This window comes from Paenibacillus sp. Soil724D2, assembly GCF_001427935.1.
Classification (GTDB): domain Bacteria; phylum Bacillota; class Bacilli; order Paenibacillales; family NBRC-103111; genus Paenibacillus_E.
Window position 1 is genome coordinate 1 of the sequence record NZ_LMRY01000011.1, and the last position, 115,343, is coordinate 115,343.

Sequence of the window (115,343 nt, forward strand, 5' to 3'; positions counted from 1 at the left end):
CGACGAGGTTGATAGGTTCGAGGTGGAAGTGCAGCAATGCATGCAGCTGACGAATACTAATCGGTCGAGGGCTTAACCAAAAAGCTGACTAAGCAGCTAGCACCTACGTCTAACGTAGCCATGCACATGATTACTTTACGCGAGTTTCGTATCTAGTCTTCAGGGAATAAATCCCTACTGTGGCGATCGTGGCGAAGGGGTTAACGCACTGGTTTGTGGATCCAGCATTCGTGGGTTCAAGTCCCATCGGTCGCCCTTTTCCCTTTCATAATGGGGATTAGCCAAGCGGTAAGGCAACGGACTTTGACTCCGTCATGCCTAGGTTCAAATCCTAGATCCCCAGTTTTCTAATTTCATACGCGGTCGTGGTGGAACGGCAGACACACCATCTTGAGGGGGTGGCGCTCACAAGGCGTGAGGGTTCAAATCCCTCCGACCGCATCCCTATTTTAAGCAAGAACCCTTACTAGTTAAGGGTTTTTTTGCGTTATCACGAATGATACGCAATATACAGACAGGGTCTAGACACATTAATATTTCGCTTCCATCGATAGATTCTCTTATTGTGACCTAAATATGTAGTCTGTTTCACTATTTTTGCTTTTTACATACACCAAAACTTCTTCCTTTGATTATTAATAGAATAGAATTACTTTCTACATGAGGAGGAAGGAGGAATGAAAGTGTGATTCAATACCAAATCCTTAATGAGTATCGTGCTATGAATTATGCCCGAAAGTTAAGAAACTTGTTTATGACAAATGCACAGTTGGTTTGCCAAGAAATTGGCAATGGAAATTTGAATCTCGTCTTTCGTATTACAGACAAAAGTTCAGGAAAAAGCATCGTAATGAAGCAGGCGCTTCCTTATGCGCGTGTGGTTGGGGAATCTTGGCCATTGACCCTTGACCGGGCACGAATTGAGAGTCAGGGATTGATTGCGCAACATTCTATTTGCCCAGGTTTAGTGCCTATTGTCTATCATTATGATAGTACGATGGCATTGACGGTGATGGAAGATTTATCGAGCCACCTAAATATGCGTAAAGGATTGGTTGCCCGAGAACGCTATCCTTATTTTGCACGTCATATTGGAACCTTCCTAGCGAGAACTTTGTATTTGACGTCTGATTTGGCATTGCCCGCTCAAGTGAAAAAGGCAAAAGTGGTTCAATTCTCTAATCCGGAAATGTGCAAGATATCCGAAAATCTTATTTTTACGGATCCCTATTTCGCTTCAGAAACCAATCAATTTAATCCATGGATAGCAGATAAGGTGGTTGAAATATGGGAGAATTACCAACTGAAACTTGAGGTCGCAAAATTAAAGGAAGGTTTCCTCACTCATGCCCAGGCACTCATCCATGGGGACCTTCATACCGGGAGCATCATGGTAACGAAAGAGGATACTAAGGTGATTGATCCGGAATTCGCCTTTTATGGCCCTATTGGTTTTGATATCGGCGCTGTGATAGGTAACCTATTACTTAGCTTTGCCTCCCATGAAGGACACACCATGGACTCGCGGGAGCGAATGGATTATCAAGCTTATCTGCTTACGATGATCGAACAAATATGGACTTACTTTGAAAAAGAGTTTAGGGATTTATGGGGAAAAGAGTCTAAAGAAAGAATGGCGGTAATCCCAGGATACGTAGATCATTACTTACTCCAAATACTTGAAGATACTGCAGGCTATGCGGGTTGTAAAATGATTCGTAGAATCATAGGTCTAGCACATGTATGGGATCTGGAAAGTATAAATGATCCAAGTTTGCGGGCAAAATCTGAAAAGCTAGCGCTTTCGATCGGACAAGAGCTGGTACTAAAAAGACGGCAAATTCAAAGAATCAACGACATTACATCCCGTGTTAGACAGATAGCAGGGTGGGGGGAGTTATAAAAGGGGATTATTATTTGGGAGGTCATGTATATGACTATTAAAAAAAGAAACCATCTCTTTACATCTGAATCGGTGACTGAAGGCCATCCTGATAAGCTATGTGACCAAATTTCTGATGGAATTTTAGATGCTATATACGAGATAGATCCGAATGCACGCGTTGGTTGTGAATGTTGTGTAGGTCGGGGGTTTGTACTTGTAACTGGCGAGATTACGGCAAATGCGTCTATTGATTATCAAAAAGTTGTTCGAAAAACAATTAGTAACATTGGATATACACGAGCTGAGCTCGGTTTCGATGCTAATTCATGTGCAGTCTTAATCGCCATTAATGAACAATCTCCTGATATTGCAATGGGGGTCAATAAAGCTTTAGAAATTCGCGAAGGCAAGCTGAACGATGGAGAGACTGAAGAGACTGGTGCTGGTGATCAAGGATTGATTTTTGGTTTCGCTTGTAATGAAACCGAGGAATTGATGCCATTGCCGATATCTCTGTCCCATAAGCTGGCCTACCATTTGGCTCAAGTACGCAAGAACGGTACGGTACCTTATTTGCGTCCTGATGGGAAAGTGCAGGTTAGCGTAGAATATGAAGGCGATTACCCCATCCGAATCGATACGATCGTCATCTCAGCTCAACATGATCCTGATGTGTCCCTAGAGCAAATTAAAAAAGATATGCATGAGTTTGTGATTTTACCAGTCATTACAACGGATTTGATAGATGAAAATACAAAATATTTTATTAATCCAACAGGCCGTTTCGTGATCGGGGGTCCAGAAGGAGATGCAGGATTAACGGGGCGTAAAATTATTGCCGATACTTATGGCGGTTATGCTCGTCATGGCGGGGGAGCATTTTCGGGTAAAGATCCCACCAAGGTTGACCGTTCGGCTGCTTATGCCGCGCGTTATGTAGCAAAAAACATTGTTGCGGCTGGTCTCGCTCAAAAGTGTGAAATTCAGATTGCTTATGCGATTGGAGTGGCACATCCGGTTAGTATAGCTATCGAAACATTTGGTACGGGAATCATTGACGATGACTCTCTTATTCAATTAGTTCGCAAACACTTTGATCTACGTCCAGCAGGTATTATTAAAATGCTCAATCTACGCCAACCTATCTATCAGAACACGGCAGCATATGGACATTTTGGCCGGACGGATGTTGAATTTCCTTGGGAACAGACAGATAAAGCGGAATTGTTAAAAAAAGAAGCAGCAATTGGGCCAGTAGGGGAATGATCAACAAACATTTATGTATATGACTCAGCACTAAAAGCCTCTTCATTCGCAAGAGGCTTTTTATATTAATCTAAGACAACTATTTCATTAGAACCGCGAACTAATGTTTTTGTATACATTTTCTGGGGTTTTAATATATCAACTAAATAATCGATCGCTATTTTAGGGTCTACTCTCTTTCCGCAGGTGTAACAATCTATTGCTGCAAAATCTTCCTCCGGATATGTGTGAATGGAAAGATGACTTTCAGATAAAAGAACAAGTATTGAACAGCCACTTGGAACGAATTTTTTATGGATGACTGACAGCACTGTAGCACTGCTTTTCTCAGCCGCATTCACCATAATTAGCTGAAGAAAATCAACATTATCTAGAAAACTGGAATCCACCCCCCAAACGTCAACAACCGTATGCCTGCCAAATGTGGAGTATTGCAAATCTATCACCCCTTCAAATTTCAACTTCATAATATTCTATGAATAAAAAAGGAAGAGTGATCTAGTAAAGTGACTAATTGTAGTGAAAGCCACGAACATACGAGAAGAACAAAAAAGAGCACTCTCTAACTTGAGGTTAGGAAGTGCTCTTTTTGTTCTTATTATTTGCTTGATGAGACGGTTTCTATTTCTTTAACGCTTTGATAAATGAGGTTGAATAGCTCTTCGAGGTTACCTTCTTCAATACAGGAGAAAGCAACGCGAAGATCAGTAGATCCGAGGGCGATCGTGCCTACACCATGCTGATTCAGCAAGTGTACACGTAAGGCTTCGGCGTCAACAGTTTTGAGCTTCAAGCACATGAAGTAACCTGAGTTGAAGGGGTAGTAGCCCCATGCATCATCAAACTTTCCGCTGTCCAGAATGGACTTGGTGCGGTTAGCGCGGCCTTTCATGATCTCATATTTCTCTTGCTTCTGTTGACCAAACTCTGGAGAGTTAAGCGCATGAAGCACGAATGTTTGAGACGGGTGAGGACCGCTGGAAATGGTCGCACGGATGATTCCCATTGTTTTCTGCTCCAAGGCGCTGAGAAGTGCTTCACTTTGGCCTGCATACGTAATGAAGCCTACACGGAAGCCCCAGACGTACTCTTCTTTGGTGGCTCCATCGATTTTTACTGCGAGTACACGCGGGTGGATGTCAGCCAATTGACCGAATAAGGACTCGTGCATGGAACCTTCGAAGAAAAGACCGAAGTATGCGTCGTCCGTAAGTACGATGACATTGATGCCTGCTTCAGCAGCATCTTTGATGGCAGCAGTAATCTCTTTCCCCTCTTCGGCCCCAGGTGTATAGCCTGTCGGATTGTTCGGGAAGTTCAAGACAACGATCGCTTTGCCCTTGGATTTTTGAGCAAAAAGAGCTTCACGAAGTCCAGCTGCATTAAATTTCTGCTGCTCGTTGTATAACGGGTAATTCACGATTTGGGCACCGCGGCGGATTTCGAAGGTGAGCTCGTAATTTTCCCAGTTTTTATCTGGAATAATGACTGCGTCACCAACATCTGCGAAAAGGTCAGCGGCAATGCTAAGACCATGGGTCAAGGCATTTGTAACAATCGGGTTCCCAATCAGTTTACTGCCAATCTCGGGATTTTCCTCAAGCATTTTTTTGCGCCACGCTGTACGAAGTTCAGGTTTACCGGCAGGTGGAGCGTATTCATATATATCTTTTGGAGCGTAGGTGGAGAGTGTGTCTTGAATGACCTTCAGATGCATAGGTTGACCATTTTCGATAGCAATACCGATAGTAGCATTGTATTTTTTGGCTTTGGCCTTTGCTTCAGCAGATTGGCTGAGAATGCCTTCTTTCGGGAAGTAAATCGATCTACCTAATGCAGAAAGCATGTCATGCACGTGAGAATTTTCACGTTCCAGGGTCTCGTTTAACTGTCGTGCCAGAGGATTCATAAGAGTGGGTCATTCCTTCCAATGAGCTATTCATTTTTTGCAGTTATTATACCACTTTAACAAGTGTACGTCACTGCGTGAAACAAATATTTTCGGATTGGTTTTGGATATGGAATTATACGCCAACTTTATTTAAAAAACCTTCTAATCGCTGTTTAACTTCAGGCCATTCGGTGTCAAGGATACTAAACATGACAGTGTCCCGTATATAGCCATCGTGAAGTATACGATGTTGACGGAGAATACCTTCTTTTTGGGCGCCTAATCGAGCAATAGCCGTTTGGGAGCGTTCGTTCCGTAGGTCCGTTTTTAATTGGACACGAAGAAGATTTAAGGATTCGAAACAGTGCTTCAACAGTAAATATTTGCATTCAGTATTAACGCGCGTACGCCACACTTGAGAATTGTACCAGGTATGACCGATCTCCAGATTACGATGTTGTGCTGAAATATCGAAGAGACGTGTGCTGCCGACGAAAGAATCGGTATGCTTGTCGAAGACGCTGTAAGGGTTGCCCAATCCTGCCTTTTGTTCTTCTAGTGCTTGGTGAACAAATTTCTCCACATCTGCGAAACTTAGAAGCGGCGTCATATATGCCCATATGTTTGGGTCGGCGGCAGCTGCTGTAAGACCGGTTATATGGGATTCTTCCATAGGCAGTAGAACGACACGTGTTCCTTCTAGAATATTGGTGTGTAGATTCATTGGGAATGTTCTCCTTGTTATTTGGTTATTTGTATATGTGATTTTAGTTAGCATAATTGAAAAGTAGAGTAATAGAAAGACCCAATTTAGTTTTATTTATATGTACCAGTCTTACGATACAAAGGTGGTGATATCTTTGGGGTATCGATCAAATATTTGGATTTTCCACCGGGGTATGAACACCAATCCGTATCAACATTAATAAATTGTAAAAGGCAATGCTTTAAAGGCTTTTAGGAAGGAGACGTTTCATGGCTAGAACGCATGGCTATCGATTAATTTTCAAGAAAATTGCCCGTTCCTACGGGTTTTCTATCAGAAAGACCCGCTCCTACTCCTCACAGTATAAAAAAACTGCCGCATTCCGGGTAACGACGAACAAAGGAACATATATGATTAAACCTTTTATAGGATCGAAAAGCCGTCTAATCCAGCTATCATCCTATGCGGTCAAATTGCACAAAAGAGGCTTTCACGGCATGCCCAAATGGTTAAGATCCCGATCGGGGAAATATTGGGAGCAGGAGGGGGGGAAGTTTTTTTACTTAACCGATTGGATCCAGGGCAGAAAAATGAGCAGGAGCAAGGAGGATCTTGTCAAGTTAGGGAGAATGCTAGCCAGACTGCATTCGGTTTCGCGTAATTTGAAGCTTCCCCGCCAACCCGATTCTGTTACGCTGCGTCATAGGAGAAAATATTACGCATTCCTAAGACGTTTGAAGAATCTTCGGAGAAAGCCTACCAAAGCAGGAACTTGGTTTAGGCATCATGGGGATCTCTGCATTGAATTAAGCCGAGAGGCTATACATTCGCTTGGAACATCAAAAATTCGCTCAACGTTGAGGGAGGAATGCCGTCATCCCTCCCTCGTGCATGGGGATGTTACCGTAGCAAATATCCTGCAATCGAAAAACCGTATTTATTTGATCGACTGGGATTTAATGAAACGAGGCTCTAGTTATTACGATTTGGTCGTAGCACTTACCAATACGGCGGGATTTGAACCTTCAAAAATGGCAGCATTCCTAAAGGGGTATGAAGAGGTGCGTCCGCTTCGCCGTAGAGAGAAAGAGCTGATCAGCTCCCTTTACCGTATCCCCAGAGAGGCCTGGTATGTCTGCCAATATGCTATGAACGGACGTAAATATGGTCCCCTTTTAAATGTTTTAAATAAAACCTGGAATAGTAGGCTAATAGCCATCAAGTGGATCGACACCTGGTCTAGGCAGTAGTGAGGGAGGGGTAACATGCCGTTATGGACTGATTTCAATAAGGATTTCGGCTTACAGGTTAAAAGGAGAAAGAAAATTCGAGACGTCTACCAAGTCTTCACTACAACGGGACGTACTCTTTGTTATAAACCTTATTCAACCGGGGAAGACGAGGTTGCTTTTATAAGAAAGCTTTTTGTACATCTTGACGATAAAGGCTATCGGTATGCCCCTAAACCTGTTGAAGGCCCCGGCCAGAAGCTTTGGTCCTTTCACCGGGGGCAATATTGGCTGCTGACCAATTGGGTGAAGGGGCGGTCACCGAATTTTACCCGGGAATCGGAGCTCATGAAGGGGTTGCGAACCCTGGCAAAGTTTCATCGCGTGGCGGAAGGATTTACTGCTGAAGGAATACCAAACGGCAGAATCCGCTATGACGAATTGTATCAGCGGCCAGGCGATTATCGTTCGGACATTCGCCGTCATGGTGGCAGTCTCGACCGTTTTATCGATTGCTGCTATAAAGCTGAAGCGTTCAGCCAAAAGCCTGCTATTGCTAGTGCTGTAGAGATGGAACGGAACGCCGGGGCTTTCTCCCACGGAGATTACAATTATCCTAACTTAGTATTGGACCGTTCCAATCATCTTCATCTGATTGATCTGGAGAATGCGTCTATGAACGTAAGAATGATAGATTTAGCCCATATTTTATACCGGAACTATCCTTGGAATGGAAGAGGCGTACTGAAGGGAATCGAGGAGTACGACCGGAAACGTCCCCTTTCAGCTGAAGATCGGCATTTGTTATATATGCTTCTCCTGCTCCCCTATCCGCTTGTCCGTGCCATGAGACAATTCGGAAATCAGTACCTTCGTCATATTGAGCTTCCATCATCCAGTAGACTTTCGGGATATAAAAGAACCCTGCGTAAGTTATTATAAGTATTTACTGAAAAACGTCAGCATAAAGCTGACGTTTTTCCTGTTTATATGCATCTGTACCTAGACCTGTACTAATGCCGTTACATATAATTCTCAGGGACATACAATGGGGTATGACTGGAAGAATGCTAATCTTGGAGGTGTATTTTGTGGCGTTACCAAAAAGAGGCAGTGTCGTAGAGAAGAAAACCACTACCCCGCAGCGTATCCTTAATTCCAAAAACCCAGAAGTTTCTGTCATTATACCGCTTATGAATGAAAGGCGGACGATCGCCAGGGTCATCGCCAATGCTAGAAAAGTTCATCCTAAGACAGAGGTTATCGTTGTGGCGAACGGATCACGGGACGGCTCCGACAAAGTGGCTAAACAAATGGGGGCTCGGATGATTACCTATAAGAAGGCTCTGGGCCATGATGTAGGAAGAAGCATAGGGGCAAAAGCAGCCAAAGGAAATGTGCTTTTGTTTCTGGATGGAGATATCATCTTCCCAACCAATGCATTGAAACGACTAGTTCATGCGGTAAAAAACGGCGTGGATGTAGCCTTAAACAAATTTAACGGCACGTTGGCAAGAAAAAATGTCCACAGTGTTGTTCTTTCCAAGTACGCGTTAAACAACATGTTGTCTTTACCTCACCTGAAGGGTGCTTCTTTAACGGCTATTCCCCATGCCCTAAGCCGTAAAGCACTGGAGCAAATCGGAGCGGAGAATTTAACGGTTCCCCCCAAAGCGCAGGCCATCGCAGCTAATAAAGGTTTGGTGCTAAAAGGTGTCCACTATTTTGAAGTAGGCAAAACGAATCCACGAAAACGCCGAGGTCCAAATGACCCGTTGAAAAACTTAATTATTGGGGACCACCTGGAAGCTATTCAACATCTATTGGACAAAACCGATCACCGTGGAGGAATGACCGATCTAGATCGGAATAGAAAGATGGTGAAATAATGATAAGGGCTGTGAAGTCAAAATTAAAATCAAAACGGACCTCCCAATCCACCCGATCTCAAATGAATACCAAAGAGATAAAAAGATGGAAGAGGAAGGCCTATGAGGCGGGATCACGTTATGGCTCCCGCTTCGAGAAGGAAACCGGAGGCTTTGAGCCCGCCAAATCCGCGATGAATCATGAGTGGAACAAATGGGCTTCCCGTCTTCCCCGGGCAATAAGCACAACACTCTATCATTCCGCAGCGCGTAAGTTTTTCAAAGGATTTTATTCGGAAATCGGGGAGAAGTACACACGCTTGGTCCCGCTTCCCACAGATAAGAAGGTCGCTGCCATTATAAGCGTCAAGAACGAGGATGACACGATTTCCAAGGTGCTTGACGAGCTTGAGTGCCTCCCTTTTCACGAGGTCATCGTAGTGGTTAACGGGTCGAATGATAAAAGCTTCGAGCGCATTAGGGAACACCGTGCCGCGCCAATCGTGCTCCACTATGAAGAAGCGCTCGGACACGATGTCGGGAGATCGATAGGAGCCAATGTCTCCCAGTCGGACATTCTTTTGTTTCTTGACGGGGATATTCGCATTTCCTATAAAAAGCTTATCCCTTTTATCCATGCGGTTGATAAGGGAACAGATGTTGCACTCAATGACATAAGCCCTTTTATCCATAAATTAGGCTCCCGTGACGCGGTATCGGTTGTTAAAGAATTCGTTAATCGGGCCATGGGAAGAGCCGACTTAATGGCGAACTCCATGACAGCTATACCTCACGCCCTCTCCAGATCAGCTGTGGAGACCATAGGTTTGGCGAATCTGTCTGTACCGCCTCTCGCTCAGGTGATTGCCATGAAAAAGAAGTTAAAAGTGAAGGCTTCGGCCAGCATAAACGTCCTGAATAGCAATCGAAGATCAGGTCTCAACCACGGGCGGCATAATCCCTTAACCCAATTGATTATCGGCGACCACCTGGAAGCCTTGCATAAAGTCATGTCGCGCCGTGGCAAGAGGCTTAGTTTCAAAGATAATATGCGAAAAAGGCATCTGGCGGGAGGCTAGGTAAATGAACAACATTAAAACAAGCATCATCATTCCTAGCTATAACGGACTGGAGCTGCTTAGAGAATGTGTAGAGGCCATCCGTAGCTATACACACGAAGATTATGAAATTATCGTAGTAGACAACGGCTCCGATGACGGGACTCCTAAATACTGTGTACAGGAAAAAATCCGCTTGATCTCGCTTCCTAAAAACAAAGGGTTTCCAGCAGCGTGTAATCTGGGTCTTAAGATAGCGACTGGAGACGCGCTTCTCTTGCTGAATAACGATATCGTTGTTACCCACAACTGGTTATCCAATATGCTAAACTGCCTTTACAGCAGTAAACGCATCGGTATCGTTGGTCCCTATACAAATTACACAAGCGGCCGGCAGCTGAAGGATTCCGGCTATACGGATTTATCCCAGTTTCACGAAATTGCCGCCACAGCCAATATGCAGAACCCGGAACTGCGGATGCCACTCAACCGATTGGTAGGCTTGTGCTTCCTTTTTAAAAGGGAAGTGATGAACAAGATTGGCTTATTAGATGAACAATTTACACCCGGCCATTACGAGGACGACGATTATTGTTATCGCGCCAGGTTAGCTGGATTTGAGCTTATGCTGGCAGGGGATGTCATCATTCACCATCACGGCAGCAAAAGTTTCAATAAGATGGATAAGGAACAGCTGTCTAAATTGGTCAACAAAAACTACAAAAGATTTCTCGAAAAATGGAAAGTGGATCCGCTGCAGTTTTTATAATCAGCTCCACGTTCCACCTATCAAGGCACTTTCTCAGTCAAGGGGTTTTTCCAAAATGAATGACAAGTCGACAAAAATCGGCGATTTCCCTGGAAATCGCCTTAATAATCCCGCAATAGGCGTTTATGAAACCATATAGCACCCTTGTTTTTGGCGATCTCCTGTGCCCATATTAGTCATGCTAGCGATGACTTCGTGCGCTTCACCTGTCTTACCATATGCAGTTGGTGTATTGGCAGATTGGGCAAATGTCTATGATAAAGACATACGATCATCGCTATATCCCCGACACATAATTATTATGGTTGTGCAAGCTATTAAGGCGGTCTAGTAAGTGAGTAGATCCTGAAGGGTTTATTAAAAGGGAATTGCGTTGCGGCACGGATTTTTCTCACCTCACCAAAGAGGAGATTCGCCGCGGCGTTGCTCTCCTACGACATGTTTATGAAATTGTCACAAAATGACCAATATGATTTTTGGCAAGGTTGACATTGTATGCTATGATCTAATCTGATGGTCAATTAATTATCTACTTAGGAGTGATCCTTATTATGGCGGGGTTAAATGGTGGAGGCACAAGCGTTATTGTGCGTTTGGAAATACATAAAGAATTAGTCACTTTTGGAAAAATCGCTACAGCAATAGGTGAAGCAGGCGGCGATATTGTCGCGATCGACGTAACAAGAGCTAGTAAAACAACAACAACGCGCGATATTACAGTAAAAGTTAGCGACCCTGAACATACGGAATCCATAACCAAAGTGTTGAAGGATATTCCTGGCGTCCGGTTAATTAACGTTTCAGACCAAACGTTTCTCATGCATTTGGGCGGCAAGATCGAAGTGACTCCGAAAATGCCTATTAAAAACCGGGACGACCTATCTCGTGTATATACACCGGGTGTTGCTCGCGTTTGTATGGCTATTCATGAAGACCCTAATAAAGCACACTCATTAACGATAAAACGGAATACGGTTGCTGTTGTATCGGATGGCACAGCGGTCCTAGGATTAGGAAATATCGGTCCGGAAGCGGCGATGCCGGTGATGGAAGGAAAGGCTATGCTGTTCAAGCAGATGGCCGGTGTAGATGCGTTCCCGATTTGTTTGGACACGCAGGATACCGAAGAAATTATTCGTACGGTAAAAGCGATTGCACCAGCATTCGGCGGTATTAATTTAGAAGATATTTCATCTCCTCGTTGTTTTGAAATTGAGGAAAGATTAATCAATGAGCTCGATATTCCTGTTTTCCACGATGATCAACATGGAACGGCAGTAGTTATTCTTGCAGGGCTGCTCAATGCAGTTAAGCTCGTGGGCAAGAATTTGGAAGATTGTAAAGTAGTTATCACGGGCATTGGGGCTGCGGGGATTGCCTGTACGAAGATGCTGTTAGCTGCCGGTGTTACAAATGTTATCGGTGTAGATCGACAAGGCGCAATTGTACGCGGAGAGAGCTATACGAATACGGCTTGGGAATGGTATGCAAACAATACAAATCCGTTTTTACAAAAAGGACCTCTGTCTGATGTGATACCAGGTGCTGATATTTTCATTGGATTATCGGGGCCAGGTGTACTTAAGGCTGATGATGTGAAGAGAATGGGCACGGATCCGATTGTGTTCGCGATGGCAAACCCAACACCGGAAATTACGCCGGAGGAAGCTGAACCTTATGTTCGTGTGATGGCAACAGGTCGTTCGGATTACCCGAATCAAATTAATAATGTTCTTTGTTTCCCAGGGATTTTCCGCGGTGTGCTGGATTGCCGTGCTTCACGCATCACGCAAGAAATGAAGCTGGCCGCAGCCAAAGCCATTGCATCGGTAGTAAATGAAGATGAATTGAACGAATATTACATTATTCCAAGTGTGTTCAACACGGCTGTTGTTGAAAAGGTAAGGGAAGCAGTCATGGAAGCCGCCTATGAATCCGGTGTGGCCCGCCGCCGCAACCAGCGTGAGACACATGATGCACACCACGAATAAGTCGTGATGAATTAGCAGTTCGGTACACCTCAATGAGGTATCCGAACTGTTTTTTTGTTCTGCCAATAGATGATATTTGAGGCAAAGCAGGTAGCTAGCAGTGTGATGCGCAAAACCACACTAGTTGCAGTTTGTGCATCAAAATGATGAGTAAGTGTGCCGGAGGAAAGAGGTGGCTACGACTGGAGGAAGGGGGTCTGCTCCGCTAAGGAAGTGCCTGGTTGCCGCGACTCGCAACTAGAAAGGGCCGAAAAAAACCTTGTTTCAGCAGCTGATGCATTTCAGCTTGCCTAACAAGGTCTTTTTGCTAGTTAGATTCTTCAGTCCATTGTCTTAACTTGCGATCCGAAGGGAGAAGGAAGGTCAGGATACCAAGGAGCGGTAGAAATGCACACATTTCCATAACACGCGTCGTGCCTAAGGTGTCGCAGAGATTGCCAAGGACGACACTCCCGATACCGCCCATTCCGAAGGCTAAGCCTGTAATTAAGCCAGAAACTGTCCCGACTTTCCCAGGGAATAGCATTTGAGCATACACAACGGTAACGGAAAAGCTGGATAATAGGATGATACCGATAATGACAAGTAAAATGTAAGCCCAAGTTATTGACACATGCGGTAACAGCAAAGCAAAAGGCGCTGAACCAAGCATGGAAAAGAAAATGAGATTACGCTTACCGAAGCGGTCAGCAAGTGGACCGCCAAAAAATGTTCCAACCGCTCCAGCCGCTAGGAATAAGAAGATAAAGTCTTGTGCGCGGTCGATTGACATGCCGTATGTATCCTGCAAGAAAAAGGCGAAGTAGCCGCTCATGGCTGCTCCATACCAAGAACGGACGAATACAAGAAAAACAAGTAGGCAAATCGCAAACGTGACTTGCTTGCGCCGCTGTGGGTTGACGGTGCGTTGTACGATTGTCTTAGCTTTAACCGGTGTGGCAAGCAGCACGGATTTATACCAGCGAGCGATATATAATTGCACGGCGATAGCTACAGCTGCTACACCTGTGAACCATATGGAACCGAATAATCCAAGTGGAATGAAAATCCATTTGGTCATCATGGGGGCCAAAGATTGACCGGCGTTACCGCCAACTTGGAAAATGGACTGAGCCAGTCCTTTGCGACCTCCCGCGGCCATGTGTGAGACACGAGACCCTTCCGGGTGGAAGGCGGCTGAACCAAGTCCTACAAAGCAAACAGACAATAACACGACCCAATACGAATGTGCGAATGCGAGCAGCAGCATACCCGTTAGGGTGGAGGCCATGCCAATCGGCAGCATATAGGGTGAAGGTTTGCGATCTGTGTATAAGCCGACAACTGGCTGCATGATGGAAGCCGTGAAGTTAATGGCGAACTGCACCCAACCAATCTGTGCATAGCTAAGTCCCATCTCGCTTTTTAGAATGGGAAAGATAGCAGGAATGACAGATTGAATCGAATCGTTGAGTAAATGGACAAGACCAATTGCGAATAAAATACGATATACGGTAGGTTTGACGTCTCCGGTACCATGTAAGCTCTTGGAGCTTTGTTCGGGAGATGATGCTGTAATGGACGCCATGGTTCTCTCCTCTCCAATCACATATTCCCTTTATTTTTCTAGGAAACGGCCGAGGTCTTCTCCCATTTTAACTTTAGAACCGAGCTGCAGATCTGGGCGAGGCTCAAACATATCATCTTCAAAAAGGAGAACGACCGTTGAACCAAACTCGAAGTAGGCTAGTTCTTGACCTCGCTCAAGCGTTTTGGGAAGAGGCTTCACATATTGAATAGAACTTACGTTAAGGGCCCCAACCTTTACCACAGCAACTTCACCGGCATTGTGCTGGATAAATGTGATTAACCGTTCGTTACGACTTAGTACTCTCTTCATATGACGAAGGCCAAACTCATTCACAGGATATACTTTCCCAAGGACATGCTCGCTCTCAAGCACATCACCTGAAATCGGCGAATGAATGCGGTGGTAGTCGGTAGGACTTAGGTACAGAACAAAATAAAAGCCATTCTTATAGTTGACCGTACGAGGGGAACGATTAAGCAGCTCTTCGATGGTGTAGTCTTGACCTTTGACATTCACAATCAAGCCTTTTTTAATGTCGCCGATACCCGTAATCATGGCATCAACAGGACTCACAACGCGAGTTAGGTCTTCGTGAATAGGGCGTAACCCTGGCTTTAATCTGCGTGTGAAGAAATCATTCAAAGATTTATAATCCTGTAAATGCTTCTCAGCATCTTCGATGCGTATTCCGTAGGTTTGGGCAAAGCGAGGAATGAAGATCCGGCTTGCTTTGGATCTGGCAAAAGCACCTGTCACTTGGGACACCCATTTGCGTGAAGACAGCTCCGTTAGCAATCGAAAAAATGGTTTAGACATAGATTGAAAAACTCCTGTTCATTCGTGTTTAGGAGAGACTTTGATCGATCACGGATCAATGCTTCCTTCGTGCGGAGAGACTTTGATCAAGATCAAAGATCCCTATATATTGTTCTTCGCTAATCTTGCCACAGAAAGGTAAAAGAATCAATTGTCGAATGAGGAAGGAATGCAAGGTAAGTGCAAGAAAAAAACAGCCTAATGGCTGTTTGAGGTGGAATATGCTAGCTTTGCTTATAATCCCCGCAGGTATAGCAGGTAGCGAGGTTAACGGAGATGGGAACCGAGGAGCCGGCGAACTTGATACATTGGACAGGGGTTCGAGATGAATGATCAGAAATACTCGTACAGGACTTGCAGCTTGCGATTAGCTCAAAGGAAGCATCTAAGGGCAGCGAATACTGTAAGACGATATTCTTTTTCATTAATAGACCTCTTTTCCTTGTGATGGATACGAGCCGGATCCTAGCAGGAGAAGCCTTCATGTAAACGCTTTACTATCACTATCAATCATATCACAAAATGGATTAATATGCCTTTGGTATTTCCGGAAAGGAAACCGTCAATGCTGTTGATGAGGTGAAATAACAACATGCCCATAATAATCGTGGTACTTAGTATTCTGATTCCGATTTGCATGTTAATCAGTGCTTGGCTGTTCACAATGTGCCGAATTGTATATCATGTGCTGGCAGTGGGGTGTGCCTATGTGTTTGGTATCATCAGCGTGCTCGCTATATATGAGATTTTAAGAGATGAGACGGTATTTATGACGAATATTCACGGCATTTTTCAAAATGAGCTATTCCTGTTAAGCGGAGCTTACTTGGGGTGTTATGGGATTTACACGTTACTGAGATGGACGCTGAAAGAGCTTAGAAGTGAATAATCGGTCATGCAACAATTTCAGGTTGAGGATCGTTAAGAAGATTAGGTTCAAAAGGGAAGGTAGATGAAGATGAAACGAGATTTACCATTATTGATCAGGGGTGCTTGGTTCGCAGCTGCGTTCTCACTGCTCTTAACAGGCTGTTCGTCGTCTCACCCGGGACCGGGAGTCAGTCCATCTTCCTCAGCACCCGCCGCGACACCGCCGAGAGTGGAAACTACACCAACACCGACTCCAATACCAACACCAGTCGCAACAAGCGATGCTGTGGCGATGACGCTGGAAGAAAAGATAGGACAAATGATTATAGCGGGAATCGATGAGTACAGTATGAATGTACATGCACGTGCACTGATTGAAACTTATCACGTTGGCGGGATTATATTATACAAGCCTAATGTGAAAAATACGACTCAGTTGGTAGATCTAGTTAATGAATTGAAACTGACGAATGCCGTGAATAAGCTTCCGCTTTGGTTGGGTGTAGATGAAGAAGGCGGCAGAGTGACAAGGTTGCCGGATGAGATTACGAAAACACCGACCAGCAAAGACATCGGTAAGACGGGCCGTCCTGCGCTGGCATATAATATCGGCCAACTTCTTGGAAAAGAACTAAATGCTTATGGCTTAAATATGGATTTCGCACCCGATTTGGATGTCAATAGTAACCCTAATAATCCGGTCATTGGCGATCGTTCCTTCGGATCTAACGCTTCTATCGTGAGCAGCTTTGGTGTTCAAATGATGAATGGACTGCAGAAACAGCAGGTTGTCCCTGTTGTAAAGCATTTTCCAGGGCATGGTGATACTTCGGTAGATTCGCATGTGGGACTGCCGATCGTCCAAAATGACCTCGCACGCTTACGTAAGCTTGAGCTGGTTCCGTTCGCAGAAGCTTTCAAGCATCAGGCTGATGCGGTCATGGTCGCTCATATTCTGCTGCCTAAAGTGGATGCTCAGAATCCTGCTTCGATGTCGAAAAAGATTATGACAGATCTTTTGCGCAAGGAAATGGGGTTTGAGGGACTCATCATGACCGATGATATGACGATGGGGGCCATCATCAAGAACTATGATCAGGGTGAGGCCGCCGTAAAGTCTGTTCTTGCGGGGGCAAATGTCATTATGGTCGGACATGAGTATGAGAGGGTCGTAACGGTCATAGAGGCACTGCGAAAAGCCGTTCAATCCGGGCGAATACCGATGGAAACAATCAACCAAAGTGTTCGTCAAGTCACGAAGGTGAAACAAAAATACCAACTAAATGATCGTCCGATTAAAGTCCCTGATACGAAGAAACTGAACGCTGAGGTTCAAAGCGTATTAGGAACAAATGCAAACAAATAACACCGTTCCTGCGGATTTATTCGCAGCACGGTGTTTTTTTTTTTGCGCGTAGATAAGAAAGTATAAGTTTTATTACACTTCGCGTCATCAGTCTTGATACAAACGCGCTCGTCCCAGAAGGACGACGGAGTCGTTTATCCTTGGTTTATAGTGGGGGGATGCCGCCATCTAACAAGAATTTGGCATAGGCGATAGGGTTAAAATAAGTAGCTTTCCATATCTCCTGCATGTTGGCATTAAGGAAGCTGTAGCGTTGATCTTTTCCATTACATTCAATAAATAATGGAAATCCGTAGCATGTGATCCCTACATCAAGCCCGATATCAGCTAAGTAGGGCAGTTCTGTACTGAGATGCCGGGCTATACGCAGGGAGAAGTCGGTAATTTGGTGTAATACGTCTTCTTGATTAAGGTGAGGGTATTCGGTGGTTAGAATATGGGGTAAAGTTTGCAATTCTCCACCCTGCGCTACGTTGGTGAGAAAGAGTTCGCGTGACGCGACTTTCGCAACCATACCTGTTATCCCCCATTCTCCTGATGCCCCGCGTTGAACAGATATGCGAAGATCGAAGGGGCGGCCATCAAATGTAGCCAGGGGCAGACGCTGCTGAATCATGTAGGTTTTGCTTTGGATTTTGCGACGTAAGGTCAAGGGAAGGTAATGACGGAAGCTTACTGTCCGCCAGATTCGGTTGCTGATCTTCATGCTTGCCGGGTAAATGAGCGTCCAGCTCCTGACACGGCGATCCATTTTCATCACACCACGTCCGATGCTAGAATTGGTTGGTTTAATAATGAGAGAGTCGTAGGTTGACATCATGATTTTCATATTTTTCAAGGTAGCTGGATAAGTCCCTGGCAGATGGGGGCGAATACTATCATTTTTCATCAAAAGATCGTGAATTCGAAGTTTGCTATAGCGATTCCATCTGTTAAACAAGATGACGCCTCGTTTGGTCCATTCCTCCAGTTTCTGATAAGAAGCATGGTCCAAATAAATCGCTCGATTGTGGATAACCTTGGGAAGATCCAACCATTTTAGCTCAAAGCAACGACCTTCTTGTACATAAGCGTGTACTTTCATCTTATCGATTTGGACATCCTGGAGGCGGAAATAACAAGGAGTTACACCGTAATGCTTGCCAGCTTCATCATAATATGGAATAGCTTCATACTGCGTGTTCCCTAGGGGAATGCCTGCGTATAAGGAATCGTTGACTAAAATACCCACATAGGGATTTGCCATCTACTTCACTCCTTCTTCTTCAGAGGGCTTTTATGAAATGGAGACTCTCCTTAGTTTATGGAAAAGCAGGGGTGCTTGTTTGTACGGATGCTTATACTTTCCAAGAGGAAATAGAACAAATGCCCAAGCTTCGCCTTTTAATCCGCATATGTATAGAGAGTAGTTGGTGAATTCGACCATTTATCTAGGTTAGCGCACATTTTCTCGGGCTAGCGTACCTATCGGGCGGAGACTGAATATGTTACAAGTGACTAATTCTTGGAGAATGGAGAGGAGTCTATGACTAAGCGTAAGAGCAGCAGAGTAAGACCATTTGTGCAAAAAGTGAACTCCAGCAGGGTGAACGAACTGGATTGGATAGATGAGATTGAACCAGTATCAGCTCCAGTGAAGCAAGAAAAAGCAGAGAAAGCAGAGAAAATAGAGAAAGTCGAACCCGTTCAGAAGACGGTACCGAGTGATCCACTTCCGCCAGTCAAAGGAAATGTGAAATCCCCAGTAGAAACGTCCAAAATTAACAAGCAAACCAATCTTATGAAGGTTTCCACTACTTCTACCGCTCCCGCACCACCGCTGTTATTGCTCTCTGAAAGGAAAACGGGGAAATTTGCAAACCCTGTCGTCTATACAGATGATATTGTGGAAGAAGCGATTACTTGGGAGAAAATTGCAAATCGCTCTGTTGATGAGAGTAAAATCAAACCACTCAGTATCGGTACTAAGGCTCTGAAGGATTTTGCTATCGAAAACTCGAAGCTTGCTCCGGGAAGTGTAACAAGAGATAAGATCGCTCATCAAGCGATCAACGATGAACATATTGCCCCGCATAGTATCTTGGGTGATAAAATTCAGGATGAATCCATTCCAGGCAGTAAACTGTTGGACAATAGTATCACAGCCGATAAACTTGCCGATCAAACCATTGATTCCTTAAAAATAGCTCACGGTTCCATTCTTCCACAACATTTATCTGAGCTGATCATTACGAGCGAACTCATTGATAATCAAGCGATAACTGGAGAGAAAATTCATAGTGGCGCCGTGCAAGCAAAGCATTTGTCCAATTATATTATTGATACCGCCAAGCTGACGGATGCTTCCGTTACAACGGATAAGTTAAGAGATCAGGCTGTGACCGAAGAGAAAATCGCCAATGCGAGCATTACCTCCGTTCATTTTCAACCACAAAGCATTTATGGAGAGCACTTGGCTAATGGCAGTGTTCTAAGTCATAATATTGCTCCGCGTCAAATCGAAACAACGCATATTGCTGATCTTGCGATTGAGAACTTTCATTTGAAAAATGAGTCGATCACAACAGAGAAGCTGGCGTGGGATGCCGTAAATCACGATCAGATTGCGGATATGGCTGTATCGAGCGTGAAGATTGCTCCACTTGCGATTGAGACGAAACATTTGCAGGAATCCTCCATCTATGGTGAACATATAACCGAAGAAGCAATCACCAGTCGTCATATTGCTGCAAGCTCGATTCATGCGGAGCATATTGCGAGTGGTGCTTTATATGGAAGCTTGCTTTCAGATGGAAGCATTACATCGGATAAGTTGGCAGAAAACCTCATTATGGATAATCACATTCATCCTAATGCCATTCAAAGCCAGCATCTTGCGGATGCTATCATTTCGAACTCGAAACTGAAAGATGGGTCCATTACATCAGCTAAATTGGTAGAAGACCTTGTTGAAGGAAAGCACATTCGCAGTCAAACGATTGGTAATAGGCATTTGATTGATGGTGAAATAACGCCTTCAAAGCTTCAAGATGGAACGATCACCTCTTCTAAATTAGCCGAAGGCTCGGTTGAAGGAAGACATATTAAAACACAATCCATACAGAATACACATTTGGCTGATCATATCATTTCTACTGCTAAGCTTGAAGCGGGTTCTGTGACGAATGAGAAATTATCAGAGGGCAGTGTAGATACTTCGAAGTTGAAGGAAGAAAGTGTAACTTCAGATAAAATCTCTCCGAGTTCCATCAAAACAGGACATTTGCAAGAAGGCATCATTAGTAGTATCCATTTGAAGGATGTAGCCGTACTCGGTCAACACATTACCCATCAGGCAATTGGGAAAGAGCACCTTCAGAATGGGATTGTTACCGGGGATAAGATCGGGTTAAATGTGATTCGTTCGGAGCATGTCGCCGAGCAAGCCATCGGCGGGAAACAAATTGCGTGGTTAGCGGTTCAGCGCGAACACATAGCTGAAGAGGCCATTACAACCCTTCATATGCAAGATGAAACAATTACAACGAGTAAAATCGCGGAAGAAGCTGTAACGAGCAGCAAAATGGCCTCAATGTCTGTTGAAACCCGCCATTTGCAAGAGAAAATTATTAAAGGGATGCACATTAAACCAGGTGCAATAACGTCCGAACATTTAGCCCAAGGTTCAATTAATATTGGTATTTTCGCTGACCGAAGTCTGGAAGGAACCAAACTTGTCGAACGATCGATCACGTCTGAAACACTTGCTCAAGGAGCTGTTACAGAAGAGAAGCTGGCAAACGGAGCGGTTGGAACGCAGCATCTGCAAGCTGAATCCGTATCGTCCAAAATACTCCAGGATCGAGCAGTCACAACAAGGAAACTGGATGATCAAGCGGTGATGGAAGCCAATTTAGCTGATGCGAGTGTGACAAGTCGCAAAATCACTGTGAAAGCTGTTAATAGTGAACATATCGCTGACGGGGCAATTACAGCAGCTAAACTGGCTAATGAAAGTATTCATGGCAGCAAGTTAGTGAGCGGGGCACTAAGCGGAAGACATTTGGCAGACGGTGCTGTCACGAGTTCCAAAATTTCAGCGCTTGCTGTAAATAGTGAGCACTTAGTGGATGGTGTTGTAAGCAGTTCGAAGCTGGCAATGGGCAGCGTAGACGGTACAAAGCTGTCTCTAGGATCAGTTACGAGCAAACATCTGTCTGATGGCGCTGTGGATGGTACAAAGCTAGGATTTGGGGTTGTTGACACCGAACATCTGGCTATCGGTGCTGTTGATAATGATAAGCTTGCTGCGAATTCGGTAGACGGAAGCAAATTAATACTTGGCGCTGTTAGTAACTATCATCTAGCGGATAACGCGGTGTATGGAGCGAAGCTGGCGACAGGCAGCGTTGACGGCAGTAAGTTGACAACGGGCTTGATAAGGAATGAGCATCTGTCAGATGGTGTTGTAGATGCTGTGAAGTTGGCAGCAGGTTGTGTGGATGCGACGAAGTTAATGGCGGGTTCGGTTCATCGGGAACATCTCATTGATAGCGTTGTAGATGGATCGAAGCTGGCGGCAGGCGCTGTAAATAATGAGCACTTAGCGAATGGCATCGTGGATGGGTCAAAGCTCGCTGACAGCAGTGTAGGAAGTAGTAAATTAGCTCAAGGAACGGTTGGCAGCGGTCACCTCATTGATGGCTCCGTTACGAGTGCGAAGCTGGCAGCAGGTACGGTTGACAGCAGTAAGTTAGTCACTGGGGCCGTGAACAGCGATCACATTGCTACTGGATCCATTAATGCATCAAAGTTGGCTCCAAACAGTGTGGACAGCAGCAAGCTAGTGGCAGGTGCGATTACGAATGAGCATTTGGGAGACGGAATCATCACAAGCGGCAAGTTGGCACCGTTCAGTGTGGATGGCAGCAGGCTGGTATCTGGCGCAGTTAGTGGTTTTCATATCGCAGAAGGTGCAGTGGATAATACGAAGCTAGCCGCAGGAAGTGTAGATGGCAGCAAGCTGACAGCTGCATCTGTCAACAACGCTCACCTTATCGACGGTGCTGTTGATGGGGCTAAGCTGGCAGCAGGAAGTGTTGATGGCAGTAAGTTGACCGCAGGTGCTGTTAGCGGCGATCATCTCGCTGATGGCGCATTGTATGGCGCGAAGCTAGCTGCGGGAAGTATTGATGGCAGCAAGTTGGCCTCTGGCATCATTAGCAACTATCATTTGACCATTGGCAGCGTGGATGGAAGTAAGATCATCGCAGGCGCTATTACGAATGGACATCTGGCGGATGGTGCAGTGGATGAGGCGAAGCTGGCTGGCGGCAGTGTGAACGGTAGTAAATTGGCCAGCGGCTCGGTGAGTGGTGAACACCTTGTCGATAAAGCTGTATCAGGTTCGAAGTTGGCCCCAGGAAGTGTAGATGGCAGTAAGATTATGGTTGGCGCAGTAACTAAGGAGCATCTGGCTGACGCCGCGGTAGATGGTCACAAGCTGACGGCAGGCAGTGTGGATAGCAGTAAATTGGTAGAGGGTGCGGTAAGGAATGAGCACCTGATGGATGGCGCTGTGGATGCAGCGAAGCTTGCAGTAGGAAGTGTAGATAGCAGTAAGTTGGCGTTTGGAGCCGTGGACAGCAGTCATCTGGCCCCCGGTTCCGTAGACGGATCGAAGCTGACAGCTGGCAGCGTTGATGGCAGCAAGTTGGTTGCTGGCGCAGTGAATAGCAGCCATCTGGCAGACGGTGCGTTGGACGGTTCGAAGCTTACGGTTGGCAGTATTGATGGCAGCAAACTGGCTTATGCAGCTATTAGCAACTTTCACATTAAGAGCGGCAGCATTGACGGATCAAAGCTGAAACCAAATGCTGTAAGCAGTGAGCACATTGCAGATGGAACGCTTTCCGTAACGAAGTTAACGGAAAATGTTCTGCAGACGCCAAGCACGCAAAAAAATATTACGCAGCAGTTCGGGCTCGTTCCTTTCGAAATGAAAATTCAGGATGAAATAATTGAAGTGGACGTACACTTCGATGAGAAGTTTGCGGATGAGAATTATGTGTTGACAGCGATGACGAATCATCAGGCCTGCTATGTATCAGTGAAATTTAAATCGATGGAAAACGCGGTAATATCGGTTATACGTGCCAAGTTTTCACCGGATCAAGAGGGTATCGTAAATTGGATTGCTATCGGCAAGAAGTTGTAAATGATGAGGGTTCAGTCGATAAAAAAACGGCTTGTGTCGCAGATTCTGCGAGCTAGCCGTTTTTTGTTGTTTAGCGGCACCACTTTTCGTGTGGTTGAATGACCAATTTTTGATTCAGGGGTATTCGTCCAATTTCCATATATCACGAAAGCATATGATTAAAGAAGTGGATGTGACTACGCATATTATAACGCTTGGAAGGGGGTATGTCTTGTGAAGGGTGTTGTACTGGCGGGAGGAACAGGAAGCCGCTTGCGTCCTCTAACGAACATCATCAATAAACATTTACTTCCAGTTGGTGAATTGCCCATGATTCAATATGCCATTGAGAAATTAAGCAAAGCTGGCATTCAAGATATTTTATTAATAACGGGGAAACAATCCGCAGGTTTGTATGTAGAGTACTTGGGCAGCGGTGAAACGTTTGGTGTCCGTCTTACTTACAAGCTTCAAGAGAAAGCCGGCGGGATCGCTCAGGCATTGGCGCTTGCGGAGGAGTTCGTGCTGGAAGGAGAGAAATTCGTCGTTCTGCTTGGTGATAATCTGTTTGAAGATTCATTAGTTCCGATTATCAACACCTTCGAGAAGCAGGAAGAGGGAGCGATGGTCATTCTAAAGAAAGTGGATGATCCTAGAAGATATGGTGTGGCAAAGATGAAGGATGGCATCATTGAACAGATTGAAGAAAAGCCGGATCATCCGAGCTCATCTTATGCGGTTACGGGTATTTATTTATTTGATTCTACCGTGTTTAACATTATAAAAAAACAAAGGCCTTCCAAAAGAGGCGAGTTAGAAATCACCGATGTGAACAATGTGTACGCAGCTGCTGGCACGCTTACTCATGGGTTCTTTACAGGATGGTGGATTGATGCCGGGACACATGAATCTCTCTTTCAAGCCACTCTTTTTATCAGAATGGGGGATAGCTAATGGCAGTGATTTTAGTTACTGGCGGCATGGGATTTATTGGAAGTAATTTTATTCATTACTGGAAAAAGCAGCATCCGCAAGATCATATGATAAATGTAGATTTACTTACTTATGCGGGAAATAAGGACAACGTCGCTGCATTAGAAGGGCAAGTTGGTTATCAGTTTGTATACGGCGATATTGGAAATGAAGCCTTCATAAACGAGCTAATGAAGCGAGGGGTCGATGTGGTTGTACATTTTGCAGCCGAATCCCATGTAGATCGAAGCATCCATAGCCCTCGCGGTTTCGTGGTTACGAATGTAGTGGGAACGCAGTGCTTATTGGAGGCGGCAAGAAAGCACCAAGTCAAGAAATTTATTCATATTTCGACGGATGAAGTTTACGGATCACTAGGTGAGGAAGGTGCTTTCACTGAAACGACGCCGCTAGCCCCTAATTCTCCTTATTCCGCAAGTAAGGCTGGTTCAGATCTGCTAGTTAGAGCCTACTATGAAACCTACGGTTTTCCGGCTGTGATTACTCGCTGTTCTAATAACTATGGTCCAAGGCAGTTTCCTGAAAAGCTCATTCCGATGACGATTACCCGTGCCCTTCGCAATGAGTCTATTCCGATCTACGGCGATGGCAGGAATATACGAGATTGGTTGTATGTGGATGATCATTGCAGCGCGATTGAGCGGGTGATCATGGATGGTGTCCCTGGGGAGGTTTACAATATCGGCGGACAAAACGAACGCTCCAATCTGAATGTCGTAAAGAGCATATTGAAAGAGCTAAACAAATCAGAGGATTTGATCCAATTCGTAGCGGATCGACTTGGACATGATCGGCGATATGCGATTGATAGTACTAAAATTCGTTGCCAGCTAGGTTGGGAACCGTCTTATTCATTTGAAACGGGACTCAAAAAAACGATTGATTGGTACGTGCAGGAAAACGAGTGGTTCGCAAGTATTGCAAACGGATCTTATCGTCAAATCAAAGAAGCTGGTCTCACATGAAAATATTAATTACCGGTGCCGGAGGACAGCTAGGGTATGATCTCAACCGCGTTTTTCGACCTGTTCATGATATAACAGCTTGGCGAAGAGACCAATTAGATGTCAGTGATGAGAAGAGAGTCATGGATATTCTTCTTCAGGAGCACCCTGATGTTGTGATTCATGCGGCTGCTTACACGAACGTAGATAAGGCGGAAGTGGAGACGGAGCTTGCTTATCAAGTGAATGCACTCGGTCCCCTGCATATAGCCAAGGCTTGCGAACAAATAGGAGCTAAGCTTGTCTACGTCAGTACAGACTATGTGTTCGATGGTACGAAGGGAACACCTTACGATGAACGGGATATCACCAATCCAAACAATGTGTATGGCCATTCCAAGCTTCTTGGAGAGAAATTCGTCAGAATGACCTGCTCGAAGCATTTTGTCGTGCGAACTTCCTGGTTATACGGAACCAAGGGAGCTAACTTTGTTACGAAGGTATTAGAAAAGGCTAGATCAGGAGAGCCGCTTTCTATCGTGGATGATCAATTCGGTTCCCCTACTTATTGCTTGGATCTGGCGATCTTTCTTAGAGAACTCATTGAAACGGACAGGTACGGGATCTATCACGCTTCGAATCAAGGGGTTTGCTCTAGATATGAATTCGCCACACACATTTTGAAAGTCATGCAAATGGAGCATGTTCCATTAATTCCTGTTCCTTCGGATCTATTTCCAATGCCCGCTGTAAGACCGATGTATTCGGCCTTTCATCACAAAGCGATTTCAGACAATGGGTTTACCCCTATGAGAGATTGGAAATCGGCTTTGAACTTTTTTCTGCAAGTTGACCATGATTATCCAGCCGTAGTAGATAAGAAGGTGTGATATGAGTAAGAGGAATGCTGCCAGTTCGGAAATGGGAAGAAAACGAGGATTCCGAGCAGGGCTTGAGCAAGGACTCCGGATGGGGAGGTGCAAGTCTGTTCTTGATACGGTAACACCTGCCCTTATACCGCTCAGAGAAGCAAGAGTGTTATTTATTGTTCAAGGCTTCGATGCGATCGATCAAGGGATTATTCAAGGGCTAAATGAGACGGTTCAAGAAGTGATTGTCGGATCTGCTGCGGATCTGCTTCGTTTGGCGAGAGAGCTTCAACCGAACCTCGTTCTAGTCATGAATGGTCTACATGTCTTTCCGGCTGATCATACGGACCATGTCGATCAAGTGAGACAAATGGGCATACGAACAGCGATTTGGTTTGCAGATGATCCCTATTTTACCGATCTTACGGCCTCTCTTGCTCCTCACTATGATTACGTGTTTACCCATGAAATGAGCTGTGTAGCGTTATATCGGGAAGTTGGTTGCACTCAGGTCCATTACTTACCCTTAGCGGTCAATACGAAGGTATTTAAACCCTTACAGGTTGATCCCGCGTATTGCAGCGATATTTGCTTCATTGGAAACGGCTTCCCCAACCGAATCGACTTATTCAACCAGTTAACGCCCTTCTTAGTGAATAAAAAGGTGCTGCTGGCCGGTGCTTTATGGAACCAGTTAAGTCAGTATGAACTCTTAAAGCAAGGGATTAAGCTGCATTGGATTCCTATCGAGGAGTCTGTTAAATATTATAGCGGCGCTAAAATTGTCATTAACGTACATCGCCTAACCTATCACAAAACGTACAACAAAAATAGCAGGAACATTCCTGGTCATTCGATTAATCCTAGAACGTATGAGATTGCTGCATGCGGAACGCTGCAAATAACGGACTACCGTCACGACTTGGATCTATATTACACACCAGGTCAAGATATCGAGACCTTTCTTAATTCGGCTGAGCTTATCCAGAAGATGAAGCATTACTTGAGTCATGAAGAGGATAGGCTGCGAATTGCGATAAGAGGCTTGAGAAGAACGATTAACGAACATACATTCGCTAATCGATTAGTAAAGCTGTTGGAAATTGTATTTGCCTAGAAAGGAGTCGAATAGATGGCTTCAGTCGATAAGCGCCGTGCCAGGAAACGGGGATATAAGAACGGTTATGAAGTGGGCTATACCAACGGAGTCCGGTTGGGTCAATGTGAAGCCGTTATTCAAAAAGCGATTCAGGATCGGGTACCAAATCCCGTATGGGATGTGCGCGTGTTGTACGTTACGTCGGGTAAAGGCTATCCTTACGAGCCCTTGGATCATGCAATTATTGGCAGTTTGCGTCCATTGGTTCGCGAATTGATTATAGGAAACTGCGATGATGATCCGATCCGCATCGGGAGACCGGAGGCAAACCTTGAAACGCTTGCTGCTGTCTATAAACCTAACCTGATGATCGTTCTATATGGAATGAATTTATCTCTAGATGTGGTAGATCGCATTCGTAGTAGGGGCATCCGCACAGCCATATGGCTTGCCGATGATCCCTATTACACGGACCATACTGCCTCTTACGCGCCCCACTACGATTTCATGTTCACGTTGGAAGTGAATTGCGTTTCTTTCTATCAGGAAATGGGTTGTGCTCAGGTTCACTACCTACCCCTTGGATTTAATCCGGAAATGTTTCGGCCAAAACCTGCTCCAATCGGATTGCAGCGAGATATTTGTTTCATCGGGTCGGCTTATTGGAACCGGGTGGCGATGTTCGATAAGCTTGCTCCCTATTTAGCAAACAAGCGAATCTTCATTTCTGGCATATGGTGGGAGCGTCTGAAGCACTTTAAGCTGCTGGCGCGACAAATTCACCCTAATTGGATGCATCCGGAGCATACAGCGAATGCCTATAACGGAGCCAAACTAGTCATTAATATGCATAGAGCGTTCGATGACCAGGTTTTTAACTATAATAGCCGACGCATAATAGGGGCCTCACCCAATCCGCGAACTTTTGAGATTTCTGGCTGCGGCACGCTTCAAATAACAGATATACGCGATGACCTGGTTAACTTCTATACACCGGATTACGATATTGTGACCTATGCCTCACCAGAAGAACTGATAGAGAAAATGAACTATTACTTGACGCATGAAGAGGAACGTAAACAAATAGCTATGCGAGGATTGTATCGTACGATGCGAGATCACACCTATGCGAATAGGCTGTCTAACATGCTCGCGATTATTTTTGGACAAAAGGTTAAGACCGATAGTCCTACCGGTAAGGAAGCTGAGGTGCATGGCATTGGTCAAAAAGATAAAGCTTCGAAAGCTTGGGTCTAAGATAAATATTCAAAAAAAGAAACCCGCTACGCAGACCAAATCTCGATTAAAGAAGAAGCTGATTATCAAAAAAAAACCTCGCCCCAGTCGACTGACAAAATCGACCAGACATAAACTAAGACGTAGATTAATCAAGAAACGCAGGAAAAAGCATGAGGTCCGTGCATACAATAAGGCCTTCGATAAAGCCTACAATGAGGGCTACAAATTTGGCTTTGCGCAAGGATATGCTTTGGAGCAAGAGCATCCGGTGGTTTAGTCGTGAGCTATCGCCAGTGTATTCAAAAAAGGAGGTGAATTCCATACCTGGTTGTCGTAACGGGTATGTTACACATGTCGACTCCACAAAAACCAAAAGTCCTATTATTTTCCCATTTTTGTAGTCCAGATCATATTACCGGGGCGGAAAAAATGCTGCTCTTTGTGACTTTGGAGCTGGGACGTCATTATGCCTGTACATTGGTGGTACCGAAAGAAGGACTATTAGCTGCAGAGGCTAGACGCCATGGCATTGAAACTGTCGTTCAATCGTTCCCTCTTTTATATGACATGTATCATCCAACAGCCGCAATACCTCAACTGTTACAGGACCTGCTTGTCCATTCAGGAATGCCCAGTTTACTTGACCTTCTTCTCATCCACGAACCGGACCTTGTTATCACGAATACTTGCGTCAACCTTGCACCGGCAGCTGCTGCTAAAAAATTAGGGATTCCTGTCACATGGATTGTGGCGGAGACCATTCAAATGAATGAATTCACGCCTCTCAGTGCAAGACTTATGGATCAATATGCGGACTGGATCGTGGGCATATCCGATGCAACGCTGCAGCCGCTTCAAGGATTTGTGAGTGATCATAAAATGTTCGTACTTCCTCCTTCATGGCATACAGAGCATTATGACCCTGGCCAATGGCCGATTAAAAGACAAAACAAACGTGCAGAAATCGGCATCCATGATGAACGTCCTGTCATTGGTTACATTTCTTCGGACATCTATGCGAATAAAGGGCTGGACCATTTTATTCAGATAGGAATATGCATTTGCAAAACGAATCCTATGGCCCATTTTATGATTACAGGTAAACCAACTGACCCCGTTTATATGGATTCCTGTTTAAAAATGATCTTGCATTCCGGCTATTCATCTCAATTCTCCCTCCTCTCTTTTGAGCCTGATATTCAATCGGTTTACCCTGCAATGGATGTCGTTGTTGTCCCTAGTCTATTAAATGAGGGTTTTGGATTAACTGCACTGGAAGGTCTAATCTTTGGTAAACCCGTTGTTGCCTATCGCTCTGGCGGATTGATCGAAATATTGACTTCTACGGGAAATGAACACCTTCTGGCACAAAAAGGAGATGTTCAGGATCTCACAAACAAGGTTCAGTATCTACTATCGGATCACCGAATCCGTCAGGAAATAGGCAGTCGGAATAGTCAAACGATTCATCAAGTATTTGGAATTGATGCTTACCGTTCCCGATTGGGACAATTTCTTTCTCTTCTTTCGCCTCACTTGGAAGCAAGATCGTTAGAGAAGCAGCGTGCACCTAGATTTCCCGATTATTTGCTGCTAAAAGGCGAATCCTCACATACTGTATTTCTCATTGAGCAAGGGATGAAGCGCCATATTTATACGGGTGAGGATTTCCATTTCTATAAATATGATTGGCACCGAGTTGGGATCGTAGGCGATCAACAGCTCGCGATGATTCCGACAGGCATTCCGATTCGGGCCAAAGAGCCTTTTTTGGAATATGCCCCAGCCATCTATGTAGCGAAAGGACAGGGACCAACAGTCTACCTCATGCAGCATGGGGGGAGGTATCCCTTTGCCACAGAAGGAGCGCTTAGGGGTCATGGGTACAGCCCATCACAAGTTGTCTTACTGCCAGAGAGCGTTATAGCGACTTATACGCTTGGTCTGCCTATTGTTGGCGGGGAGGAGAAGGCGAAAAAGGAGCTAAGAAGCAAGCGTAAAGCTAAGCTGATCATAAGGAAAAAGCTGAAAAGTCGAAAAAAGCTAAAACAAGGAACAAAGCTTAGAAAAGGTACAAACAGGTTTGCCAAGGGCGGAATCAAAGCGCGCAAACGAAAAGCAGCTGCTCGGAAGGCGAGCGCGAAGAAAAAGCCGACGAGGGTGCGCAGGCGGAAGAGCCTTCGTGCGAAAAGGGCAAATACAAAACGGAAACTAGGGCATAAAGGCATCGTGAAAGTAGGAGGAAAAAGATGAAAATCGCGACTGTTTTGGGGACTCGCCCTGAGATTATCCGGCTGAGTCTCATTATTCAGAAGCTGGATGAGCTGGCTGACCAACACGTGCTCATTCACACAGGACAGAATTTCACTTCTACGCTTAGCGACGTGTTTTTCGAGGAGCTGGGGCTGCGCCAACCCGATTATATGCTGCAGAATCAGCAGCGTACATTAGGAGGGCAGCTCTCGGTCCTTTTCGCAGAGCTAGAACGCATATTTACCCTTGAACGCCCGGATAAAGTGCTTGTTCTGGGTGATACGAACAGTGCACTCAGCAGCATCCTTGCTGAGCGCATGGGTATTCCCGTGATTCACATGGAAGCGGGTAACCGCTGTTTCGATCTCGCTGTACCGGAAGAGAAGAACCGGAAAGTGATCGATGCGATTTCTAGCATTAATATGCCATACACCCGTTACAGCCGAGATAATCTGCTCAGGGAGGGCGTACCAAGTCATCGCATTATCGTCACAGGGAATCCCATTTATGAAGTGCTGACTCATTATGAGACACGCATTGAGCAAAGCGGCATTCTGGAAAAGTTAGATTTAAAAGGCGAGCCCTACTTTCTGGTTACGACGCATCGTGCTGAAAATGTGGATCATCCTGAACGACTCCAGCAAATTCTCAAAGGACTTAATCTGGTTGCTGAAACCTTTGGACATAAAGTCATTTGCAGCATTCATCCCCGTACCAAATCACGACTCGAGAAGGATGGCATGGTCACGATGCATCCACTGGTTCAATTTCATGAGCCATTTGGTTTTTTTGATTTTGTGCATCTGGAGAAGCATGCTTTCTGTGTCTTGACTGACAGCGGCACCGTTCAAGAGGAATGCTGCATTTTCCATGTGCCAACGGTGACGATACGAACGACCACCGAACGGCCTGAGACCGTAGACTGCGGCAGTAATGTCGTATCTGGCCTTCGCGCCGAGCAAATATTGAATGCGGTTCGGGTTATGGTCAATTTCCCAGCTGAGTGGCGTTGTCCGGATGGCTATTTGGATACGAATGTTTCCCAAAAAGTCGTTCAATATTTATTAGGAGGTAAAGAGCATGTTTACTAACACGACAATTTTAGTCACAGGTGGAACGGGATCCTGGGGCTACGAGCTCATCGAACAACTGCTTCCGGAAAATCCAAAGAAAATCATTGTATTCTCCCGCAATGAATCCACACAGGTTGCGATGAAGCGAGCGTTTGATGATCCCAGACTCAGCTTCTGTATCGGAGATGTGAGAGATAGAGATGCGCTGATGAAAGCTTGTGAAAAAGTTGATTATTTGTTCCATTTGGCGGCACTCAAGCATGTTCCCGTCTGCGAAGATCAACCCTATGAAGCATTAAAAACAAATGTTAACGGAACACAGAACGTGATTGAAGCCGCCATCGAAAACAAAGTGAAGAAGGTTATAAATATTTCCACTGATAAAGCGGCGAATCCGTCCAACTTTTACGGGATGACCAAATCGATCGGAGAAAAGTTAATTGTTAATGCAAACCTTCTGAATTCGGGTACCAAATTTGTATGTGTCCGGGGAGGCAATGTGCTCGGAACGAACGGAAGTGTCATTCATTTATTTATGAAACAAATCAAGGAAAAGGAGCAAATCGGCATAACCGACAGAGAAATGACTCGCTTTTTCTTAACACAACGGGAAGCAATAGGGCTTTTGTTAAGAGCTACTGAAGTAGGCCAAGGTGGAGAAATTTTTGTTATGACTATGCCAACCTGCAAAATTTTGGATTTAGCTGAAGTGCTAATCGAGTCACTGGGTAATAAGAAGGTGGAAATTGTTGAGCTGGGAATTCGGCCTGGAGAAAAAATTCACGAAATTTTGCTTACGGAATATGAAAGCAAAAGCACGGTGATGTATGACGATAAATATTTGGTCATTTTACCTTCTCAAGACATTCCTGGATTGAAAGCACATTATTCTCATTATCCAAAGGTAGAAATCAGCTCCTTTTGCTCCAGTCAGTCGCTTATGAATAAGGAGAAAATCAAAGATATGCTCGTTAAAGGAGGCTTTCTGTCATGAAGCTGTTAATTATGGGCGGTCACGGAATGGCAGGTCATATGCTGGTGCAATATTTCCGCCGATGCAGCGATCATTCCGTATATTATACCGTCAGGCAATCGAAGGACCCATATGGACTTTATGTGGATGTCCGCGACTGGGATCTGACAGAAAAGGTTTTGAAAGCCGTGTCTCCTGATGTAGTTATTAACTGTATTGGTCTGTTAAATGAGGCTGCCGAAAAAAATCCCGTCGAAGCTTATTGGCTCAACGGGATCTTACCCCATCGGTTGAAGGAAGCTGCGAATGGTTTAGGTTATAAGCTGATTCATATCAGCAGCGATTGCGTCTTCACCGGTAATAACGGCAATCACAAAGAAGATGATGTGCCGGACGGCACTTCCGTGTACGCGAGATCGAAAGCGCTTGGAGAGGTAACGGATAGTCCCCATCTAACAATTCGAACTTCGATTATCGGTCCAGAAATACGTGAAAATGGCATTGGGCTATTGCAGTGGTTTATGAAACAAGAAGGGGAAGTGGCCGGGTACCGTCAAGCGATTTGGAATGGAATCACCACATTAGAGCTGGCTAAATGTATACAATATATCTTGGAAGAAGAGCCTTTGGAGGGGCTTCTGCATGTAAGAGCACCTGAGGACATAAGTAAATACGATCTGCTTATGTTATTTCAACAAACGTTTATGAAAACAAATGTCCTTATACGCGCTGATGATAAGGTCAAGTTGAATCGAACTTTACTCAATACGAGAAGGAATTTCAATTACAAAGTTCCGGGATATGAGGCCATGCTTAAAGAATTACGCAACTGGATGTGATCTTGATGACCGCCAAAATATTGATTACAGGAGCAAATGGATTTTCTGGAAGGCATGCCTGCGAACATTTTGCCCAATTGGGTATGGAAGTGATTAAGGTTATGCGTCTCAAAAAGGATTCAAGCGATCACGTCCTATGTTGCGATCTTACAGATTGTGCGCAAGTTGAGAAATTGATTGAAGAGGTCCAGCCGGATTACGTTCTTCATTTAGCAGGTCGTAATTCCGTATCGGAATCGTGGAAAGAACCCGTAGCTTATATCGAATCGAATGTGATGTCTACATTTTACCTGCTGCACGCTCTGAGAAATTTGCCGCACTGCCGGACGGTGATTGTGGGCTCCGTCATGCATTTTGAGATGAAGGATGACCCTGAACCGCAAAATCCATACAGCTTAAGCAAAACGTTGCAGGTTGTAGCAGCACAGTGCTGGTGGCATTTATTCGGTTTAAAAGTCATGATGGCTCGGCCGACCAATTTAATCGGCCCCGGCAACTCGAACGGCATATGTGGACTTTTGGCCAAAAAAGTTGTGGAAATAGAAATAGAGAACGACTCCACCCCGTTTCGGTTATCATCTTTGATTGAACAAAGGGACTATTTGGATGTACGTGATGCCGTTCGGGCTTATGAAACTATCCTGTTGCACGGCAAGATAGGGACTGTTTATTCATTAGGCTCCGGCCGTAATCATTCGTTGGGCGATATCGCGAATGCTTATCAATCGATGATCGACCGCGATTTGCCTTTGGATGTCGGGCAAATTCAGCATTACATTCCACCTCAGCCCGTCGATATAAGGTCTATAACGGAATTGGGATGGAAACCTTTAATTCCTCTTCAACAATCGTTACTTGATGCCTTCCATTATTTTAAAACTCGCCATGGGTCAAGCCAGTAGGAGGTGAAATACATGTATCCCAAAGTTTCGATCATAATCCCGTTTTATAACTGCCCCTATATCGATCAAGCGATCGTGAGCGCTCTCGGGCAAACATATCCCAACATTGAGATCATTGTCGTGGACGACGGCTCCACGATGTATGCGGACAAAATTCAACCGTTTCTCACCCGTATTCATTATTTAGGCAAAGCCAACGGAGGCACGGCCAGTGCGTTGAACCACGGAATTCGTATAGCATCTGGCCAGTATATTGCATGGCTGAGTTCGGATGACCTGTTCTATCCTGATAAAATTGAAAGACAACTACGGTTCATGATGGCTCATCATTCTTCCATCAGCTTTACGGCATTCAACCAAATCGATGCCTATAATAATATCACGGGTCGAATGTTAGGACCGCAGTTCGCTAATGTGATTGATTTTTATCATTCGTTCTTGACCTGCGATCCGGTTAACGGCTGTACGGTGATGATGAAAAAGGAGATTTTGAACTACATTGGATTTTTCGACGAGAGCCTTCCCTATACCCACGATTATGAATTGTGGATACGGGTAATATTGGGGAGAATCTACTTTCACTATTTATATGAACCTCTTCTCATGTATCGGTGGCACGGACAGATGGGAACGATGAAGCACCGTCCCGCCATCGAACTGGAAGTGGAATTCATCCAGCAAAAATATCGTCCGGCACTGCAACAGTTGATCGTCGAATCAAGTAGATAAAGGAGAGGTCACCATGCTTCCGAAGGTTAGTATAATCATCCCGTTCTATAACTGTGCATATGTCGAAAACGCAATTGCCAGCGCGCTCTCGCAGACGTATCCGAATGTGGAAATCATCGTGGTCGATGACGGATCTACGGTACATTCTGATAGAATCCGGCCCTATTTAGACCGCGTTCACTATTTGGGCAAGGCGAACGGCGGAACCGCCAGCGCTCTGAACCACGGGATTACGATGGCATCCGGGGACTATATCGCTTGGCTCAGCTCTGACGATATGTTTATTCCGGAGAAACTGTCCAAGCAAATTCCGTTTATGATACAGAATGGCGCCTGGATCAGCTGTGCAAACTTTGATTATATCAATGAGTACAATCACACGATCATCTCGTTCCTCGGGCCTCGTCCCACCAATAAACTTGACTTGTACAGGATGTTTCTAAACGATTATCCCGTGAACGGTTGTACGGTGGTAATGAGAAAAGAGTTATTTTCGTATGTCGGATTATTTAATGAATCTTTCAGATATACGCAAGATTTGGAGATGTGGCTGCGGGTCATTTTATCGGGGTTCGATTTTTTCTATCTCGATGAGCCGCTGCTGAAATACAGAATTCACGAACAAATGGGGAGCCAGCGATTTCAACCGGAAATGCACAGGGAGATTGCCTGCATTCGAGAAATGTATATCCAACGGTTAGCCGGTTACATTGTTCAATTGGAACAGCAACTGAAATAGTGAAACATGTAAAAAAGTCCTCTTTGCTCTTTTAATAAAGGGCAAAGAGGACTATTGTTCGAAGTGTCTTATTTTCCATACAGCACATTCATCATTTGCATGAAATGACAAGCATATCTCTCCAGGCTGAATGCCATGCTGACGTGGATTTTGGCATTAGTTCGGATATATTCCCTGGCATACGGATTGCTAATCAACTGCTGCCCCTCTATGACGGCGGCAGTGATGTTACCAAGCGGATACATCTTACCCGTTTGATTTGGAATAATCGCGCTCCAAACACCGTCTTTATCGCTGGTCAGTACCGGGCAGAGGCAACTCATCGCTTCTACGACGGAATGGGGCGCACCTTCCATTTTCGATGTGGAACATAAGAACCCGCCCGAATCGCCAATGATCGAATAATACTCCTGCATCAGGGCATGCGGAATATTGCTATGAATTGTGAGGCAATGGAGCAAGCCGAGCTGTTGAACTAGCAAATCAAATTCCGCCCGTTCCTGCGGTACTGCCAAATTAGGGTCTTCAAACATCCACAGATGAAGGTGCGGATAATAGGCCATCAGTTGGTGAGCGATCAGCAATAATTCTCGCCAATTCTTATTGTCCTCGAATCGGCCTACCCACGCGATGATCGGGACTCCCCACTGGGGCAGGGGTTTGTAACAAAATGAACTTACATCGAAAGCATTGTTGAAGCTGAAAAAGGGGACATTCATGTTCATGTATATCTCGTTCAACAGAGTTCCGATATGGGGGGTGTCTGGATATAGGATCGCCGAGCAGTATTTTTTAACGTATGGCACTGAGTTGATGATCTCAGCTCGTGCCATTGTAATCGGACCGTAGCCTTGGATTTCCCAAATCAGTATTCCTTTATAACCGAGTCCGCGAAATCTAGGAAATGTTTCATACATCGTCGTAACTACAATAGCATCGTATTTGTAAGTTGTTAGAATGGTTTTGATATCCCTGTCGTCGTTAGTGACAAAAGTCGGTATGTCGGTAACGTTTTGCTGGCCTGAACCGGGATATAGGTATAGACAATGGGGTTCATGGCCGAATTGCTTTAAAGCCCGGCAGCGGTGGCGATTTACGGCATCCATCCCCCCGGTTGGCACATAAAATACGAACAAAAATTTCACTGTAATGTGTTCCCCCTCTGCTTTTAATTCGGGTCAAATAGTAAGAATTCGTTTTGTGAGAACATAGCAACAAGGACTCCATTATTTTTGGCATAAACGGTTATGGCTGTATAAGCGGTAGTGTTGGTATTCGTCACAATTTGCAGACTAAAGGGGATGTTATGCGTGAGAATGTTGTTAATCGTTATCGTGGACCCTGGCTCCGGAAACTTTTGCAGAGCATATAGAGATAAATGAAACAAACCCGACGCATGAAATCCTTGGATTAGTGCATCAAACGTTTTGGGACCGAGATTTTGCATAATAACATCGACGGATTGAATATATCGGGAATCGATAGGGCCGTATTCGAACGATTCCAATCGGAATATAGACAAGGCTACACCTTCCTTACCAGTGAGTGGGAATACATCTAGTATATGAAATTAAGAGAAAAATGGTTTGGACAACTACATATTTTTTGGATATTAGGAAGCAACCTATACAATCCTGAAGCAGTCACCATATATTGTATAGCAGCGTCTATCTTAGTTATTGAAATGAGGAACAAAAATGAAAATTTTACTGGCGACCTCCTGGCTACTTCCTCATCTGGGAGGAGTTTGCACGTTTATGGAACAGTTAAAAGTTAGATTAGAACGATGGGGGCATGAAGTCGATATTTTTGGTAAAGGAGCTAATGAAACCTTTCACATGATGAACAAGGGGATTGTAATACGAAAAGAACAATTACTACCGCTTCTTTGTACGAAAATGAGTGTGGGAAACGTGTTTCCTGCAGTTCTAAATCAACACGAATGGTTCTTTAACATCGAAATGGACCGATATTGCATGGAACTGGGTGCAGCTTATTTCGGCTTGCAGCAATACGATTTCATCTACGCTCAAGATGTCATTTCGGCCGTAGCGCTAAATCGTGTAAAGCCGAAATCAACACCGTTACTTGTCTCGCTTCACGGCTCGGTAACCAAAGAGGTTTATTTAACCTGGCCTTACAGACACCAAGTGGAAGGGCCGGACTCTATGGTAATGAACTATTATTCTTTTATTGAAAAAGTAGGTGCCAGCATCGCTGATATAACCATTACTCACTCTCACTGGCTGAGAAATCTGCTGGTTAAGGAGTTTGACGTACCTGACCATCATTTTACGGAGTTCCCCTACGGTTATGATATCGAATCGTTTCAAAGGAGAATGCAGGAATCTACGCCGCTGCAGCGTCCTCAAGACAAAAAAGTGATCATCTGTGCGTCTCGTCTTACTTATTTGAAAGGAATCCACGATCTTGTAACGGTTCTATATCATTTGAAGTTAGCTCGAAAGGATTGGGTTTGTTGGATAATTGGAGAAGGAGAAGATCAGGCGGAGTTGCAACAACAAGCGATAAACCATGGGCTGCAGGAGCACGTCCAGTTTTTCGGAAGGAGGAATGATGTTCCGGCTTTACTCCGAATGTCTGATATTTATGTGCTGCCGAGCTTGATTGATAATCAGCCGCTGTCACTTATAGAAGCACAGCTCGCAGGCAAGCCGTCCGTCGTATCAGATGCCGGAGGCGTACCAGAGATGGTAGTCCATGGCCATACTGGGCTTGTTTACCCTGTCGGAGATATCGATATGCTATTTAAGCATCTGTGCACCTTGCTGGATAATGAAAATTATCGACACAAATTGGGTCGAAATGCAGAAGTTTGGGCATTAGAGCATTGGTCCCCGGATACGATGCTCCAGCGGTTATTTCACGTATATAATCAAATGTTGTCGAGAAAGCGATAAGATTTGTTTGGGGGAGGGCGAGCTTGAACATTTTACTGGCGACTTACTGGCAAATTCCTCATCTTGGCGGCATCTGGACCTTGATGAATCAAATCAAGGAACGCTTGGAACTGATGGGGCACCGAGTTGATCTATTCGGGAATAGCGAGGGCAATCTCATGATCCATATGCCGAATACGCATAATCGTGTTGATAAAAGAAAGCTTAGGCAGCTGCTGGATGTTAAAATGCCAGCGACCCTCTTTCCGACGCTCCATTTTGACACTTTGATTAATTACTACGAGATGGAATGCTTGTGCATGGAATTAGCAGCCGCATATTTCGGGTTAGACAAGTACGATGTTATCCATACGCACGATATTTTTTCAACTAGAGCTTTCAGTAGAGCAAAATCTCCCAAAACGGTTCTTATCGCTAGCATTCACGGATCCGCAGCCTATGAAATTAAGCATAAGTTCCTAATACAGAGTCCTGATTCCTATCTATGGAAATATCTTATTATGAGGGAGCATCTCGGCGCCGTCTCCAGCGATGTGACGATTGCTTCTTCACAGTGGATGAAGAACTGTATGGTAAATGAATTCTCTGTCCCAAGCAGACACATTAAGGTATTTCCGTATGGTTACGATATTGAGGCCTTTGAGCGGCAAGCCGCTTTATGGAGTCCTTTGCCTCGCCCCACCAAAGGTGAAAAGGTAATTATTTATACGTCTCGCATGGTGGAGCTGAAAGGACCTCGAATTCTTCTTAATGCTTTAACAAAACTAAAGGGGGTAAGAAGCGATTGGGTTTGTTGGATGGTAGGAGATGGGGATCAGGAAGATGAATTTCGCCGTTTAAGCTTCGACTTAGGTTTGCAGCAGCATGTTCACTTTTATGGGCGGCGTGATGACGTGCCGTTCCTTCTGGCAAATGCCGATATTTACGTTCATCCCAGCATGCTTGATAATCAACCGTTTTCTTTGATCGAAGCGCAGCTTGCGGGAGTGCCGTCAATTGTTTCCGACGCTACCGGAGTGCCTGAAATGGTTCGTGACGGAGAAACGGGTTTTATTTTACCAGTAGGTGATATTCAAGCGATAAGCAACCATTTGAATCTACTTCTGGAAAATGAAGCTTTTCGAAAGCAAATGGGCCGAAATGCACAGCTGTGGGCGCGGAAACACTGGGCGTTAGACAAAATGATCTCGCAGTTTTTAAACGTATATCAAGAAGCTTTGGCTCAGAAGGGGAGATAAATATGGATTCATTTTATGTTATCGGAGATTTGTATAATTCCTTATTCTCGGTTCAGGTATCAAATCCGGATTTTCTAGTAGAGTATAAACTATGGAACCAAATTAAAAATAATTTGCCGGAAACTTATACAATGCCTGATCCTATAATGATTCAGTTCTTAGATCAATTTAAGCATCGTTGAAGGGGGAGATATGGAGGAAGAAGTAGCCAAGAATGACAGCATGGAGAAGTTCCCACTCGACCTACGCCCAGTATGCGATGCCGAATAAATGGTTTGAAGAAATCGGACTAAATAGTTACTTGCAATTTACAAAGAACTCCATCCCCAACGGGGAAAGTGACTGGAGAGCCGGATGCGATGACCCGCACTTCCGGATCTGTGAGAGGCCTTTGCATTTGCGCATGGGCCTACTCGATTAGTTGACTTATCCATGTTTCATTATTCAGTAAGAGCACGCTTTTTAGCTATCGCGCTTTGGTATACATTCACCACATCGTTAACCGCATGATCAAGGGACCATTGCTTCAGGCCCTATTTTTAAGCACTGGAATCCAGACTTTTCCTATACGATTCGTACTCCATCAAATAATGGATAAGGGTGCAATCCTAGTATGATTTAATCATATTTATTCAATCCTAAACGAGCAGCTTCTAGCTCATAAAAATATCGACCAAGCTCGTAATATTTGACCACTGGATCTATATAATGAGACGATTGGTTTAGTTGGTTTTGTTTTGCGCTAAGTAAAGGAAGCAGTTTTTTTACTCTATTTTCCGGTTTTCATTTACGATATGAATCCGATTTCTCTCATCACCACCGTAACCTAATAAATCTACCTCGTGTCCAAGCGACTCCAGCTTTATTTGCAGCATATAGTTCCATACACCACCCATATGCGGGACCACCCAATAAGTGGCGAGCAGTATTCTCATCTGCCAATCTCCCTTCGTTAGAGTCTATACATAAATAGAATCGTATTCATATGATAGAGTACATCCTAGAAAAGAGGTGGACATTATGGGTATATTTTTGGATGCACAAACATCACAGAATATTGGTTTCAGTGGTGCAATCTCCATTCCTGTTTCTCTACTTCACTATTCGGAACATTAGGAATCGTCACGGCAGGTGCAGGCCCGAATCTTCGCATTCAATTCACCGCAACACTGTTGCCATTAACCGGATCGAGAATGGAATCACTACAGGCCTTAATGGTTGAGGATAATATGGATTCCACTTAATCTACAATACATTAATTTGGAATACAAAATAGTGCATTCTCGGGAGGGAAAGCAATGGACCGAAAGTCTCCATCATTATTCCGTATTACAATTGCCCATATGTTAATCAGTCCATTCAAAGTGCGTTAAATCAAACCTACAAGAATATAGAGGTTATACTTGTAGATGACGGTTCAACGGCTTTTAACGAAAAGGTAACGCCATATCACAGTAAAATCCGTTATTTAAGGAAAGTGAACGGAGGACTGCTACAGCATGAAATCATGGGATTCGCGCAGCTTCCGGTGAATAGTTGAATTTATAACGCTGTTAATGACAGCACAGTGGTTGTAAATAAAAATTTATTTGACCAAATAGGTTACTTCAATGCGTATTTTTGGTTTACACACGATTATGAGATTTGGCTTCGATTACTGGTAAACGGATGCAAAATGTATTATTTAGACGAAGTACTCACCAAATTTAGGAGACATGATAAGAAGGGCACAAGAAAATGTCAAGAAGAAATGAACAGGGAGATTTCTATTCTTGAAAACTATTATCACCCATAGCTTATGGAATACATGAAAAAGTTATGATGGGCTTTAGCATGAACTTGTTCAAATAGCAGGAATGGAGGAATTTTCATGCTTCATGATAAAATAACAATTTTTATGCATATACCCAAAACCGGCGGGACAACTTTGAATAAGATTTTTGGAGAACAATTCAATATTAATGAAATATTTGATCATGACACTTATCAAGGCAAGATTATGAAGTGTGGTCAATTAAATCAAGAGGTGCAAAAACAAATCAAGGCAGTTGCAGGTCACTACCTTTACGGTATACATCAGTATTTTCCGAAACACTTTCAATACTTTACCATGCTGCGTGATCCGGTAGACCGAGTCATTTCCTTATACTACTTTTTACAGACGTACCCGGGATTCGAGAGAGTGAGATCCATGATGCTTGAAGAATTTGTGATGAAGGAAGCCGAAGCTTACAACTTTCAGACAGTCATGACATCCGGTATACCTCATCATCCAGACCTTAAGAAAGCGAAGGAAATCTTAAAAACATTTACTGTTGTCGGAACCACGGAAATGTTTAACGAAACGCTCTTTTTGCTGAAAAAGGAGTACGGTTGGGAAAATATCCACTATACGAAACAAAATATTACAAAGAAGCGCCTTTCCAAAGAAGAAGTCCCGGCTCCTGTCATTAATTTAATTAAAAAATATAACGAATTGGATTTAGAACTGTATGATTATGCTAAACAGCTCCTTGCTCAAAAGCTAAGTTCCCTTACGGCCAAGGAGAAAATGGAATTGCAAAAGTACAAACAGGAGCAGAGTTTGTTATCTTAGCGTCTGATACCAATAACATGAGAGAGCCGGAATGTTTCCCGATACCGGTTTTCTCATGCCAAAAGAACCTCCTTCTCCTAATGTTGGGAATAGAGGTTCTTTCTTGAGCGAAGATTTAGCCGTCTTTAATTATTCGAATAAAGCGGACGGCGTAATAAAATGGGTTGAAATGAGTCGTGACGGATATGCTCGTGAAGCTGAGTGTTGTACATTAAATCCCGGGCTTCACTTACTGTATGTTTAATATTTCATGAATAGTAATATTTTACCTGCTTGATTATGAATGACCGCGCTGGAAACTCCATCCGAATCGCTAACCAAGAAGATTACCGGGATCATGCCTGCCGCAAAGGTGAAGTCCAAGACTCCGGCTTCCCCGTGGCTGCAGGTTCCTTCTCCAGTACGGAAACGAACATAAGAAACCTGTTCGATAGGCTGAGCAGGTTTCGTTACATAGGGTCGCGCACTTAATTGCTGATATAACCGAGATTCTTTAAGAAAGCTATGACTCTCATGGCGCTCTCTTTCACCGTTTCTTTATCCGTCTCGATAATAAGATCCGGACTCTCGGGCTCCTCATACGGGTCGGAAATTCCTGTGAACTGCTTGATATCACCATTCAATGCCTTCGCATACAAACCCTTCACGTCCCTTTGTATGCATTCATCCAGCGGGCATTTCACATAAACCTCGAGAAATGACCCGATCTCGGTTCTTAAGTAATCGCGCATTTCCTTATAAGGCGTTATAAACGAAGCAAGCACAAGCACACCATTGCGGGTTAGCAATTTGGATATATAAGCCATTCTTTGAATATGAGTCATCCGGTCCTCTTTGGAAAAGCCTACATTAGATGAAAAATGGCGCCGAATTTCATCTCCGTCCAGAAGCTCAAGCTTCAAATCGGAATCCTGCAACTGGTTTTCCAACTGCCGGCAAATCGTTGTTTTGCCAGCCCCCGATAGACCGGTGAACCATACAGTAACGCCTTTTTGCAACCTAATCCCTCCCTAGTTCTGCTTCTTTCGATAGACCAGTACTTTGACGAAGCCGTCATTGCCTGTTACAACCTGTTGCCCTTGAAGACGCTGCGTATATCGTCCATGCACTTGAAACCCTTGTTTCGTCATTAACTGCTCCAATTCAAACGGGCGGTAATGACAATAGTGAAGGGGATTCACACGCCCTGGGAAAATAGGATTATTTAAATGCGGATAAACGTTTTCGTTGGAGCGGAAATGAACAGGACGCCAGCCGGCTTCAAAAGCGCAAACAGCCTGGATATAAATAGGCCGTCTTTTTGTATATGCTCCACCGTCTCGAAACAAGTGATGACGTCATATTGCTTGATTGGTAGAGCGCTTTGGAATTCCAACACCATATCTGCTTTGATGTAGACCGCCTTATGATGGGGAAAGTATTTATGTGCCTACTGCAGCGCATGATCGGAACGATCCACTCCGACAATCTTACTTGCAGGTGAGTTTGCAGCCATGAAACCGATACCATAACCGCACCCGCAAGCTGCATCCAGAACAACATTGTCCTTCGCAACGAAGCTTAAGGCAAACTCATAACGGTTGTGATGATCGATGAGCGCATACTGCTTCGAAGTAGCGTACATACTTTCCTGTTTTTTGGTTTCATCATCCATAATGATCACCGCCTGCCGTATTTCAATGTTAGATTAGCTTCTGCATATACTATATGACTCTATTAACGCGGCCGAAACTTATAGATGTCCCAACGATTGAAAAATAGACAGCGGGTTAAATCGGCATATGTTTTTTCACTCCTATCCAACTATAGAGTTCGCTGCGTTTTTCGTCCGTCGTCGCGCACTAACGCTTGTCATAAAATAAGCAACTCGATCTTTGACATCATGAAGTTATGATCTCAAAAAATAGCGTCGGACATATAGCGCCTTTCATTTAACAATACACAAAGGGTCAACTATGTTTCGAACAGCTGCCCCACAGAAATAGTGCAAGAATTTCTCAGTGGTAAGCCCTAAAGGCGGATTAAAGATTAGGTAACATGGGGTCCAGACCTAAACCATGACGAATTCTTTCTTCCTGAATAAGTTCACAAGTTTCTTTAAGTATAGGTTTTCCGAATTCATTATTTTTCAATAGCGTTGCATTAAATATCGCGACTTCTCTTTGATTCTAAATTGTGCTAAAAACGTTAAAGGTTTGCTTATATAACGAAAAAAAACCGATAATCCCTTTTATTAGGACTATCGGTTTTTTTAAGCCCATTTCTTTTTTTTTCTTTTTCATACATCGTTCATATAAAATCGGTAAGTTTCTTCTAAGCCTTCGCGAATCTCATACCTTGCCTGCCACTCCAGGTATTCAAGCCCCTTTCGAGAGTCAAGACAACTGTGTTTAATATCCCCTTCTCTAGCCAAGGAATGAATAATGGGTAGATCTGTCCCGTGAAATTCCGTCAGCAGCCGCGCCAAATCATTGATGGATGTTCGATTCGCAGTGCTGACATGAATGATCTCCTGTTCGCCGCGTTTCATAGCAGCTACGTTTGCACGTACTACGTCCTTGACATAGACGAAATCGCGGGTTTGCTCACCGTCGCCATGAATCGTCAGCGGTGTTCCTTTTTGAATGCGTTCCATAAAAACGGCAACGACGCCGCCTTCTCCTTTGGGCGTTTGTCTGGGCCCATATACATTTCCATAACGAAGAATGGTGTAGGGCAGACCGTATAGATGGTGGAACACACGAATGTAGGATTCGGCGGAATATTTCGAAATGCCGTAGTAGGAAATAGGACAGGTCGGGTCTGTTTCGACGATCTGCTCTTTCTGCAAGTTTCCGTATACGGCGGAAGTGGAGGCGAAGATGAATTTGCTAACAGCTGCGTCACGGCATGCCTCAAGTAGATAGATCGTTGCCACTAGATTCACAATGGCATCGTACCCAGGATTTTGAATGGAGCGCTGGACATCTGCTTGAGCCGCAAGGTGGAAAACAACATCAGGACGGATATCTACGATGAGGGGTTTTATTTGTTCGCTGCTGATGTCTGCCAAATGGAAGATGGCTTGGGGATTTACATGTTTCTGTTTACCTGAAATCAGATTATCGATGATATGGACCTCAAATTGCTCGGCAAGGAGCTCTTCCACAAGGTGCGAGCCGATAAAGCCTGCACCTCCGGTAACGACAGCTTTCATCCTGGTTTCCTCTCTTCTGCATGGATCTTCGTTATCTTACGTGGAGGAGGAGAAAGCGGTACAAGACATATGTCCAGATCCATGTTTAATGTGACAGGATAGGCTGTACAAATGCCTGTTTTCTACTTGTACGGCTTCTGCCCTGTCTCCTTTCTTTTGCAATCATAGAATATATAAAGCAGGTATTCCGCCATGGACAGGAGTTGAGAACGAATTGAGAAACCAGCGTATTCAGCGGAAACGGAAGCAGCCAATCTCCTGCGTCACCTTGTCTCAGCATCAGCCTAAAGTATCGGTCATCATTCCGGTTTGCAACGAAGTTCGTACCTTGGCCAAAGTCATTCGGGAAGCTTTCCGCGTGCATCCACAAACAGAAGTTATTGTTGTTGATAATGGTTCTACGGATGGTAGTAAACGTGTAGCGACGAAATTAGGGGCGAGGGTTATCTCGTTTAGTCAACGGCTAGGACATGATGTTGGGAGAAGCATAGGTGCTATGGAAGCTAAAGGGGATATCCTACTATTCCTTGATGCCGATTTTGTTGTATCTGCCAAGGAAACGATCCCACTGATCCGAGCAGTGCAGCAAGGCGTGGATGTAGCATTAAATAAATATAACGGAATCATAACGAAAGCGAATGTTCATAAGGTCGTTCTAGCCAAACACGCGCTTAATGCGATACTGGGCCGACCAGACTTACAAGGCGCCTCCATGACGACGATCCCACACGCAATTAGTCGCAAAGCGCTCGACACCATAGGAGCTGAGAACCTAGCAGTTCCACCTTTGGCTCAAGTAATAGCTGTACAACGCGGACTTCAAGTCAAGGCAGCGCAGCTTATCCAAGTCGGAATCAGAAATCGCATCCGAAGAAGGGCCAAAGATGTAGATCCTGTAGGTGATCTGATTATCGGTGATCATTTGGAAGCCATTTGGTGGCTGATCCAATCCTCTGATGAAAGAGCGAGTTTACATGACCAATTGCGTATTAGAGAAATGATGAGGTGATCACATGAAGCTGAGCATCAAGAAACGAAACCCTCAACCCCTGTCTGCGGTAGTAAAAAAAAAACGAATCCGGCTTAAGAAATCCGTGCTTCGTTCCCCCGCTATGCACACTCCTTCCCTAACAAGAACCCAGTTATATTGGAGAAATTGGGGGAAACGAGCGGGTCAACAAGATGCGCTCGCGCACAATATTACGAAGGAGCCTTACCAAAAGAAAGCACTCAATAACCTTTGGGTACACTGGGCTAATTCCCGGTTACTTGCTACCAACTCGTTAAGCTATGAAGCAGCGTCGAAAGGGTATGTGAAAGGTTACTGTAAAGCTGCTAAATTGAATGTCCCCGATTGGATGCTTATCCCTACAGCGCGTTCCGTTGGCGCGATAGTGAGTGTGATGAATGAAGAGCATACCATTGTAAAAGTAATGGAGCAGTTGAATCGACTACCTTTGGATGAAATCATCATTATAGTGAATGGGTCAAGTGATCGCACCTTAGAGAAGGTAAGAGCGCACTCGCATGCTCTCATTATTCATTACCCCGATCCGTTGGGCCATGATGTCGGGAGATCGATAGGTGCCAAACTGTCGCAATCGGATATTTTGCTCTTTTTGGATGGAGATTTTGTCGTGGAGGCCGAGAAACTTATTCCTTTTATCTATGAGGTTGAACGCGGCTCCGATATTGCTCTAAACAACATAACACCGTATTTACCTACATTTTCACTCTGGGATTCCGTAACCGTGATGAAACGGTTTCTTAACATAACGTTGAAAAGACCGGAATTGAATGCGAACTCGCTCACGGCCATTCCGCATGCTCTATCGAGGAAGGCGCTGGAGCATATCGGATGTTCCGAGTTAATGGTTCCGCCCAAAGCACAGGTAAACGCGATTCTGACTGGGTTACGAATTACAGCTCCAACAAGTGTTAACGTCATATCTATGAACAAAATCCGAAGTCACAATAAAGGGGAAGACAACCCGGTCGCCCGCATGATTATTGGCGATCATGTAGAGGCGCTGGAGCTTGCGATGAAGATGAAAGGTGAGCGAATCGTGTTTCCTGATATCATTAGAAAAAGGGAGTTTCTGGAGAGGTGAGGGACCATGCAGGTAACCAGTATCGTTATTCCTACTTTCAATGGCCTTACTTTACTGAAAGAGTGTGTAGCTTCAATTCGCAGCCATACTTCAGTCCCATTTGAAATTATTGTGGTGGATAATGGATCAAAGGATGGAACCCTGGAGTACTGCTATAGAGAGAGGTTGAAGCTGGTTTCAATTCCTACGAATCGCGGTTTCCCCGCTGCTTGTAATTATGGCCTTCACATTGCGACTGGAAATGCTTTGATGCTGCTCAATAACGATACCATCGTGACTCCGAATTGGTTGGATAACTTGCTGAGCTGTTTATACAGTAGTGAGGACATAGGTATGGTAGGTCCTGTGACGAACTATGCGAGCGGTAAACAGCAGATTCAGGAACCATTTACGAACATAGCCGACATGGCAGCGAAATATAACAATATGAATACTTCTTTATGGCAGGAAACAGAACGCTTGGTCGGGATTTGCTTACTTTTCAAAAGGGAATTGTTAGATAAAGTCGGCTTTATGGACGAAAGATTCTCCCCGGGGCACTTCGAAGACGATGATTTATGCTATCGGGCTCGGCTTGCTGGATATCGATTGCTGATAACAGGGGATTGCTTCATCTTCCATCATGGCAGTGCAAGCTTTAGCAAAACGGGTCAAGAGGCTGTGCAAGGGCTGCTGCAGCAAAATCGCCAGAAGTTTATTGATAAATGGGGCGTTGACCCCCACAGCTTCATATAAGGCCGGGCGTGAAGCTGCTGGAGTAACCGTTCTCTGCATTGCTGCATAACTTAGAGTGAAAAAGTGGAGTTGGAGGCGAAAGAGATTGGAACAGCGAGTGACAAAGATTATTTCCCACATTGCAGCATCGCATCGTGAGATGTCTAGAATCTTGGCGACACACCGAAGTGTTTCGACACAAATGGCCACCATTGCCAACGATATACCTGACTCGCATCCTAATTTCGATGGCATAGGCATGCTGCAGGAGCAAGCATTACAACTAACTAAGAATATAACGGCTTATTTAAATAGCTTAGCTAATTTGGAAGAGGCAATCGCGCAGCAAACGGAAATTGTCATGAAAGAAATGAAAGATCCTGAAGATGAAGAATAGAGGGATATGCCTTGAATAGAAATGATCTGTATTTGAAAATGTTGGATGCTACAGCAAAGCTGCAGCAAGAAATAGCTTTGATGTTGGAAGCTAGAGTTGTAGAAGCAGAGAAATCGCGCAACTGGATTTGCCATCATATTAACTCAACGAATTTAGAGGGGCATGAACATCAGATGAAACAATCCGGAGAGATTCATGAGTATGTGATTGAGCTCATCGATGGCTTGACGAAGATGGAGAACTCCTTAAACCGACATATGCAGGCTCTTCTTAGACAAAATGAATCGGGAGCAGGAGCGGAGGGAGACGGTTCGAACGGAATGGGGAACTTATTTTCGTTTGGTGAGGATGGGAAATAATGAAAGCATCGAATCGTGAGAGAATTGAATTGCATATGCTAACCTCGCTGGCTAGAAGCCAGCGAGCCTTATGCCGAATCATAGAGACGATCGCGGATCAAGTAGCGGTCTCCGAGCAGCTTGCTGTCTATATGGCTGAGAATCTCAAGACGATAAGTGAATACCAGCGTTCGATGATTCAGAAATTAACGAAACAAAGTCCACGTCAACGCCAGTTAGGAACGCCCGGCAAGCCTTGGATTAGCAAGGATGTCGCTCGCGGGTCATCCCCAGCGCATGATTAATCCCGCATGAGTAAGACCCCCGCCAAAACCAAAAAGAAGCAGCGTATCACCGGCCGTGACCTTACCCTCTTGTATGCCTAGGTCCAAAGCAAGAGGAATGGAAGCCGCGGATGTATTGCCATAGTATTCAAGGCTGTACAGCGCTTTTTCGAATGGAATACCGCTCTTTTCACAGATGGATTCAATAATCCGAAGGTTAGCGCTATGAGGAATGAACCAATCAATTGCAGTATGAGGTAAACGGCCTTTTGCGAGCAGCTTCTCGATTCCTTGCGGGACAGTCGTTACGGCATATTTGTACACCTCGCGGCCGTTCTGGACGAGCTTGCCTTCACCTGTTAGTGGCGTTCCGTTCAATTCTGAGGCAAGTCCGGTTCGGTATACATGCTTGCCGCCTGTACCGTCCGATCCAAGATGGTGAGCAAGGAAAGCAGGATTCTCTTCTTCTCTTTCAACCATCACGGCTCCGGCACCATCACCGAAAAGAATGCAGGTGGAACGGTCCGTGTAGTCTGTAATTTTGGATAAGGAATCCCCACCGACGACGAGAACCTTGCGGTGTACCCCAGCAGCAACAAGGCTGCTTGCTGTATGCAGGGCATAAGCGAACCCGGAGCAGGTGGCATTGAGGTCGTAGGCACCCGTTTCAGGGATGCCGAAATGAGCTTGAATCAGGCAAGCGACAGGGGTGGAAGGCAGATCCGGTGTATGGGTAGCGACGATTATTAAATCAACATCGCTCAGTGATGTCGGATATCTAGTGAGCATATTTTGTACGGCTGCTATACATAAATGACTTGTGAATTCATTCGCTGCTGCAATTCTACGTTCCCGAATTCCTGTGCGCTGAACGATCCATTCATCATTCGTATCGACCATTCCCTGAAGATCCGCGTTGCTTAGTATGTGATGGGGTACGTAGCTGCCGATTGCAGTGATTCGAGCTTGTAATGGGGGAGAGATGGACATCAATGATTCACTCCTTTATTAGTATCAGATATTAGTACTAGGTACTAAAAATAAGCATAAATATACTTTATCGGATACTCAGGGTAAAGTCAATGAGCGGGATAAAAAAATCTTGTCCAAAAGGGCTAAAGTGAAATTGCTATTACCGGTGCGCTGAGTACCTTATTGCATATTGATGACTCCAATCTGATTAGGGGGCTTCTGAGGAAGTCGCGGATTAGCTTGGCCGAAAGTTGTACTACGTACAACAATTTCCTTGATTTCTTCTTGAAAAGCTAAAGGTGTTGTACGTTTTACAACAATTTAACCTTCTTATAGGCAAAAGGGCTGCTTTCAGCTGAAATTGTTGTAATTATTGCAACAATCGCGTGGAATACGCGGATTAGCTTGTCTAAAGTTGTACAAAGTACAACTTCAAATGATTAAGCAAGCCTAAGCAATACATCTCTTGGGCGTAGTTGCTTTGCATCAACTTTTATAGACACACTCAACCAAGAACAGCGTAAGAGGTTTAGTTTAGCACCAGCTCTCCTATTACCTCGATACGGTAGCCAACCCGTATTTCATTATTATGGATAATAGTCGTGAATTTGGTCATTCTAATGCTATCGCCCACTGTGCGACGAATGATACTGAAGACGACGGGGAGTGAACGTAAACGCATGTTACAGGGTAAAAAAAAGCATGTCTGGATTATTCTAATCTGTATCGCATTGTTCTGCTCATCCACAACCACCGCTTTTGCCTATGGTAAAGGGGCTAAGGGACCTGATGTCTATGCGGTGCAAGGGATGCTGAAGTCACTTGGTTACTATAGCGGACCTATTACGGGCTACTATGGTAATCAAACTCAATCGGGTGTTAAAGCGTTTCAAAGCAGATATGGCCTTCCTGCGACTGGGAATGTAGATGATCAAACACTGCAATCCATCCTGTGGGCTTACGGTAATTTAAAAATTGCCAAGAAGCAGACACCAACACCAGCCCCTCCACCAGCTGCACCTATGCCTACACCTAAACCGCAAGTCCCATCGACTACGGAATTAACGGTGGAGGAGCAGCAAATGCTGGACTTGGTTAACAAGGAGCGTGCTGCTGTGGGGCTTTCCCCGCTAGCGGTCGATCCGGCGCTTACCAAAACGGCTAGACTAAAAAGCCAAGATATGGTCGATAACAAATACTTCTCCCACGACTCACCGACGTATGGCTCGCCATTCGATATGATGGAGAAATTCGGTATTACGTATAACGCGGCAGGAGAGAATATTGCTTGCAATCAAGGTGTACAAGCAGCTCATGAGGCGCTGATGAATTCTCCAGGACACAAAGCAAATATACTCAGCAAAGATTACACCCATATTGGGATCGGCATCGTAAACGGCGGTCCGTGTGGTAAAATGTTTACCCAGCAGTTTATCGGAAAATGAAAATGAAAAAAGAGCCCTTTGGGGCTCTTTTTTCATAAGTATAAAAATTAAGTGGCAGATACCGGCTTAATCGCTTCCGTCCACTCGGTGAATTTTTGTAGGGCAGCCCCTTGCTCAATCGCATGTCGGGCCAAATAAATACCTTCTTCAATGGATCCAGCCTTTTGGGAAACCCACAGACGCACAGCGCTGTTCAGTAAAACCATATTCAAGTAGGGGAGCTCGGCATCTCCGCGAAGAACGGATAGAGCCGTTTCTCCTTGCAGTTGAGCAGTCCATTCAACCTCCGGCACCTCGACCATTAATTCGTAAATCTCAGGATCAACAATGAATAATTCACTGGCGCCTTCTTGAATAAGGTATGTCCGTGTGCGTTTGTCAACGGAAAGGTCTTCGGAGCCTTCCATACCTTGCACAACAATACCGCGGGAGACGCCCAGTTCGATTAATAAATTGGTAATTTTCTCGAACACAGTGCCGTGAAATACACCGATAGCCATGAAGGGTGCTTCCGTAAAGCGCAGCAGTTTCTCTGCTGTGTTGAACACGGTCCGAAGACCGAGTTCCTTGCGCAGTTCGCGCAGCTCGCCGAGCGGTGCACACCAGCTCTCTGTTGGTGCGAACAAGAAGCCTGTTCGCGCTGCAGCTGATATGAGCGCTTCACGTGATGCGTCAAGCGCGGGTACATCAAGTGCCGCTAGCACATCGGACAGCGTGATGCCCCATTTGGGCGGCATGCTTGGACTGCCGTGCAGCGTAGTGGGAAGTCCGCAGGCCGCGAGAACGAACGCGGTCGGTAAAGTCGCAATGAACGTGCGTGAGCGTCCATCATAAGGTCCGGCGCAATCCATGCTGCCGGCTATTGGATAGGTATGGATACGCTGGCGCAAGGCATCGATGAAGGCCTTTAACTCTTCGGGAGATTCCATTTTGATGCGTTCTGCAACGAGAAATGCGCCCATTTGAGCCTGTGTAGCGGCTCCGGTTAGAATGAGCTCTGCTGCATGGGAAGCCTCTTCATAGGAAAGGTCTCTGGCTCCGCGCTTTCCGCGGCCTACTTCTTTTAATAAGGATATCATCGTTTGCGGCCTCCTTGTTTCTGATCCTTTAGTATTTGATACACCTTGACGATGGAGGTAGCAACGTCTACCATGCGTTTACGTTCATTCATGGCTTGTTTGCGTAAAAAATCATAAGCTTCTGCTTCGGAGATACCCTTGATTTCACATAAGATTCGCTTAGCCTGATCGACCCATTTGCGCTCCTCCAGTTTGGAGAGAAGCTGTTCGCGCTCTTGCTGCCATTCGGTTCGTTGGAAGTAATGGTTCATACCAAGGAGCAGTGCACAGTGAATTTCTAGAGGACTCATCGCAGAACCGATCAAACCATCAATACCTGCGTCCATTCTACATTCATTAGAAGGAAAAGTGCGGGCATCACACCACCAGAAAAGGGGAAGGCTGCGATGAGCCAACACGCGGGAGCGCCATGGCTCTACTTGATCAGGGCCTACTGATAATAATACGGCATCGACCTTGGGAATCATAAATGAAATTTCTTTTTCATTAGATGCTACATATATACGAAATCCCAAATCCTTCAGCATCGCTTCAGGCAAGGATTCCTTTTCATTATCCGTAACATTCATATTGGTAGTCGACGACGAAAAGGAGGTAGCTGAGCGAGTTTGTTTAAACTCGTCGATCAGAATAAATGATTGTAACATTTGAATACCTCCTATCGTGGATAGCTTCTGTTCAGATGGCAACTTCATGTTAGGTTTTATGGGTAAAATGATTTATTATACGGCATTACTATAGCATAAGTATCTAAAATTTGTCGATATGTATTAGAAATCTCACATAAAATTTTTTTGTGTTATGTTTATTGACACGAAGGGAATGTCATACTATAATCAAATTAGAAATCGGCACAATGATGTGCCACTAACGAAGGCAATGGCGCCTATCCCCTTACAAATACGTAACCGGATAGGCTATTTATGTTCTTTTAATTGCAAATCATCTAACATGCTGTTCACGATGAAGTGGCAGCAGTGGCAAAGAAGCCGATAAACATCCCGCGCATGCTGGGGTATGTTTGTCGGCTTTTTCTGTCAAGAACAGTCATCAGCAATTAAAGGATGGGAAGTAAGAAACAGAAGAAGGCGCTCAAAGCCTCATACAAAGGAGAGGGTATCATGGTCGATCGGAAGAGTTTTTTGCAAAGCGGTCACAAAGGTTCATTATTTAGTGCTTTCTTGTATTTTGACATGAGCTTTATGATTTGGGTTATGCTTGGACCGCTGTCGGTGCTTATTGCGAAGGATTTCTCTCTAGATGCTGCTCAAAAGGCGAATCTGGTGGCTCTGCCAGCACTTGGGGGCGCTGTTCTAAGACTCGTACTTGGCTATCTTACAGATCGAATTGGTCCCAAAAAAACAGCTATTATCGGTATGATATTAACGGTAGTTCCTCTGGTATTCGCTTGGAAAGTTGCAGATTCACTTAGTGACATGTATTTTGTAGCACTAATGCTGGGTATTGCAGGGGCCAGCTTCGCTGCCGCATTACCATTGGCAAGTCGCTGGTATCCACCTGAGTATCAAGGATTAGCGCTTGGCATCGCCGGTGCAGGGAATAGTGGAACGATCTTTGCAACATTATTCGCAAACCGACTGGCACAGCACTTTGGGAACTGGCACGTGGTCTTCGGATTAGCATTATTACCACTTATTCTGGTATTCCTTATCTTTATTTTTACAGCTAAAGACAGTCCCACTCAGCCGGCGCCAGCTAAACTTGCCGACTATGGGCGTGTTCTCAAACAAAAAGATACCTGGGTGTTCTGTCTCCTATATATGGTCACATTCGGCGGTTTTTCCGGTATGGCCAACTATTTAACGATTTTCTTCAATACCCAATATAAGCTTAGTCCGGTAATGGCTGCTGACTTTGCAACGATTTGTATTATTGCCGGCAGTTTTTTCAGACCAGTAGGCGGATGGCTGTCAGATAAAATGGGCGGTATACGCATGCTAATGACTCTGTACGGTGTGATTGGAATCATGCTTGCCATTGTATCGTCACTTCCAAGCTTATGGATAACGACGACCCTTCTCTTCATCGGTATGATGTGTATGGGGATGGGAAATGGAGCAGTGTTCCAGCTTGTTCCGCAACGCTTCTCGAATGAGGTTGGTATGATTACAGGGATCGTTGGAGCAGCCGGAGGTCTAGGCGGATACTTCTTGCCGAAAATTCTTGGTAACTTGAAGCTTTCAACAGGATCCTTTACCCCTGGTTTCCTAATTCTAAGTGCCATTGCTATTGCCTGTATCCTGATTATTGTTGTTGTACAAGGCAAATGGAAAAAATCTTGGATCGGCGAAGGCGGCAAAGTGAAGGCAGCTCCTGCTTCTATGGATAGTGTGCATGCATAAGTAATAGGTTCAAGCCGCTGGTCGTATGGCCAGCGGCATATAATTAAATGTTTTTGCGCATGCAGCTTGAGTGTTCAGGCTGCATGCGCAAAGACGTTTACGACTTACCGTCTTTGGAAGTTCAAATCGAACTTCTCAAGCTCCATATCCCAATTTTGCCATTTGGGAGCGTGAGCTCCCGAATGGCCCTTTTTAATCGGATGTGGAAAAGAAAAATGGGATATAGAGATAGATATATTAGAGAGGAAGATGGCAATGACTCAAAAAGAAAAATTGGTATTAGTAGGAAATGGAATGGCGGGTGTTAACGCTGTTGAACATTTGCTTAAACTTACACCTGACAAATATGAAGTTACGATTTTCGGAAGTGAACCGCATCCGAACTATAACAGAATCTTGTTGTCCTATGTACTTGCCGGAGATTCCAAAGTAGAGGATATCGTCATTCATCCCTATGAATGGTATGCGAATAACCACATCACCTTGCATACCAACCAAACGATAACAGACATTGATACAGCAGCTCAAACCGTAACGAGTGATAAGGGACTGACGGTTTCTTATGATAAATTGATTTTGGCTACAGGGTCTAACCCCTTTATGATTCCAATGCCTGGCGCTGATAAAGAAGGGGTTATGGCGTACAGAACCATTCGTGATTGTGAAATTATGATCGAGTCCGCTAAAAAGTATAAAAAAGCGATCGTGATCGGTGGCGGCTTATTAGGATTAGAAGCGGCGAGAGGTTTCCTAAACTTAGGTATGAAGGTTGATGTTGTTCATATTGTAGATACAATTATGGAGCGTCAGCTTGATCGAACGGCGTCCAAAATGCTGCAAGCAGCGCTTGAAGAGCAAGGCATCAACTTCCTGCTCGAGAAGCAGTCCGCGGAAATCGTAGGCGATAAGCGGGTAACCGGCTTGAAATTCAAGGATGGTACCGTTGCTGAAGCCGAACTTATCGTTATGGCTGTAGGGATTCGTCCCAATGTTGAACTTGCGAAAAAGGCTGGCGTTGAGTGCAATCCTGGCATCATTGTGAATGACTATTTGCAAACGAGTGTTCCAAACGTCTATGCGGTTGGGGAATGCGCGATGCATCGCGGGATTGCTTATGGATTGGTAGCGCCGCTCTACGAGCAAGGTGCTGTGCTTGCTAAACATTTGGCCGGCGTGGAAACTGGTCCTTATGAAGGATCTCTCCTTTATACGAAGCTTAAAGTTTCTGGTGTTGATGTATTCTCTGGCGGACAGTTCGGCGATGCGGAAGACACGAAAGCCATTCGTATTCATGATGAGTTCACCGGTGTTTATAAGAAAGTTGTGATTAAAGACAATAAAATCATCGGCGCGGTTCTCTTCGGAGATACGGCGGATGGTACGCGACTTATGCAAATGATTCGGGAAGAAACAGATGTTAGCGGCTTGGAAAAAACGGCCATTTTGACGGATTCATCCGGGGGCGGAGCGGCATCAGGTGTTGCTGACATGAAAGACGATGCCATCATATGCGGTTGTAACGGCGTTACAAAAGGAACAATTTGTTCAGCGATCAAGGATCAAGGGTTAACGACAGTTGATGAAGTGAAAAATTGCACGACAGCTTCTCGTTCTTGCGGCGGTTGTAAACCACTGGTTAGTGATTTGTTGGCATTTACACTAGGTGCTTCCTATGATAAGAACGCTGCGAAAGAGACGATTTGCTCTTGTACAGACCATACACGGGATGAAGTCGTTGCAGCGATTCGTGATAAAGGGTTATCCCATGTGCGGGAAGTGATGAACGTCCTTGGCTGGAAAAATGAAGAAGGCTGCTCGAAATGCCGTCCTGCACTTAATTATTACCTGGGTATGGTAAGTCCAGATACGTATAAAGACGACAGTACTTCACGTTTCGTAAATGAGCGTATGCACGCTAACATTCAAAAAGATGGAACGTATTCCGTAGTTCCACGGATATATGGCGGAGTAACTAATCCAACGGAATTGAAGCGTATTGCAGAAGTAGCTGAGCAGTTCAAAGTCCCTACTGTGAAGTTTACAGGTGGACAGCGTCTTGATTTGCTTGGTGTGAAGAAAGAAGATCTAACCGCAATGTGGGAAGCCTTGGATATGCCTTCCGGTTATGCTTACGGTAAAGCCTTAAGAACTGTAAAAACGTGCGTAGGTGAAACCTTCTGCCGATTCGGCACGGGAGATGCGATGGGGGTAGGTATCGAGCTGGAGAAACGTTTTGAACGCTTGAACACACCTGCCAAAGTGAAGCTGGCTGTATCTGGATGTCCTCGAAATTGTGCGGAATCAGGAATCAAAGATTTAGGCGTCGTTTCGGTTGATGGCGGTTGGGAGCTTTATGCCGGAGGAAATGGCGGTGTGAAAGTACGTGTTGGTGACCTATTAACTACAGTCAAGACGGAGCAAGAGATTATCGAATATACAGAAGCTTATCTGCAGTACTATCGCGAAACGGGTAAATATGGTGAGCGAACAAGTGAGTGGGTACACCGACTTGGTATCGAGCATATTCGTGATGTGGTGGAGAATGAGGAAGAGCGTAAACAATTGTGTGCTCGAATGGATCTAGCGCTTTCTGTGACGAATGACCCTTGGAAACAAGCAATTGATAGCAAAAAAATTCAACGTGACCTTTATGAAGTCGTAGAGCTTAACTAGAAAAAGAGGAAGTCGGGAGGAGCAGACTATGAAAACACAAGAAGAGCAAATGATTTGGGTGCAGGCCGTTTCTTATGATGAGTTAGCTGTTAACACAGGAAAAACGATTCGGTATCAAGGAGAAGAGGTAGCACTTTTCAAACTGAAAAGCGGTAAGCTTCAAGCCATCCAGAACCGTTGTCCGCATAAAGAGGGCGTCCTTGCAGAAGGAATTGTATGTGATGACCACGTCTTCTGCCCGATGCATGATCGCAAGATTCATCTTCCTTCCGGTCTCGTTCAAGCGCCGGATACGGGTTGTGTACAAACGTATTCAACGAAAGTTCATGATGGTACGGTATTTATTGGATTTCCGATAAACAAAGAATTAGCCTGCTAATACTTTGTTGACCGCGTAGCCCATTTAAATACATTGAGATTTCATAGAGAGCTTTATCATCGGGGGTGGAGTGCGTTGAAATCAGCACTATTGACATTACCTAAAGAACAACCCTCCTCCCATTGCTGCTTTTGCAGCATGCAGTGCGGATTGGAGATTACGCCGAGTGAAAAGACGTCAGGTCTCACGATTAAACCAAGCCCTAACTTTCCTGTGGCGACTAGCCGTCTTTGTCAGAAAGGATTGAATGCACTGGATCATGTGCTTCATGCCGATCGGATTCTTGAGCCATTGACGAGGGAGAATGGTGAGCCACGGCGGTGGCGAACGGTCTCTTGGGACCATGCGTTTGCAGACATTGCTGAACAGATTCAAGGAATTCAAGCAGCGCATGGCCGAGATGCCATTGGCGTTTATGGCGGAGGCTCGCTTACTAATGAAGTTAGTTACTTACTTGGTAAGTTCACCCGAGTAGCACTCAGGTCCAAATACATTGATTATAACGGAAGATACTGTATGTCCTCGGCGGCCGCAGCCAGCAATCAGGCTTTCGGTCTTGATCGCGGGATGACAATGCCTCTAACCGAAATTCCAAATGCCAAATATATCATTCTTGCAGGAACGAATATTGCGGAATGCCAGCCGACGATGATGCCTTATTTGCTTGAAGCAAAGAAAAAAGGCGCAGTGATCGTTACGATTGATCCGCGTAATACCATGACTTCGAAGGTAGCGGATATCCATGTTCGACTACAACCGGGATTCGATTCTGTTTTTATAAACGGACTCCTGCATGTCATGATAGAAGAGAAGCTCGTTCATCATCGATTCATAGAAGAACGTACGGTTGGGTTTGAGCAATTGAAGGAGGCTGTTAAGCCTTTCACTCCAGCGAGAGTGGAGGAGCTAACCGGCGTTCTAGAAGCTGTAATTCGTACGATTGCTCGTGGATTCGCCAAGGCGGAGACGGGGATTGTGCTTACAGCACGCGGTTTGGAACAGCAAGTAAATGGTGTAGAGAACACGCTGAATTACATTAATTTAGCCTTGATCACCGGTAAAATAGGGCGCAAAGGCTGCGGCTATGGCGCCGTAACAGGTCAAGCGAACGGGCAAGGCGGACGCGAGCATGGGCAAAAGGCGGACCAACTGCCGGGCTATCGTTTGATTGAGGACCCAGCTGCACGTGAGCATGTTGCCAAGGTATGGGGAATCGATCCGAGTGAGCTGCCTGGCAAAGGGGTTTCTGCTTACGAGCTGCTGCAAAAGATAGATGAAGGTGAAATCAAAGCCTTGATCGTTCTCGGATCGAATCCGCTGGTATCCAGCCCTAATAATCGGATGGTGGAGCGGGCTCTGCAGAAGCTGGAGTTGCTTGTTGTCGTTGACATGTTCGAAACGGAAACGGCGCGTTACGCTCATTATTTATTACCAGGGTCATCCTTTGCGGAAGCAGAAGGTACGATGACCAATCTGGAAGGACGTGTGTTTCACCGCCAGAAAGCGATGGAGCTTCCAGGAAACAGCAGACTTGATTTCCATATTATTTGTCAGCTAGCGGAAGCGTTGGGTAGGGGAGCCTATTTTCAATATGCGGGTATTGAAGATGTGTTTCGCGAGTTAGCAGCTGCTACGGCTGGAGGGAAAGCGGATTACAGTGGCATTACGTATGGGCGGCTTCAGGAGGAGAAAGGCATATTCTGGCCGTGCCCAGCTCCAGACCACCCGGGAACACCGCTATTATTCGAGAATCATTTTAATCATTCCGACGGCAAAGCCAGATTGTTCGGTATTAAGCCGAAAATGCCGGCAGAACCAATCGATTCAGATTACCCCATTGTGTTAACAACGGGGAGGCTGGCGAATCATTATTTAAGCGGCGCACAAACACGTCGAACGGAAGCTCTTAATAAGAAGGCTCCCGTTCCCGTTGCCGAGATTCATCCGTGGCTTGCTAAGAGAATCGGACTGAGTATGGATAACAAGATCCGCATTACAAGCCGCCGTGGATCCTTGGTTTTCGAAGTCAAAGTGACGGAAGGTATTCAGCCTCGTACGGTTTTTGTGCCCTTTCATTGGGGCGATGAGCATTCGATTAATCAATTAACGAATGATGCGCTGGATCCCACGAGTCGGATGCCCGAGTTTAAAATATGCGCAGTAAAAGTGGAGCGTGTCGAGTAGACCGCACTCAGCTTAGTTGGCTTGGCCAAAAAACTAAGTTGATGCGGTCTTTTTCTGTGGGTATAGAGAGGTATGAGCTTACAAAGCATGCTTTTTTGAAATCGAATATACAGTAAGATTGGCATATTCGGCGATAAGAGGAGCCATCTGGCGAAAGCCGATTTTCCCTCCGGTAAGGGGTTTCCCAAATGTTTTTCCGTCATCGGTCCAATGAATGACAGTCAGATCATTGATGGCGAATAAAATTTCACTTCCCCATTTAAACAATTTCATTCGGTATGGACCTTTGGCATCGGTTACAGACGGGATCGGATCTCCGCCCTGCGAAACCAGATGAAAGCCATAGCTTTTACGCAGATTGCACGTATGAAAACTCCGCTCCTCTTCTTCCTTGCGTCTGAAGTAGGATACATGGAAAGCATCGATATCTCCATGGTGATATTGGTCGTACGCACCTGATCTTACCGAAAGCCGGCTGTCAAACAAATCCTCACCACGGATCCCTTTTACGGCAAAAAACAAAATGCAAAGCCCCGGCTCATGAATCGGCCAAAAATCCCAAGTGATCGCGATGTTGTCTGGAAATTCAATCGGACACCAATAAACAAAATTCGATTTTTGCTCAAGCTTTGGGTCAAGCTTATTTTCCAGCCGCATTCGATTCAGTGGAAAACTGGCAGCGGCCTGCCCTTCCAATTTGAAATCAAACACATCACTTTCCATGGCTAAAGGATTTTGATATAAAAGCTCATCTAGCATAAATATTTCGTTCCAATCCATGTTGTACGTCATCCTCACTCAACGATTGGTGTACTACTTATCTTTTGATCCAAACAAGGTTATAAGGCTGCTCCAATCTCCGCCCAACGCCTTCCAAAACCAGGAGCGCTGCTGTTCAGGAAGCATCGAAGGCGGAACTCTGGAATCCCAAGGCATTCGCGAGAACGGCCTTGGGTTCATTTTGGCTTCTTGAGGCTGAAAAGGAATTACTTTCAACTTATAGCCTGTTTCATCGAGAGCAATTTCAGGATTTCCATAGTTTTTGACCCAACCAACGGCTGCCGTCTGATGCTCTTTTTTTACATGCTGAAAGTCTGGATCTTCCGCTAAATCAATAAGCTCATGCGGATCACTAAGAAGATTGTACAGCTCTTCGTAACCGCCATTCTGATAAAAGAGGTATTTCCACTCTTTGCTGCGGACATGGAGCATATAGTTGGGTGCCACATAGAATTCAGAACAGACGACATCTCGGCGTACCGAGGAAGGTTCCGTGAGCAGTTCCAATAGATCCAAACCCGACCTTCCGTCGTAATTGCAATTTTCACTGGTCCGATTAACCAGAGTAGGGAAAATATCGAGGAGGGTAGTCAATTCATCACAGCGGGTACCCGGATGAATAACGCCAGGCCACCATGCTAACATCGGGATGTGCAAACTGCCCTCGTGCCCTAAGTTTTTAAACCATAATCGGTGGTCGCCGAGCAATTCTCCATGATCCGATGTGAAAATAACGAGTGTATGATCCGCCAGCCCCTCTTCCTCTAGCGTTTGCATGATCCGACCTATTTGTTCATCGATAAACGTAATGTTGGCATAATAATATGCCCTGTTTGTGAGATTAGCGTACTCCGAGTACAAATCGGCTTCCATGGCTTGACGATGCGATTTCAAATAAGGATTTTTCGAAGTTCCATCCTTATCGGAAACCCAAGGCCTCGGCATTTCTTCCGGAGCATATAGATCCGTCAAGTGTGAAGGACAATCGAAAGGAGCATGAGGCTTGACGAACGACGTCCATAAGAAAAAAGGTTTGTCTGAGGGTCTTTCCGTTTTTAGCCACTCTACCGTTCGATCCCCGCACCATTGTGTGATATGAAGCTCTTTGGGTAGGCCGTTCACAAGCGGCTTTAGTTCGTTATAACCGATCTCTGGAGGTTTCTCCCACCCCCAGGCATCATGCTCCATCAGGTATCGGTCATAATCATCAAAGCGGATATCCTGTATCCGTTCAGCTGTACGTACGCCCCTCATTTCTTCCGATAAAATGAGATGATCCATGCCATACGTTTGCTCATCTGGTGTAAAATGCATCTTTCCGATCGCCTGATTGTGATATCCTGCTTTGGACAAATAAGCCGCTATCGACTCATCGGTGGCAATAGCAGAGGCTGATTCGTTATTGAACACATGCGTCTTTCCCGCAGCAAACCCCGTCATCGTGCAGGCTCTGGCAGGAGCACAGAGAGGGTACGGGGTAATCGCATTTTCGAATACTGCACCTTCGCGCGCCAACCGATCCAAATGCGGCGTCTGAATCGTTGTATTTCCGTAAACCCCCAACGTATCCCATCGCTGCTGGTCCGTAAAGATGAGAAGCAGATTCGGTTGTGTCTTCATGTAACTGGCATCTTGGGTAAAGATTCGAATTCCGGCATGTCGACCATGTACAAGTTTCCATATCCCGACATATCACTCGTAAATAGCACATGCTTACCGTCCGGGCTTAGCCTCGGATGAACGTGAAGAATTTGCGAATGGAAACTTCCACGATGCTTACATAGAATACGTGGACCATTAAACCCGGATCCGTCATTCCGCCATACCTGCAGCGTATCCTGGAATTGCTGTCCATGATAAGCGCTCGTTTGCTGACCGTCACCGATAACAAGTGATAGATCATTTGAATGTACATGCATATTTTGAAAAGGAAATTCGTACTGCTGGGCCTGACTGTTATCAAAAAGGACAGCCCCAATTATTTTCCCGGTGTGATCCTCAAGAGAATTGGTAAAACCGTGGTAGCCGATATGAATGCCGTCTGCCAGCCAATATTCGTGGCCGACATATTCATTAGGCTGCTTATCCTTTACCTTCCAATATTGGCCGGTTGCGATATCCAACACCCAGATCCGATGATCGATCTGCTCCCAAGGCCCTTCATGGCAAAATGTCAGCAGATGTGCTTGCGTTGGTGACGTATTGACGTGGCCGATCCAAAGCTGGTCCTCATGAAGCTTAATCACTTTCCCGTTGACAGGGGAAACCGCCATAATCATACTGTGCGGCTTCGCACGGAAATACTCCTCAAAACCCAAGTAACCGTTCTTGGTATCCATCGCGATACGGTCCGTTAAATCCTCATTCAGACCGAAGCATAACCACTGCCCGTCTGGGGTGCAGCTCAAGCTGCCGAATTTATATGTTTCGGGAATCGAATAGAGAATACGTTCTTCCATCGTTCCCAGGTCAATTGCCATAATCGAGTTGTCATAGTAGAAATAGGCCTCATGTCCATCAGGATGAAGAAAGGTCCCTTGAATCCGTGATTCACGGCCGCGTTCCAAATCCGTTAATTGGGTAATCACGCCATCGTGCATATCGATGCTGTATAGATTGGTAACATTCTCGCGATCCGATCCAAAGATCAACTTCCCATCTCCATAGAAGCCGTTATTCGTAAAATAAATATGGTGACTGTGAGAGCAGTGATTCGTTAACTGAGTTACGGTTACGCCTGTTATCAGATCTGTAAAACAACGCCTTTCCGAAGGCCAAACGGATCCTTTTCCGCTTCTAGCTCTTGTCATTGTCATCGTTTCTGCTCCTTTGGTTATAACGTTATTCGTTCCACCCGGAACCCTTTCGAAATAAAGTCCAGTCCTACTGAGCGACTGGACCTTATCATCAAAGAGTACTTCTATTCGCTTAACTTACTTAGCCTTACTTGCAGCGTAGGCTTCGGTGATTTCTTTTGTATAGTCGTCACCGCCACTCTTTTTCCACAAATCCATGTCGGCTTTAAAGCCGGCTTCATCAATTTTGCCGACAATAAATTTAATTCGTGCGTCTTCCACCATTTGATCCAACTGCGCGCCTTTTTGCGTATAGGTTGCCGTTGTAAATGGTTCTCCGGGATTTGTAACAATAATTTTTTCATTTGCTTTTTGTACTTCAATTGACTTCGTGCGAAGCGGTGTAGACGGTTTGAACATGTCATTTATAATGTACGGGATCGAAGATAAGATCTGGTTCATATTCTTGTTATTAATATCAGGGGCCATCGGATCAGTTGGAACAATAAGAATAACTTGTTTGCCGTCTTCAACTTTATAATGAACACCTTCAATACCAAAGTTGAGTAACGCTTGCATATCTTTATCGTTGGTTTTATCCAAGAAAGTAAGCACTTTCTTCAGGTCGGCTTCTGTTTTAACGCTAGATTTGGAGATGAGGAACATGCCGTTGTGTCCAGCTGTCGGTTGATTATGAAGACCGGTAGGGCCGCTTACAGCGCCAATTAAATCTATACTGCCCTTCGGATTGACTTGTTTCATTTTCTCTTCAATCTGATAGGAACGTTCTGTGACGTCAACCGCTACACCCGCTTGTCCGTTAATAATCGGATCATTCCATTTGGCCGAATCATACACCGCAAAATCTTGGTTGATTAACTTCTCATCATAAAGTTTTTTGAAAAATTTGAGCGCATCCATGTATTCCGAAGTCAAATGAGCAGGAACCAGCTTACCGTCTTTCTCAGCCCATTTATTCGGAGCACCGAACCAAGTTTGCATGATATCAAAGGGTCCCGCATATTTGGTTATGACCATGCCATACGTATCATTTTTGCCGTTTTTATCAGGATCATTGGTGGCGAATGCCTTTAACATCGCGTAAAATTCATCGATCGTCTTCGGTTCCTTCATGCCTAAATTATCAAGCCAGTCCTTACGGTAGCTGATTCCCATTCGTCCGATCGGGCGGGATACATAAAGGCCATAGAATTTACCGTTTACCGACGTATTGTTAAGAACAGTGGGGTTCGCTTGTTTAAGATTCGGATAATCTTTGAGATAAGGGCCTATTTCCCAGAATGCGCCTCCTTTGATGGCGTTGGCAACAGCAGGCAATTTCGCATTATTAACAAATAGAAGAGAAGGAATAGAGCCGGAAGCAAGCGTTATGTTCAGTTTGTCGTTATAGCTTGCATCAGGAACAAATTGGAAATCCAGCTTCGTGTTCGTATATTCTTCAACTTTTTTCCATACTTTACTTTCCGGGGTAGCTGTATCATTGTAGTAGCTCTTTAACATGATACTGACGGGGAATGGCTTTTCTTTGGCTGCGGTCGTCGCTCCTGCCGTTGCTTTGGATGTGTCTGTCGCTTTAGACTCATTGGTACTCGAGCTGCACCCCGCTATAACTGTGACTGCTACTATGATGCTAGTAGTGGCAAGCAATGGTTTTTTCTTTTTTTCCCAATTCATATTCATGTTCCTCCCTTTTTCTTATCAAAAATATACTTGTTTATGATGAAGCATGCACCTGTCGTCAATACTTTACTGGACTTGGACCGATGCTGCGACAATCCTAAAATAGTCACCTGCCGCTATAAAACATTCACCCTTTTACCGCGCCAATTAAAACCCCTTTGGCAAAATACTTTTGAATAAACGGATAAACCATCAATATCGGTAATGTACCCACAACGATGATTGCCATTTTAATTGATTGATCCGGCGGTTTCACATAGGTGGGATCGTATGTCCCCATGTCTAGCGAACCAGTTGCCAAAAGGACAATTTGCCGCAATAGAACCTGCATCGGCCACTTTTTAGCGTCAGATAGATAGATCAAAGCATTAAAGAAATCATTCCAATGGGCAACGGCGTAGAAAAGAGCGAATGTTGCGATAACCGGTTTGGAGAGCGGTAAAACAATTCGCCAAAGTACACCTATATCATTACATCCGTCTATTCGGGCCGATTCAATTAATTCGCCCGGAATTTCCTGGAAAAATGATTTCACGACAATCAAGTTAAAGGCGTTGATAGCGACAGGCAGCATGACCGCCCAGTAGGTGTTCAATAGTCCTAAGCCTTTGACAACCAGATAAGTAGGAATAATCCCGCCGCTAAACACCATCGTGAAGATGATTAGGTTCAAGACGACATTTCGGCCAATCATGTGCCGCCGTGATAAAGCATAGGCCATCGTAAAGGTAAACAATAGGTTTACAAGAGTTCCTCCTACGGTTATAAATACGGATACGAATAAACTTCGCGGCAACGTATTATCTTTAAAAACGAACTTGTAAGCATCAAATGTAATTTCTTTGGGAATTAGAAAAAAGGATCTGCTTCCAATCTCAAGATCGCTTGCGAACGACCCCGCCACGATATACATAACCGGAAGGATCATAGTAAGGGCAACGAGAGCAAGAAAGAGATAATTGGCGATATCAAACAATTTTTCGCCTACTGACGAATGACACGTGTTCATAGTGCTCTCCTCCTAAGAGTTTTGCGATAGCAAAACTTTCTTCGTAAGCATGTGCTGAGTTTTGCGATAGCAAAACTTTCTTCGTAAGCATCAGAATATACCGGAATGTCCAGCCCTTTTGGCTAAATAATTCGTTGAAAAGACGAGAATGACGCCGATAATGGCTTTAAATAACCCTACTGCCGCACTGTAGCTGAAAGCGCCCTGTACGATCCCCGCCGTATAAACATAAGTGTCAAATACTTCGGCCACAGGCCGGTTTAGCGGGTTGATCATTAATAAGACTTGTTCAAATCCACGATCCATAAAGTGACCCATTCGCAGAATCAGCACGATAATGATCGTTCCTTGAATGGCTGGCAGCGTAATGTGCCACAGTTGGCGGAAACGGTTTGCTCCATCGACGATGGCCGCTTCATACTGCTCTTGATCCACCCCCGCAAGCGCTGCGAGGAAGATGATCGTTCCCCAACCCATCTCTTTCCAAATACTCTGTGTGATAATCATGGGACGAAACCAGTTTTCACTTGTCAGAAAGTCCATTTTATACCCGAATAGCTTAAGCATCAGTTCATTGATGACTCCACCTTCTGTCGTCAAAAGAAGATAGGAAATACTTGCAACAATAACCATCGAAATAAAATGCGGGATATAAATTAGTGATTGGATAAAGCGTTTGTAAAAAGATTTGCGGACTTCGTTTAACAATACCGCCAGTATGATTGGCGCCGGGAAGAAAAACACCATATCGTACAAACCAAGCAAAAGCGTATTGCGTATCAATCTAAAAAATACGGGATCTTGAAAAAATTGCTTAAAATTATCTAGTCCAACCCACTCGCTTTTAAAAAAACCGACGTAAGGCTGATAGTTCTTGAAGGCAAGGAGGACCCCCCACATCGGAACATATTTAAAAACAATAAAGTAGGCCAATCCCGGCAGCAACAGCAGCAATAGATATTTATCTCTTAGAACTTTGCCAATTAGCGTATTGCGCTTGGAATTTCTTGCGGATGTGACAGGCGCTATGTGCTCTTCAGCACCCGATGCTTTGATCATGTTCTCACTCCTTCGCAAATTGAATTGAAACTTTAGCTTGTGGCTTTGTAAGTTAAACACTATAAGATTCAAATATTTCTGACAACAACACTATTTTGAAACCGTTTTCTCAAAAAAGTATGAAGTTAGAAAAAAAGTATTATCATCATGAGGGGGATGGAGGAAGTAGAAAACCGGATGCCACGGCAGCCGGTTTCATTAGAAGTATGAATGGCTTGAACATTCTTTTACTCGGTTTGTGAATTGTCTTTCAACCATTTGTACGTTAGAAGCGAAGAGAGGAATACTAAGGTCAACCCCTGTCCCCAGCCTTGAATCCGTTCATGGGCGACGCCTTTGTAGCCGTCGGCGTCTTTCATAACAGCCGTTCCAGCCGAAACATCCAATACTGTACCGTTATTCGAAATTTTCGATAATACGGCAGGCACGGCCTTCTGAATATACTTATTGTACATAGGAGCGCCGATGGCTTCGTTATATCGAATCAATCCGGCGGCAAGACCCGCAGAACCCGATGTTTCCTCATAAGAGGTCGGATCATTCAGCACGGTGTGCCAGAGCCCATGATCAGATTGGAGCCGGACGATGCTGCTAAGTTGATCACGCAGCGAATCGTATATTTTCATATAGGACGGATGTGTGACTTCTACGATATGCAGCGCTTCCGACATCGTATAAGCTGCCCATGAATTGCCACGCGCCCAATAGACAGCGGACATGTTGTTGTGGGCGATATGATCCCAACCGTGAACATAAAGATTTGTTTCGCGATCCTGCAAGAAGCGCTCGTGTGTGTGGTACTGAAGTAAGCCATCCTCGAGCCAATCGTTTCTTTTAAGTAAAGTGCCAATACGGATGAGAAAATATCCTGCCATAAACATCGTATCGACCCAAGCCTGTTGCGGGAAATCGTAATTTTGCGATACGGTGTGCTGAAACACGCCATCCGCGAATCGTACTGCATCCGTTCTTAAGAACTCCGCCATTTGGACCGCAATATCCAGATAACGTTCCGATTTGGTTTGATCGTACAGTGTAAGCAATGTATGACCAATGGATACAGCGTTGACGGTTAACTTAGGAAGGCCGTCCTCCAACTGCTCATCGATCCACGCTTGCAATTGATCCAAATACGTTGATTCACCAGTAGCCAGATAAGCTTGGCCTACGCCGTAGAAAGCAACTCCGGCAGGCCAGTCCCATGTCATATCCATCTGAAACGTTCTGCTTACGAGCCTGTCGATGGCTTGTTTAATATCCGTTTCATTGACCGTTACGTATTTCAAAACAGTTCCTCCTCGAACATTGAAATTTACAATCTTAGACTGCATCGATTAATTCTTCTGATCCACGGCATAGGAAGCGCTTAGATATTCAGCATTCAACTCCGTCGGCAGTTCGTTCCCGATTAGCTCCAGGCACATGATCGCATTTAAGGACCATTGCGACGTTACATTTGTCGTGATGCTCGGCAGTTCTTGAATAGGTCGAACATACGCGTGCTCCGGCACTTGATAGGTTCGCGTCGCGTCCTCGCTGCCCCCCGGCAGACGATTCTCCAGCATGATCCGCCATGTTAACGCAGCCAGAGCAGTATTACTGCGTCGGTTGGCTGCGTAAGCCGCCATCGATGCCGCAAACATCGGCCAGCTGAATTTATTATGATCGATGACTCCATTCGTTCGGGCTAACTTTTCCTCAGGTTCTAGGTAATAAAATTCCCCAAATTCTACGAGCATGTCATCCCATTCAGGATCGGAGAGCAGTTGCGAAAGCTCTATCCACACTTGCGGCGCGCCGAAGGAAATGACCATATGATATCCGTAGTTGCCGTCGCCGATATGGGTAAGAATACCGGTATTCGGATCGTATCCGAATGTCGTGCCTGATAAGAGCCGGAACGGTGCGGCCTTCAAATTCTTAATCCCTTGCAGGATCTTATCTCTGTATTTCGGATTCTCAAAGCGTTCCCATTGCGACATCCAATTTGAGCTAAAGGCTGCCCAGTCCGGACCGCTCCTCACATGGGTAGGATGCTCGTCCTTCGGGAAATAAGCTCTCATCGGATCGATTCCGACGGTGGCGAAATCTGCATCGGCCACTTCCGCCAAAATATCTCCAATTCGTTCATCTGCAGTCAAGAAGTAATAGTAACGATGCAAACCCGCCATTGCTATGCGCGCTTCCTTGCATCCGCAACCCCAGTGAACGACATTATGCCGAGACCCGAGTCCTGCATATTCTCCGGAATGATAGACATCCACTTCACTCGTATGACGTGTCATGGCCTCCGCCATGCGGAACAAATCTGCACGTCCCGAGCGCAAGAACGAGAGCCAAAGCCAGATGTTCGGCACAAGCTCGGTATTCTGCCAGGCAAACCCGCCTACGTCGTATCGCCATTCGTGCCGTACGGGATCGTACGTATGCATGAAATCTCCATAATCCCAGAAACCGTACCACCGCCGCCCCTCGATCTCTTGCTTATAGAAGCTCAAACAAGCGTCGAGTTGCTCTTCAATCCAAGCTTTAGCAGGCGTACTGCGATCAGGCAGGCTCCAGATACCGAATACGTTTGTATCATGATAACGTGCTGGCTCACATAAGAGCTGAGGCGGGGATTGAATATGGCTAGTCATGTTTGCAAGGTCGGCAGCAGCGGGTGTCCCATCGCAGCACCACAGCATAAGCTCGTTCGTATTTCCGATTCCATATGGTGTACTGCGCAGCTCTTCCGATCCCTCATAGGCGGATTCTACATACGTTTTCGTATCGTAATGACGCATATCCATAGCTGCTGCATCCGGCGACCAGAACCAGAGTGTTAGCTTGGCTTCATCTGTCGTCATACCGGTTACTTCCAAAGATGATGGATGCTTCTGCCAAAAATTGCGAAGCCCTGCTGCAAGCCCGCCGTGAGTGTCTCCGGCATATACGAGCCCTTTCGCACGGTTACCGCTGACAGCCTTCACTGGGCTGCATTCTTCGTATGTTTGCTTGACGACAGAATAGGAGTCGGCGGAAAGCTGCGTCAACTTAAAGCTGTCCCAGGCAGCGGAATCATCAAGCAGCGCTTTGAATTTCGCATCTTTCTCATGATCAAATGCAATGGCTTCTCCAGCTTGCTGACGCCAGAACATGTCCATGTAGACGCCTTTCGTCCGCCATGTCGACAAATGTCTGGGCGATTCACTGAAAAAGCCTGTATCGCCCGCAAAACGAACATACCTATTATAAAGGGGGGCTTTCAGCGGCAAAGCAAAAGAGATGCCAAGCCCTTTCACGAAGTCCTCCTGTGGATCTCCTTTGAACAATGAGGTGTGGACAATCCGAATCGATGCTTGGTTGGCATAGAAATAGAGACGCAGCCGGAAGGGGAGCCAAGAACGATCGGCTTTCTTGGAGATATGCTCGCCCTCTACCATAAGTACGACCCGTAAGGGACCCTCCTGTTCGATGGTTACGGATGTGATCTCGCCACGAAACGATTCTTCCTGATAAAGACGCCCGCTCGAAGTCGTTCGTCGTTCTTCGCGAATACTGACAAGTGAACCATTCGAGCTGATTAGCTTCTCCCCGTGATATAAAGCGCGGATGAATGACTTTCCTTGTTTTCCAACGATACACCGGATGACTCCGGTATCGACGGTCACTTCATCAGCCGATTGAGTAACCTTCATACGGGATCTTACATGGATCGCAATAGACTGTTCATCGGCGACTTGTAGTGTATAGCCTTCACTAACAGGTTTATCGAACGATGCGGCGTGGGCGGTCCATTTTACGCTGCCGTCAGGCCAATAAGCAGTTGGCCAGCTTTGAAGCGCGAGCGGATTTCCTGACGGATCATTAAGGGTGAAAGTGCCAGCTTTCGACCGATTTAATTCACCTATATGCCAAGGTACTCCCCATGTAACACCGCAAGAGTTTGGAAGTTCTTCCTCCAACCAATGCACGCGGAGTTGCTTTTTTTCTCCCATGTTATCTTTACCCCTCTCCGAATTTGTTTCGTGCCTTGGTTCAAGATTAGTATCTGGGGGAATTTCCATCAACTACACTTTCTAACTCCCTACATGACGGGACATTTCACTTTTTTGCGGGATTAAGACTTTTTTTCCAAACCAAAAAAACAAACCGCCATTGCAGGCGGTTTACGGGTTGAAGCTATTCATTTCTGTTTAACTCCCGATATCGGCTTGGTGTTATATCTTCTTGTTTCTTAAAGATTCGATTAAAATAGCTTGGCTGATAACCAGCCTTTTCGGCAATATCGTTGATTTTCATATCCGTGTCGCGCAAAAGCTCCTTCGCTTTTTCAATACGCAGCTCGGTTAAATAGTCAATAAAATTTTTACCGCTGACCTGTTTGAACGCTTTGCTTAACGCAACCGTATTCGTGCCTGCGTAGTCGGCGCAGCTATCCAGAGATATTTCCTTCATGTAATTGTTCTGAAGATAAATCATCGCAGTTTCCACAGTCTTTTTCACTTCGGCATCGGATCGCGATTCCAGCTCCACCATGCATGGACTCACTACTTTATCATGGAACCAAGCGATCATTTTCTGCGGGTCCCCGATTTGCATAAGTTGTTCATATAAATTAGCCGATTTAAATATTCGGTTTGGATCCAAATTCGCAAGTCGAATAGCATGCAAGATACTGCCGAGTAATTGAAGATTACCTTGCTGAATGTCGATCACCTTGGCTCCGCGTTCGAGCAGTTCTTCCATGAAAGCCTGAATAAGCTGCTTCGCTTCTTCATTCTGGCCCATTCGAATAGCCTGAATAATCGCTCTTTCGAGTGCGAAAGGATAATGAATTTCGTGGTTCTCTTTCTCGAGTTCATCCAGAGATTCCAGGTCGATAATTTGGTTCCGGCTTTCGAAGCGGCGCCTGCTTGATGCCTGCATCGCTTCCTCGAAGCGAGAGGGCACATGTACGATAGACATAGCAAGATTGCCGATCGTGACCGATACGTACATTTTCAGCGTATGATGAATCCCTTGAGCCAGTTCTTGACTGAACGTTTTGATTATCTCCGGCTTTTCAATTTCTTCCGAAAGGATGATGAGAATACCGATCGACAAATCGTGAAAGTTCAACACTTCCGCTTGATCGAAACGACTCGATGCAAGCTCTTTCGTAATATTGGCAGCAGCGAAAGTGACAAGTCCCTCATCACCTGACGAGAAGCGCCCCTCCAAGTTTTCAAATCCGCTTAATTGAATATACAGCATAGCATATTGCTTATGGTCCACTGACCAGCCGAAATTGCGCATTCTCTCCAGAAGAGATTGCTCGGAGTATGAGTATAAATACCCTTGGACAAGTTGAAGCAGGAAGCCTTCCTTGAGATGAGGGAGCTGCTCCTCCAGCTTATTCTGAAGCGTTATACTTTCTCTAGTCAAATGCAGCCATTCTTTCTCAATGATTTTAAAATCATCATTTTGTTCTTTCCGGAGCGCTGCTAAACCTGTCTTTCCAGTTAACAAGTTAACTAACTGTGCGATAGGTGAATAGATGCGCCGTGAAGCCAGCCAAGATAAAACGAACGCGAGCAGCAGCATCGCGATGCTTAGCGTCAAGACCAATTGAGAAATAAAAACGACAGGCTTGGTAATTGTGCTAATCGGCGACGCAGTGACATAAGTCCAATCGGCACCGACACGCGACATGGTGCCGAAGGCTACAGTGTACGTCGTTTGGTTCCAATCAAACAGGAATGAGCCTGATTTCGCCTTATTGGTAAGTACCTCTCTCTTAATAGCTTCATCTAGCTGCGATGCTGGTTCTTTCCCTGAGCTAGACAGTAATTGATCGCCATTTTCCTCCAGCAGAAACGTACTCCCATCGTTATAAGGGGCTAACGTTTGCAGCAGTTTGGCAACCTTCGCGGTGTCGATCCGAACCGCAATGACCCCATACGGGTTCTCGTTAGTTTCAGGTATTTTTACCATTAAAGACAATGAATGATCACGCGGAAGTCCGGACTCCGAAGTATGCTGGGACCAGAAAACCTTCTTATCATTCGCGAGCAAATTCCTGTATCCTTCGATCTGTACAGCGCTAGTTAATGCCTCGTATTGGGGATGAAACCGCACGGGCGCAGCCCCTTCCAAGAACAATTCTGTTTCCGTAGCCAGTGGATTGGCGCCTTTCATATTGGCTAGTGTCTGTGTCATGTTGCGAGCAATCTCGAAATCACGCGATAGTTTTAAACTCGCTAATGAGTAACTGAAGCTTGGATCGAATGCCCAATGCATAACCGACGTCTCCAAGTAAGAGAACTGCTCGTCAATATTGGCAGCTCTAAGTTGAATCTGCTTGTTGTGCATCTGAAGCAGCTCGTTCTCAAGACGCTCGCCGGCAAGCCAATAAATCACGCCGCCGAAGATAAGTCCGGGAATACTGGAGATGATCAGAATTAAAATCCAATTGTCTCGGAAGCGCTTACTTCTGAACACGATTTATTCCCCCTGACATCTTCTTTTAAACTTATATGCATATGGATAATTTGCCGTTGTAACCCTTCAGCGATAGAAGGTTACTTCATATAATACCATGTGAATGGTCAACCGAGAATTGACTTTTGATCATATTTTCAATTATCGTGTCATGTCCAGCTGACCGGAAGGTAACCGATATCCATGTGCTTCTACATCCGCGGTTAAAGCAGAAGGTAAGAGCAGGCCGCACTCAGCTTAGCTGGCTTGGCCAAAGAACTAGACTGGTGCGGTCTTTTTCTGCGCCTAGAAGTTTTAAATATTCCTGTTCGGGTGCTTCTGCGATACGAACGCCGTTCCAAGCTTCGATAACGATTTTACGTAATTGATGTTGTTTAAGAAACTGCCGAAACATACTTTTTAGCTCAAGGACGATGGTCATCTGATCATCGTTTTGGTTCGTTTCTGGTGCAATTTGATAAATCCGCTTGCCATTATTCTCGATCCAATACAACCACTTACTGCCTTTGAGGGCTAAGTAATTTCCACTTTTACGTGAAAATGAAATGTTTGAAACCTCGGGCCATGGGACAATCAGTCCAAAGGGATTAGCCGGATCAATAGCACTTAAAAGCGTGAATTTTTGTTGACTCTCGGAAGTGTTACCTGCATGTTGGTACAGGCGAGTGATGAATTCTTTGGATGCGAACTGCAGAGCATGTAAATCGGAAATGAATAGCCCTCTGACGACAAGACCCCATTCTTCCAACTGACGAAGCGCTGTCTGAATGGCTTCCCATGGAAACGGGCAGTGAGCAGAGATGAGATCTTTGGTGATGATGCCAAAACGCTCCAGCAGATGATGCGTCCACTGCATGGCTGACGATTGCTTATCGAAAGCAGGGCTAAGCAAGGAATCGAGAGGATACCATCGACCAAGACCTGACTGGAATTTATCCGGTTTCTTAGAAGCTGCTGCGGCATGTAATCGAAGCGGAGCGAATTGGTCGTTAGCAGCCTGTCCATCCCACACTAATTGCAGCAGCTCCTCTAACAAGGAAGAAGGAGCTCGCCCTGTTTCAATACTCAGCTTGCTAAGAAAGATGGCCCCTTTTTTCTGCAAAAGGCTAAGGAGCTCAGGGTGTGAGGCTGGTCTTTGGTTGGCTAAAGTGAGGCAGGGCTCATATAGCGAACTGCTTTCTGCAAGAAAGAAGGCGATGAGGCCTTCCTTTTCGTCGGGCTCTTTGCGGCCTATCCAGACAATTTGACCTGACGAGCACAAGGTGTCTAGGTCCTGTTTGCGGTACGATAGCTGACGCGTAGGAAATAAGACAGTCTCCCAAAGTGAGACAGGCAGGAAGAAGCCTTGCAAATCTTCAATAATCTCGCGGAGATGGTCCATTCCAGGCACGTCAATTCTATCTGCGAGTTTTCGCCTTAGCGGCATATGCGTCATATAGGTCAGCGGGGATACGGCCTCGCCACCACGTCGATAGGACTGAAGGGACAGACGAATTAATCGTGAAGCAACCTTGCTGCTTGTCCACAGCTCCTCGATTTCCGGATCGGCAAAAGGTGCAACAGATAACATACCATCTTGAACGGCGCTCTGAACCCAATCAGCTGCAATGGCAGAATCTACCTCAAAACGGGCTGCCAATTCTGCCGTAGTGAAAGAGAGCTTCCCGTCGGCAAATCTTTGAAACACAAACGATCTGGCAACCATAGAATCCGAAAGTGAAGAATAGAACTCTAATTCATCACTACAGATATAGCGGGTCTCTTTCGAAAAAAAGGCTGTTGCTGCCTTACCTTGCCCAAGGAGATCATTGATCCATGCTGTGACAGTTACTTCGGATGCTGAACTAGCTAGGACGAGTTCAGCCAAAGAGGAATCGCCTCGTTCTTTCAAATAACGAAACACCTCTCGTGCAGAGGCTAAAGGTTCATCCGTAAGGGCGAGTTTATGTTCCTCTGCCTCGATGACCTGAGGGCTAACGGCGCTGTGGATCGCCTCAGACCCGAAAATGTCGGCTGCCATTTGACGGCTAAAGCCAAGTAATTCAACCTGCAAATCCTGCGTTAACGCATCGGATTCATATAATTTCTGCGACACGTAGTCGAATTTAAATTGCGCAGCGAGCGGCGATGGGAAATGGTTGCGATGAACGGCAAATTGGATATTTCCTGAATGAATGGCTTCCAAAATGCGCTGAAGATGCTGAATATCAACATGCTCTTCCAGGCATTCTCGCATGGCTTCCTGAAACAAAGGAAAACGTTCTTTAAAGGGCAGAGCCTCTTTCATGAGCTCTTGTCCGCGCAGCCGCTTAATCCAAGCAGGCATACGTGTGAAGCTGCGGGAAAGAAGCAAGGACGTTTCTGCGAGTCGCTGGAAAGCGGCTCCGAACATACCGGATTCAGCCACAGCCTCAATGACGAACTGTTCTGCTTCTATAGAAGAGATGGACATAATGGCATGTAGAATCGACTCATGGAAGCTAGGGAAAATGAACTCGATGCCATTGTCTTTCGCATTGGTATAGAGGGCGGTATGCCCTATTTGTTTGAGATGCCTTTCGATAGCCATTAACCAAGTTCGGTTGAGCGTGCGACCAAATAGGCTGTGCAAAATATAATGGGTTTGATTATTTTCATCAGTGAAAGTTTCGATGACAACGGTTGTATCTGTCGGCACCGTATTTACAGCAATCTGATTGCGAACGAGACTGATGAGCGCATGGCTAGCATCCGAATCAAAGTGAAAATGCTCCAACAGCCAGTCTTGGACGTCGAGATCGGCTTGAGTGTGAGGAAGCGGCTGCAAACGATCTCGCAGTTCTCGCCATAATTGACCCGTTTGAACGCCGAGCTCATACGACTTTCCGCCGGTTTCCCCGCGCCAGAAGGGGACTTCGCTGTAACGGTTGTCGGCTTCCTGGACATAAATGCGCTCTGGGCGTTTGCGGACGATACGCCAGGATGCCGTACCCAATTGAAATACGTCCCCAACAGACGATTCGTGGATGAACTCTTCATCCAGCTCACCGAGGTGAAGCCCGGTTTCATTGTGATGCACGGGGTATGCCGTGCTCTGAGGGATTGTGCCCGCGCCGGTGAGCGCGGCCATCTGCGTGGCTGCCAACCGCTCTAAGCGGTCGGTTTCACGATCCCATGCGATAAGCGGACGCACGAAGGGGTACAGCCCTGCGAGCACCTCGAGCATCGCGAGCCAGCGTTCACGCGGCAGCTCGCGGAAGGAGTCGCTCTGCGAGAGCAGGCGCTCTAGGCGCGGCACATCCAGCTCGTCGCCCATGGCTGCCATGGCGACGAGCTGCTGCGCGAGGACATCCAGACTGCCTCGCGGGATGCGGATGGCCTCGATGTCGCGCGCCGCGATCCGCCGGCTGAGCACGGCCAGCTCCGGCAGCAGGCTGCGACTGCGTGCAAGCAGCACGCCGCGGCTTACACTGCCGACGGCGTGGCCGGCGCGGCCGATCCGCTGGATGCCTGCGGCAGCGGTGAAAGGCGAGTCGATCTGGATCACCAGATCGACATGGCCGACGTCGATGCCGAGCTCCAGCGACGACGTGGCAACCAGGCAGCGAAGCTCGCCGGCCTTGAGCAAGCGCTCGACTTCGAGCCGCTTCTCGCGGGCGACGCTGCCGTGGTGGCTACTCGCGATCTCATGACCGAAATGGTCATTGAGTCGCAAGGTCAATCGTTCGCAAAGCCTGCGGCTATTTGCGAAGATCAGCACTGTGCTGCAGCCTTCCATGAGCTGCAGCAGACGTTCGACAAGAGGCGTCCATATCGCCTCTTTATCAGCCCCAGCCCGCGCAGGTTCTGGCATCGTCACCTGAAGAGCATACTGCTTCTCGGCTTTGCTCTCGATAATAGCAACATTGCGAGGCTGGTCAGCTTCCCAGCCGCCAAGATAACGAGCGACCCGCTCGATAGGCTTTTGTGTGGCTGACACGCCGATCCGCTGGACGGATCGCCCGCACCACGCATTGAGCCGTTCCAGCGTGAGCGACAAGTGCATACCGCGCTTGTCCGCCGCCAGATCGTGGATTTCGTCGACGACGATTTGTTCCACGCTCTTTAGCATTTCTCTCGCGCGCGGAGAAGTCAGCAGCAAATACAACGATTCTGGCGTGGTCACCAGCAGATCTGGCGGCTGCTTCAGCATCGATGCCCGAGTACTTTGTTTGGTATCGCCGGTACGAACCCCAATCGTGAGTCCCCGCCAGGCGGTTTTCTTTTCCTTTTCGAAAGAGGAAGCGGTCTCCTCAATTTCTGCCATAAAATGAATCAAATGATCATGAATATCGTTATTCAGCGCTTTAAGTGGTGTCACGACAAGCACGCGAACACCGGCTGTGTAAATGTCCTCAAGTTCCTGTTTCTTTTTAAGAACTCCGTCCAAACAAGGCAGTAAGGCTGCCAATGTTTTACCTGAGCCTGTGGGGGAAGAGATGAGAGTGTGCGTGCCAGAACGTATTTGTTTCCATGCCTGCTTCTGAACATCTGTAGGTTCACCGAAACGAGAAGCAAACCAAGCCCTCAGAACGGGATGAAAATGAGATAGATCCAGCGCTATTTCCGTCATTGCCTTCGCTCCCTTGCTCACAATTTCTTCCAACATAGCATATTGTGAGGGTCATCGCCAGCGGGACAGAATATGACAGTTTATTTATATCTCGTATGCTAAAGTGGTTAAAGATGTACTTGATAACTTTGTTGGATGGATGAAGGAATAATTTTCAATGGAAAATAAAAGGTTACCCTCCTAAAAATAACCAATCAAACGAATTCTTCTGATACATGTAGTATTCAAATAAAGAAGGAGAGTGTGTAAAGCGTGACGTTCAAAAAAGTAATCGCGACAGGACTTGCTTTCGTTATGATCATGGGAAGCGGCACAGCAGTATTAGCCAAAGACAATGGAAATAAAAAAGATGACAGTAAGGTTGAGATACATCTCACCTTTGACGATTTGCAATCGGCAGAATGGGCGATACGCTATATCGCGAGCTTAGCATCGAAACGTGTGTTTGAAGGGTATGAAGATGGTACCTTTAAGCCTCATAATACGGTTTCCCGAATCGAAGCGATTACGGCTGCCGTTCGTTTGATGGGACTTCGCAGCCAAGCAGAATCAGCAGCAGAAATGAGCACTCATTTGAATTTTAAAGATGCGGATAAAGTTCCTTCTTGGGCTGTCGGTTATGTAGCCGTAGCATTAGAAAATGATTTGTTCTCGGAAAATGACGATATGGTTCAGCCTCAAAAAGAAGGCGACCGGCTTTGGGCGACGACACTTTTAGTTAAAGCTTTGAAGTTGGAAGCTCAAGCGAAAGCGAAAATGAACACGACACTGCCATTTAAAGATGCGAAACAAATTCCTGCAGGCGCTGTGGGTTATGTAGCTGTTGCCATCGAGAAAGGTTTGATCGATGGTTTCGAAGACAACACGTTTAGGCCTAATCAACCGGTAACACGGGCTCAGCTCGCAGCTTTACTCGATCGTACGGGCGGACAATTGCCAGACCAAGGGAATAACACGATAAATGGAACTGTAAGTAGTGTTGTGACCAACAACACGCTTAGTATTACGAGTTCAGGCACAACATCAACCTATCCTTTGCATCCAGACGTTTTTATTTATCGGAACGGGGCCAAAGTAAACGCATCTGCTTTACAGGTAGGGGACGTAGTGAAAGTACGCACATTTAATGGTCAAATTGTCTTCATCGAAGTGACCAATGCCGTACAATCGATTATCTACAGCGGTACCGTCAGTGCGGCAGTTACGAATAATACATTGACGCTAACGAAGGCAGGAGCTACCTCTACATTACCGCTTCATCCGGATGTTGTCGTTTATCGCAATGGCATTAAAGTGAGTGCGTCTGACCTAAAAGTTGGTGATGAAGTTAACATTCGCACTTCGGATAATAAGATCATCTACATCGAAGTCACCAAATCGATTGTACCTATTTCAAGCAGCGGGACAGTTAGCGCGACCGTTAGTAACAATGTGCTTAAGCTTTCGAAAGCAGGAGTTACAACTTCATACACTCTGCATCCAGATGTGGTCATTTATCGGAATGGCGTGAAAGTCACTGCTGCCTCCTTGCTGGTTGGCGATGAAGTGAATGTTCGCACATCCGACAACAAAGTCATTTTCATTGAAGTAACTCAAACGGCACAAGCCATTACGAATAGCGGGACAGTTAGCGCAGTCGTTAGCAATAACGTACTTAAGCTTCAGAAGTCAGGTGTTACTTTTGAGTTAACACTTCACGCGGATGTTATCGTCTATCGCAATGGGTTGAAAGCCAATGCATCAGATCTGAAAGTTGGAGATGAAGTCAATATTCGCACTTCCGAAAATAAAGTCATTTATATTGAAGTAACCAAAATGGTTCAACCCATTACAAACAACGGTACAGTAATCGCTGTGGTAAGCAACAATGAATTGAAGCTCACGAAGTCGGGAGTTACAACTGTATTCACACTTCATCCGAACGTCGTTGTCTATCGAAATGGCGTGAAGGTCAGAGCTGTTGATTTAAAAGTAGGCGATGAAGTCGATATTCGTACCTCTGATAATAAAGTCATTTACATTGAAGTCACCAAAATGATTGATGCGAATCTACCATTCGATCTTTTAGGAAAGTTAAAAGGAACTACCCTCAATGCCCAAGGTGAACTTGCAACGATTTCCATCACTCAAACCATTAATGGTGTGGAACAAACAACGATCTATCAGGTATCCTCTGGTGTCACGCTTTCTGGCAACCTAGCCTTATTCAAAGAAGGAAATCTTATACAGCTTAAAGGTGTTAATAGGCTCGTAACCTCCATCACAATCAAATAATATGCGAAAAGAAGCCCACTCAGATTTATGGGGGGCTTCTTTTTTTGGTTTTGTTTTGCCGTAAAGCTTAACTCACAGTCGTCTTCGGTGAATTTGCACGGCCACTTTTGCTGCAATGATGTATTTCATCGTTAGATTCGAGTTGCAGCAGCATTGCGATTGCTGCAACGATGTTTTACATTGTTACAAGGGAGCACAATCATCACTTTAATGCTGTAACGATACTTTTCATCATTGCGTCACAGGTCGGCAAACACTGCGTGCACTGTTTATCTCTCAGGCATCTTTGGCGGCTTCTTGGACAGCTACTTTTTTATTCGTGTGCTCCAGAATAAGCGCTTTTTCCGAGCTTATTTGTTCGGGCGCTCCAGAATAAGCACGTTTCCCGCGCTTATTCAAAACGTACGCGCAGGACAGTCAGCTGAGAAGTCGATATTTGGACTTCTCAGACTCTGTCTACGAGCATCGGCTCGCAGAGCTATCACTGTAAGCGCGGTTTTCGCGCTTATTTGTTCGGGCGCTCCAGAATAAGCACGTTTTCCGCGCTTATTCAAAACGTACGCGCAGGACAGTCAGCTGAGAAGTCGATTTCCGGCTTCTCAGACTCTGTCAACGAGCTTCGGCTCGCAGAGCTCTCGCTGTAAGCGCGAATTTCGCGCTTATTTGTCCAGCCGCTCCTGAATAAGCGCGTTTTCGGCGCTTATTCAGCGCGGACGCGCGGGACAGTCAGCTGAGAAGTCGATTTCCGGCTTCTTGGACTCTGTCAACGAGCTTCGGCTCGCAGAGCTCTCGTTGTAAGCGCGGTTTTCGCGCTTATTTGTTCGGTCGCTCCTGAATAAGCGCGTTTTCGGCGCTTATTGAAAACGTACGCGTGACGATCTGCTGAGAAGCTGTTTTCTGAATTCTCAGACTCTGTCGACGAGTGCTTAAGCTCGTACTACAAGCTCTGTTAGATTGAATGATCATTCTATATATTGCTAATCTAATCAGCCCTCATGAAGGACCAATTAGATTACGATAATTTTTTTAAATGGAAGCACAAAGAAAAAAGCCCTTCAGTAATGGGCCAGGATAACAGCAATATCTCTATCATTAAATTGAAGGGTACCCTCTTCTGATTTCGTAAAGAAATATCCTCTAGATTCAATATAATGGCAGAGTTTAAGCAGAATTTTGGGTTCTATATTCAGAAGCGTTGAAAGTGAAAAAATGTTTTTTTGATCATTGGTTGCTTCAACCATTTAACATAATAACCTCCTAATAATGAATGATATATGTATCATAGTACATGCCCCAAGTCACTTGTTGTCGAAACATCGGGTTAACAAAACTTTCAATATTTGGATGATTTCTAATCATCCTGTCAAACATAAAAGCCCTTGAATCCTCCACAGGGAGGCTCAAAGGCTTACATGGATCCGTCTGTTGACGGAATCAGATCTTTAATTCCCCAAGCTTGATCAGTTCTACAACCGCTTGTGAACGACCCTTTACGTTCAGCTTTTGCATGACGTTAGAAATGTGATTCCTCACAGTCTTTTCGCTTATGAAAAGCTGCTGCGCGATATCTTTCGTGGTTTTGTCTTGTACTAAGAGTTCGAATACTTCTCTTTCGCGGTTAGTAAGTAGAAATTTGTTTTTGTGGTCGCTGCCCATGGATGTGTGTCACCCCTCCTTGCTCGGGTATTGGGAAATACAAGGTTTAGGGATACAGTCAAAATTAGTTTATGAAGGGCTGTTGTCAATGGTGCGGTATATGCATAAAAATAGGCGATATCCCCTTTTGAGTTTCCTACCGTGGCGTGGTAAGCTAAAATGAAGCATTTCTTTTGAACAAAGGAGGCTCAAATGATGTTCAAGCGTGATTATTTTATGCGGCAGATTGAGCAAATGACCGTGGTGCTGCATCGCATACTTTTTAATAAGGAACATATCCCATTTGAAGATGCCCAGCAGCAGCTGGATGAGGCAAGTCGCCATCTATTGGGGCTGAATATTCGCTCTTTGCAGGCATTATCGAGTAAGGATATCCTTGATTTATTGTCCTATCATGGCAGCGTGGATACCGCCAAAGCCCTGGTGCTTAGCGATATGTTTGTAGGACAAGGCGACCTGCTTCAGCGGCATGAACAGACTGATGAGGCTTATCACGCTTATCTGAAATCCGTAGATTTGCTGCTTCACCTGTCACTCTCACCGGAAGTTGAACCTAGGAATGAAGTGAACGATGAGATCACGTCCCGATTGAACCAGAGCTTGGAACGTCTTCAAGGATGGATCATCCCGGAGGAGATCAAGCAGCTTCTTTTCGCGCATTATGAGAAACAGGGCAATTACGCCAAAGTAGAGGATGTTTTATTTCATTATATGGAAGATCATCCGGATCGATCGGTCATACTCGAACAAGGGGTAAGCTTTTACGAAAAATTAATGGATATGGAAGAAGAACTCCTGAAAGCAGGCAATTTTAGCAAAGAAGAAGCGTTTGATGGTTTGCGTATTGTGAAGCAGAAATTGCAATCATTTGAACTTCCTAACATTTATAAATCGTAGAAATTGAAGGTGTAAAGAAATGGCTTGGTATCGGGAAAGTTTTGGAAATGATTATTTAATTGTTTATAAACACAGAGATTTGCAAGGTGCTTATCATGAAGTGAAGAAGATGATCGATTGGCTGGGGCTAAAGCAAGGGGCCGAAGTGCTTGATTTATGCTGCGGCATGGGCCGTCATTCTATGGCGCTGGCTGATTTCGGTTACGATGTAACAGGCGTGGATTTATCCGAGGTGCTTTTGAATGAGGCGGTTAAGTTAGACGATGGTAAGCAAGTAACATGGCTGCGCGGAGATATGCGTGAAGTACCGCTCGATCGGCAGTACGATGCTGTCGTTAATTTGTTTACTTCGTTTGGCTATTTTGATGAGGATGAACAGAATGAGAAGGTGCTTCATGAAATTCGTCGGCTACTAAAAGAGGGCGGCCGTTTCATCATCGATTTCTTGAATCCGGTTTATGTTCAGTCGAATCTCGTTCTTCAATCGGAGCGATCGGAAAAAGATTTATTAATTCGTGAAGTAAGAGCCATTGAAGATGGCTGTGTGCGTAAACGGATCGTGATTTCGCAAAAAGGTACTGCGGATCGGCATTATCTGGAGCAGGTTAAGTTGTATGATCGAACGGCGTTTGAAGCTATGCTGTTAAAAGCGGGTTTACATATTGATCATGTTTACGGTGAATATGATGGACAGGCTTATAATGCTGAAGCATCTAGCCGGTTGATTTTTGTAGGGCATAAGGAAGGATGAGTACTTGGAAATGAACATCGTGACTGAACATACGGATGAGATCACGCAAGTGAAAGTTCCGCTGCCTTTTCCTCTGCGATGGGTGAATGCTTACCTCGTACGAGGTAGCAACGGATATACCGTGATTGATCCGGGGCTCCACACCCCGGATGCGGAAGCGCTCTGGCAGCAGGTGCTGCAGGAGCGCGGGATCGGTTTCGAGCACGTGGAGCAAATCGTGCTCACCCACCACCATCCCGATCATTACGGGATGGCGGGTTGGTTCCAGGAGCGCACGGGCGCGCCGGTTCTCCTTTCGGAGACCGGCTTAGCGCAGGTGCAGCTCCTGTGGGGCCCGGAGCAGCCGATGTCGGCGCTGCTCCTGACGCTCTTTGCCCGGCACGGCTTCCCGGAAGCCGGGCTGATCGAGATGACGAAGCACATGGTGAGCTTCGTCTCGCTGGTGTCGCCGCAGCCACAGGTGACGGTGCTGCCTGAAGGGCCTGTGCGCCTCGGGGACCGCGTGTACGAAGCCATCGAGACCCCCGGCCATGCCGCGGGTCATCTGATCTTCTACGACGCCGCGGCGGAGGTGATCTTTTGCGGCGACCATGTCCTGCCGCAAATATCGCCGAATGTTTCCTTCCTTCCGCAGGTGGAAGAAAACCCGCTCGGCGCGTACCTCAGCAGCCTGCAGGAGATCGGCAGGCTGCCTGTGAAGATGGCTTACCCGGGGCACCGGGAGCCATGGTCCGGCTTTGGCGCACGCGCAGAGGAGCTTGTGCGCCATCATCATGAGCGGCTTGCGCTCATGGAGGGGCAGCTAAGCGCGCCGCTTAGCGCTTATGAGGTGTGCCGCGCGACGTTCGGCGACCGGCTGAGCATACACCAGATGAGGTTCGCGCTGTCGGAGACGATCGCTCACCTCATTCTGCTGGAATCAGAAGGCCGCATCCAACAGGTAGACCCCGCCGCGGAGCTTATTCAATATGTAGCGATATCGAAATAAATACAGAAGCCTCCAAGACCCGTTATGCGGGTTTGGAGGCTTTATTATTTTCAAGGGAAGTGCATTGTCTATTCCCCTACATTGGCAATTCTTCAATAACCAGCATCTTCAACTTACTTACTTCAAAGGCTTACTATAAGTAGGAATATTATTATGCGCCAATCGTCCACAGGCGGCAGCTACGATGCCACATACCATATCATCGATAAACGTATTGCATTTACCTTCTGAATGATCGCTATCGAGGTCTTTAATAATCCCGATTTTCTCTTTGTCGAGGTATCCGAAATTCGTGAGCGCAATGGTTCCATACATGAGTGGGACGGCTGTTGCGATGCTTTCATCAACCCCGAAAAGCCCTTCGTCTTCTCCAACAATATGATTGTACTGGGGATTAAATTCTTCGGCTTCAACGGCTGTATCAATTTTGATCGCCAATTGGAGGGCGTGGAAAGTTTGCTGTTTTCGTAATACGCCAAGAACATGCTCTTCACAAAGGCTGCGCTCCATATCCGGATTGTAAGGACGTTGAAGCTGATCCAGAATGTCCACCATATCCTCCAAAGCCACTCCTCTCGATGCGAACAAAGCCAGGTTACGTTCGGTATAGTCCTCTTTCACATTTTCAGAAATGATTGAACTGGCCGTTGAGGCAACAATGGCGCAGATCCCTTTGGAAATGAAAGATTTAGGACGTTTGGTCGGAAAAAAGAATCGGAATTTACAATCCATAAATCCAAAAAGAGAAATCGCGCCGCTGCCATATAGGCCACAGATAGACATAGCAATGGTGCGATGAACATTATATGAGGGGTCCTTCATACTAGCTAGGAGCTCGGAATCATGTTTGACCTTCTTTTGGAGCTCCATGAGCGTGGACATAACGTTATAGGTTTCTGTTTTGCTTAATACACCTAGCAAGGTTGTTGTGATCGTTTCATAGGGAATTTTCTTAATTCCTTTGATTTCGACGAGTAAGCGAGCAACAGCTTCTTCGATGTCAGCTTGGGAATAGTGACTGAAAACCTCTTCACGGAATTCGTTGAAAATGTTTGCTTTTTCTTTAAGGAATGTTCTCATTGAAGCGCCTCCGAATTAGGTTAATTCTTTATTTTTGAGTATAGCATATCTTTAAAAAATGCCGAAGGAAGGTGACCCCCAGAATTTTACTTGTTGCTTTGTTATACAGGCGCAGGGGTTAAATCCTAGTGCATGACTTTTTTTCAATTGAGGACAAAAAGTAGTTATAAATCGGACAAAGCCCCGTATAAATAATAATACGAAAAAGCAATGTACAGGCCATGCAAAGAAAATACAGGGCAGATGCTTCAGAAAGCTTCTGCGAAAACTTGGAGGAGGAAATAAGCTAATGAAACATCAACATTGGATTCGTTCAGCCGCTATCGCGGGGGTAATTGCCTTGCTGACCACGGGATGTTCGGTTCTGGGCACTGGAAAGAAAAGTGACATCGATGCACCTCCGACAACGGGTGCGGAAGCTGACGCGAAGACGACATCAGCGGCCGTTACGATCGATATGATCGAGGACAATTCATCACAGATGACGGTTTATGTGAAAGATGCTAAAGGATTCGTTGCTCCACTTAGTCTTGGATTACCAAAAACGGTTTCTGTCGCCAAAACGACTCTCGAGTATATGGTGGACGGAGGACCGGTAGCAAGTTTGCTTCCATCGGGTTTCCAAGCACTGCTGCCTAAAGGTACGAAGGTTGTTAGTTTGAATGTTACATCAGACAAGCGTGCCATTGTTGATTTCTCTAAGGAGTTCCTCAATTACGATGGGCCGAATGAGAGAAAGATTTTGGAGGCCATCACTTGGAACCTGACGAGCTTCCCAACCGTAGAGAAAGTACAGCTGCGTGTAGATGGGAAAGATCTGAAGGAGATGCCGAAAGGGAAGACACCGCTGGATACACCTCTTGCACGCTCTATGGGGATCAACATTGAGAAGGCTGAGGACGCTGAATTTGGTCAGTCCACACCGGTTACACTCTATTTCTTGAATCAAAATGATCAAAATTACAAATATTATGTACCTGTTACAAGGCTCGTCAAAAGGACAGATGATATCGCGAAAGCGGTCGTCGAACAATTGATCAAAGGGCCTGACCAGAAGAAAGGTCTGGCTGCTGTTCTGAATGCTACAACGGAAGTGAAGAGCATTAAGCCGGCAGATGGCGTTATAACGGTTGACTTCTCCAACAAATTCCTTGGCGCCGATCAGAAAGCATCCGCAGAGGCTATGCAGTCTGTAATTCTTTCATTGACGGAGAACACAAGCTTTAAACAAGTCCAAATTAAAGTGGATGGCGCAGTGAAACCTGTAACTAAAACTGCTCATATTAATCCGGCTAAGCTTTAAGAAGCTTGCCCGGTTCTAACGACCTCTATGCAAAAGCGCTGACTTTGACAAAGCGCTTGCATAGGGGTTTTCTCAGCATTATAATCATGTTCGACATCATTGTTTATGGCTTGGGGTGCTTTTCGCTGGCTACTTTGCTACAATGGGGCGTAGGAACAAAGCTTCTGATGGAAGCAACAGGAGGAGAACAACATTTATGAGAATTGGCGGAAGAACGAATCAAGAACTGCGACCTATGAAAATAACCCCTCATTATATAAAACACGCGGAAGGCTCGGTGCTTATTGAGGTCGGGGATACCAAAGTGATTTGTACAGCGACGATTGAAGAACGCGTACCTCCTTTTATGAAAGGTCAAGGGAAAGGTTGGGTAACAGCCGAATATTCGATGCTGCCTCGGGCTACGCAGGTTAGAAATCAGCGTGAAGCTGCCAAAGGTAAGCTGGGTGGACGTACGATGGAGATTCAGCGTCTTATCGGCCGTGCGCTTCGTTCCGTGGTGAATTTGGAAGCATTAGGCGAAAGATCCATAACTCTGGATTGCGATGTTATTCAAGCGGATGGCGGAACTCGTACAACGTCAATTACCGGTGCTTTTGTTGCTATGGCATTTGCCATGGACAAGTTGGCGACAGACAAAAAATTAGCCAAATTCCCGATTAACGACTTTCTTGCTTCTGTGAGTGTTGGTGTTATCGGCCAAACACCGCGGCTGGATCTGAATTATGAAGAAGATTCACATGCTAAAGTAGATATGAACGTCGTGATGACGGGGCAGGGTCAATTCGTAGAAATCCAAGGAACAGGCGAGGATGCTCCTTTTTCCCGTAAGGAACTGGATGAATTGCTCGCTCTTGCTGAAACAGGCATCCATACGATGATTGAAGAGCAATCTAAAGTATTAGGCCCGATCGCTGATCGCATTCGAGGTGTACATCATGCTGCTACAAAGTAATTTCGTCGTTATTGCGACGCGTAACGAGGGCAAAGTCAAAGAGTTTGCGAAGCTTTTTGGAGCAAAAGGCTATAAAGTTCGCAGCTTAACGGACTATACGGATCTTCCGGAAATCGTGGAGAGCGGAGCGACGTTTGCAGAAAATGCACGGATAAAAGCGCAGATTATTTCGGCACATCTCCATGTGCCGGTTCTTGCCGATGATTCAGGTTTGTGTGTAGCGGCTTTGAATGGCGAACCGGGTGTTTATTCTGCCAGGTATGCTGGAGAGGATGCTACGGATGCGGACAATAATGCTAAGTTGCTGCAAGCATTACGCGAGGCAGACTCGGTAGAAGGATTGCCTGATGGTGCAGAGCACCCAAAGCTTCTTAGCGAGGCATCCTATGTTTGTGCGCTTACACTCATCGATCCTGTAGCGAATGAAGTGATTGAAGCGGAGGACTCTTGCCGCGGTTACATCATTGGGGAAGAACGTGGCGAAAGCGGCTTCGGCTATGATCCGTTGTTTTATATCCCTGCTCTTGGGAGAACAATGGCTGAATTAACGGTGGAAGAGAAGAATGAGATAAGCCATCGAGCCAAAGCTTTGCGCATGTTCTTGGATAGACTCCCTGATCAGAACGGGTAATTTCATGAAGAAAACCTGCTTCCACTTTATAGGTGGGTAGCAGGTTTTTCATTTATCGGATGGATATTTTATAGGAACGTAACCAAGTATCTACTTGTGCCAAATAGGCGAATAGTTGAGGACCTGTCATCAATTGACCAAACCATGGGAGATCGAAATCATTCGTCTCTGAGCTGGCAAGTGCGCGGATTTTCTTAACATCAATGAAGGGAAGTAAGGGTGAGCTGGGGTCATCCAGAATTTCCAGAACCCATTTTCTCACAGCTGCTAAGTAGTTAGGATTGTGTGTTTTGGGATACGGACTTTTCTTGCGAGTTAGTACATCCTCAGGAAGAACACCTTTGAGCGCTTTACGCAAAATGCCTTTCTCCCGATCACCCGATGTTTTGATTTCCCAGGGAATATTCCAGACATACTCAACAAGACGGTGATCACAGAAAGGGACGCGGACTTCAAGTCCGACGGCCATACTCATACGGTCTTTTCGATCTAGAAGTGTCGGCATGAACCGGGTAATGTTTAAGTAAGACATTTCTCGCATACGGTTTTGCTGCTGCGTTTCCCCAGCTAACCGCGGCACTTCGCTGAGCGCTTGCTGGTATCGATTATTGACATACTCGACTGGTTTGATCCAATCCACAAGATCTGGAGCCAGCAGGTCGACGCGATTGTTAAGTTTTAAAGACCAAGGGAACGTATTTGCTGCCAAAGCTTCTTCGTTGTGGAACCAAGGGTATCCACCGAATATTTCGTCAGCTGCTTCGCCGGAAATGGCAACCGTCGCTTCTTTTTTGATCTCACGGCAAAATAAATAAAGAGACCCATCAACATCAGCCATGCCTGGTGTATCACGGGCAAATACTGCTGTTTTCAGAGATTCAACAAGCTCGGGTGTGTCGAATTCAATATAGTGATGCTCGGTTCCTAGATGCTCTGTCATCCGTTTAATCCAAGGTGCATCTGAATTTGGCTGAAATATGTTGGCTTTAAAATGCTTGTCATTATCTTTGTAATCAACGGAAAAGGTATGCAGAGCGCCTTGCCCGCTTTCTTTGTAATGAGCAGAGGCAAGTGCAGTAAGTGCACTAGAATCCAGTCCACCAGATAGAAGGGTACAAATGGGTACATCAGACACAAGTTGACGTTGGGATGTGTCTCTAAGCAGTTGTTGAACTTGCAATGCCGTAGCAGCAATATCGTCCGAATGCTGGTGGCTTTCGAGCTTCCAGTACGTACGGATGGATAAGCCATTGCGGTCAAATACTGCGCATTGTCCTGGTTTAAGCTCTGACATGTTGCGATAAATGCCATGACCAGGTGTGCGAGCTGGACCTACTGCGAAAATTTCGGCCAAGCCTTCAGCACCAACCTCTGCTTGAAAGTCGGGGTGCGCGAGTATGGCTTTCGGCTCAGAGCCGAATAGAAGCACACTATTTTGATGAGAATAAAAAAGCGGCTTTACGCCAAGCCGATCTCTGACTAAATAAAGGGATTGTTCTTGATCATTCCAGGCCGCGAAAGCGAAAATGCCATTCAGTCGATCTACACAAGCTCTCCCCCACTCAATAAAGGCAACGAGCAGCACCTCTGTATCACAGGTCGTGCGGAAATGATGTCCACGAAGTTCGAGCTCCTTTTTGAGTTCAGGGGCGTTATAGAGTTCGCCATTATATACGATCGTATACGTGTAGTCTCCTTGTTTCCGTACCATGGGCTGAGCGCCGTTTTCCGGATCCATTACACTAAGACGTCGATGGCCGAGGGCACAATGCTGTGAAATCCATGTACCAGAAGCATCAGGTCCACGCAAATGGAGCGTTTCCGTCATATTTTCTAGAATGGACGGGTACCCGGTCAAGTCTTTCCGCCAATCTATCCAACCCGTTATTCCGCACATAGACGTTCCTTCCTTTCTTTATAAAGAGAGCATGATGATAAAAGGTATGCAAACGGAAGGTAGATAATGTCTGTCCAGAAGTGGATGGGCGCAGTCAACCGGACGGATTTTGTGTTTTGTTGACAGGCCTGATACAATAAACCCAATTCTTACTTACTAAAGGACAAAGGTGATGACAATGAAAAAGAAACACTCTAAAGCACAAATTGATTATCTGGCTTCAAGAGAACATTTTTTGCAAATCAGTAACCAAGCGGATAAACGAATTACGGAATTAAAAGAAGAAGGTAAAGAAGTAGGGCAAGCAGAAATGGAAGAAATTATTGAGCGTGTCGGCTTGCATCGTGCTTACAACGAACTTACCCAAGCGGAGAATGTTTTGATTAATTGGACACAAACAGCTATTAAAACAGAGCCGGAATTTATTCAAAACCGCACTAATTTTGAGGAATTGTACGAAAAAGTCAAAACAGATGCAGAAGCAAGAGGCGCGATTCTTAATCTTGCCATGCGTTTAAATTTAGAGCTTGTGTGACATTCTAAAGAGGTAGTGCCATTCTTTCTTCAGGAGGCGAATGCTCATGGATAGTCATTTCATTAGCAAGCTGCACGACAAGCAGAGGAAAGCCGCGAAGAATTTCAGGACCCAAGGTGACGGTCAGCCAGGCAGTAATTTGCCGCACAAGAAGCACTAAAGTCTAATGGCACCATCAAGAGCCTGTAGGGAGATTTCCTTACAGGCTTTTGCTTTTATTATCCATTTGCCTTCGTCCTTTATGGGTATTTTATACAGCATATTTGAGGTTGTATCTCACCATACTAATCAAGTGATCATTATTTCAACTCATAGGAGGATTCCCATCATGAGCAAAAAGAAAAGTAAAAGTATGGATCAGAGGATACAGAGCACAATCGATCATTCGAAGCAATCTTCTCGCATACAGTCCAATCTGGACTCAACAGAGCCTGGTCATCACCAACCGAATCGTCCTTCCGTTTAAACGAGTGAATTGAAATCGTAAATACAGCTTCGATGAAGTCCCTACCATTTGGTTGGGGCTTTTTCCTTGTACATAGATAGACTTATGAGGTATGATGATTGAGTTTAAAAGATTTGAATAAGCTCGAACAATTTCATATACGAAATAGGTGCTTACAATCCGCTTTCCAAGCGCAGAGTAAGCTTAAAAGGGAAGATCGGTTAGAAGCCGACGCGGTCCCGCCACTGTAACAGAGGAGTCAACGTCTCTATGCCACTGATCGACCGATTGGGAAGGCTGACGTTTGATGAAGATCCTGAAGCCAGGAGACCTGCCTATTTCAGCAGCACAGTTATATACCTACGGGAGATAGGGAGGTGTTCTTATGAGTACGTGGGATCTTTCAACAGTCCAACATCATGTACTTATCTGTAACGGGGGATCTTGCCTGAAAAATTCAGGAGACGAAACAACGCTAGCCATCCGAGATGAAATTTCGAAGCACGGAGCGGAGCATCTTATACATACCACTCGGACTAGATGTAATGGCCGCTGTCAGGATGCAGGTGTTGTTACGGTGTATCCGCAAGGGATTTGGTACAAGGAAATGACACCAGAGACTGGGAGAAGGCTTGTTCGAGAGCATTTACTAGAGGGTAAACCACTCCAAGAACATATGATTTATAGCTTTGAGGAACACTTTGTGCCAACCGGAAAAGGAAATAAGGGCATTAGTCGCGTTCAAAATAAATAACCGGATAATGAAAGTTTAAAGGGGCTTATCCCAAAAGGTTTATAACCTTTTGGGATATCTACCTTTTAGTTCGTATCCATAAGGACTTCCGCCAATAGGTGGAGGTCCTTTTTGGTCAGAATTAATATGTTTTAGGTAAGGGGAAAGCAAAGCCTACCCCTTACCTATTCGGGTGCTCCAGAATAAGCACATTTCCTTGCTTATTCAGCGCTGACGCGCAGGATAGCCTACCGGGAAGTTGATTTTCGACTTCTCAGACTCTGTCGGCTCGGCGAGCTCTCACAGAAAGCGCGTTTTTCGCGCTTATTCGTTCGGGTGCTCCAGGATAAGCGCGTTTTCCTCGCTTATTCAGTGCGGAGGCGCAGGACGGCCTACTGAGAAGTCGATTTTCGACTTCTCAGACTCTATCGGCTCGGCGAGCTGCATGCATGTATACAAAAAGAAGCTATCCCTCTAATCACAGTTGGGACAGCCTCTTCTTAACTCTATTTATATTCGTTAATGATAGTTATAAATAGACCTTTTGTAATAATGTCTTAAAATCACTCACATTCTTAGGTGCCGAGATTCCCTGACGACTAGCTTCGGGCAATGCTTCCCACAGATCTAGCAGCATGGGCCTATCAAGACCAAGACCAATAATAGCCTTGCTATCTTTGAATATATCATCTGGCGTGCCTTCCATGACGCACTGTCCTTGATCCATCACGAGAATCCAATCAGCCCATGAGTAGGCAAGGTTCATGTCATGGGTAGCCATGACTAACGTGATGCCGCGATTATGTATACGGTCAAGTTCCTCGACAAGCTGTTGTTCCGATATGCGATCCAGATAGGCCGTTGGTTCATCCAGAAGTAGCAGCTTAGGTTCAAGCACAAGCACACCGGCTAAGGCTACACGTTTCTTTTGGCCGAGGCTCAAGTGGTGAATAGGTGTGTTTGCTAAGTGCTCGAGCCCCATCGTTCTTAATATAGCTTCTGCTCGGCGGTTAATCTCAGGCTCAGGAATGGCAGCATTCCGCAGACCGTAGGTGACATCCTCATAAGGAGTATTCAGAATGAGCTGCTGTTCCGGATCTTGAAAGACAAGTCCAACGTCTTGACGTAATTGCTTGAGTTCTTTGCGGGTATAAGTTAAAGCTTCGTTCTTCCATACAACTTGGCCTGATGAAGGTGAATGAATGCCAATAGCTTGAAGAAATAATGTTGATTTGCCAGAACCGTTATGACCGCAAATAGCTGTTTTTTTTCCCTCGGGGATGCGGAGCTTTAATTTGTTTAAAGCCATGTTCTGAGAAGCGGGATAGCTAAAACTAACTTCTAAGGTTTCTAGAATCGTGCTCATCGGATACTCCTCCAATTCCAACGCAGCCAAATTTCGAGCAGCAGTAAGAGCGTGAGTCCTACATAACTTTCCAATTTATATCGAAAAGGTACAGGGTTAGCTCGGTAGGGGGCCATGTGAATGTCATCCGTAAAACCTCGGGAGACAAGGCCATTTGACAATGATTTATACCGCTGCATCGTTTTAATAAACATTTGAACAATAATAATGGCTGTATCCTTTAGTCTATTTTGGAAACCAGTCTGACCGCCTCTAGATTGCTGAGCCACATACATGTTATTGGCAATTTCAAATAGGATGAACAGAAACCGATACATAATAAGCATAATTTCCAGAACTAGCTTGGGAACACGAACTTTTTGTAAAACTTGCAGCATTTCGGAAAAAGGAGTGCTGAACATAATAAAGGACACGCAACTTAGACTTGCTATGATACGAACGAATAATTTGCCAATTAGCAAAAGAGCTGTTGAAGAAACGGACAACTTCCAGTCCATGAATGTAAAGGCCGCCACCTCATGGATATCAGGCAAGGCTTCTTGCAAAGGACGGACCTCTACCACTATTGCGGGTACACTACCTACAAAAAATAGGCATGCAGCACCGATGATAGTTACATAATATTTGATTGGAATACGAGCATAGACTACCGTCCATACGGCCATCCAAATCGCTATAATTACCTGGACCGCTGGATGCGTTAGATAAGAAAACAACAGCATGGTAACTGCAAAACCGCACTTCCACATCGGTGATAGGGGGCGTAAGGCATTTTTATAGGAGAGCGAGTCGATTAATTTCATCATTGGTTTTTGGACTTAGACGTTTTCCCTTTGAAATAGCCAAAGGCATACCCGATGAAGCCAGCCCCGATGGCAGCTTGTAAGGCGAACAGCATACTTTCCGTCTCAGCTGGGAGCTCAAATAATGAAGAGAACCATGGCGTATAGGAAGGCTCAATACTTTGGATTAATTGTTCAGCGGCATCATCAGATCCACCAAATTCGCCTTTTGCGAAAATAAGGGGTAAGACTGCCAATAATACAACGGCAATTAACATCAAGGTATTCACAGTACGAGTTTTCATAGCTCAGAAGCTCCTTTCATTTTATGTTGTAGAATGGATAGCTCTTTTGGGCTGTAAGATTGTAACCAATTCCATATTAATACGGTTAAAATACCTTCACTAATAGCAAGAGGAATTTGTGTAATGGCAAAAATACCGCCGAATTTCAAAAAGGATGCTATAAATCCACCTTGTTCAGCTGGGAATGCAAGAGCTAATTGGACAGAAGTAACAATGTATGTGGATAAGTCGGCAAGAGCAGCTGCCAAAAATATCGACCATTTTTGTTTGCCTGTTGTTTTCATCATGGACTTATATATGAAGTAACCAACTACTGGACCGGAGAGGGCCATGGAGAAAGCATTTGCCCCGAGTGTCGTAAGTCCTCCATGAGCAAGTAAAACCGCTTGAAATAACAAAACAATCGATCCTAGGACGCTCATAGGGAGCGGTCCGAACATTACGGCTCCTAAACCTGTACCTGTTGGGTGAGAACTGCTTCCGGTTACAGAAGGGATCTTCAATGCCGACAGTACGAAGGTGAATGCGCCAGCAAGGCCAAGCATAATTTTGAGCTCTGGATGTTCTTTCGTAATTTTGATAAGTGCTCGGACACCTAGAAAGAAGAACGGAAGGAAGGCTGCCCACCAAAATATAGCCCAACCTACAGGGAGAAATCCTTCCATAATGTGCATGCCGTAAACGGTTTGCGGTTCATTAATGAATAGATAGAGGGCTAACCCTATAACCACTAGTAAGAAGCTAGTGACCTTGTTCTTTTGTGCCTTAGTTTGCATGTTTTTTAATTCCTCCTAATTAAAGTTTGTGTAACGAACAAAAAAGACCAATCCTGATGGATTGGCCGTGGGTACGTACGAATAAACGACAAATATAAGCTAGATGTCGAAAGACTTGACGTACACCGCTCCTTTCCGCGAAGGTTTCTGGGTGCATAAATGAAGGTAGGTCTCCTGGCTCTCGGATCATCGTATTCTTTCAGCCTTCCCTGAATTTTCATCAAGTGACATGATAGAAAGAAACTCCCCGAATACAGTGGCGGGACCGCTCGGGATTTGCACCCGATTCCCTGTTACCCCTTGCTTGCTACGCAAAGGCACCTCATTTATTCGAAAAAATATGTAATTGAAAAGAGTATAACACAATATGAAAGATTCGTAGCATAGTGAAATTTTATTTTTTAGCAAATGTAGATAAACAAAAAAAGATCGCGATTTCTCGCGATCCTTTGCCGTGCATGAACGTCCCAGGAGGGATTCGAACCCCCGACCGCACGCTTAGAAGGCGTGTGCTCTATCCAGCTGAGCTACTGAGACATAAACCTCTTCTTACCTTGCGGATTTGATCCGTTTAGCGAAGCAAGAGTTATATTATCATATAGTTTAAAGTGAAGTCAACCCTATTTTATATATTTATTTTGCAATCACTTGGACAATCAAGTAAACTGTCACCAGCGAGAAGATTTCTGAGGTGATCATCATAACGGACCCATCCATCAATAACTTAATTCTTTTTCCGAAAACAGAGCAATTTTACGAAGAGGAGCTTACTCGGTTCCTAAAAACAGAGCAGTATAGTGATGCGCTCCAATTGCTTACCTTTCTACTGCAATTTCCGACAGTAGACCAACACAAAACTGAACAATGGGAAGCTTTGAGGAATTGGCTGTATACCATGTATCCAGAAACCATGTTCCCTATGACGTCTCCATTGGAAGATGATCCAGAAGAAGAAACGGATCTATTACGGCAGTACATACAAGATAAGACAGCCGATGATGGCGCCTTTGCGCTTAAACTTCTGAATATGCTAAGAGAAGGTACGTTGGAGCAGCAAGTCAATGCCCTTGAACAATTAGCGTTCATTGATCAATCTGACGTGAGCGACCGTGTAAAGGAGTGGCTATGTGAGAAGCCGCGGCACCCTCACATTCAGTTTAAAGCTTTGCAGGCGCTTAAACAGATGGGTGAGCGAGGATTTATTGAGTTTCCTAAGAATGGGGAAAAGATCCTTGTCGAGATCGAAGAGACACCGCTGTGCCCGGAGGATTTTCCATCACGCATTCGTGATATGATTCGCAGAGTCGGGGACATTAGTGAAATAAGCCAACCTGATTTTGTCTATTTTGCCAAGCAGACCTGGCAGGAATTTCTAGCCTATGCGTATGGGACATCGATCTATACCGATCTGCAGAAAGCGGAAGAAGGTGCTGTTGATGTGTGGGCATCTGCACTTCATGCGATTCTTCAAGAGAAATTGTTTGGCTCGGTGAATCGTGAAGAATTACTAGATAATTACGGGATTGTTGATTCCATGAAGCTTCAGTGGAAACGAGCTAACCTTGTGCTGCAAGCGTTTGTGAAGCAGTTTAATCCGGACCCATCATAAGGCAAGAAAGGCTGCCTTGAAATGAAAATCTTATATGGTATAATAGAATGGTTGTAAAGAGCGTAACGTGAAAATATGTCATCGTACATTTTTGGAGGGGAAAGCATAAAATGAAAGCAAGTTGGGAAAAAATAGAGAAGAACGTAGGCGTTCTTGAAGTGGAAGTTGGCGCAGAGCGCGTAGCAGATGCTTTGGATAAAGCATTTAAAAAGGTATCCGCGAAAGTGAATGTTCCAGGATTCCGTAAAGGGAAAGTACCTCGTTCTATCTTTGAAGCTAAATTTGGTGTAGAAAGCTTGTATCAAGATGCTTTAGATATCATTTTGCCAGAAGTTTATGTGGAAGCGATTGAAGAAGTTAAAATCGAGCCTGTTGATCGTCCTGAAGTAGACGTTGAGCAATTCGGCAAAGGACAAGTACTGAAGTTCAAAGCTAAAGTAACTGTTAAGCCTGAAGTAACTCTTGGCGAATACAAAGGTATCGAAGTTGAAGCGGTAAGCGCAGAAGTTACGGATGAAGAATTGACTGAAGAGCTTACACGTTTGCAACAACGTCATGCTGAATTGGTTGTTCTTGAAGAAGGACAAGCAGCAAATGGTGACGTCGTTGTCCTCGATTTCGAAGGATTTGTTGATGGAGAAGCGTTCGAAGGCGGTAAAGCGGAGAAATACTCCCTTGAGCTTGGTTCCAACTCTTTCATTCCAGGTTTCGAAGAGCAACTCGTAGGTCTTGGTAAAGGCGAAGAGAAAGAAGTTAACGTTAGCTTCCCTGAAAACTACCATTCCGAAGATTTGAAAGGCAAAGCAGCTGTGTTTAAAGTGAAAATTCACGACATTAAACGCAAAAACTTGCCAGAGCTTGATGATGAGTTTGCTAAAGATGTGAGCGAGTACGATACACTTGTAGAGTACAAAGAAGAACTGAAAAAACGTCTTCAAGAGCGCAAAGAAAAAGATTCAGAGGCTGCTCTGGAAACAGCTGTTGTTGAAAAAGCTGCAGCTAATGCTGAAGTTGAAATTCCAGCTTCTATGGTAGAAGCAGAGCTAGACGTTATGGTGAAGGAATTCGAAAGACGTCTTCGCTCCCAAGGCATGACGCTTGAGATCTACTTCCAGTTCTCCGGTCAAAACGAGAGCGTGCTGAAAGAACAAATGAGAGAAGATGCTGACAAGCGTGTTCGTAACAACCTTGTTCTTGAAGCCATCGCAGCTGCAGAAAAAATCACAGTTTCCGATGAAGAAGTTGACACGGAACTTGAGAAATATGCACAATCCTACCAAAAAACAACGGCAGAACTTCGTGAACTGTTTGCTTCTAACGGCAGCTTAGAAGGTCTGAGCAACGATCTTGTGATGAGAAAAACGGTTGACTTCTTGCTTGAAAATAGCAAGCATGTTTCCGCAGCAGTATAAATAAGGTTAGTAAAGGCACGTACGTAAGCAACGTGCCTTTCTTTTACCCTATTTTAGCCTCCAAACTGCCCAAGACTATAAGAAATACCCTCATACATAGCAGTTCTCTGAAAAAATGACTTTGCTGTTCAAACGTGTTAAACTGTATCTGAATCTCAATTGAGAGAACTTGGCTATTGCCGCAAAAGGAGTTGGTACAATGAGTCTTATTCCTATGGTTGTTGAACAAGAGGCTCGTGGGGAACGTTCTTACGATATCTACTCGCGTTTATTAAAGGACCGCATTATCTTCATTGGGAGCGCTATTGATGACGATGTGGCTAATTTGGTCATTGCCCAGCTGCTCTTTTTATCAGCACAGGATCCCGATAAGGATATCCACTTATATATCAATTCACCAGGTGGATCTGTAACAGCTGGAATGGGTATCTTCGATACCATGCAGTTTATTAAACCAGATGTATCTACGATTTGTGTAGGTATGGCTGCAAGTATGGGCTCTCTGTTATTAACAGCAGGTGCCAAAGGTAAGCGATACGCGCTGCCGAATGCAGAAGTAATGATACACCAACCGCTCGGCGGTGTAAGAGGTCAAGCAACCGATATCAAAATCCACGCGGATTGGATTATCAAAACGAAACAAAAACTCAACCAGATCTATGTGGACCGTACGGGACAGCCGCTTGAAAAGATCGAAAGAGACACCGACCGGGATAACTTTATGAGCGCTGATGAAGCGAAGGCATACGGGTTAATCGACGAGGTTATCACTCGAAACGACTTGAAATAAAGGAGTGATCCCATGTTTAAATTTAACGATGAAAAAGGCCAACTCAAATGTTCCTTTTGTGGAAAATCCCAAGACCAAGTTCGCAAACTTGTTGCAGGTCCGGGAGTTTACATTTGTGATGAATGTATAGAGCTTTGCACGGAGATTGTGGAAGAAGAATTAGGGCATGAAGAAGAGCTTGATCTGAAAGATGTTCCGAAACCAAAAGAAATTCGCAATATTTTGGATCAGTACGTGATCGGGCAGGATCAAGCGAAAAAATCGCTGGCTGTAGCGGTTTATAACCACTATAAGCGTATTAATTCGCAAAACAAATTGGAAGATGTTGAGCTTCAAAAAAGTAACATCGTGCTTCTAGGACCTACAGGAAGTGGTAAAACGTTGCTAGCGCAAACACTTGCCAAAATTCTGAATGTTCCTTTTGCAATCGCGGACGCCACTTCATTAACAGAAGCTGGTTATGTGGGCGAAGACGTTGAGAATATTTTGCTCAAACTGATTCAAGCTGCAGATTATGATGTAGAAAAAGCCGAACGCGGCATTATCTATATTGATGAGATCGATAAAGTGGCACGTAAATCCGAGAACCCATCCATTACAAGAGACGTTTCCGGAGAAGGTGTTCAACAAGCTTTGCTCAAAATTCTTGAAGGTACGGTTGCCTCTGTTCCTCCACAAGGTGGACGTAAGCATCCGCATCAAGAATTCATTCAAATTGATACAACCAACATTCTGTTTATTTGCGGCGGAGCTTTTGATGGCCTTGAGCAAATTATCAAACGCAGAATCGGTAAAAAAGTAATTGGCTTTAGCACAGATGGAGCTAAAGTTGATTTGAAACCAGGCGAGTACTTATCCATGGTGCTTCCGGAAGATCTCTTGCGATTCGGTTTAATCCCGGAATTCGTTGGTCGTTTACCGGTCATCTCTACACTAGAGCCGCTGGATGAACCAGCTCTTGTGCGTATTCTTTCGGAGCCTAAGAATGCACTCGTGAAACAATACCAGAAGATGCTCGAGATGGATAACGTCTCACTCGAATTTGATGCAGAGGCGCTTGATGCCATTGCTAAAGAAGCAATCAAACGTAATACTGGCGCGCGCGGTCTGAGAGCCATCATTGAAAGCATAATGCTTGATGTGATGTTCGAAGTCCCTTCGAGAACAGACGTTACAACATGTGTGGTATCTAAGGAAACGGTTCAAAACAAGATCACTCCTGTTTTGACGACCAAAGATGGCGCGCAGGCGACTGGTAAGAAGAAAGAAGAAAGCGCGTAACCCATAATTTCACAAATTACACACAGCCTCCAATCCGATCCCCTGTTAATGGGATTGGAGCGGAGGATGTTTGGTGTCATGGGGAGAGAAACCATAATGTTCCATAGAAAAGATACGCGGGCCGTTCGTGTAGGCGATTTGACGATCGGTGGCAGTAATGAAGTCATCATGCAAAGTATGTGTACAACGAAGACAGCGGATGTGAAGGCGACAGTAGCAGAAATCCTTCGTTTGGAAGAAGCAGGCTGCCAAATCGTTCGTGTCACCGTGAACAACAAGGAAGCTGCAGAGGCCATCAAAGAAATCAAGAAGCAAATTCATATTCCACTTGTGGCAGATATTCATTTTGACCATCGCTTAGCGCTTGCTGCTATTGAGAATGGCATCGATAAAGTGCGTATCAATCCAGGTAATATCGGCCGCCGCGAGAAGGTAGAAGCGGTTGTTAAAGCTTGTAAGGAACGTGGCATTCCAATTCGTATTGGGGTCAATGCCGGCTCACTTGAGAATCATCTTCTCGAAAAGTATGGATACCCAACGCCTGAGGCTATGGTAGAAAGTGCCTTATTCCACATTAACATTCTGGAAGAGCTTGATTTCCATGATATTATCGTTTCACTCAAAGCTTCCGATGTTCCTATGGCGATTGCAGCTTATTCTCAAGCGGCTAAAGCATTCAACTACCCACTTCACCTTGGGATTACTGAGGCTGGAACGCTCTTTACAGGTGCTGTAAAGAGTGCGGCAGGTATCGGAACGCTGCTCAATATGGGACTCGGTAACACACTCCGTATTTCACTTAGCGCGGATCCTGTTGAAGAGATTAAAGTAGCTCGTGAGCTGCTCAAAACGTTCGGATTGATTACTAACGCTGCAACTCTTGTTTCCTGTCCTACCTGTGGCCGCTTGGATATCGATTTGTTCTCGATCGCTAACGAGGTTGAGGATTATATTGCAAAGATCAAAGTGCCAATTAAGGTATCTGTACTTGGCTGTGCAGTAAATGGTCCAGGAGAAGCGCGTGAAGCTGATATTGGGATTGCAGGAGCTCGTGGCGAGGGAATGCTGTTCCGTTATGGAGAAATGATTCGCAAGGTTCCTGAAGCTGAACTGCTCGATGAATTAAAGAAAGAAATTGATATCATCGTAGATTCTTATGAAAAAACTGGTGTTATCCCAGGACGTAAGCACTAATAGCATATATTTAAAAAAGATAGCCGTTAAATGTGCCTAGGATGAGGTGCTTTTAACGGCTTTCTTTGTGTCTCGGAGACAATGAGCTCGTGATTGTAAGGAATTGTTACAGATCCCCAGTTATGGACGGATAAGCAGGTATATAACCATAAATCCTTTTTTAAAGGGAACTACAGTGCTCTATTTTGGGAAAATGCACTAGAAATTTGAATTAGCGGAACATGGATGCTTTATTTCTAAAAAAAGAGAGGTTTTCTAAGGAAAACAACGAAATAGCGAACTGTAGTTCCTCATACTCATGTATTTGAACGTTTTTGGCTCAAATAACGAATCGTAGTTCCCTTTGAGAACTTTTTTATCGGCATTGTTCTCTCTCACTTATTCCCTCGTTTCGCAACCACCTGCATCAGCTCTCCCATCCGACCCGGAACCTGCCCTTGTACTCCTACCCGTCCCACACTCTAATTCCACGCCTGTAGCCGCGCCCGGGACCCGCCCTTGCACTCCCACCCGTCCCACACTCTAAATCCACGCCCACAGCCGCCCTTGCACTCCCGCCCGCCCCACACTCTAAATCCCCGCCCACAGCCGCACCCGCCCTTGCAATCCCACTCCCACCAGCACTTACTTCTGAACCAGCTCCCCTAATGCCATTTAATTCCTTGTACGCATATTTGTAGCGCAAGAGAAGCATAATGAGTAAAACTGGAAAGCTTGTTCATTTGAAGTAAGTTTTTCTAACGATTACATGCAAACAAGGAGAATGATATGAATTTGCTAAGCAAGTATAGGACTGCTCGTCACATTACCCTTACAGTAATCGTAGGGATCTTTTTGCTTCTTTTACCTTGGCATACGGGTGCTTCAGATGTGGGAATGCCTTCACAGCAAGCAGCCGAGATCAAGTCGAAGAAGGTGGCCATTGTCATTGATGACTTTGGCAATAATATGGACGGCACTAAAGAGATGTTGGATCTACCTATCCCTTTCACTGTCGCTGTCATGCCTTTCCTGCCCTCCTCCAAACAAGATGCTCAATTAGCACACGATAGGGGGCATGAAGTCATTCTACACCTACCTATGGAGCCTGTGCGGGGCAAGAAGAGCTGGTTGGGTCCAGGAGCCATTACTACGGACTTATCGAATGATGAGATTCACAAACGGATCGTAGCGGCAATCGAAGATATTCCCTATGTAATAGGAATTAATAATCATATGGGATCCAAGGCTACTGCGGATGAGAGAGTAATGAAAATTCTCGTTGAACTCTGCAAAGAGAAAAATCTCATTTTATTAGATAGCCGTACTTCTCCAAAAAGCCTAATCGGCAAGCTAGCGGGGCAAAATGGAGTTCCATTTTCAGAGAATCAACTCTTCTTCGATGATCTTTACACGTACAGTCACATCAGCAAGCAAATGGTGAAGTTTAAAAAATTAATCCATCAACGGGATATGGTCATCGCGATCGGACATGTGGGTCCACCAGGGAAAAAAACAGCCCAAGTGATCAAAGAGGCCATTCCGATCATTCAAAAGGAAGCTACCTTTGTTCCGATTTCGCAAACTATGAAGCTAAATGCTAATTAGGATGAATCATAGCAAAGTATTGATCTACCGCTTGAGAAATGGCTTTTGCTAACTTGGCTTGATGATGAGAATCATTCAACAGCTTGCGGTCTGATTTGTTGGAAATAAATCCTAGTTCGACGATAACAGCAGGGCTTTTCGTGTGCTTGAGCACATAATACTTTTTACCGAGAACAGGCAGTTCTTCCGTGCCATAAAGACGATTCAGAGATTCTTGCAAAAGTTGAGCAAGCAAAATGCTGTCTGATTGATTTTGATAAATTACAAGTGGTCCTCTACGATCAGATTTACCTGACCAATTGATATGCATGCTTAGCATCATTTTGGGCTTAATTGTGTTGGCGAGTCCGGAACGTTGAGCTAAATCCTTGCGGTGTCTTCCACCGAAGGACCACTTGTTATCTTCACTTAAAGCGTAGTCCTCAGTCCTGTTGATGATAACGCGATAGCCCCTTTTCTTAAGTAACTTGTATGTTTTTTTGGATATGGCTAAATTCATATCTTTTTCTTGGTATTTACCGTGTAAAGCACCGCTATCTATGCCCCCGTGCCCTACGTCGATAATAATATCTGCATTAGGCAGTAGGGGATCATTAGCCAAAGCGGATGCATCTGACGTTTTACAAAGACAGAGGAAAACAAGTAGAATCATCAAGTTTTTCTTCAAGCGAACCACTTCCTTTTGCATGAATATCTACTCTTATCCTTCTTCTGTAAGGGGGCTATCATACGTCACGCAAAAGTTTGCATGAATTGGATTAACCTTCTTTTTCACGGGAATAATGGAAGCTATGACAAAAAACTGAGCTGTTTGACGAAGTTAGCATGACAGCTTACGAAGCAGTTTTCTTACGAAATCTAAGCATATGCTTACGATGACAGTTTGCTAAAGCAAAGCTCTTAGGAGGTATGACAAATGAGTTTAAGTATTATTCTTATGGTAATTCAAGTTTTCTTTGCGGTTGTGATTGGGTTGTATTTCTGGAATTTGCTGCGTAATCAACAGACGAACCGGTCTGCTGTAGATAGAGAGTCCAGGAAAGAATTGGAAAAATTGAGAAAGCTAAGATCCATTTCGCTAACAAAGCCACTCTCTGAGAAAACAAGACCGTCTTCCATGCAGGATATCGTTGGCCAGATTGAAGGATTGAAAGCTCTAAAAGCTGCACTATGCGGTCCCAATCCGCAGCATGTCATTATTTATGGTCCGCCTGGGGTTGGTAAAACGGCTGCGGCTCGTGTCGTCTTAGAAGAAGCTAAGAAAAATCAGGAGTCACCCTTCCGTCCGGATTCCAAATTTACAGAAATCGATGCAACGACAGCACGCTTTGACGAAAGAGGAATTGCCGATCCATTAATCGGTTCAGTTCATGATCCAATTTATCAAGGTGCAGGTGCAATGGGGGTCGCGGGGATTCCGCAACCTAAACCAGGTGCCGTGACGAAAGCGCATGGCGGCATATTGTTTATCGATGAGATCGGTGAATTACACCCCACACAAATGAACAAATTATTAAAGGTGCTGGAAGATCGTAAAGTATTTCTAGAGAGTGCGTATTATAGCTCTGAGGATACGAATATTCCAGGCTATATTCATGATATATTTCAAAATGGTCTGCCTGCTGATTTCCGTTTAGTAGGGGCTACAACACGTACACCTAGCGAGATTCCTCCAGCTATCCGTTCGCGCTGCTTGGAAATTTATTTCCGTCCTCTTTTACCAGGTGAGGTAGGGGAAATTGCTCGGAAAGCCTTGGATAAAATTGGCTTCAAGAAATGTGAAGCTGCTGTTCAAGTTGTAACGAAATATGCAACGAACGGCAGAGAGGCTGTGAATGTGATTCAGCTTGCCGCGGGTATTGCCTTAACGGATAAGCGAGATGAGATTACCGCAGCTGACATTGAGTGGGTTGTCAATTCATCGCAAATTCCACCTAGACCAGAGCGGAAAATACCTGCACAACCGCAAATTGGATTCGTCAATGGATTAGCGGTGTATGGTCCTAATTTGGGTACACTACTTGAGATCGAAGTGACCGCGATACCAATTGCCGTTGCAGGTACTGGGAAATTTAATATTACAGGTGTAGTAGATGAAGAGGAAATGGGAGGAGGCTCTCGAACCATCCGCAGGAAGAGTATGGCGCGCGGATCAGTGGAAAACGTTTTGACAGTCCTTCGCAAACTTGGATTTAATACGTCAGACTATGATTTGCATATTAATTTCCCTGGCGGAGTGCCTATCGATGGACCTTCTGCAGGTATTTCCATGGCGACAGCTATTGCATCTGCGATACATAAAATACCTGTGGATAATAAATTGGCTATGACGGGGGAAATGAGTATCCATGGTAAAGTTAAACCCGTTGGCGGCGTTGTAGCGAAGGTCGAAGCTGCATTCCAAGCGGGCGCTACCAAAGTCATTATCCCCAAAGAAAATTGGCAAGAAATGTTCGCTAATTTGCCTGGTGTAGAGGTGCTTGCTGCTGACTCGATCGAAGAAGTGCTGGAAGTTGCGTTAGGCTTAGAGCTTCATGATAATGTGATTCACTTGCCTTTTACTTCAGAAAGGACGATTCCAGCTTCAACTTTACCTATTTTACATGCTAATTCACAACATACAATTGACTCCTAAATCAGAGTTGAGATAACCTCACATGACGCGTCAGAGTGCCAGTTGGTGTTTTGTTTGCAGTTTTGATAAAATGTAAAGGGCAACGAGGGGTACAGAAATAAATGACTTTGAACATCGTTCAAAGATCTGAAACGGAGACAAATCGAACTTCGTTCGAAAATCCAAAACGGAGACAAATCGAACTCCGTTCGAAGATCCACAAAGCGGAGAGACTTCGAACTCCGTTCGAAGATCCATATATTAGGAGGTGCAGAGGATGGGACCCGGAAAAATCAAGGTGCGCAGATTGCCGCTATTGCCTCTAAGGGGACTGCTGGTTTATCCGAGCATGGTTCTACATCTGGATGTAGGGCGAGAAAAGTCGGTTAAAGCACTCGAGCGGGCAATGGTGGATGACAGCATGATTCTCCTCTGCTCTCAATCTGAGATCAACATAGAAGAACCTGCCAAAGAGGATATTTATCGCATTGGGACAATTGCTAAAGTAAGGCAAATGCTGAAACTACCGAATGGAACCATTCGTGTCTTGGTTGAAGGCGTTTTGCGTGCTGAGATTGTTGAATACCTTGTGAATGATGAATATTATGAAGTCACGGCTAAGGAACTACCGGAGCAAGAGATCACCGATCCTGAGATCGATGCGCTTATGCGAAGCGTACTGAGTCAATTCGAGCATTACATTAATTTGTCGAAAAAGGTTACACCAGAAACGCTTGCTGCCGTGTCTGACATTGATGAACCAGGCCGTTTAGCAGATGTTATATGCAGCCATTTATCGCTCAAAATTAAGGATAAACAAGAGATTCTGGAGACAGTAGATGTACGTGAGCGTCTCGAGAAAATGCTTAATATCTTGAACAATGAGCGAGAGGTGCTTGAGCTCGAACGTAAAATTAGTCAACGTGTTAAGAAACAAATGGAAAAAACGCAGAAGGAGTACTACCTTCGCGAACAGATGAAAGCCATCCAGAAGGAACTTGGCGATAAAGAAGGCCGCGCAGGCGAAGTGGATGACCTACGCAACCAGTTGACGGAAGCTGAATTGCCAGATAAAGTCCGCGAGAAGGTTGAGAAAGAAATCGACCGTCTAGAGAAGATGCCAGCGACTTCTGCCGAGGGAGGCGTCATCCGCAACTATATTGATTGGCTGCTAGGACTGCCTTGGTCCAAAAATACGGACGATGACTTGGATTTGGATAAGGCCGAAGAAATCTTGAATGAGGATCACTTCGGACTTGAAAAGCCAAAGGAGCGCGTACTCGAGTACCTAGCGGTACAGAAGCTGGTTAAGAAGCTGAAAGGACCTATCCTTTGTTTAGTTGGTCCTCCGGGCGTCGGCAAAACCTCGATTGCTCGTTCAATTGCTAGATCCATGGGAAGACAGTTCATTCGTATTTCGCTTGGCGGGGTCAGAGATGAAGCCGAAATTCGCGGTCATCGTCGTACGTATGTTGGGGCGATGCCGGGACGGATTATCCAGGGGATGAAGAACGCTGGAACGAATAATCCTGTTTTCTTGCTAGACGAAATTGATAAAATGGCAATGGATTTCCGCGGAGACCCAGCTTCGGCATTGCTTGAAGTTCTTGATCCCGAGCAGAATAGCACTTTTAGTGATCATTTCATTGAAGTTCCGTTTGACTTGTCCAATGTCATGTTCGTGACGACAGCAAATGCTGTTCACAATATTCCTCGCCCTCTGTTAGATCGGATGGAGGTTCTCTACATTCCTGGCTACACAGAGATTGAGAAGCTTCAAATTGCGAAAAAGTATTTGCTGCCTAAGCAGAAGCGTGACCATGGTCTAGAAGAAGACCAACTTATTGTAGATGAAGATGCCTTAATGAAAATCGTTCGTGAATATACACGTGAAGCGGGCGTTCGTAATTTAGAGCAGCAAGTCGCAGGTATGAATCGTAAAGCGGCTAAAAAGATCGTATCTGACCCAACTACACCGGTGCATGTAACGGAAGAAAACTTGAAGGACTACCTAGGACCGAGCAAGTTCCGCTATAATGTAGCAGAAGAGAAAGATCAAATAGGTGCTGTGACAGGCCTTGCTTGGACGGAAGTTGGCGGGGATACCTTAGTTATTGAGGTCACCGTTATGCCCGGAACAGGCAAATTGACTTTGACAGGTAAACTCGGTGATGTGATGAAGGAATCCGCTCAAGCAGCTTTCAGTTATACACGCACACGGGCTGATGTATTTGGCATTGCACCAGACTTTCATGAGAAGAACGACATCCATATTCACATCCCGGAAGGCGCCATTCCAAAGGATGGTCCGTCCGCAGGAATTACGATGGCAACGGCATTGATTTCGGCATTGACGAATATTCCTGTTTCTCGTGTGGTTGCGATGACAGGTGAAATTACACTGCGCGGCCGAGTACTTCCAATCGGAGGGCTCAAAGAAAAGGCGCTAGCTGCACATCGAGCTGGTATTCGTACCATCCTGCTGCCTCAGGATAATGAGAAAGACATCATTGAAATTCCAGAAAGTGTCCGCGCGGAGATGACCTTCATTCCAGTCAGCCATATGGATCAAGTGCTTGAACATGCGCTTGTCAAAGATAAGCCTCCCGTGCAAGTCGGATAACGATAGAAAGTAGTTGAACATCCATGAAAGTCAATCAAGCTGAGTTTATTATCAGTGCGGTTGGACCTAGCCAATATCCAGAGGATGCCTTGCCAGAGATTGCTCTGGCAGGGCGTTCTAATGTCGGGAAATCCTCACTCATCAACTGTTTGATCTCCCGCAAAAATTTGGCCAGAACCAGCTCACAGCCCGGCAAAACCCAAACGCTTAACTATTATAAAATCAACCAGGACTTATATTTCGTAGATCTTCCAGGTTATGGCTACGCCAAAGTTTCCAAAACGAAACGGGAGCAGTGGGGAAAATTCATTGAGAGCTACTTAATGAATCGAGAAACACTGCGCCTTGTCATGCAATTAGTTGATTTACGGCACCCCCCTTCCAAAGATGATCAAGCTATGTACGAGTGGCTAAGACATAATGATGTACCAGTCATCGTCGTTGCGACCAAGGCCGATAAGATCCCGAAAAGCAGATGGTCGAAGCATATCAAGATTGTGCGAGAAACACTGGGGATGGATAAGGGTGTTCAGCCGTTGATGTTTTCCTCGGAGCTTGGGCTCGGCAAAGATGAGCTGTGGGGGATTCTAGAGCAAGCTATTGCTTATGGAGAAACAGAGCCTGAGGAAGCAAATGAACTCGTGACCCAGCAAGAACAAGATAAAGAACAAGAACCGTCCTGATCATAGGGCGGTTTTTTGTGTATTAATAAGAAGGACGTCAAAAGACAGAGAAAATCAAGAAGAAGCACACGGGAAAGCGAGGTTTACTGGGGAAAATTTGCTGGCATTCCGTAATTCCTTGGTTTTTTCAGAATATTTGGCTGATTATAATGAATTGCACGCAGGAATATTAGAGACGCATGTAGTATAATAATAAACAAGGTAATAGTTAATGGCTTGTAAACAAAGAATCGAGGGATTTTTATGGCACAAAGGTTAGCGACTGAATATGTCAAAACCTGCCTCCAGTTAACAGAAGCCGAGATGTTCAGGTTTTTTCAAATGTTTGTGGATCATCAAGTGACATTGCAAGTGAAAGTCTTGGAAAATGGCAACCAAGAGGTTGTTTTTCAAGATGGAGCAGGTCAGGAAATCGTCCTTTCATTTGAGAAGAAATCGGGCCTATATGAATGCACAGGATCCTGCAGATTAAGTAACACCTTACTGGCTAATTTGATGCGTAAAGCAGTGTCAGAGTTTAAAGGAAGCGCAAAAGTAAACCGAATCTATCCAAGCTATACAATGGTTTACTACTACGAGCGTGGAACCGTCGTTAAAATTGAGGAAGTCAAAGGGCAATTGTTGACCGTTATCTATGAGTACAAAGACACTATTGGTCTCATGCAGCAAATGTTCCAAAAGAGAGAAGTCGAGCAAGAGATTGAAATGATCTACGATCAAATTAACCATCTACTTGATTTACGAAATATGCTGCAGGAACAGGAAGAACATCAGCAGATCGACACTCGCCTCAATGAGCTAACGCATCGTTTGTTTATATTGGAGGCTTAACCACACATATACCCACAATTACAATAGACCCTTTTTAGGGTCTTTTTTGTTTAAAGGCATTTGGTAAAAAAAACTATTGCATTTCTCGTCGATAGATGTTATTTTTATTCTCGTTGAAACAATATAGGAACCAGGATTCACTCAGGACATTGAATGTTGCGAGAGATTATACCCTCGGGAAGTGAATGACGTAGGTCCTAGCGGATGAAATTTTTTTCAGACATTTTATTCCTAGGAAGGGGGAACCGAAAGATGGAAACAGAATACTCAACTTTCGGAAGACACGTTGCTGTAGATACTTGGGGGGTAGATTTCGAACTTCTGAACAATGCAGATTGGCTGCAGGCTCAGATGGTAGAAGCTGCCGAGGTATGCGGAGCAACCGTACTATCTGTACAATCCAAGCAATTTGAACCACAAGGAGCAACTGTACTTGTTATGTTGTCCGAGAGTCATCTCTCCATTCATACTTATCCTGAGAGAGGTTTTGCCGCGCTTGATTGTTATACTTGCGGTGAGACAGTGGACCCTCAATTAGCAATTGACTTTATGGTATCCGTATTGAAACCAGAAACATTCTATGCGAAGAAATTAGTTCGCGGAATGGGTGAACTGCAAGTAGAAACTCCTGAAATGAAGCAAGCAGAGCTTGTTAAATAAGAATCTGCGCATAACAATAACGATAACCACGGAGAAATCCGTGGTTATTTGTTTGTCCAGATACCCATACAATGTTATTGCGACACATGTCCGAACATGAAGCAAACATGAACTGGGGGAACGGATTTGAAAAAGAAAATAGTAAGAAAAGCAGTAATTTACAGTATTGTACTCTTTCTCATCATCTGGCCTATTTATCAGCTCGTTCAAATACTTGGTCCTCATAAAGAGGAGCATGATGCTACCCATCTACTGTATCAAGTAGCTCTGTTTCAGATGGAACTTCTGAAGAGCTACCTGGAGGAAGCTGCTCAAAGCAAAGATACCGCAGGATTGGACGCTGTGGGGCAAGCCCTTTACTCGGCAAGTTATACGCATGAACGCATGGTGCTTGCTGTTGGAGGAAGCGAATATCTGACTTCACTGGACAGTATGACCCAGTTAACGCAGTACTTGAAGCGTCTGCAGGTGGGGGGAGAGCGAATGTTAAAGCCAGATGAGATCCAGACTTTGAAGGAAGTTTGGGTTCAGTACAAGAGTCTGTACGATCTGTATGAGAAACTCATGGCTTCGAATGGCGATATTGTTTCGTCCCAAAATACGAAGCTGACTGAGCTGGATCGAAATTTAACCTCTTTTATACGAAAAAAAGCACTTCAATAAAGGATATATAAGGATCTTTTTTGAATAGAGCTCAAAGATCCCAAAGCGGAGAGACTTTGAGCTACACTCAAAGATCCCAAAGCGGAGAGACTTTGAGCTACACTCAAAGATCCCTATATTAGGTATATAGAAACGAAATGCTGTTAAAACTAACGAGCAGTATGAAGCATTCATAAATTCTACAAAAAATTTGTCGGATTGCTTGTTTTGCTGTGCTATAATGGTTCATAGAAATAGACGGAAAGGCAGGTGGTACCTTTGCATATTATCGCACTTGGCTTGAATTATCGTACGGCCCCGGTAGAAATTCGGGAGAAGTTCGCTTTTTCCGATCAGGATTTGCCTAAGGCGTTGGCAGAATTGAAAGACACGAAAAGCATATTGGAGTGTGTAATCGTCGCCACCTGCAATCGCACGGAAATCTACGCTGTTGTGGATCGACCGCAGATGTGCAGCCATTACTTGACTCACTTCATTGAACGTTGGTTCCAAGTCAGTAAGGATCAATTCCAAAAGCATTTATATATGTATGAAAATGAAAAAGCGATTGAACATTTATTTCGCGTAACAAGCGGATTAGATTCTATGGTCATTGGGGAAACCCAAATTCTAGGACAAGTGCGGGATGCTTTTTTATCATCTCAAAATATGAAAGCAACCGGGGCTTATTTCAATACGTTGTTTAAGCAATCCGTGACACTTGCCAAAAAAGCACACTCCGAAACAGGCATTAGCAATAATCCAGTTTCCGTCAGCTACGCCGCGGTGGAACTTGGTAAACGAATATTCGGTACCTACATGAACAAGACTGTTATGATTATTGGTGCAGGTAAGATGAGCGAACTCACGGTGAAGCACCTTTACGCGAATGGCGCTAACAAAGTTATCGTGGTTAACCGCACGTTTGAACGTGCAGTTGAATTGGCTGAGAAATTTAACGGCATTCCATGTACCATCGGTAACATGCTGGAGCATTTAGCGGAAGTGGATATTATTATAAGCTCAACAGGCGCCCCAGGATATGTTCTTACGAAGAATGACATTCAGTCCTATGTTCAAAAGAGAAAATCACGTCCGCTTTTCATGATGGACATCGCGGTCCCTCGTGATCTAGATCCACAAATTAGCGGCTTACCAAATGTTTTTCTTTATGATATCGATGATTTGGAGAATATCGTAGATAAACATTTGCAAGAGAGAAAGAAAGAAGCAGCAAAGATTGAAACGATGATCGAGTCTGAAATAGGTGTTTTCGAACAATGGACGAAGACGCTAGGTGTAAGTCCAGTCATTAGTGCTCTTCAAACAAAAGCAAGCCAGATTCACGAAGAGACGATGGATAACATGTTAAAGAAGCTGCCTGACCTTGATGAACGTGAAATTAAAGTTATCCGTAAATTGACGAAAAGCATTGTGAATCAAGTGCTGCGCGACCCAATCCTTCGTATTAAGGAAATGGCTGGAGAGCGTCATGGTGATGAAGCGCTTGAGCTATTCACGAAACTGTTTGCCCTGGAAGAGACCCTTGAACAACAAGAGCAAGCCAATCAGTTAGCACAAGAACTAGAAGCCGGGCATAAAGCAGTTGAAGCTAAGCAGATGCTGGATGATAAGTTGTCCGTGCTTAGTTTACAGAACGCTGATGTTCTAGCCCAATCTTGAAGAAAAGGGCGCTAATCGCCTAGGAGAGGTGCCATGGTTACACGTAGCTGGTTGTTTGATGCGATGATTTATATGTATGCCCTGAGCCTATTGTTTTACTTTTCGGATTTCGCGAATGCGAACCGAAGCGCGAAACGGATGGGGACGGGGCTGCTTTTGTTTGTATGGGTTCTACAAACCGCTTACTTAGGCATTAACTTGTATGGTCATTTGACGGAATGGGCATTTGCTCGGTCGGACGTACTATTTATGTTTTCGTGGTTGATTGTCACGATTTCACTGTTGATTAACCGATTTTTCCGCATTGAATTGTTTGTATTTTTTGTGAATGTGCTCAGTTTTGCCATTTTGGCTTTGAATGTTTTCGGTAATCCGAATGTAACGCCAATTAAGCCTGATTGGGACATCAACGATGAGCTATTATTTATTCATATTACCTTAGCGATTGGCAGCTATGTGGCATTCTCGATTGCAGCTATTTTCTCAGGCATGTATGTGTTCTTACACAAAATGTTGAAAGCGAAGAAATTCTCTCAAACGGTTATGAGATTACCTTCACTTGAGAAAATTGAACATTACACCTATCTCTCCGTTATTATTGGTGCACCGTTGCTGCTTATGGCTTTAAGCCTGGGAGTGGTTTGGGTTGTACTGGAGGGAGATCGTAATTTACTTTATGATCCTAAGGTGATTAATTCATTCTTTGTATTGGCAGCGTACGCTTTCTATTTATTTCAGCAGCATTCTATGCGTATTTCGGGCAATAAGCTCGCAGCTTGGAACCTCGCGGCATTCCTGATTGTTGTTCTCAATTTTGTGGTTTCTAATCTGGTTTCAGGTTTTCACGGCTGGATATGGAGCTAACGACGATGAATCATCCCTATCCAATTATGATGAATCTGTCTGGACGCCGATGTTTAGTAGTTGGCGGCGGGGCTGTGGCTGAACGAAAGGTGAA

The 115,343-nt window shown here is 45.1% G+C and carries 102 protein-coding genes, 4 tRNA genes, 1 rRNA gene and 2 riboswitches (1 of these 109 running past the window's edge); of the genes, 70 read left to right on the forward strand and 37 right to left on the reverse strand.

Annotated elements, in window-relative coordinates; all coding sequences use genetic code 11:
* The 6 genes from ASG85_RS12520 to metK form a co-directional block, all read left to right on the forward strand.
* A 23S ribosomal RNA gene (locus ASG85_RS12520) occupies positions 1–80 on the forward strand; the annotation flags it as partial.
* Between the two features lie 102 nt (positions 81–182).
* Positions 183–255 (forward strand) — tRNA-His (locus ASG85_RS12525).
* A 16-nt stretch (positions 256–271) separates the two neighbouring features.
* Positions 272–343, forward strand: a tRNA-Gln gene (locus ASG85_RS12530).
* A 16-nt stretch (positions 344–359) separates the two neighbouring features.
* Positions 360–441, forward strand: a tRNA-Leu gene (locus ASG85_RS12535).
* Between the two features lie 244 nt (positions 442–685).
* Positions 686–1,903 carry an S-methyl-5-thioribose kinase gene (gene mtnK / locus ASG85_RS12540; RefSeq protein ID WP_321166584.1) on the forward strand — a complete coding sequence of 406 codons (1,218 nt, stop codon included), beginning with the start codon at positions 686–688 and terminating at the stop codon, positions 1,901–1,903.
* 30 nt (positions 1,904–1,933) lie between these two features.
* Positions 1,934–3,151 carry a methionine adenosyltransferase gene (gene metK, locus ASG85_RS12545; protein ID WP_060646421.1) on the forward strand — a complete coding sequence of 406 codons (1,218 nt, stop codon included), beginning with the start codon at positions 1,934–1,936 and terminating at the stop codon, positions 3,149–3,151.
* Between the two features lie 65 nt (positions 3,152–3,216).
* Here the strand turns inward: metK and speD (ASG85_RS12550) are convergent, their stop codons facing one another.
* The 3 genes from speD (ASG85_RS12550) to ASG85_RS12560 form a co-directional block, all read right to left on the reverse strand.
* Entirely contained in the window at positions 3,217–3,588 is a 372-nt protein-coding gene (speD, locus tag ASG85_RS12550) for an adenosylmethionine decarboxylase (protein ID WP_060646422.1), read from the reverse strand.
* A 161-nt stretch (positions 3,589–3,749) separates the two neighbouring features.
* A complete protein-coding gene (locus tag ASG85_RS12555) occupies positions 3,750–5,060 on the reverse strand; it encodes an aminotransferase class I/II-fold pyridoxal phosphate-dependent enzyme (protein ID WP_060646423.1) in 1,311 nt (436 codons plus the stop codon).
* A gap of 115 nt (positions 5,061–5,175) precedes the next feature.
* The gene (locus tag ASG85_RS12560; protein ID WP_060646424.1) at positions 5,176–5,766 is read right to left on the reverse strand and encodes a GNAT family N-acetyltransferase; all 591 of its coding nucleotides are present in this window, start codon (positions 5,764–5,766) and stop codon (positions 5,176–5,178) included.
* Positions 5,767–6,017: 251 nt separating this feature from the next.
* On the opposite strand from ASG85_RS12560, the gene ASG85_RS12565 reads away from it, so the two are divergent.
* The 6 genes from ASG85_RS12565 (at position 6,018) to ASG85_RS12590 (ending at position 12,663) form a co-directional block, all read left to right on the forward strand.
* Positions 6,018–6,998, forward strand: a complete 981-nt coding sequence (locus tag ASG85_RS12565) for a phosphotransferase (protein WP_057306249.1) — start codon at positions 6,018–6,020, stop codon at positions 6,996–6,998.
* 15 nt (positions 6,999–7,013) lie between these two features.
* Positions 7,014–7,919, forward strand: coding sequence for an aminoglycoside phosphotransferase family protein (locus ASG85_RS12570; RefSeq protein ID WP_060646425.1), 906 nt, complete (start codon positions 7,014–7,016; stop codon positions 7,917–7,919).
* Positions 7,920–8,068: 149 nt separating this feature from the next.
* Complete coding sequence (locus tag ASG85_RS12575) at positions 8,069–8,866, forward strand: glycosyltransferase family 2 protein (RefSeq protein ID WP_235550117.1); 798 nt, start codon at positions 8,069–8,071, stop codon at positions 8,864–8,866.
* A gap of 11 nt (positions 8,867–8,877) precedes the next feature.
* Positions 8,878–9,924 carry a glycosyltransferase family 2 protein gene (locus ASG85_RS12580; protein ID WP_235549396.1) on the forward strand — a complete coding sequence of 349 codons (1,047 nt, stop codon included), beginning with the start codon at positions 8,878–8,880 and terminating at the stop codon, positions 9,922–9,924.
* Positions 9,925–9,928: 4 nt separating this feature from the next.
* Complete coding sequence (locus tag ASG85_RS12585) at positions 9,929–10,672, forward strand: glycosyltransferase family 2 protein (RefSeq protein WP_060646426.1); 744 nt, start codon at positions 9,929–9,931, stop codon at positions 10,670–10,672.
* 551 nt (positions 10,673–11,223) lie between these two features.
* Positions 11,224–12,663 (forward strand): NAD-dependent malic enzyme, encoded by a 1,440-nt coding sequence (locus tag ASG85_RS12590; protein ID WP_060646427.1) that lies wholly within the window; start codon positions 11,224–11,226, stop codon positions 12,661–12,663.
* Between the two features lie 307 nt (positions 12,664–12,970).
* Here the strand turns inward: ASG85_RS12590 and ASG85_RS12595 are convergent, their stop codons facing one another.
* Together ASG85_RS12595 and asd are read right to left on the reverse strand one after the other, a co-directional pair.
* Entirely contained in the window at positions 12,971–14,230 is a 1,260-nt protein-coding gene (locus tag ASG85_RS12595; RefSeq protein ID WP_057306245.1) for an MFS transporter, read from the reverse strand.
* A gap of 30 nt (positions 14,231–14,260) precedes the next feature.
* Positions 14,261–15,049 (reverse strand): archaetidylserine decarboxylase, encoded by a 789-nt coding sequence (gene asd / locus ASG85_RS12600; protein ID WP_057306244.1) that lies wholly within the window; start codon positions 15,047–15,049, stop codon positions 14,261–14,263.
* Positions 15,050–15,641: 592 nt separating this feature from the next.
* Here asd and ASG85_RS12605 point away from each other — a divergent pair.
* The gene (locus ASG85_RS12605) at positions 15,642–15,938 is read left to right on the forward strand and encodes a hypothetical protein (RefSeq protein WP_057306243.1); all 297 of its coding nucleotides are present in this window, start codon (positions 15,642–15,644) and stop codon (positions 15,936–15,938) included.
* Between the two features lie 69 nt (positions 15,939–16,007).
* A complete protein-coding gene (gene nagZ, locus ASG85_RS12610) occupies positions 16,008–17,285 on the forward strand; it encodes a beta-N-acetylhexosaminidase (protein ID WP_057306242.1) in 1,278 nt (425 codons plus the stop codon).
* A gap of 145 nt (positions 17,286–17,430) precedes the next feature.
* Here the strand turns inward: nagZ and ASG85_RS12615 are convergent, their stop codons facing one another.
* Entirely contained in the window at positions 17,431–18,531 is a 1,101-nt protein-coding gene (locus ASG85_RS12615) for a YheC/YheD family protein (RefSeq protein WP_057306241.1), read from the reverse strand.
* 279 nt (positions 18,532–18,810) lie between these two features.
* Between ASG85_RS12615 and ASG85_RS12620 the strand changes: the two genes are divergently transcribed.
* From ASG85_RS12620 to ASG85_RS12685, 14 genes are all read left to right on the forward strand, one after another.
* Complete coding sequence (locus ASG85_RS12620; RefSeq protein WP_057306240.1) at positions 18,811–23,481, forward strand: WIAG-tail domain; 4,671 nt, start codon at positions 18,811–18,813, stop codon at positions 23,479–23,481.
* 213 nt (positions 23,482–23,694) lie between these two features.
* Positions 23,695–24,414, forward strand: coding sequence for a sugar phosphate nucleotidyltransferase (locus ASG85_RS12625; RefSeq protein WP_057306239.1), 720 nt, complete (start codon positions 23,695–23,697; stop codon positions 24,412–24,414).
* Positions 24,414–25,418, forward strand: coding sequence for a dTDP-glucose 4,6-dehydratase (gene rfbB / locus ASG85_RS12630; RefSeq protein ID WP_057306238.1), 1,005 nt, complete (start codon positions 24,414–24,416; stop codon positions 25,416–25,418). Before ASG85_RS12625 ends, rfbB begins: the two co-directional genes overlap by 1 nt.
* Positions 25,415–26,287, forward strand: coding sequence for a dTDP-4-dehydrorhamnose reductase (gene rfbD / locus ASG85_RS12635; protein WP_057306237.1), 873 nt, complete (start codon positions 25,415–25,417; stop codon positions 26,285–26,287). Before rfbB ends, rfbD begins: the two co-directional genes overlap by 4 nt.
* 1 nt (position 26,288) lies before the next feature.
* Positions 26,289–27,383 (forward strand): glycosyltransferase family protein, encoded by a 1,095-nt coding sequence (locus ASG85_RS12640; RefSeq protein ID WP_057306236.1) that lies wholly within the window; start codon positions 26,289–26,291, stop codon positions 27,381–27,383.
* A 15-nt stretch (positions 27,384–27,398) separates the two neighbouring features.
* The gene (locus ASG85_RS12645) at positions 27,399–28,622 is read left to right on the forward strand and encodes a glycosyltransferase family protein (RefSeq protein ID WP_063860268.1); all 1,224 of its coding nucleotides are present in this window, start codon (positions 27,399–27,401) and stop codon (positions 28,620–28,622) included.
* A complete protein-coding gene (locus ASG85_RS12650) occupies positions 28,579–28,881 on the forward strand; it encodes a hypothetical protein (RefSeq protein WP_057306235.1) in 303 nt (100 codons plus the stop codon). Before ASG85_RS12645 ends, ASG85_RS12650 begins: the two co-directional genes overlap by 44 nt.
* Before the next feature lie 152 nt (positions 28,882–29,033).
* Entirely contained in the window at positions 29,034–30,857 is a 1,824-nt protein-coding gene (locus ASG85_RS12655) for a glycosyltransferase family 4 protein (RefSeq protein WP_162257252.1), read from the forward strand.
* The gene (gene wecB, locus ASG85_RS12660) at positions 30,854–31,948 is read left to right on the forward strand and encodes a non-hydrolyzing UDP-N-acetylglucosamine 2-epimerase (protein ID WP_057306233.1); all 1,095 of its coding nucleotides are present in this window, start codon (positions 30,854–30,856) and stop codon (positions 31,946–31,948) included. Before ASG85_RS12655 ends, wecB begins: the two co-directional genes overlap by 4 nt.
* Positions 31,938–32,924 (forward strand): SDR family NAD(P)-dependent oxidoreductase, encoded by a 987-nt coding sequence (locus tag ASG85_RS12665; RefSeq protein WP_057306232.1) that lies wholly within the window; start codon positions 31,938–31,940, stop codon positions 32,922–32,924. The genes wecB and ASG85_RS12665 overlap by 11 nt, the downstream gene beginning before the upstream one ends.
* Positions 32,921–33,742, forward strand: a complete 822-nt coding sequence (locus tag ASG85_RS12670; protein WP_057306231.1) for a dTDP-4-dehydrorhamnose reductase family protein — start codon at positions 32,921–32,923, stop codon at positions 33,740–33,742. Before ASG85_RS12665 ends, ASG85_RS12670 begins: the two co-directional genes overlap by 4 nt.
* A gap of 5 nt (positions 33,743–33,747) precedes the next feature.
* The gene (locus ASG85_RS12675; protein WP_057306230.1) at positions 33,748–34,644 is read left to right on the forward strand and encodes an NAD-dependent epimerase/dehydratase family protein; all 897 of its coding nucleotides are present in this window, start codon (positions 33,748–33,750) and stop codon (positions 34,642–34,644) included.
* A gap of 12 nt (positions 34,645–34,656) precedes the next feature.
* Positions 34,657–35,373: a glycosyltransferase gene (locus ASG85_RS12680; protein ID WP_057306229.1), complete on the forward strand. Its 717-nt coding sequence runs from the start codon at positions 34,657–34,659 to the stop codon at positions 35,371–35,373.
* A gap of 13 nt (positions 35,374–35,386) precedes the next feature.
* Positions 35,387–36,112: a glycosyltransferase gene (locus tag ASG85_RS12685; RefSeq protein WP_060646429.1), complete on the forward strand. Its 726-nt coding sequence runs from the start codon at positions 35,387–35,389 to the stop codon at positions 36,110–36,112.
* Positions 36,113–36,180: 68 nt separating this feature from the next.
* Here ASG85_RS12685 and ASG85_RS12690 read toward each other — a convergent pair whose 3' ends face one another.
* The gene (locus ASG85_RS12690; protein WP_057306227.1) at positions 36,181–37,257 is read right to left on the reverse strand and encodes a glycosyltransferase family 4 protein; all 1,077 of its coding nucleotides are present in this window, start codon (positions 37,255–37,257) and stop codon (positions 36,181–36,183) included.
* A 23-nt stretch (positions 37,258–37,280) separates the two neighbouring features.
* Positions 37,281–37,634, reverse strand: coding sequence for a hypothetical protein (locus ASG85_RS12695; protein ID WP_057306226.1), 354 nt, complete (start codon positions 37,632–37,634; stop codon positions 37,281–37,283).
* A 175-nt stretch (positions 37,635–37,809) separates the two neighbouring features.
* Here ASG85_RS12695 and ASG85_RS12700 point away from each other — a divergent pair, with 175 nt between their 5' ends.
* The 3 genes from ASG85_RS12700 (at position 37,810) to ASG85_RS37795 (ending at position 40,692) form a co-directional block, all read left to right on the forward strand.
* On the forward strand, positions 37,810–39,033 hold the full coding sequence (locus tag ASG85_RS12700; protein ID WP_057306225.1) for a glycosyltransferase family 4 protein: 1,224 nt from the start codon (positions 37,810–37,812) through the stop codon (positions 39,031–39,033).
* A 23-nt stretch (positions 39,034–39,056) separates the two neighbouring features.
* On the forward strand, positions 39,057–40,271 hold the full coding sequence (locus ASG85_RS12705) for a glycosyltransferase family 4 protein (protein WP_063860269.1): 1,215 nt from the start codon (positions 39,057–39,059) through the stop codon (positions 40,269–40,271).
* A 214-nt stretch (positions 40,272–40,485) separates the two neighbouring features.
* Positions 40,486–40,692 carry a hypothetical protein gene (locus ASG85_RS37795; protein WP_156390200.1) on the forward strand — a complete coding sequence of 69 codons (207 nt, stop codon included), beginning with the start codon at positions 40,486–40,488 and terminating at the stop codon, positions 40,690–40,692.
* 343 nt (positions 40,693–41,035) lie between these two features.
* Here the strand turns inward: ASG85_RS37795 and ASG85_RS37800 are convergent, their stop codons facing one another.
* On the reverse strand, positions 41,036–41,206 hold the full coding sequence (locus ASG85_RS37800) for a hypothetical protein (protein WP_156390199.1): 171 nt from the start codon (positions 41,204–41,206) through the stop codon (positions 41,036–41,038).
* A gap of 422 nt (positions 41,207–41,628) precedes the next feature.
* Between ASG85_RS37800 and ASG85_RS39100 the strand changes: the two genes are divergently transcribed.
* Positions 41,629–41,811, forward strand: coding sequence for a glycosyltransferase family A protein (locus ASG85_RS39100; RefSeq protein ID WP_235550118.1), 183 nt, complete (start codon positions 41,629–41,631; stop codon positions 41,809–41,811).
* A gap of 330 nt (positions 41,812–42,141) precedes the next feature.
* Positions 42,142–42,867, forward strand: coding sequence for a sulfotransferase family 2 domain-containing protein (locus ASG85_RS12715; RefSeq protein ID WP_063860270.1), 726 nt, complete (start codon positions 42,142–42,144; stop codon positions 42,865–42,867).
* Positions 42,868–43,107: 240 nt separating this feature from the next.
* On the opposite strand, the gene ASG85_RS39570 is transcribed toward ASG85_RS12715, so the two are convergent.
* The 5 genes from ASG85_RS39570 to ASG85_RS12735 form a co-directional block, all read right to left on the reverse strand.
* Positions 43,108–43,230, reverse strand: coding sequence for a hypothetical protein (locus ASG85_RS39570; protein ID WP_268795925.1), 123 nt, complete (start codon positions 43,228–43,230; stop codon positions 43,108–43,110).
* 104 nt (positions 43,231–43,334) lie between these two features.
* The gene (gene cysC / locus ASG85_RS12725) at positions 43,335–43,865 is read right to left on the reverse strand and encodes an adenylyl-sulfate kinase (RefSeq protein ID WP_200957471.1); all 531 of its coding nucleotides are present in this window, start codon (positions 43,863–43,865) and stop codon (positions 43,335–43,337) included.
* 206 nt (positions 43,866–44,071) lie between these two features.
* On the reverse strand, positions 44,072–44,260 hold the full coding sequence (locus ASG85_RS38605) for a class I SAM-dependent methyltransferase (protein ID WP_414858720.1): 189 nt from the start codon (positions 44,258–44,260) through the stop codon (positions 44,072–44,074).
* A 36-nt stretch (positions 44,261–44,296) separates the two neighbouring features.
* Positions 44,297–44,521, reverse strand: a complete 225-nt coding sequence (locus ASG85_RS12730) for a class I SAM-dependent methyltransferase (protein ID WP_057306221.1) — start codon at positions 44,519–44,521, stop codon at positions 44,297–44,299.
* Between the two features lie 624 nt (positions 44,522–45,145).
* Positions 45,146–46,063 carry an NAD-dependent epimerase/dehydratase family protein gene (locus ASG85_RS12735; RefSeq protein ID WP_057306220.1) on the reverse strand — a complete coding sequence of 306 codons (918 nt, stop codon included), beginning with the start codon at positions 46,061–46,063 and terminating at the stop codon, positions 45,146–45,148.
* A gap of 214 nt (positions 46,064–46,277) precedes the next feature.
* On the opposite strand from ASG85_RS12735, the gene ASG85_RS12740 reads away from it, so the two are divergent.
* The 6 genes from ASG85_RS12740 to ASG85_RS12765 all read left to right on the forward strand — a co-directional run bounded on the left by ASG85_RS12740 (position 46,278) and on the right by ASG85_RS12765 (position 49,928).
* Positions 46,278–47,072: a glycosyltransferase family 2 protein gene (locus tag ASG85_RS12740; protein ID WP_082562470.1), complete on the forward strand. Its 795-nt coding sequence runs from the start codon at positions 46,278–46,280 to the stop codon at positions 47,070–47,072.
* A gap of 4 nt (positions 47,073–47,076) precedes the next feature.
* Entirely contained in the window at positions 47,077–48,174 is a 1,098-nt protein-coding gene (locus tag ASG85_RS12745) for a glycosyltransferase family 2 protein (RefSeq protein WP_235549393.1), read from the forward strand.
* 6 nt (positions 48,175–48,180) lie between these two features.
* The gene (locus ASG85_RS12750; protein WP_057306219.1) at positions 48,181–48,909 is read left to right on the forward strand and encodes a glycosyltransferase family 2 protein; all 729 of its coding nucleotides are present in this window, start codon (positions 48,181–48,183) and stop codon (positions 48,907–48,909) included.
* Between the two features lie 85 nt (positions 48,910–48,994).
* On the forward strand, positions 48,995–49,285 hold the full coding sequence (locus ASG85_RS12755; RefSeq protein ID WP_057306218.1) for a hypothetical protein: 291 nt from the start codon (positions 48,995–48,997) through the stop codon (positions 49,283–49,285).
* Between the two features lie 11 nt (positions 49,286–49,296).
* Complete coding sequence (locus tag ASG85_RS12760) at positions 49,297–49,644, forward strand: hypothetical protein (protein ID WP_057306217.1); 348 nt, start codon at positions 49,297–49,299, stop codon at positions 49,642–49,644.
* Positions 49,644–49,928, forward strand: a complete 285-nt coding sequence (locus ASG85_RS12765) for a hypothetical protein (RefSeq protein WP_057306216.1) — start codon at positions 49,644–49,646, stop codon at positions 49,926–49,928. Before ASG85_RS12760 ends, ASG85_RS12765 begins: the two co-directional genes overlap by 1 nt.
* Here the strand turns inward: ASG85_RS12765 and ASG85_RS12770 are convergent.
* Positions 49,908–50,897, reverse strand: coding sequence for a ketoacyl-ACP synthase III (locus ASG85_RS12770; RefSeq protein WP_057306215.1), 990 nt, complete (start codon positions 50,895–50,897; stop codon positions 49,908–49,910). The two genes, ASG85_RS12765 and ASG85_RS12770, sit on opposite strands and share 21 nt — an antisense overlap.
* 662 nt (positions 50,898–51,559) lie before the next feature.
* Here ASG85_RS12770 and ASG85_RS12775 point away from each other — a divergent pair.
* The gene (locus ASG85_RS12775) at positions 51,560–52,324 is read left to right on the forward strand and encodes a peptidoglycan-binding protein (RefSeq protein ID WP_057306214.1); all 765 of its coding nucleotides are present in this window, start codon (positions 51,560–51,562) and stop codon (positions 52,322–52,324) included.
* A 47-nt stretch (positions 52,325–52,371) separates the two neighbouring features.
* On the opposite strand, the gene ASG85_RS12780 is transcribed toward ASG85_RS12775, so the two are convergent.
* Both ASG85_RS12780 and ASG85_RS12785 read right to left on the reverse strand, forming a co-directional pair.
* Positions 52,372–53,403 carry an anthranilate phosphoribosyltransferase gene (locus ASG85_RS12780; RefSeq protein ID WP_057306213.1) on the reverse strand — a complete coding sequence of 344 codons (1,032 nt, stop codon included), beginning with the start codon at positions 53,401–53,403 and terminating at the stop codon, positions 52,372–52,374.
* On the reverse strand, positions 53,400–54,050 hold the full coding sequence (locus ASG85_RS12785) for an ANTAR domain-containing response regulator (RefSeq protein ID WP_057306212.1): 651 nt from the start codon (positions 54,048–54,050) through the stop codon (positions 53,400–53,402). Before ASG85_RS12785 ends, ASG85_RS12780 begins: the two co-directional genes overlap by 4 nt.
* A 474-nt stretch (positions 54,051–54,524) precedes the next feature.
* Between ASG85_RS12785 and ASG85_RS12790 the strand changes: the two genes are divergently transcribed.
* From ASG85_RS12790 to ASG85_RS12805, 4 genes are all read left to right on the forward strand, one after another.
* Complete coding sequence (locus ASG85_RS12790; RefSeq protein ID WP_057306211.1) at positions 54,525–55,766, forward strand: nitrate/nitrite transporter; 1,242 nt, start codon at positions 54,525–54,527, stop codon at positions 55,764–55,766.
* A 255-nt stretch (positions 55,767–56,021) separates the two neighbouring features.
* Positions 56,022–58,439, forward strand: a complete 2,418-nt coding sequence (gene nirB / locus ASG85_RS12795) for a nitrite reductase large subunit NirB (RefSeq protein WP_060646430.1) — start codon at positions 56,022–56,024, stop codon at positions 58,437–58,439.
* 28 nt (positions 58,440–58,467) lie between these two features.
* Positions 58,468–58,818 carry a nitrite reductase small subunit NirD gene (gene nirD / locus ASG85_RS12800; RefSeq protein ID WP_063860271.1) on the forward strand — a complete coding sequence of 117 codons (351 nt, stop codon included), beginning with the start codon at positions 58,468–58,470 and terminating at the stop codon, positions 58,816–58,818.
* Positions 58,819–58,893: 75 nt separating this feature from the next.
* Positions 58,894–61,002: a molybdopterin oxidoreductase family protein gene (locus ASG85_RS12805; protein ID WP_057306209.1), complete on the forward strand. Its 2,109-nt coding sequence runs from the start codon at positions 58,894–58,896 to the stop codon at positions 61,000–61,002.
* Between the two features lie 78 nt (positions 61,003–61,080).
* Here the strand turns inward: ASG85_RS12805 and ASG85_RS12810 are convergent, their stop codons facing one another.
* From ASG85_RS12810 to ASG85_RS12855, 10 genes are all read right to left on the reverse strand, one after another.
* Positions 61,081–61,782 carry a DUF1961 family protein gene (locus ASG85_RS12810; RefSeq protein WP_057306208.1) on the reverse strand — a complete coding sequence of 234 codons (702 nt, stop codon included), beginning with the start codon at positions 61,780–61,782 and terminating at the stop codon, positions 61,081–61,083.
* A gap of 33 nt (positions 61,783–61,815) precedes the next feature.
* Complete coding sequence (locus ASG85_RS12815; RefSeq protein WP_057306207.1) at positions 61,816–63,402, reverse strand: sulfatase; 1,587 nt, start codon at positions 63,400–63,402, stop codon at positions 61,816–61,818.
* Positions 63,399–64,598, reverse strand: a complete 1,200-nt coding sequence (locus tag ASG85_RS12820; RefSeq protein ID WP_057306206.1) for an oligogalacturonate lyase family protein — start codon at positions 64,596–64,598, stop codon at positions 63,399–63,401. Before ASG85_RS12820 ends, ASG85_RS12815 begins: the two co-directional genes overlap by 4 nt.
* A 117-nt stretch (positions 64,599–64,715) precedes the next feature.
* Complete coding sequence (locus ASG85_RS12825) at positions 64,716–66,272, reverse strand: extracellular solute-binding protein (protein WP_321166585.1); 1,557 nt, start codon at positions 66,270–66,272, stop codon at positions 64,716–64,718.
* Positions 66,273–66,405: 133 nt separating this feature from the next.
* On the reverse strand, positions 66,406–67,287 hold the full coding sequence (locus ASG85_RS12830) for a carbohydrate ABC transporter permease (protein WP_057306204.1): 882 nt from the start codon (positions 67,285–67,287) through the stop codon (positions 66,406–66,408).
* A gap of 90 nt (positions 67,288–67,377) precedes the next feature.
* A complete protein-coding gene (locus ASG85_RS12835; RefSeq protein ID WP_057306203.1) occupies positions 67,378–68,346 on the reverse strand; it encodes an ABC transporter permease in 969 nt (322 codons plus the stop codon).
* Positions 68,347–68,573: 227 nt separating this feature from the next.
* Positions 68,574–69,632 (reverse strand): glycoside hydrolase family 88 protein, encoded by a 1,059-nt coding sequence (locus ASG85_RS12840; RefSeq protein WP_057306202.1) that lies wholly within the window; start codon positions 69,630–69,632, stop codon positions 68,574–68,576.
* A gap of 48 nt (positions 69,633–69,680) precedes the next feature.
* Positions 69,681–72,326: a hypothetical protein gene (locus tag ASG85_RS12845; protein ID WP_060646431.1), complete on the reverse strand. Its 2,646-nt coding sequence runs from the start codon at positions 72,324–72,326 to the stop codon at positions 69,681–69,683.
* A 184-nt stretch (positions 72,327–72,510) separates the two neighbouring features.
* A complete protein-coding gene (locus ASG85_RS12850; protein WP_156390197.1) occupies positions 72,511–74,811 on the reverse strand; it encodes an AraC family transcriptional regulator in 2,301 nt (766 codons plus the stop codon).
* Positions 74,812–75,043: 232 nt separating this feature from the next.
* Positions 75,044–79,438 carry a DEAD/DEAH box helicase gene (locus ASG85_RS12855; RefSeq protein WP_321166586.1) on the reverse strand — a complete coding sequence of 1,465 codons (4,395 nt, stop codon included), beginning with the start codon at positions 79,436–79,438 and terminating at the stop codon, positions 75,044–75,046.
* 216 nt (positions 79,439–79,654) lie between these two features.
* Between ASG85_RS12855 and ASG85_RS36655 the strand changes: the two genes are divergently transcribed.
* Positions 79,655–81,676, forward strand: coding sequence for an S-layer homology domain-containing protein (locus ASG85_RS36655; protein WP_063860273.1), 2,022 nt, complete (start codon positions 79,655–79,657; stop codon positions 81,674–81,676).
* 1,055 nt (positions 81,677–82,731) lie between these two features.
* On the opposite strand, the gene ASG85_RS12865 is transcribed toward ASG85_RS36655, so the two are convergent.
* Positions 82,732–82,917, reverse strand: coding sequence for a hypothetical protein (locus tag ASG85_RS12865; protein ID WP_057306199.1), 186 nt, complete (start codon positions 82,915–82,917; stop codon positions 82,732–82,734).
* 193 nt (positions 82,918–83,110) lie between these two features.
* Positions 83,111–83,332, reverse strand: a complete 222-nt coding sequence (locus ASG85_RS12870) for a helix-turn-helix domain-containing protein (RefSeq protein ID WP_028556998.1) — start codon at positions 83,330–83,332, stop codon at positions 83,111–83,113.
* Between the two features lie 192 nt (positions 83,333–83,524).
* Here ASG85_RS12870 and ASG85_RS12875 point away from each other — a divergent pair, with 192 nt between their 5' ends.
* The 3 genes from ASG85_RS12875 to ASG85_RS12885 are packed head-to-tail and all read left to right on the forward strand — an operon-like array spanning position 83,525 to position 85,968.
* Complete coding sequence (locus ASG85_RS12875) at positions 83,525–84,229, forward strand: DUF6483 family protein (RefSeq protein ID WP_156396552.1); 705 nt, start codon at positions 83,525–83,527, stop codon at positions 84,227–84,229.
* 19 nt (positions 84,230–84,248) lie between these two features.
* Positions 84,249–84,980, forward strand: coding sequence for a class I SAM-dependent methyltransferase (locus ASG85_RS12880; protein WP_060646433.1), 732 nt, complete (start codon positions 84,249–84,251; stop codon positions 84,978–84,980).
* 10 nt (positions 84,981–84,990) lie between these two features.
* Entirely contained in the window at positions 84,991–85,968 is a 978-nt protein-coding gene (locus ASG85_RS12885; RefSeq protein WP_060646450.1) for an MBL fold metallo-hydrolase, read from the forward strand.
* Positions 85,969–86,085: 117 nt separating this feature from the next.
* On the opposite strand, the gene ASG85_RS36940 is transcribed toward ASG85_RS12885, so the two are convergent.
* Complete coding sequence (locus ASG85_RS36940; RefSeq protein ID WP_057306196.1) at positions 86,086–87,048, reverse strand: phosphatidylglycerophosphatase A; 963 nt, start codon at positions 87,046–87,048, stop codon at positions 86,086–86,088.
* 289 nt (positions 87,049–87,337) lie between these two features.
* Here ASG85_RS36940 and ASG85_RS12895 point away from each other — a divergent pair, with 289 nt between their 5' ends.
* The 3 genes from ASG85_RS12895 (at position 87,338) to ASG85_RS12905 (ending at position 89,937) form a co-directional block, all read left to right on the forward strand.
* On the forward strand, positions 87,338–88,351 hold the full coding sequence (locus ASG85_RS12895) for a GerMN domain-containing protein (protein WP_060646434.1): 1,014 nt from the start codon (positions 87,338–87,340) through the stop codon (positions 88,349–88,351).
* Between the two features lie 196 nt (positions 88,352–88,547).
* Positions 88,548–89,306 carry a ribonuclease PH gene (gene rph / locus ASG85_RS12900; protein ID WP_057306194.1) on the forward strand — a complete coding sequence of 253 codons (759 nt, stop codon included), beginning with the start codon at positions 88,548–88,550 and terminating at the stop codon, positions 89,304–89,306.
* A complete protein-coding gene (locus ASG85_RS12905) occupies positions 89,290–89,937 on the forward strand; it encodes an XTP/dITP diphosphatase (RefSeq protein WP_060646435.1) in 648 nt (215 codons plus the stop codon). Before rph ends, ASG85_RS12905 begins: the two co-directional genes overlap by 17 nt.
* A gap of 52 nt (positions 89,938–89,989) precedes the next feature.
* Here ASG85_RS12905 and asnB read toward each other — a convergent pair whose 3' ends face one another.
* Positions 89,990–91,834 carry an asparagine synthase (glutamine-hydrolyzing) gene (asnB, locus tag ASG85_RS12910; protein ID WP_057306192.1) on the reverse strand — a complete coding sequence of 615 codons (1,845 nt, stop codon included), beginning with the start codon at positions 91,832–91,834 and terminating at the stop codon, positions 89,990–89,992.
* A 178-nt stretch (positions 91,835–92,012) separates the two neighbouring features.
* On the opposite strand from asnB, the gene ASG85_RS12915 reads away from it, so the two are divergent.
* The 4 genes from ASG85_RS12915 to ASG85_RS12920 all read left to right on the forward strand — a co-directional run bounded on the left by ASG85_RS12915 (position 92,013) and on the right by ASG85_RS12920 (position 93,568).
* Positions 92,013–92,369, forward strand: coding sequence for a hypothetical protein (locus ASG85_RS12915; protein WP_060646436.1), 357 nt, complete (start codon positions 92,013–92,015; stop codon positions 92,367–92,369).
* 46 nt (positions 92,370–92,415) lie between these two features.
* Positions 92,416–92,529 (forward strand): DUF4023 family protein, encoded by a 114-nt coding sequence (locus ASG85_RS36945; RefSeq protein WP_082562468.1) that lies wholly within the window; start codon positions 92,416–92,418, stop codon positions 92,527–92,529.
* Between the two features lie 168 nt (positions 92,530–92,697).
* Positions 92,698–92,835: a hypothetical protein gene (locus ASG85_RS37810; RefSeq protein WP_156390195.1), complete on the forward strand. Its 138-nt coding sequence runs from the start codon at positions 92,698–92,700 to the stop codon at positions 92,833–92,835.
* Between the two features lie 129 nt (positions 92,836–92,964).
* Positions 92,965–93,168, forward strand: a riboswitch (cobalamin riboswitch).
* Between the two features lie 31 nt (positions 93,169–93,199).
* Positions 93,200–93,568, forward strand: a complete 369-nt coding sequence (locus ASG85_RS12920; protein WP_060646437.1) for a (2Fe-2S) ferredoxin domain-containing protein — start codon at positions 93,200–93,202, stop codon at positions 93,566–93,568.
* Positions 93,569–94,076: 508 nt separating this feature from the next.
* On the opposite strand, the gene ASG85_RS12925 is transcribed toward ASG85_RS12920, so the two are convergent.
* From ASG85_RS12925 to ASG85_RS12945, 5 genes are all read right to left on the reverse strand, one after another.
* Entirely contained in the window at positions 94,077–94,913 is an 837-nt protein-coding gene (locus tag ASG85_RS12925) for an energy-coupling factor ABC transporter ATP-binding protein (protein ID WP_060646438.1), read from the reverse strand.
* Entirely contained in the window at positions 94,910–95,719 is an 810-nt protein-coding gene (cbiQ, locus tag ASG85_RS12930) for a cobalt ECF transporter T component CbiQ (RefSeq protein ID WP_060646439.1), read from the reverse strand. The genes ASG85_RS12925 and cbiQ overlap by 4 nt, the downstream gene beginning before the upstream one ends.
* Positions 95,716–96,000 carry an energy-coupling factor ABC transporter substrate-binding protein gene (locus tag ASG85_RS12935; protein ID WP_060646440.1) on the reverse strand — a complete coding sequence of 95 codons (285 nt, stop codon included), beginning with the start codon at positions 95,998–96,000 and terminating at the stop codon, positions 95,716–95,718. The genes cbiQ and ASG85_RS12935 overlap by 4 nt, the downstream gene beginning before the upstream one ends.
* Positions 95,997–96,776 (reverse strand): energy-coupling factor ABC transporter permease, encoded by a 780-nt coding sequence (locus tag ASG85_RS12940; RefSeq protein WP_057306187.1) that lies wholly within the window; start codon positions 96,774–96,776, stop codon positions 95,997–95,999. Before ASG85_RS12940 ends, ASG85_RS12935 begins: the two co-directional genes overlap by 4 nt.
* Positions 96,777–96,922: 146 nt before the next feature.
* Positions 96,923–97,116: riboswitch (cobalamin riboswitch) on the reverse strand.
* Positions 97,117–97,239: 123 nt separating this feature from the next.
* Positions 97,240–97,313, reverse strand: a tRNA-Arg gene (locus ASG85_RS12945).
* Positions 97,314–97,467: 154 nt separating this feature from the next.
* Between ASG85_RS12945 and ASG85_RS12950 the strand changes: the two genes are divergently transcribed.
* The 6 genes from ASG85_RS12950 (at position 97,468) to ASG85_RS12975 (ending at position 104,649) form a co-directional block, all read left to right on the forward strand.
* Entirely contained in the window at positions 97,468–98,385 is a 918-nt protein-coding gene (locus ASG85_RS12950) for a hypothetical protein (RefSeq protein ID WP_060646441.1), read from the forward strand.
* A gap of 110 nt (positions 98,386–98,495) precedes the next feature.
* Complete coding sequence (tig, locus tag ASG85_RS12955; RefSeq protein ID WP_057306185.1) at positions 98,496–99,797, forward strand: trigger factor; 1,302 nt, start codon at positions 98,496–98,498, stop codon at positions 99,795–99,797.
* A 199-nt stretch (positions 99,798–99,996) separates the two neighbouring features.
* Positions 99,997–100,587 (forward strand): ATP-dependent Clp endopeptidase proteolytic subunit ClpP, encoded by a 591-nt coding sequence (gene clpP / locus ASG85_RS12960; protein ID WP_057306184.1) that lies wholly within the window; start codon positions 99,997–99,999, stop codon positions 100,585–100,587.
* 12 nt (positions 100,588–100,599) lie between these two features.
* Positions 100,600–101,868 (forward strand): ATP-dependent protease ATP-binding subunit ClpX, encoded by a 1,269-nt coding sequence (gene clpX / locus ASG85_RS12965; protein WP_057306183.1) that lies wholly within the window; start codon positions 100,600–100,602, stop codon positions 101,866–101,868.
* A gap of 96 nt (positions 101,869–101,964) precedes the next feature.
* Positions 101,965–103,062, forward strand: a complete 1,098-nt coding sequence (gene ispG, locus ASG85_RS12970; RefSeq protein WP_057306182.1) for a flavodoxin-dependent (E)-4-hydroxy-3-methylbut-2-enyl-diphosphate synthase — start codon at positions 101,965–101,967, stop codon at positions 103,060–103,062.
* A 768-nt stretch (positions 103,063–103,830) separates the two neighbouring features.
* The gene (locus ASG85_RS12975; RefSeq protein WP_057306180.1) at positions 103,831–104,649 is read left to right on the forward strand and encodes a divergent polysaccharide deacetylase family protein; all 819 of its coding nucleotides are present in this window, start codon (positions 103,831–103,833) and stop codon (positions 104,647–104,649) included.
* Here the strand turns inward: ASG85_RS12975 and ASG85_RS12980 are convergent.
* On the reverse strand, positions 104,642–105,337 hold the full coding sequence (locus ASG85_RS12980) for an N-acetylmuramoyl-L-alanine amidase family protein (RefSeq protein WP_063860274.1): 696 nt from the start codon (positions 105,335–105,337) through the stop codon (positions 104,642–104,644). The genes ASG85_RS12975 and ASG85_RS12980 overlap by 8 nt on opposite strands.
* Positions 105,338–105,565: 228 nt before the next feature.
* Here ASG85_RS12980 and lonB point away from each other — a divergent pair, with 228 nt between their 5' ends.
* The 9 genes from lonB to ASG85_RS13025 form a co-directional block, all read left to right on the forward strand.
* Positions 105,566–107,284 (forward strand): ATP-dependent protease LonB, encoded by a 1,719-nt coding sequence (lonB, locus tag ASG85_RS12985; RefSeq protein WP_057306179.1) that lies wholly within the window; start codon positions 105,566–105,568, stop codon positions 107,282–107,284.
* Positions 107,285–107,540: 256 nt separating this feature from the next.
* Positions 107,541–109,886, forward strand: a complete 2,346-nt coding sequence (gene lon, locus ASG85_RS12990; RefSeq protein ID WP_060646442.1) for an endopeptidase La — start codon at positions 107,541–107,543, stop codon at positions 109,884–109,886.
* A gap of 23 nt (positions 109,887–109,909) precedes the next feature.
* On the forward strand, positions 109,910–110,569 hold the full coding sequence (gene yihA, locus ASG85_RS12995; RefSeq protein ID WP_060646443.1) for a ribosome biogenesis GTP-binding protein YihA/YsxC: 660 nt from the start codon (positions 109,910–109,912) through the stop codon (positions 110,567–110,569).
* A gap of 243 nt (positions 110,570–110,812) precedes the next feature.
* Entirely contained in the window at positions 110,813–111,400 is a 588-nt protein-coding gene (locus ASG85_RS13000; RefSeq protein WP_029194640.1) for a hypothetical protein, read from the forward strand.
* A 252-nt stretch (positions 111,401–111,652) separates the two neighbouring features.
* Complete coding sequence (speD, locus tag ASG85_RS13005) at positions 111,653–112,060, forward strand: adenosylmethionine decarboxylase (protein ID WP_057306176.1); 408 nt, start codon at positions 111,653–111,655, stop codon at positions 112,058–112,060.
* Positions 112,061–112,186: 126 nt separating this feature from the next.
* On the forward strand, positions 112,187–112,723 hold the full coding sequence (locus tag ASG85_RS13010) for a hypothetical protein (RefSeq protein ID WP_063860275.1): 537 nt from the start codon (positions 112,187–112,189) through the stop codon (positions 112,721–112,723).
* 258 nt (positions 112,724–112,981) lie between these two features.
* Positions 112,982–114,385 (forward strand): glutamyl-tRNA reductase, encoded by a 1,404-nt coding sequence (hemA, locus tag ASG85_RS13015; protein ID WP_060646444.1) that lies wholly within the window; start codon positions 112,982–112,984, stop codon positions 114,383–114,385.
* A gap of 33 nt (positions 114,386–114,418) precedes the next feature.
* The gene (locus tag ASG85_RS13020) at positions 114,419–115,249 is read left to right on the forward strand and encodes an inner membrane protein YpjD (RefSeq protein ID WP_057306174.1); all 831 of its coding nucleotides are present in this window, start codon (positions 114,419–114,421) and stop codon (positions 115,247–115,249) included.
* A gap of 5 nt (positions 115,250–115,254) precedes the next feature.
* On the forward strand, positions 115,255–115,343 hold the 5' end (the start) of the coding sequence (locus tag ASG85_RS13025) for a bifunctional precorrin-2 dehydrogenase/sirohydrochlorin ferrochelatase (RefSeq protein ID WP_060646445.1). It continues 583 nt past the right edge of the window; 89 of the gene's 672 nt are visible here — the first part of the coding sequence; it begins with the start codon at positions 115,255–115,257; the stop codon falls past the right edge of the window.

Bases quoted from the DNA above. Each gene is read 5' to 3' on its own strand.
- metK (WP_060646421.1), top strand. From the start codon at position 1,934: ATGACTATTAAAAAAAGAAACCATCTCTTTACATCTGAATCGGTGACT.
- ASG85_RS12555 (WP_060646423.1), bottom strand. From the start codon at position 5,060: ATGAATCCTCTGGCACGACAGTTAAACGAGACCCTGGAACGTGAAAAT.
- ASG85_RS12560 (WP_060646424.1), bottom strand. From the start codon at position 5,766: ATGAATCTACACACCAATATTCTAGAAGGAACACGTGTCGTTCTACTG.
- ASG85_RS12565 (WP_057306249.1), top strand. From the start codon at position 6,018: ATGGCTAGAACGCATGGCTATCGATTAATTTTCAAGAAAATTGCCCGT.
- ASG85_RS12570 (WP_060646425.1), top strand. From the start codon at position 7,014: ATGCCGTTATGGACTGATTTCAATAAGGATTTCGGCTTACAGGTTAAA.
- ASG85_RS12585 (WP_060646426.1), top strand. From the start codon at position 9,929: ATGAACAACATTAAAACAAGCATCATCATTCCTAGCTATAACGGACTG.
- ASG85_RS12590 (WP_060646427.1), top strand. From the start codon at position 11,224: ATGGCGGGGTTAAATGGTGGAGGCACAAGCGTTATTGTGCGTTTGGAA.
- ASG85_RS12595 (WP_057306245.1), bottom strand. From the start codon at position 14,230: ATGGCGTCCATTACAGCATCATCTCCCGAACAAAGCTCCAAGAGCTTA.
- asd (WP_057306244.1), bottom strand. From the start codon at position 15,049: ATGTCTAAACCATTTTTTCGATTGCTAACGGAGCTGTCTTCACGCAAA.
- ASG85_RS12605 (WP_057306243.1), top strand. From the start codon at position 15,642: ATGCCCATAATAATCGTGGTACTTAGTATTCTGATTCCGATTTGCATG.
- nagZ (WP_057306242.1), top strand. From the start codon at position 16,008: ATGAAACGAGATTTACCATTATTGATCAGGGGTGCTTGGTTCGCAGCT.
- ASG85_RS12615 (WP_057306241.1), bottom strand. From the start codon at position 18,531: ATGGCAAATCCCTATGTGGGTATTTTAGTCAACGATTCCTTATACGCA.
- ASG85_RS12620 (WP_057306240.1), top strand. From the start codon at position 18,811: ATGACTAAGCGTAAGAGCAGCAGAGTAAGACCATTTGTGCAAAAAGTG.
- rfbB (WP_057306238.1), top strand. From the start codon at position 24,414: ATGGCAGTGATTTTAGTTACTGGCGGCATGGGATTTATTGGAAGTAAT.
- rfbD (WP_057306237.1), top strand. From the start codon at position 25,415: ATGAAAATATTAATTACCGGTGCCGGAGGACAGCTAGGGTATGATCTC.
- ASG85_RS12640 (WP_057306236.1), top strand. From the start codon at position 26,289: ATGAGTAAGAGGAATGCTGCCAGTTCGGAAATGGGAAGAAAACGAGGA.
- ASG85_RS12645 (WP_063860268.1), top strand. From the start codon at position 27,399: ATGGCTTCAGTCGATAAGCGCCGTGCCAGGAAACGGGGATATAAGAAC.
- ASG85_RS12650 (WP_057306235.1), top strand. From the start codon at position 28,579: ATGGCATTGGTCAAAAAGATAAAGCTTCGAAAGCTTGGGTCTAAGATA.
- ASG85_RS12655 (WP_162257252.1), top strand. From the start codon at position 29,034: ATGCTGCTCTTTGTGACTTTGGAGCTGGGACGTCATTATGCCTGTACA.
- wecB (WP_057306233.1), top strand. From the start codon at position 30,854: ATGAAAATCGCGACTGTTTTGGGGACTCGCCCTGAGATTATCCGGCTG.
- ASG85_RS12665 (WP_057306232.1), top strand. From the start codon at position 31,938: ATGTTTACTAACACGACAATTTTAGTCACAGGTGGAACGGGATCCTGG.
- ASG85_RS12670 (WP_057306231.1), top strand. From the start codon at position 32,921: ATGAAGCTGTTAATTATGGGCGGTCACGGAATGGCAGGTCATATGCTG.
- ASG85_RS12675 (WP_057306230.1), top strand. From the start codon at position 33,748: ATGACCGCCAAAATATTGATTACAGGAGCAAATGGATTTTCTGGAAGG.
- ASG85_RS12680 (WP_057306229.1), top strand. From the start codon at position 34,657: ATGTATCCCAAAGTTTCGATCATAATCCCGTTTTATAACTGCCCCTAT.
- ASG85_RS12685 (WP_060646429.1), top strand. From the start codon at position 35,387: ATGCTTCCGAAGGTTAGTATAATCATCCCGTTCTATAACTGTGCATAT.
- ASG85_RS12700 (WP_057306225.1), top strand. From the start codon at position 37,810: ATGAAAATTTTACTGGCGACCTCCTGGCTACTTCCTCATCTGGGAGGA.
- ASG85_RS37795 (WP_156390200.1), top strand. From the start codon at position 40,486: ATGACAGCATGGAGAAGTTCCCACTCGACCTACGCCCAGTATGCGATG.
- ASG85_RS37800 (WP_156390199.1), bottom strand. From the start codon at position 41,206: ATGAGAATACTGCTCGCCACTTATTGGGTGGTCCCGCATATGGGTGGT.
- ASG85_RS12715 (WP_063860270.1), top strand. From the start codon at position 42,142: ATGCTTCATGATAAAATAACAATTTTTATGCATATACCCAAAACCGGC.
- ASG85_RS12730 (WP_057306221.1), bottom strand. From the start codon at position 44,521: ATGGATGATGAAACCAAAAAACAGGAAAGTATGTACGCTACTTCGAAG.
- ASG85_RS12735 (WP_057306220.1), bottom strand. From the start codon at position 46,063: ATGAAAGCTGTCGTTACCGGAGGTGCAGGCTTTATCGGCTCGCACCTT.
- ASG85_RS12745 (WP_235549393.1), top strand. From the start codon at position 47,077: ATGAAGCTGAGCATCAAGAAACGAAACCCTCAACCCCTGTCTGCGGTA.
- ASG85_RS12750 (WP_057306219.1), top strand. From the start codon at position 48,181: ATGCAGGTAACCAGTATCGTTATTCCTACTTTCAATGGCCTTACTTTA.
- ASG85_RS12765 (WP_057306216.1), top strand. From the start codon at position 49,644: ATGAAAGCATCGAATCGTGAGAGAATTGAATTGCATATGCTAACCTCG.
- ASG85_RS12770 (WP_057306215.1), bottom strand. From the start codon at position 50,897: ATGTCCATCTCTCCCCCATTACAAGCTCGAATCACTGCAATCGGCAGC.
- ASG85_RS12775 (WP_057306214.1), top strand. From the start codon at position 51,560: ATGTTACAGGGTAAAAAAAAGCATGTCTGGATTATTCTAATCTGTATC.
- ASG85_RS12780 (WP_057306213.1), bottom strand. From the start codon at position 53,403: ATGATATCCTTATTAAAAGAAGTAGGCCGCGGAAAGCGCGGAGCCAGA.
- ASG85_RS12785 (WP_057306212.1), bottom strand. From the start codon at position 54,050: ATGTTACAATCATTTATTCTGATCGACGAGTTTAAACAAACTCGCTCA.
- ASG85_RS12790 (WP_057306211.1), top strand. From the start codon at position 54,525: ATGGTCGATCGGAAGAGTTTTTTGCAAAGCGGTCACAAAGGTTCATTA.
- nirB (WP_060646430.1), top strand. From the start codon at position 56,022: ATGACTCAAAAAGAAAAATTGGTATTAGTAGGAAATGGAATGGCGGGT.
- nirD (WP_063860271.1), top strand. From the start codon at position 58,468: ATGAAAACACAAGAAGAGCAAATGATTTGGGTGCAGGCCGTTTCTTAT.
- ASG85_RS12810 (WP_057306208.1), bottom strand. From the start codon at position 61,782: ATGGATTGGAACGAAATATTTATGCTAGATGAGCTTTTATATCAAAAT.
- ASG85_RS12815 (WP_057306207.1), bottom strand. From the start codon at position 63,402: ATGAAGACACAACCGAATCTGCTTCTCATCTTTACGGACCAGCAGCGA.
- ASG85_RS12820 (WP_057306206.1), bottom strand. From the start codon at position 64,598: ATGACAATGACAAGAGCTAGAAGCGGAAAAGGATCCGTTTGGCCTTCG.
- ASG85_RS12825 (WP_321166585.1), bottom strand. From the start codon at position 66,272: ATGAATTGGGAAAAAAAGAAAAAACCATTGCTTGCCACTACTAGCATC.
- ASG85_RS12830 (WP_057306204.1), bottom strand. From the start codon at position 67,287: ATGAACACGTGTCATTCGTCAGTAGGCGAAAAATTGTTTGATATCGCC.
- ASG85_RS12835 (WP_057306203.1), bottom strand. From the start codon at position 68,346: ATGATCAAAGCATCGGGTGCTGAAGAGCACATAGCGCCTGTCACATCC.
- ASG85_RS12845 (WP_060646431.1), bottom strand. From the start codon at position 72,326: ATGGGAGAAAAAAAGCAACTCCGCGTGCATTGGTTGGAGGAAGAACTT.
- ASG85_RS12855 (WP_321166586.1), bottom strand. From the start codon at position 79,438: ATGTTGGAAGAAATTGTGAGCAAGGGAGCGAAGGCAATGACGGAAATA.
- ASG85_RS12865 (WP_057306199.1), bottom strand. From the start codon at position 82,917: ATGGTTGAAGCAACCAATGATCAAAAAAACATTTTTTCACTTTCAACG.
- ASG85_RS12870 (WP_028556998.1), bottom strand. From the start codon at position 83,332: ATGGGCAGCGACCACAAAAACAAATTTCTACTTACTAACCGCGAAAGA.
- ASG85_RS12875 (WP_156396552.1), top strand. From the start codon at position 83,525: ATGATGTTCAAGCGTGATTATTTTATGCGGCAGATTGAGCAAATGACC.
- ASG85_RS12880 (WP_060646433.1), top strand. From the start codon at position 84,249: ATGGCTTGGTATCGGGAAAGTTTTGGAAATGATTATTTAATTGTTTAT.
- ASG85_RS12885 (WP_060646450.1), top strand. From the start codon at position 84,991: ATGAACATCGTGACTGAACATACGGATGAGATCACGCAAGTGAAAGTT.
- ASG85_RS36940 (WP_057306196.1), bottom strand. From the start codon at position 87,048: ATGAGAACATTCCTTAAAGAAAAAGCAAACATTTTCAACGAATTCCGT.
- ASG85_RS12895 (WP_060646434.1), top strand. From the start codon at position 87,338: ATGAAACATCAACATTGGATTCGTTCAGCCGCTATCGCGGGGGTAATT.
- rph (WP_057306194.1), top strand. From the start codon at position 88,548: ATGAGAATTGGCGGAAGAACGAATCAAGAACTGCGACCTATGAAAATA.
- ASG85_RS12905 (WP_060646435.1), top strand. From the start codon at position 89,290: ATGCTGCTACAAAGTAATTTCGTCGTTATTGCGACGCGTAACGAGGGC.
- asnB (WP_057306192.1), bottom strand. From the start codon at position 91,834: ATGTGCGGAATAACGGGTTGGATAGATTGGCGGAAAGACTTGACCGGG.
- ASG85_RS12915 (WP_060646436.1), top strand. From the start codon at position 92,013: ATGAAAAAGAAACACTCTAAAGCACAAATTGATTATCTGGCTTCAAGA.
- ASG85_RS36945 (WP_082562468.1), top strand. From the start codon at position 92,416: ATGGATAGTCATTTCATTAGCAAGCTGCACGACAAGCAGAGGAAAGCC.
- ASG85_RS37810 (WP_156390195.1), top strand. From the start codon at position 92,698: ATGAGCAAAAAGAAAAGTAAAAGTATGGATCAGAGGATACAGAGCACA.
- ASG85_RS12920 (WP_060646437.1), top strand. From the start codon at position 93,200: ATGAGTACGTGGGATCTTTCAACAGTCCAACATCATGTACTTATCTGT.
- ASG85_RS12925 (WP_060646438.1), bottom strand. From the start codon at position 94,913: ATGAGCACGATTCTAGAAACCTTAGAAGTTAGTTTTAGCTATCCCGCT.
- cbiQ (WP_060646439.1), bottom strand. From the start codon at position 95,719: ATGATGAAATTAATCGACTCGCTCTCCTATAAAAATGCCTTACGCCCC.
- ASG85_RS12935 (WP_060646440.1), bottom strand. From the start codon at position 96,000: ATGAAAACTCGTACTGTGAATACCTTGATGTTAATTGCCGTTGTATTA.
- ASG85_RS12940 (WP_057306187.1), bottom strand. From the start codon at position 96,776: ATGCAAACTAAGGCACAAAAGAACAAGGTCACTAGCTTCTTACTAGTG.
- tig (WP_057306185.1), top strand. From the start codon at position 98,496: ATGAAAGCAAGTTGGGAAAAAATAGAGAAGAACGTAGGCGTTCTTGAA.
- clpP (WP_057306184.1), top strand. From the start codon at position 99,997: ATGAGTCTTATTCCTATGGTTGTTGAACAAGAGGCTCGTGGGGAACGT.
- clpX (WP_057306183.1), top strand. From the start codon at position 100,600: ATGTTTAAATTTAACGATGAAAAAGGCCAACTCAAATGTTCCTTTTGT.
- ispG (WP_057306182.1), top strand. From the start codon at position 101,965: ATGTTCCATAGAAAAGATACGCGGGCCGTTCGTGTAGGCGATTTGACG.
- ASG85_RS12975 (WP_057306180.1), top strand. From the start codon at position 103,831: ATGAATTTGCTAAGCAAGTATAGGACTGCTCGTCACATTACCCTTACA.
- ASG85_RS12980 (WP_063860274.1), bottom strand. From the start codon at position 105,337: ATGCAAAAGGAAGTGGTTCGCTTGAAGAAAAACTTGATGATTCTACTT.
- lonB (WP_057306179.1), top strand. From the start codon at position 105,566: ATGAGTTTAAGTATTATTCTTATGGTAATTCAAGTTTTCTTTGCGGTT.
- lon (WP_060646442.1), top strand. From the start codon at position 107,541: ATGGGACCCGGAAAAATCAAGGTGCGCAGATTGCCGCTATTGCCTCTA.
- yihA (WP_060646443.1), top strand. From the start codon at position 109,910: ATGAAAGTCAATCAAGCTGAGTTTATTATCAGTGCGGTTGGACCTAGC.
- ASG85_RS13000 (WP_029194640.1), top strand. From the start codon at position 110,813: ATGGCACAAAGGTTAGCGACTGAATATGTCAAAACCTGCCTCCAGTTA.
- speD (WP_057306176.1), top strand. From the start codon at position 111,653: ATGGAAACAGAATACTCAACTTTCGGAAGACACGTTGCTGTAGATACT.
- ASG85_RS13020 (WP_057306174.1), top strand. From the start codon at position 114,419: ATGGTTACACGTAGCTGGTTGTTTGATGCGATGATTTATATGTATGCC.